This is a genomic window from Mucilaginibacter sp. GW821-FHT07G05, from assembly GCF_059418565.1.
The window spans coordinates 461370-576712 of the sequence record NZ_JBWKQC010000001.1; the positions used below are offsets into that span (position 1 = coordinate 461370).

Consider the following 115343-nt stretch of genomic DNA (forward strand, 5'->3'; position numbering starts at 1 on the left):
GTATACCCCGCGGCGTATACATCGTCGCCTTCAACAGCTATACCACTTACCTCTGCGTCTTTTGTACCATGGGTAAGTATAACTGCAACTTCATTTTTCCAATATGCAGCCTGCCTTACATGGGTTATCGAATCGTAAGTGCTTCCGCCAACATAAACATTTGCAGTTTGAACGTATTGAGGAATGGTATCGTGCTTGACCTCGGTACTATCCACTGGTATTTCGTCTTGAAGTTTACTTTTTTGACATGCCGTAGTAAGCACAGCAAAAATCAAAAGTATATTGATAAGGTGTTTAGGTATTTTCATATAGTTAAATTATAGAATATCATAGCTCGCGATTGGTGTTATCACAGCATCACTAAAGATAATGAGAAATGGCAAACAAAAAAGCCCTTCATTTTTATTAAAGGGGATGCTGGTTACTCCAAACGCAGCTTGCTGTGGCTGATATGAATTACTTTTTATTTAATGGTAATACAAGAAAATCTATAATTAAAGAAACAATCTCGTTATTCTTTGTCATTCCCCAGTATGCCGGATAACTTCCGTCGCCATAACCCGAATGAAACATAGTAATATTTAAATCAGAATTTGGAATTTTTAAATTTATCCAATCCCCGTCATCATTTGGATCTTTAGCATTCTTTTTAAATTCAGATGCCAAATAATCTTCATATATATTACCTTCCGGGTGTTCTTTTTGAAATTGATCTGTAAATTTTCCATATTCTAAACCGGCCTTATAATCAAAAAATCCGCCAAGGCCTGCATCTACCGGGAAGCCAAAATAGTCATCCGGATTTTTAAGTTCTGAAGTATCTTCTCCATCCTGAAGGGCGAGCACCCATTTATCTGCTTTTTTTGAACTAAACTCCAGTTTCGCGATCGCGTATCTTTCTCCGGATTCTTTTGTTTCGGCGATGTAGATCTTAACAGGATATATTCCCGGTTTAACGGTTTTGTTAAAAGGTGTGTAATTTACTGTAACAAGCGGGTCGCAGGCAACGATTTTCCCTGTAGGCACATTAAGATTTCCAATTTCAAGAAGCTTTATAGAAATCCCATCAACTATCTTATTTTCAAAAACCTGGTTGTAATTTACAGAAGATAATATTTCACGTTGAACGACCTTCTTTTTGAGAGTGTCTGTTTCATGATTGTTTGTAGATTGATTGGCCTGAGATTGCAGATTGTTGCATGCGAAAAAAAACAACGATATAAATGTGATAAGAAGTATAGGTTTCATTTAAATGTGGACATATAGATATACAAATATATCTATACCAAAATAAAAAGCCGCTCATTTTCATAAGAGACTTTTGGATAAATGATAGAGTATAGACCGAACCATTTTAGTGGACGAATTTATTTAAACAGGCTTTTTGAAAAACTTGAGACCGAAGAACAAATAGTATTATACACAATTAATAGATCATAAAACAGAAGCCACTTCCTGTTTACCGGGAAGCGGCTTCTTTTTTTAAGAAACCTTCATAGATGATTTTTCCGGGCATAATTCCTTATACCGAGAAAATGTATACGGGTGTTTCTATTGATCCGTTAAGGACAGGCCTTGTTTAAGCGAGGTGAAATTGCCGGCATCAATGCCTTTTTGTTTCAACGCTTGTATAAGCTCTTGTTTGTTGCTAAATTGTAGTTGCTCGGTGGTTGAAGGCTTGATACATACCACCTTCACGGCCGAAAAGCCCGATTGCGTATAAGCAATTCCATCCTGATCGCGTTTTAACGTTATACTACCCACAGACAATTGTGCTGTTACCCTGATGTTGCGCTCGGTATAATAAGGAACTATCCCCCATGAATAACCGAAATCGCTTGAACTTACATATACCAGGTTTACCCAGTTGTTAATAATATCCTCGGTAAGGATAGTGGCCGGTATATTTAATGATAAATACCCTTTGCCACCTCCGGTTGAATTTGTTTGCCAGGTTGACGAACTAATATCTTTTGTGTAAACCCTAACGTTGGCGTTACCGGTTGCACCTTTTGCGCCGGTAGCACCCGTGGCTCCCTTATCCCCGGTATCACCCTTTGCCCCCTGTTCGCCTTGCGCCCCGGTATCACCCTTAGGGCCTATACCACCGTCTTTGCCGCACGATGCCGTGAAGAGCATTGCAGCAGTTAATAATAACAGTAAATACTTGTTTTTCATGTTAAGTAAAGTTTGATTTTAATGATTAATAATTGAAAAGTAACAAGCAAATAAAGGCCAATTGAAGAAAAAAAACTTTCGAATTTGTTGCAAATACTTTCGAATTTGTTGCGCGTTGCCTAAATGAAGAATAAAACTTTAATTCAGATGCCGGGCAGATAGAGGAAGCCTCGGTATTATATATTATACCTATTTTAAAAGGATTAAATATTGTCAATGCCCCTATGTATAGCGTAGATGCCGGTAATGTTTACTGCATTTTTAAATATTTAGTAGGATGTATTAATGGTTTCACCGGCGCTGTTAATTACTACAATAGCCCAGTGCGCGTTATCATATTTGTTAATATCCATTGTTACCGCGTCTTTATAGTTTTGGCCGCTGTACTCAAATTGAACGTTCACGGGTCCCAGGCTACCGCCTGAACTATTCTTGGATTGATAATCTAAATCGGTATGATTTGATGACGCGCAGCCTGAGCTTGAGCAGGCGGTGCGTGAGTTACTGTAATCAAAAAAGCGAAGTGTACCATTAATAGTCAGGCCATCGGCTTCAAAATCTTTAAAGGTAACAGTTACGTCGACAGTAGAACTTGACCTGGTTGATGATGAAGAGGAGGAACGTGTTGTGCTATATTCTCCGTTAACAGTTGCCGTTCCGGATGTGCCGTTGAGGATAGTATTTGCGTAAACCTGAGGTGTTTTTGCAAGTGTTGGCCTCAAGATTACCTTCCATAAGTTGTTCATTTTTGAAAAGAGGCCTTTAGCACTATCTTCATTATTTATGGCAACACCGCCCTTACCGGCTCCGTTTTCATCTTTTTTGCATGCACCTATTAAAGAAATAGTAACGAGCATCATTAATACTATTCGTTTTTTCATAGTCGTAATTTTAAGTGATTGATGACTCAAAATTATCTGACTATCAGGCGCTCTACAATATAACAAAAGTTACATTTTGTTATATTGTAGAGGGGGCATAACTTGAATTGTTTTTTGTGGAAGAATTGATTGAAACAGGATATTTTTCAACCAATTTTAACTTAAATAGTTAAATGCGAAAAAATACTGTAGCAAATTTTACTTAATACAACTTTAACTCTTTCTCTAACCTTTTATCGATTGATTTAACAAGGGCAATCTTGTTCACGTAAAACTCGCGTGGAAAATCCATATTCGGGTCATCTATTTTTATATTCTCATCAAAAAATTTTCTTAGAGCGATGAGGTTTTCCTGATTGCGTGCATATAAATAACGCTTGCCTACTGGGATTTGAAAGTAATACATTTCCTGATTAAAGCTGCTATTTTTAATTAGCCCACATTTTGAACAAATGATTTTCCCCTCTTTTGAGGAGGTGCGGTTGGTAGAAATGACAACTTCTTCGTTAGATAAAAACTCTGCCCTGTTCTTGCATTCAGGACAAATTATATCTGTCGACTTAAGATCCATTAGTGCTTGTTTACTTTTGTAAAGATAAAAATACTAAATATCAACATATTCAAAAGGATATATGAAAAGTCTTAAAAAACGTCTACAAAATAACGTTAACCCGAAGTTTCAGTCTTTGGTCGGTGTTCTTCTATGCTGATACAAAAAACTCTAATCTTGATGAAAAGGCTGCCGGGTCAATAACAAAGTGTAATTTGAATCGTTTTATGGATAAATTGATTTAAATAGGCTGTTTTTTCTAAAAATTATAGCAACAGAACATTATTATGCTATGCCTTTTTTGATTTCAAAACAGCGTCTAATCTATTTTTTTTCGTCCAATCAAAAACAATATCGTTTAAAATTACTTCATGGTTGCTGAGCTTTAAAATATACCACTCAAGATATTCTTTCATTCCTTTTTGATAGAAGTCCAACCAACTTTTATAATTTTCAGGAATGGGTTTTCTTGGCCCGTATAACGGTCTGTTAAGAATTGCAGGCAAATTTAATTCGTATTGATAACAATCAAGGATATAATCAAGACGCTCATTACTTTTTTGCCACCATTCAATTATCAAATTAGTAGTCCAATTTTGATTGCCGTCAAAATAATAAGCGCCAAATGGATCAATTACAGCAGCAGTTAACGTCTCACGTAACTCTCGCCTGTCTAAAGGTTGTTTAAATATTACTTCATGATAGTCTTCGTCTCCTCCTACATTATTCATCGCCTCAACTTGCCCTGTACCACAATTATCAGTGAAAGTTGTATAAATTGGTCCAGGTGTATTAAGCCAGTTGACTTCCTTAAAATCACCATAATTGACAAACTTCAAATGTCCCATCATTTCAGTGAATTCCTGAGCGTCCATTATAGGTCTAAATAAGATTTTTTCTATGTCTTTGTCCGGGGTCATTATCTTAAAATATAATTATCAAATATACATGATTCTCCTGCGCTTGGCTATGATGAGCAATATGCTTTGGGAGTTAATAAGACAAAGGAAAAAACGGCAAGAAAAAAAGCCTCTCATTTTCATGAGAGGCTTTTGGGTAAATGATGGGGCTCGAACCCACGACCCTCGGTACCACAAACCGATGCTCTAACCAACTGAGCTACATCTACCGTTTTGGAGATTGCAAAAATAGAAATCTTGCGGCTATTCACAAAGCTTTTTTTAATATTATGTGCAGTGTGCTTATTATCAGTTAAAAATAATATAATACAGGCATAATAATACGTATTTATACGCCTTACTTAAGCAGAATATCGATGTTCTCATACACCTTTTGTGCCACTAATTGATAGCCCCGGCTGTTCAAATGCAGGTTATCGGCACGTAAACTTGTAGGGGTAATATCATAAGTGGTAATATTATCGTCTTTCATCAGGCTGGTATCGCGGTGGGTTTGCAGGTATGCTTTAATGTCTATAAAGCGGTCGCCATAAGCCGCTGAAAGCTGCCTGTTAATGCGTTGTATAGTTGTATATCTTGCTGTGCCAATGCCTTCTGTTTCGGAGTTGAGGATGCTTAACACCAGGAAGTGCGAACGGCCAAGCGCGTTCACCATTTCGTCAATATCTTTTAATATGGTTACGCTATCGGGCAGGTTGTTTCTTCCCACCCATATTATTGAGGGGTAACGGTAGTATTGCTTATCGGCCAGTAGCTTGTTTTTAATTTGGGTACTGGTATTGCCGGCCGTACCTCTATTTATAACCCTATACCCCGATAAGGTTTCGAGCACGGCAGGGTAACTCGCACCCGTGCTACCCGTGCCGTAAGTAAAGCTATCGCCCCAGGCAATTATGGTGGGTTTATTTATATTTTTTGAGCATCCGCAAATTGCGAGGCATATCCATACCAAAGTAAAACGCGAGGCTTTCATGCCCCTAATTTATTGTATTGTTTTGATATATAGCTATATAAATACAAATCGGATGCGGTTATACCGTTTTGTATCGAAACAGGAAGGGCATCCGTTTTATGGATGCCCTTCCTGTTTTCTTTTATTGAAACTTGAATGCTGCCGTAGCGCTGAATCGCCTTGGCATCATCTGACTTACATAGCTTCCCCAATATTCTTTATTGGTTAGATTATCCATTTTCAGGCTAACGCGATAGGAGGGCTGATCATAGGTGACAGCGGCATTATATACCTTGTAGGCAGGCAAATAAAACTCACCCTGGCTACGCGATTGCATAATGTAGGCCTTGCTGTTGTAGTTACCACCTATACCCAAGCCCAAACCTTTTAATGTTTGTCCGGGTAATTGGTAGCTCAACCAAAGGTTAGCCGCTCTTGCCGGGCCCGACCATTGGCGCAGACCATCAATGTCTTTATTGGTATTAATGGTATAATTATCATTGTAGGCATAACCGGCAATAATGTTAAACCCTTTAAACGGATTAGCGATTACTTCGGCCTCAACGCCTTTGCTTAACTGGCCGCCATCCTGCAATATAAAACCCTGGCGACCCGGCGTAACATCGCCGCGTAACACATCATCTACTTTAATGTGGTAATAGCTTACGGTAGTACTCAGCTTACCATCAAACAGGTCGGTTTTTACACCGGCTTCCCATTGGTTGGCATAGCTCGGTTTAAAATTGACAGGTGTGCCATCGGGCTGTTTGCTTGGCGCGTTATTTTTAAAACCGTTCATGTAATTACCGAATACGGAAACCTGCTGAGGTATTACCTGGTAAACCAAACCCAATTTTGGCGAAAGTGCGGTTTGCTTAAATTGACCGGTGGTGGTATCACGGTTAATGCTGTAATCGCCATTATTCACAAAACGATCTACACGTAAGCTGGCCATTACAAGCAACTCACCGGTAAGGTTGAGCACATCAGATACATAGCCGCTGTAAACACGCTGATCTATAAAATCTTTAGTGTACGTTTTGGCAGCGAAGACCTGCTCAACAGAATAACGGGTAAGCTTGTTGTATTGAGGATCATTACCCGGAATACGCACTTTATCGAAACCGTATTGCTGTACGAAAGAACTGTTAAGCGTATTCACATAATAATCCAACCCGATCACCATTCTGTTGCGGAGCTTGCCTATATGGAAATCGCCGTTAAAGTTTTGCTGTATCTCGGTGTATTTATAGTCGGCATGTTCGTATCCCGGCATACGTAATACTGCTGTGTCGCCCTGTATAAAGTTGATCATGAACAAGCCTTCGATAGGCGCGTTGGTACGTGAAAATACCGTTTGCGATTTCCATTGATCAGATATTTTATAGTTAACCTCGCCGAAAGCGCTTACCGAGTTTTGAGTTTCGTAAATTTCGTTATTGTTGTACGAACGTTTCCAGTTTACATTAAGCAAAGCCGGATTTGTTTTAGTAAACGATGCCTGGGGGATAAGGCGTACATAATCGTTCGCCTTTTGGTTATAGATCTCCACATCGGCAAATAACGATAAGCGGTCGTTTACCTTGTAGCTTAACGATGGCGCTACCATTAGCCTTTTGCTGAAGCCTGCATCCATGAAGCTACCCTCATCGGTATAAGCCACATTGGTACGCAGCAACAGACCTTTACTTTTATTTAAAGGAGTATTAAAATCGGCTGTAACACGGCTTAAACCAAAACCACCGGCGGTATAACTTACTTCACCATTAAAAGTATTAAATGGTCTTTTTGTAACCCGGTTTATTAAACCGCCGAAAGAAGTAAGGCTATTACCAAACAGTGTGGCAGATGGGCCTTTCAACACCTCTATACGTTCAATATTGGCTACTTCAATGCTGTTGGCTTTACCATCTTGTAAACCATTACGTAAAAAACTTTTAGTGGTAAAGCCACGCAGGTTAAATGAGTTGGCGCCGTTTATGGCAGCCTGGCTTACACCGGTAACGTTTTTAAGCACATCATTGTAGCTCAGTATCACCTGGTCTTGCAGAAGTTCCTTAGGTACAATATTGTACACCTGAAGGTTTTCCAGGTTTTTAAGCGGCATTCTCGCTACCGATTCGGTTTCCTTTTTCGCGAATTTATTATAACCAGATGTTACCGTAACTTCACTGAGCGATTGGCTGTCTTCGGCTAAAACAAAATCAATTACCAAAGTTTCGCCTGAGTTAACAGTAACCTGCTTTTCTTGTGTGCCGAGGCCAATCAGTTTAGCTGTTAAGGTATAAGTGCCAGGAGTAATACGGGTGAGTATGTAGCTGCCTTCGTCATTGGTACTTGTGGCATGTTGCTTATCGCCGTTTAAGGTAATGTTTACAGATGCCGCTATTTCGTTGTTGGCAGTTGTAACGCGGCCTTTAATTGTTCCGTTCTTTTGCGCGTATGCGGTATTGAGCGCGAACATAGTGAAGATAAAGCAAGTTAACTTTAGCAGGTGGTGGCTGCCAATAGTTTTTTTAAGTGAATTAGTAAAGTTTTTGATCATAAATTGGGTCAATAGTTAATAATAAAAAAGGGTCGTGTAGTGCTATTTACGAGGTGGAGGTAGGTAGACCAATTAAACTAAAACTTACTTGAAAAAGATGTAGTAAAAGATCCGTGTAACGGAATTTTACCTATTGGCAAGGGCCAAACGCTGCCATGCGCATAAATGTTTAGCTGTATAAATACAGCCAAACAAGGGCAGTGGGGATCTCTCATTAAATGTGGTAATAAATTTGTTACAAAGAAAAGCCATAACTGCAATATATCCAAATAAATAAGTGTATAAAAAACGATTTATATAAAGTGTTTGTGGCCTTACATCGTTTTAAAAGCAATTTTTGTAAAAAACAGTATATTAGTTGCCTAATGGATACATGCAATAACTAAACCTTATAACATGAATAAAATTTTAACTCTTTTAATATTACTCTTTTCATTTGACAGCTTTGCCCAAATCCCGGAGCCCCGGAAAGATACGTATGTGAATGATTTTGTTGGTGTGCTAACATCCTCGGAGATAGAAAATCTGAACAAGAGCATAAATGCTATAGAAAACCAAACAGGAGTGCAATTTGCAATTGTATTGATTGATAAGTTACCACCTGAATACGAAATAGAGGATTATGCATTACTTATTGGTCGTAAATGGCATATTGGTAAAAATAAAAACGGGTTGGTTTACGTAGCGGCGATAAGTCAGCGTAAGCAACGGCTTGAAGTGGCACGTAATCTTGAAGATGTACTTACAGAGGATAAGTGCCTTGAAATAATGAATGCCATTAAGCCTCATTTTAAAAAGGCCGATTACAATGCAGGTTTAGCCGCAATGATTGAACAAGTACAATCACAGCTAAATGTAACACCCCAAAGAGTAGCATCAGCTACTTCTGCTGATGTAAAAGCAGATACAAAAGGAGAGCAAGCAGCATCTGAAAGTAAAACTGAACCCCTTTCCGGCTTTGAGACATTTCTGGCGTTCCTGATTTTTTTAGGTATACCCGTATTTGCAGTGATATACCTGATCTATCGGATTAATAAAAGCAATCGAGACAAGGAAGAGTATCATCGCCGGTATTTATCAAATTTTTCACCGGGTGAATCATCCGGCCGGTATTACGGCGGATCGTATGGAGGTAGCAGAAGTTCCTCCGGCGTTGGAACCTTTTTAGGTGGTGCAGCGGCCGGTTACATGGCCAAAAGTCTTATGGATAAGCATAACGAGGAGGAAGAGGAAAAAAAACGCAGGGATAGGGAGGAGCAAGAAGAGGATCGCCGCCGCCGCAGAGATGAGGAGAATGATAATCAAAACAGGTATGGAAACTGGGGTTCAGGCGATAGTAGTGGTAGTAGTTCATCTTCTAACAGCGGCTTTTCGGGCAGTGGCGCTACTTCCGATTGGTAATTTATTAAAAATAAATCCTCGTAATAATTATAAAAATCATTTTACTGTTACTAAAGTTTAATCTGTGAGATTTCTGTTTTCGATTTGTTTACTATGTTGCTGTGTGGTATCAGCTGCTTCCGCTCAAAAAAGGCTCAATAAAAAGCAGGCCGAACTGATAACTGCAAAAGTACTCGATTCAGCTCAAAGGGCTTATCAACAGCAGGCCTGGAAAAACTGGAACAGCAAGCAGATAAAAAAAGGCGACCTGGTAATGAAATTCGAATACGTTACACGAGGGGCAATTCCTAAAAATGGGCATAGTTTATACATATCTCTGCATGGCGGTGGCGGCACAGCTCCGGAGGTTAACGATCAGCAATGGAAAAATCAAATAACACTTTATGCTCCGCCCGAGGGCATTTACCTGGCACCCCGAGCGCCAACTAATAACTGGAACCTTTGGCATGAAGATCATATAGATGACATGATTGATGAGCTTATCAAATCGGCCATTGTAACGGCCAACATTGACCCCGATAAGGTGTACCTGATGGGTTATTCGGCCGGTGGCGATGGTACCTACCAGCTGGCGCCACGTATGGCTTACCGTTTTGCGGCGGCGGCAATGATGGCCGGGCACCCCGGCGATATGCGACTGGAGAATTTGCGCAACCTGCCATTTTCTATTTACATGGGAGGGAAGGATGCCGCCTATAGTCGTAACAAACTGGCTAAAATATATGGTGATAAGCTGGACAGTCTGCAAAAGTTAGACCCGGCAGGTTATCAGCACGAAACACACATCTATCCCGAAAATCCGCACTGGATGGAGCATAAAGATACCGTAGCTGTAAAATGGATAGCAGCCTTAACCCGTAACCCGCTGCCCAATAAAGTGGTATGGATACAGGATGACCGCCACCATACCGGTTTTTACTGGCTCGGCGTGCCCCAAGGTGTAAAAACCGGAGCGGAAGTAAGAGCATCCATAAAAGACAATACGATCAGCATTGAAAAGAACGACAATAGCGAGCTTTATATTTACCTGAACGATAGATTACTGAACCTTAATAAAGCGGTTACAATAATTGTAAAAGGCAAAGCCGTATTTAAGGGAAAAATAAATCGCAGTGCAGCAGTGATCACCGAAACAGCGTCACGGTATCTTGATGCCGGGCTAACCTTTTCTGCCAAAATAATTATTAAAGAGGGTAAGGTTATTAATTGATAGCATGACTGATTTGTACAATCGTCACAAATACTTTACAATAAAATTTACAGCGGGCAAGGCTTTGTTTTGATAAGCATCAGCATAAAATTACTATTATTATACCTTCTTTAATTTCTTATTAAATATGAGGAATGAAAAGAAGACTGACTTAATTATAAAAGCAAATGATCAAACCCCTCAAGACCGTCTTGCTGGTGCAATCGGCATTATGCCTGGTTCTCAGTGCATCTGCGCAACAAACGCAACCCAAACTTATTGAAAAAGTTACCCGCAAGGGCACCGAATTAGTTATCCCTTACGAAAAGTATGTATTGCCAAACGGCCTTACCGTAATATTGGCCGAAGACCATTCTGATCCATTGGTGCATGTTGATGTTACTTACCACGTTGGTTCGGCCCGCGAGGAGATAGGTAAATCGGGCTTCGCGCACTTTTTTGAGCACATGATGTTCCAGGGATCAGACCATGTAGCTAATGGCGACCACTTTAAAATAATAACCGAAGCAGGCGGTACCCTTAATGGTTCAACCAATCGCGACCGCACCAACTACTACGAAACTGTACCGGCAAATCAACTGGAAAAAATGCTTTGGTTGGAATCAGACCGTATGGGCTTTTTACTGGATGCCGTAACGCAGCAAAAATTTGAGGTACAACGTGCTACTGTAAAAAATGAGCGCGGTCAAAACTATGATAACCGTCCTTATGGTTTGGCCGGAGAATATACTTCTAAAAACCTTTATCCGTACGGTCACCCATACTCATGGTTAACTATCGGTTATATTGAGGAACTGAATAAAGTAGGTGTTAACGATTTGAAGAACTTCTTCCTGCGCTGGTATGGCCCTAACAATGCTACTATTACCATAGGCGGCGATCTTAACCCTAAACAAACACTGGCATGGGTTAGCAAATACTTCGGTAGCATACCAAAAGGCCCGGCTGTAACTAACGTATTGCTACCTGCACCGGTATTAACCGCCGATAGGTATGTATCCTACACCGATAATTACGCTAAGCTGGCATTGCTTTCAATCAGTTACCCGGGTGTTAAAATGTACGCTAAAGATCTGCCTGCGCTTGATGTATTGTCGGCAATTATTGGTCAGGGTAAAAACTCTATTTTCTATCAAAACTTTGTAAAAAGCCGTAAAGCAGTTCAGGCTTCTATGAATTCGTCGAATACTGAGCTGGCAGGGGAGATTTCTATCCGTGTGGTACCATTCCAGGGGCAAACGCTGGCTGATATGAAGAAACTGGTTGACGAATCATTGGCCGAGTTTGAAAAGAAAGGCCCGACTGATGAAGACCTGATCCGCTATAAAGCAAGTGCCGAATCAAACTATATTAACAGCTTATCAAGCGTAAGCGGTAAGGTATCTGAACTGGCGGCCGCACAAACCTTCACAGGTAACCCTAATCAAATCGGTCGCGAACTGAACGATATACGTTCGGTAACCAAGGCTGATGTAATGCGTGTTTACAATCAATACATTAAAGGTAAACCTGCGGTAATACTTAGCGTATTACCAAAAGAAGGTGGTTTACAACCTGTAGCGCCTGATAACTATACCATTAATACCAGCGGCTACAAAGCACCTGATTATGGTTATACAGGATTAACTTACAAGAAGCCGACCGATAACTTCGATCGTGCTGCTAAACCGGGTGTTGGGCCAAACCCATCTATCAAGGTGCCTGCTATCTGGAGCACTACTACGCCAAACGGCATCCAGATCATCGGTACAGAGAATAAGGAGATTCCTTCGGTATCTATGTCTATCTCTATTAAAGGTGGTGGCTTATTCGCTATTGCTAATCCGGCTAAAGCGGGATTGGCAGGCGTGGTTGCCCGTATGATGAATGAGGATACAAAAAACTATACTTCAGAGCAGTTTAATGCCGAACTGGAGAAAATAGGCAGCGATATCGGCATTTATGCCGGCAGCGAAAATATTGGTATTGAGGTATCATCGCTAAGCAAAAACGTAGCTAAAACAATGGCCTTATTGCAGGAGCGTTTATACAACCCGAAATTTACGCAGGATGCGCTCGACCGTATTAAAAAGCAAATAATGGAAGGCTTTAAACAAGCCAAAACCCAACCCGCGGGTGTAGCCAGCAGCGTATACAGCAAAATATTGTACGGAACAGACAACGTGCGTACGTATTCAACAGGTGGTAACGAGCAAACCATACCGGGTATTACTTTGCAGGATGTGCAGGATTTCTATAATGCCAACTTCTCGCCATCACTTACCCGCATAGTGGTAGTGGGTGATATCAGCGAAGCGGCTGTAAAAACCAATCTGGCTTTCCTTAATACCTGGGCCGATAAAAAGGTTACTGTACCTACGCCTGCCGGTGGTAAATCTTTCGACAAAACAAGTTTATATATTGTTGATGTACCGGGCGCGGCGCAATCAGAGATCCGCATAGGTTACTTAGATAACCTGAACTATGATGCAACCGGCGATTTCTATAAATTAGGTATTGTTAACTACATTTTAGGTGGTGCTTTCAACAGTCACATCAACATGAACCTGCGCGAAAATAAGGGCTGGACCTACGGTGCACGTTCCGGTTTTTCATCAGGTAAGTTTGGTGGCGACTTTACGGCCAGCGCCGGTGTTAAAGCCGCTGCTACTGATAGTTCTGTAATTGAATTTATCAAGGAGATTAAAAACTACAGACAAAGCGGTATCACCGCTGATGAATTAAAGTTTACCCAAACCTCAATTGGTCAGAGTGATGCGCGCAGATACGAAACCAACCAGCAAAAGGCCGCGTTTTTATCGCGCTTGCAGGAGTACGATCTTAAGCCATCTTACGTAACGGAGCAAAACAATATCCTTACATCAATCACTACAGATCAAATTAATCAGCTGGCTCAAAAATACCTGAACACTGATAACATGATCATTTTAGTAGTAGGTGATAAAGCAAAGATCCTTCCGGGATTAGAAAAATTAGGTTACCCTGTTACCGAGCTTGATAGCGATGGTAAAGTAAAACAATAAGTAGAAATACAATTTTCTCACGAAGCCCTGCATTACCACAATGCAGGGCTTTTTTATGGGGTGTAAGCTGTTTGTTGTGAATACGCTATCATATAGGTAGCAATATGATTTGTGGTACTTTTTGAGTCGCTGTGTTTACGACGGTATTTGCATTCAAAATTTTGTTGGTATTTTGCACAGCCGATACGCCATCATCATGAAAACAACTGAAAAGATACTGATCTTTAACCGGGTGCAGGATTTATATAAGCACCTTGGTTTACCTGTTAGCAGGCTTGATGATAACAGTGGCTTTGATGTACATAATCTGCACGATATTCATGCGGAACTGCCTTATGTTTCGCCTGTATTCAGGGCTAATTTCTTTTCGTTTGTGTTTGTGAAAAACTCACACGGCAGATACACTACCGATGATAAGGTTTTCCCGACCGAGCCGGGCACCATTTACTTTACAAATCCGGGGCATTATAAATCCTTCGAGTGGCAGCAACTACATGATGTATATATGATCACCATGAGCGAATCTTTTTTAAAAGAGAACGTACATGCCGATATTTTTGATGAGTTCCCTTTCCTGCTGGCCGAAACCGTACCACCCCGTACCCTTAATGAAAGCTTGTTTGCCGAATTTGAACACCTATATACGCAAATAACAAAAGAATACAATTCGCACTCGCCCTATCGCAATCGCATGATCGGCAATCTGTTTGTAGTAATGCTGCTCAAAATAAAGGAATATTTCTGGAAAGATTATAATCCTATATATGAAGGTAACCGTAGTTCGGTAATTGTAAAGGATTTTAAGCGCCTGCTCGAAAAACACTACCGCGATCTGAGTGCCGGTACAGTGAACAATGTATATCGTGTGCAGGAATATGCCGATGCACAAAGCCTTCATCCCAACTATCTCAGCAGCGTAATCAAAACTAAAACAGGAAAAGCCATTGGTACCTGGATAGCCGAAAAAACAATTGCCGAAGCTAAATCGCTGTTGCAAAACTCATCGGTATCCATCAAAGAAATTGCCTATAAACTGGGCTTTGCCGAATCGGCACATTTCAGTAATTATTTCAAAAAGCATACGGATGTATCTCCGGTGCTTTTCCGCAAGCAGCACAGTATTGCCGCATCTTAGAAATTCGCATGTAATGCTTTAGTATCTGTACTTTTCGGGGTATGATAAACTTCACCTTTGTTATGTCATTTTAAAAACAAACAAAGTCATGAATACATTATCAGAAAAAGTAATTTTAGTAACCGGTGCTTCAAGAGGCATCGGTGCGGCTATTGCCCACAAACTTGCCCAAGCAGGCGCAAAGGTTATTGTAAACTACGCCGGTGGTACCGAAGCAGCCGAACAAACCGTAAAGAGTATAATTGCCAATGGCGGCGATGCCATTGCCATACAGGCCGATGTAAGTAAAACAGTTGATGTAAAGAACCTGTTTGATGCTGCCATTGCCCATTATGGCCGTGTGGATGTGCTGGTTAACAATGCCGGTATAATGATAACCAAACTGCTTAAGGATACCACCGACGAAGATTACAACCGCCAGTTTGATATCAATGTAAAAGGTACTTTCAATACCATGCGCGAAGCTGCCACCCGCCTGACCGATAACGGCAGTGTGATCAACTTTTCATCAACTACCACCCGCTTAATGATGCCTACCTACAGTACCTATGTAGCCACAAAAGGCGCTGTAGAACAGTTAACACGTGTGTTTGCTAAGGAGGTTGGTGCAAGGGGCATTAATGTGAACTCTGTATCTCCGGGGCCAACCAATACCGAATTGTTCACCAAAGGCAAACCCCAGGAAGTAATTGATCGCCTGGCATCATTAACCGCATTTAACCGTATTAGCGAACCCGATGATATAGCCAAAATAGTGGTATTCCTGGCCGGCGATGATGCCAAATGGATCTCGGCCCAAAACATAGGTGCTAACGGTGCTATGGCATAAATTATTTTTCGGTAAAAAGCTATCAACAATTATTAAAAGAACACTTTATGAAAACACTACCAATTGCAATAGCCTTTGGCTTATTTGGAGCCATAGCTGTAACCGTATCATTTTCGCTGCAATGGCCCACATGGGTAATGTTTATAGCCTGGGTAAGTTTTTACATTTTCGGAAAAACTTGGAAAACATCAATCAGCTCATTTCTGCAAATAGTATCAGGAATGGCGATGGGAGTGATGATTCAGCTAACCGCGGCACTACTCACCAGGCTGATCGGCGCTTTAGGCTTTCCACTGTCCGTATTTTTCTTCATTGGCTCACTGGCTTTTTTAGCGAGAATAAAAGGCTTGAATAATATACCTGCATGGTTTCTTGGGCTGATCATTCTTTTTGGTGTGCATCCCGAATTAAAACCAACGCCCGTGCTTGAATTGCTGTATCCTATAACAGCTGGGTTTGTTTTTGCCTGGCTTAATAACCTGGCTGTCGAAAAACTGCATGCTTTACAGGGGCAGCCTCAACTCAAACAATAATTATCAACTCATCAGTAAAATAAAAATGAACTCATTAAAAGATAAAGTAGCCGTTATTACTGGCTCGGCAAGGGGCTTAGGTAAAGCCATTGCAGAACGTTACGCAGCATTAGGTGCCGACATTGTGATCAATTATTCGCGCGATAAAACATCGGCAGATGAAGTGGTAAGCAATATTACCGCCATGGGTGTACGGGTGATTGCCATACAGGCCGATGTAAGTAAGGTAGCAGAGCTGGAAAAACTATTTACAGAAGCTAAAAAAGTATTTGGTAAGATAGATATTGTAGTAGCCAATGCCGGTATTGAACTGGTAGAAACCCCGGTGGTTGATTTTACAGAAGAGCAGTTTGATCGGGTATTTTCAATAAATACAAAAGGTACTTATTTTACCATGCAGCAAGCCGCCAAACACATAGAAGATAACGGTCGTATTATATATATCGCCTCCAGCACTACTTCATACCCGGTACCCGGCATGGCTGTGTATGGTGGCAGTAAAACTACGCCAAGGTATTTAGTTGATATACTTTCTAAAGAAATTGGACACCGTGGAGTAACGGTAAACTCTATCATTCCTTTCGCGGTGGACCATTCGGGTATATTTGCCGAGGCCGGTAGTTATCCAGATTTGCGCAAACAATTGCTGGACAGCTGTCCCATGAATCGCTTGGCCGAAGTAGAAGACGTAGCCAATGTAGCCGAGTTTTTCGCCAGCGATCTGTCTTCCTTTGTTTCCGGTCAGCACTTGTTAGTTAACGGTGGTGCAACAAATTAGTCGCTTTGTATTAAATATTAAAGCCATAGCGATTACAAAATTTGCTATGGCTTTATGCTGATTTATCTACTATATTCTATTATTCAACAAAATGAAAACAAGTCTCAATTATATAATCTGTTTTATGTTACTTGCAGCTACGGCTTGTGCTCAAAATAAAAGCAAACTCAAAACAAAACTGATGTATACCGAAAAACTGACCAACCCAGTAGTTAAGCAGGCTATAAACGCTTTACAAACTGCTAACAAAACCGTGTGGTTCTCGCTTTTTACTACCGATGCCGAGCTGTATGACGATGGCAAGCTGATCAGTTTCAGATACTTTAGCGACTCAGCACTTGGGCACGAACATTTTAACAGTATTGATAGGGTAGAGAATGATGGTTTAAGTGTATACGGCAAATTTCACAGCGACCAATGGGGCGATTTTAAAACCTATTTCAAATTCCATATTAATACTGATGGAAAGATCAATCGCCTGGATATTGGGCAAGCGAGCTATTAAGTCTGTATAGCCTTTCCTCCAAAATACAGCTGTTTCAAATCTTGATGAACGAGGTTTAGCTTAAAACGTTTGACTTACCTTACGGTTAGGATAGTCTAACTTAGTGCTTTTGCGTGCGCCGTTCACGGTGATGTGTACAATGTTCATCTGGTCGTCGTACAAATTATGCAGCAGGCTTACATCGGCATCCACTTTTTTAATGGCTGTTGTCTTGTCCGATTCAAGATAGATGTTTACCGCTTCATTCGCCTTTTCAAAACCGATGTAGGTTAACTTAAGCGGCGTAGCCGATGTTTTTAGTTGCAGATGATCAGCTACATATTTTTTTACCAACTCATCCATGGCGACGTGCATGCTTTCTTTCGAAAGATCGGTTTTGGTATGGTATTGCTTAGCGAGCGCGGCCTCAAAATCATCGGTAAAAATGGTACATATCACTTCAAACTTACCATCGTCTTTATTGTAGCTAATGTCGGTAGTGCTTACATGCAACGGGTGAAAATTTGCTTTTGAGGGAGCTTTAAAAGCGGTGATGCCTAAAAATATGTAACAATATAATAGGGATTTTGAAAAAAAACTGACCATATATACCCTTTGGGTTCTCTTTATTATTAAAAACGGGTTAAATTTAGCCTTTATTATACAACTGACGCAACGGGGTGGGTTTTTCTTTAGATAATATTAGTTTTTACTTTAAGCTCGGCTGGGAACACATCATCAGCGCCGACGCGCTCGACCACCAGTTGTTCATTTTAGCGCTTGTTGCCGTTTACAGTTTCTCAAATATTAAACAAGTACTTATATTAGTCACAGCATTTACCATTGGGCATTCGCTAACGCTGGTGTTAAGTGTGTTGGATATTATTCGCTTCAGCAGCAAATGGGTTGAATTTTTAATACCCTGTACCATCTTTATCACCGCGTTAAATAACCTGTTCAGTGTAAATGCCAAGCAAGGCAGTCAAAAAACCAATTACTTTTTGGCACTTGGTTTCGGGCTGATCCATGGTATGGGCTTTGCCAATGCCGTACGTATCATGCTGGCAAAAGATCAATCTCTCGGCTGGAGCCTTTTTGGTTTTAACGTTGGGTTAGAGGCCGGGCAGATATTTGTGGTGATTATTATATTACTGGTAGCTATGATAGCTACTAAAATGTTTAATGTAAAACGCCGCGATTGGATATTCTTCGTTTCGGCAGGTGTGTTTGCATTAACGCTGAAAATGGCGCTCGAAAGATTGCCTTTTTAATTAGAATGAATTTTTTTTCCTACTGATCTCATATATTAACAAATGAAAAAACTATTTACCACAGTATTAGTCATTTCGTCATTAGTCAAACTTGGCCATGCGCAGGATATTCATAACAATCCGGGCAGCAACCATGGTAACAAATTTGAGCAATTGGGCACTATTTTAACCACCCCCAACGAGCAGCGTACTGCAAGTGGTGCCCCCGGTGTTAAATATTGGCAGCAACGTGCCGATTACAACATCAAATGCGAACTCGACGAAAAAACGCAAACCTTAACCGGCAGCGAAACCATTACCTATTTTAACAACTCGCCCGATCCGTTGAGCTATATCTGGCTGCAACTGGACGAGAACGAGCACAACAACCTTAAAACGTCAAACTACCAGTCGAGCTCAACCATGCCGAGGGCTGCTACCCTGCAAACGGTAGACCGCAGCGAAAAATCGGACAAGGATAATGGTTACGGTTTCAATATTTTGAAACTGACGGATGTAACAGGCAAAACTATTCCGTACACCATTAACAAAACCATGATGCGTATTGATTTGCCGGTGGCCTTAAAACCCGGGCAACAATACATTTTCAACGTAAACTGGAATTATAAAATATCCGACAGAATGGTTTATGGCGGTCGTGGTGGTTACGAATATTTCCCCGAGGATAAGAACTACCTGTTCACCATGACGCAGTGGTACCCACGCCTGTGTGTATACAGCGATTTCCAGGGCTGGCAAAATCACCAGTTTACCGGTCGCGGCGAATTCGCGCTTACCTTCGGTAATTTCAAAGTACAAATGACCGTACCTGCCGATCATATTATAGGCGCAACCGGCGAGTGTATTAATTACAGCGGCGTGTTAACCCCAACACAATTTGCCCGCTACCAAAAAGCAAAAACAGCAAAGGCCCCCGTTGAAATTGTAACCCTGGCCGAAGCTAAAAAGGCAGAAACTACTCCATCAGCAGCTAAAAAAACATGGGTTTTCCAGGCTAATAACGTACGCGATTTCGCTTGGGGATCGTCACGTAAGTTTGTTTGGGATGGCATGGGCCAGAATATTGAAGGCAAAACCGTAATGTGCATGAGCTATTACGGTAAAGAAGCATATAACCTGTACAGCAAGTTTTCTACACGGGCGGTAGCGCATACCATCAAAACTTATTCTGATTTCACTATCCCATATCCGTACCCTGTAGCGCAAAGCGTTGAGGCGGCTAACGGTATGGAGTACCCGATGATCTGCTTTAACTATGGCCGTACCGAAAAAGATGGCACTTACAGCGAAAGTACTAAAAACGGTATGCTGGGTGTGGTGATCCACGAGGTTGGCCACAACTTTTTCCCGATGATCGTTAACAGCGATGAGCGCCAGTGGACATGGATGGACGAAGGTTTGAACTCATTTGTTGAGTACCTTACCGAAGAGCTTTGGGATAACAAATTCCCGGTTAAAAAAGGCGCGGCATATACCATTGTTGATTACATGAAACTGCCTAAAGATGAGCTGGAACCTATCATGACCAACTCTGAAAATATTGTGCGCTTTGGCCCTAATGCTTACTCAAAACCGGCAACAGGCCTGAACATACTACGCGAAACCATTATGGGGCGTGAATTATTCGATTTCGCTTTCAAACAATACGCTAAACGCTGGGCCTTTAAACACCCAACACCTGCCGATTTATTCCGTACAATGGAAGATGCCAGCGGCGAAGACCTCGACTGGTTTTGGAGAGGCTGGTTCTACGGAACTGATCCGGTTGATATTTCACTGGATTCGGTTAAGGTAGCTAAGGCCGATTTGAGCGCTACCAAATTACCTGGTAACGGTGGTGTAAATGGCGGCGGTGCAAGCAAAGTGGCCCCGCCTGCGGTAAACAGTTTTGAAGACCTTTCAAAGGTATTGAACCGCGAGGATAAAAAGATCAAGTTTTACACTGACAGGGATACTGCCGCACGCGATTTCTACTGGAAATATGATCGTGGATTGGCAGCTGTAGATACCGTTAAATACGCCTCAATTGTAAAAGCAAAAGGCGCACAACCGGCCACAGAACTGGAAACGCCAACCGACGCTGAAAAACAAAAGTACGGCGAAAAATATTTTTACGAGCTTTCGTTCAGCAATAAAGGCGGTATGGTGATGCCTATCATTGTAGAGTTTACCTTTAAAGATGGTACCAAGCAACTTGACCGTATCCCGGCTCAAATTTGGCGCCTGAACGAAAAGAAAGCTTCAAAATTCTACGTACAGGATAAAGAAGTTGCCTCTATCAAGTTAGACCCAATGCGCGAAACCGCCGATATCGACGAAACCAACAACGTTTGGGGTAAAGCAGTTGAGCCATCAAAATTCCAGCTGTTTAAACTTAAAGCAGGCGGCCCGGTTCGCGGACAATCAGTAGGAGTAAACCCAATGCAGGTTTCTGCCGGTGCCAAATAATACATAGCCCTTTAAAGCTACCACCATAATACAAACCGCCTCATAAAGCAATTTTATGAGGCGGTTTGTATTTTAACGGAATAAGGGGACAAGCTAATATGAATTACTCCCTAACTATAACCTGAATTTCACACCGCCATTCACCACAAAACCATCCAGCGGGGCATAAATATCTTTAAAGGTAGGGTTGCTGATGCTGCCGGTATATATGCTGCCAAATTTGGTTTGGCGGGTATCGGTAAGGTTTTCAAAGTTGATGAATATCGAAAAGCGTTCCCATATTCGTTCAGCCATTAAACCGGCTGTCCAATAGCTGTTGCCGGTGCTGCCATCGTTAAGCTTTTGCTTGCTGAAAAAATAGGCCTCGGCACCAATCTTCCATTGATCTTCCACCTCAAACATCAATACATTATTTAACCTGTGCGGCGATACCAGCGGATAAGCATCAATGCTATTACCAATATGCCTGCTTACATCAGCATAAGTGTAACCCAAAAACAGCTTGAAATCGCCATAAGTAAGCTTTACATTGGTTTCTATCCCTTTGGTATTTAAGTCGCCGCCGGGCTGCTGGTATTGCAGGTTGCCGTTCGGCAAGGCGTTAAGCAGCAGCGGGTTTTCTATTCGTGTATAAAAGAATAACTGGTTAACGCTAAAGCTAATCTTGTTATTAAACAGGCCGGTGCGATAATTAATATCATAATTGGCGCCATAAGAGCGCTCGGCACGTGTTTCGGCTACGTTAACGGGTAACACATTTCTGAACTGGATACGTTCGGCATCCTCAGTAAATACATTAGGCGCTTTATAACCTAAACCACCACCTAAGCGGGTAGATACCTGCGGACTAATCTTCCACAAGCCTGAAATGCGGGGCAGCATAAAAAAGCCATAGTTATTGTGATAATCGCCCCGTAAGCCCGATTCTAATATGAAAACCTTGCTCACATCCCAGGTATTCTGCACAAAGCCGCCTAAGGTATTCTGCCGGTAACTGCGCAGCGGAAAATTGCTGTTGCGGTTCTCGGTGAAATTATCGGTAAGGTAATTGAGCCCGGCTACCCAATCGGTAGTTTCGCCGTGACTGGTGTAATTGGCTTCGCTATAGGTAGATGTCTGGCTGCCCGAAAACAGGTAATCGGGCAGGCGGATGCCACGTTTATAGTAACTCACGCTATTTTTCACAGACAGCTTTTGATTGGTGCTAATATTATGGTCGAGCTGTAGCTGCGTACTATAACGCTGTGTATTGTTCTGCTCAAAGTAGGAGTGCAGGGCATCTCCATTACCTTCAATGAAATGGAGGTCGCCGCCTGTACGATCTTCAATAGTTGCGTTGATGCCTGCCGTAAGTGTGGTGTTGGTATCAAAGTAAACAAACAGTTTAGGATTGACCGTGATCCGGTTGAATTTTGGGATAGCCGTCAGATCAATATCTGATGGATCATAAGGCGAGCCATGGTTATAGGCCGCGTAAACCGTAGCCCCAAGCTTGCCATACTTTTCGCTGTAAAACGCGCTGGCATCAAGACCTTTGGCCGATGTGCCGTTAAGTAAAAAATTAAGTTGACGCTGCTCTTCCGGTGTTTTCGATAACAGGTTAACCAAGCCTGCGATAGCGCCGCCGCCATACAGGGTTGATGATGATCCTTTTATAACTTCCACCTGTTTCAGATCAAGCGGTGCTACCTGCAATAAGCCCAGTCCGCCCGAAAAGCCCGAATATAACGGAAATCCATCGCGGATGATTTGCGTGTATTTGCCATCGAGCCCTTGTATGCGTATACTGGAGTTGCCGCTGGTGGCCGATGTTTGCTGAGTTTGTATGCCGGTACTTTCGGCCAGTAACATGCGGATGTCGCCGGGTTTCATATTAGCTTTCTCGTCCATTTCCTCGCCCGATATTACCTCGACGCGGGTAGGTATATTGGCAATGGTTCGGCTGCTCCGTGTAGCACCAATTGTAACCTCGGTAAGAGTTTCGCCTTCGGCGTTCAGTTGTATAATTAAAGGCATGGTTTGCCCCTGAGGAAACATCAGCGTATCAGTACGTGTGGTATAACCTACGTAGCTGAACTGTATAATTTGTAGCCCGTTAGGTATATTAATTAAAGTAAGCATACCCGAGGTATCGGTTGATGCCCCTTTGTCGCTGCCTTGCAGTAAGGCAGTCGCGCCGGTCAGTTTTTCGCCGGTTTCGGCATCTTTGATAATAGCCTTAAACGTATTTTGCGAATAGGCCGCGGCAGTATATAGCAGTGCCATTAAAAGCACTATCAGTTTTTTCATGTGGATGAATAAATAAAGTTAACCAATGTAAATGCGGACTGTCATGTGCCCGATCGGGAAAAGGGTTAACTTAATTTTGGCGGTTGCCAAATGGATAGGCTGATCTCTTGTAGGTGAGTTTGCCTGTAAACCGTATTGGCCTTAACAGGTGATAAAACCATACGGATGGCCTGGTGCACCAATGGCTTTACCGCGACAAAACCTGTGCAGGTGCCACAGGTGTAAAAAGGGGAGCAGGCATGGCATTCTTTATCTTGCGTAGGTTTGTTTGCCGCTTCTTTTTTTACGATAGATGAAGTTACATTGCAATCATTATCAGCACAGCATGGCCTTGCCGACAGCAAGAACACATAAACAGATAATATGATGCACAATGACTTCACTACGCTAAAATATGAGAATAAATTGAATGCCGTTGATTAAATATAACTTAAAGCCTGCGGCCCCTGGTTAAATAGCAAATCAACAATACTTAAATTGGGTATAAAGCCACTGCGTTCTTCAAATACCTGGAAATATAGTTTTTGGTTATCGGTATAAGGTTTTTTAGCATTGAATGCCGAACGCAGGTCAATTGCACCCTCATATCCGGCCTCGTAAGTGGGGGTAAAGTTGAGTTCTGTTTTTATTTTCAGCAGCTTAAGCAGCAGTTCAAACAATTGCTGGTTATAATCAAACAGGTAGTCAATCTTCTTTTCGTAAAACGGTGCGAAATCATCCTCATAATACTCAAAATAAGCCGACCGACGGTAGCAGGTTTGCAGGCTCATCCAGTGCAGGCGCTGCCACCTGAAATCGTAACTGATACGTACATCTTTTATCTTGGTATGATTTTTTGAACCTTTTATTACAGGTACCACAAGCGTAAGCACGCCATCGGGCGAGTAGATGTTGGCCCGGTTGCGGTAGGTTTGTTTAGGGAAGTGTTCTTCCTGCTCAATAAATATATGGGGCTTGTAAGTGTTAAATTGTGTGAAATACTCTACCGGTGGCAGATAAAACAACGGAAGCACTGCGCCTTTATCAATCATATCTTTTATGTTTGTGGTCAAATTTCGCAGAAATAAATGATAAATAAAGGGCTTTCATATATAGGTATCTTCTTTTTGTACCTCGTATCGTTATTGCCTTTTTGGTTTTTATACCTCATTAGCGATGTGATGTTTGTGCTGGTATATTACATAATTGGCTATCGCAGAGGCGTTGTACGCGAAAACCTGGCCAACTCCTTCCCCGAAAAAAGCGAAGCCGAACGCCGGGAGATTGAACGAAAATTTTTCCGCTACTTTGCCGACCTCGTGGTGGAAACCGTGAAGTGCATTAGTATAAGTGAAAAGGCCATTTTAACGCGTATGAACGTGCTCAATACCGAATTGCTGGATGAGTATTTTGGTAAAGGTAAGAGCGTTATTGGCGCGGTAGGGCATTTTGGCAACTGGGAAATAGCCGCGCAACGGTTTAGTTTTATAACCGGAGAGCGCAGAATGATCATCTATAAGCCTTTGAGTAATAAGATCTATGATGATTTTTTTATCAGGATACGGTCGCGTTTTGGCGCTACGTTGGTAGCCATGCGTAATACGCTGCGTAAAATGGCCGAGTACCGTAAGAACCTCTCTATAAGCGTGCTTGTTTCAGATCAGACACCTGTGAAGCACGAAGCGCATTACTTTACCACGTTTTTAAACCAGCCGACCGCTGTTTTTTTAGGGGTTGAAAAGGTATCGAAAATGCTGGATGCCGTAGTGATATTTTGTGATATAAAGCGGGTGAAAAGAGGCTATTATACTTGTACCTTTGTGCCGCTTACAGAAACTCCTAAGGCTACCGCTGAATACGAGATAACAGAGCTGCACGTAAAATATTTAGAAAGCATGATAAGGCGGGAACCGCAATACTGGCTATGGTCGCACAGGCGGTGGAAGTTTAAGCCGGAGGATAAACATTAATGAGTAATACACCTAAAGTTGCCGTAGTAATATTAAACTGGAACGGCATGAAATACCTTCAGCAATTTCTTCCGTCGGTATTAGCATCAACCTGGCCAAACCTGGATATTGTAATGGGCGATAATGCCTCTACCGATGGTTCGGTAGCTATGGTGAAAAGTCTTTACCCCTCAATAAAAATAATAGAGAATGCCGATAACTATGGCTTTACGGGCGGTTATAACCGTGTACTGGAGCAGGTAAAGGCCGACTACTTTATCCTCCTTAATTCGGATGTTGAAGTACAGCCCGGCTGGATCGAACCCGTTATAGCTATGATGGAGGCCGACCCGCAGGTGGCTGCCGCCGCGCCAAAAATACGTTCTTATGCCCAAAAGGACAGCTTTGAGCATGCCGGGGCGGCAGGTGGCTTTATAGATAGTTTTGGTTACCCGTTTTGCCGCGGCCGTATGTTTTACCAGATAGAACGGGATCATGGGCAGTACGATCAATCTGGCGAGGTATTTTGGGCATCGGGCGCATCCCTGTTCATCAAAAAGCATTGCTGGGATGAAGCCGGTGGCTTCGACGACCGTTTTTTTGCCCACATGGAAGAGATTGACCTGTGCTGGCGCTTAAAAAACCTGGGCTATAAAATAATGTACTGTGCCGAATCAACCATATTCCACGTAGGCGGCGGCACATTGAATACCGAAAATCCGTTTAAAACATACCTCAACTTCCGCAATAATCTGCTGCTGCTTAAAAAGAACTTGCCCTTTGGCAGGGCGACTTTTGTAATAGGTATGCGTTTTATGCTCGATTTAATGGCGCTTTTACGCTTCCTGAGCGAAGGCAAGCGTAAAGATGCCTGGGCGGTAAGCCGTGCCCATCAAAACTTTGTACGCAACCTGCTTAAGCGAAGTCCGCAGGTGTGCCGCTCGGGTAAACCACATACTAAAAAACTGGCCGACGGTACCTCGCACGAAAATGGCCATGCCAAGCCGGATAATCACAGATCGCTAACGGGCATGTTTAACGGCAGCATTGTAGCCGAGTTTTTTGTCAGGAAGAAAACTAAATTTACCGATTTGCCTGCGGAACGCTTTTTTAAATAGGGACTACTTTATTCTGATTTGTGTCATTGCGAGGTACGAAGCAATCTCATAGCTGTTTATATCCGCTGTGTATTCGATGGGATTGCTTCTTGTTACCCTTGACGTGTTTAAAAAATGCTTATAATGGGTCATCCTGAGCGTGTCGAAGGATCGTGCGCAGAGGCCTTTACCCACGCACCCTTCGACAAGCTCAGGGTGACAGGCTATACACGTCATTTTACCTTTACAACAATGACAAATGTTTTGGAGCGATATATCAACCGTTAATCAAATTCTCAATAGCCAAACGGTACGAATCCATTCCGAAACCCGCAATTACACCTTTGCAGTTACGCGCTAATAATGATGAATGTCTGAACTCTTCGCGCTTGTAAACGTTTGATATATGCACTTCAATAACGGGTGTGTTAATGCCTGCAATGGCATCGCCAATGGCAACTGACGTGTGGGTATAAGCACCGGCATTGATCACAATACCATCGGCACTAAAGCCAACTTCGTGCAGTTTATTAATAATTTCGCCCTCAACATTACTTTGGTAGTAATTAATGGTGATGTTTGCAAAGCGGTTGCGTAACTGTTCAAGATAGGCTTCAAAACTGGTGTCGCCGTAAATTGATTTTTCGCGAACGCCAAGCAGGTTTAAATTTGGGCCGTTGATTATTTGTATATTCATTGTGCCCAAACTTAGCTATAAAACATTAAAAGTAAAATCAAATTGAACTGGCAATCGGCAATAAAGGGGTTTCAGGCGTATTTAAAATTGGAGCGGTCTTTATCGCCCAATTCTATCGAGGCCTACAGTAGGGATATAGATAAACTGGCCCAATTTGCCGAAAGCAATGAGCTTAAGCTAAAGCCTGAAACCGTTACCCTGGCCGATCTGCGGCGATTTATACAATGGGTGGTTGAGCTGGGCATGATCCCGTCGTCGCAGGCGCGGATACTATCGGGCATTAAATCTTTTTACAAGTATTTGCTAATGGAGGATATGATCACCATTGATCCATCGGAACTGCTGGAATCGCCGCGCATCCAGCGCAAACTACCCGATACGTTGAGCTTTGAAGATATCGATAAAATTATTGCCGCCATTGATCTTTCCAAACCTGAGGGGCCTCGTAACAAAGCCATCATAGAGGTGCTTTACGGCTGCGGCTTACGCGTATCTGAACTTACTGAATTACGGCTTTCTAACCTTTATCTCGATATTGAATTTATAAAAGTAACCGGCAAAGGCAGTAAAGAACGACTGGTACCTATCGGCGAATCTGCTGTAAAGGCACTCAAAATATACATTAAAGAACTACGGGTACACGTCGCCCCGAAAAAGGGGGAGGACGATATCGTTTTCCTGAACCGCAGGGGAACAAGGATAAGCCGGGTTTTTATCTTCATGATCATAAAAGAACTGGCCATACTTGCCGGAATAAACAAAACGATTGGTCCGCACACGTTCAGGCACTCATTTGCTACCCACCTGGTAGAAGGCGGCGCCGACCTCCGTGCCGTACAGGAAATGCTCGGCCACGAAAGCATAACCACCACCGAAATTTATACCCACCTGGACAGAGAATACCTGAAAAGCACCATCATTCAGTACCACCCGAGAAATTGATGGCGAGTTGTGTGTTGTGAGTTATATGTTGTGTGGATGACTGTTTAATAAAGTCACTTCGTGTGCTCTGTGTCAATCTTTGTGTACTTTGTGGTGAAACAAGAACTTTGTATTAAAAGATCACCTCTCCGTACTCTGCGTAAGAACTCTGCTCTCTCTGCGGTAAAAAAAAAACCTAAACAGCCAAAACAGCTTTTATCATTCTATCCCTACCGCTCATATCCTTCTTTAACTCAATGTTGGTGAAGTTGTTTTGTTTTAATAATTCAACTGTTTGTTCACCATAGCTTTCATTTATCTCGAAGAAGAGTAAACCATTAGCAGCAAGGTTTTCATTTGCAAATTCTGCTATGGCACGGTAAAATATCAACGGATCATGTTCGGGCACAAACAGGGCAGTATGCGGTTCAAAATCGGTTACGTTGGTGTGCATTTGTAATTTATCTTCCAAAGTAACATAGGGTGGATTACTTACAATTATGCTGAATTTTGACTGATCTTCACCTACGCCCAAAACATCGATCTTAAACGCAGGGTTCAGTATATCATCCTCCAAAAAATGCACTTTAACCTCATTCAACACCGCGTTTGCTTTGGCCGTTGCCAATGCCGCGGGTGATATATCCATGGCCCAGACATTGGCAACATGCAGATATTTTTTCAGACTGATAGCGATGCAGCCACTCCCCGTACCAATATCCAGAATCTTAACCTCACCACCGGAACCTGAAACCTCAAGCCCAGCCACTGACCCTAAGATCCACTCCACCAGTTCTTCCGTTTCCGGTCGTGGAATGAGCACGGCAGGGTTTACCTTGAATTTTAAGCCATAAAATTCTGTTTCGCCCAAAACATATTGTAGGGGTTTGCCGGTTTGCAGTTCGCTTAAAATGCGGCTTAGCTTACGAGTATTGGTAGCGTCAAGTTCCTTTTCGGGGAAAGCTTTGATATGGGCTTTTGATGTATCCAGCATTTCGGTAAGCACGGTAAGCGTAATCGCCTCCGTTTCATGCGGGTCGTACAGTCCGTTTAGCGCTTCCCTGAAATTATTAAATACATCCTTTACAGTTTCCATGCAACAAAGTAACATAAAAGCTACTTTTGCACCATGCCCCAACACGAAAAATATATGCAGCGCTGCCTGCAACTGGCCGAAATTGGCATAGGCAGCGTTAGCCCCAACCCTATGGTGGGCGCTGTTATAGTGCATGAAGGTAAAATAATAGGCGAGGGCTATCATCATAAATACGGTGAAGCACATGCAGAGGTAAACGCTATTAACGCGGTGATTGCTAAATACCCGAACCATGCCGACCTGCTGGCTCAATCAACCATTTATGTATCGTTAGAGCCCTGCGCGCACCACGGTAAAACACCACCCTGTGCCGATCTGATCATTAAACATCATATCCCCACAGTGGTAGTAGGCTGCCGCGATCCGTTCGCTCAGGTTGACGGCAAGGGGATAGAAAAACTCATTGCCGCTGGCACAGAGGTAATAACCGGGATATTGGAGGCAGAGTGCCAATGGCTCAACCGTCGCTTTTTTACGAGGGTGCAAAAGCATCGCCCATACATTATTTTAAAATGGGCGCAAACCCAGGATGGTTTTTTTGCCCCGGCAGATAAATGCCAGTATTGGATAACCGGCCCCGAAGCCCGCAAGCTGGTGCATAAATGGCGCAGCGAAGAAGACGCGATATTGGCGGGTAAAAACACCGTTGCCATTGATAACCCGCAGCTGAACAATCGTTACTGGGCAGGCAAATCGCCAAAGCGGGTAATTATCGACAGAAGGCTTGAACTGCCCACTACTTTAAATGTGTTTGATAACTCGATTGAAACACTGGTGTTTAACGAAATTAAAACCGATTTGGTGGGCAAAACAACGTATATTGCATTGGAAGATTTCGATCGTTTTGTGCCGCAGTATATTTTGTTCCAGTTATACCTGCAAGATATTCAGTCGGTAATTATTGAAGGGGGCGTGCATACGCTCAACTCATTTATTGAGGCCGGTTTGTGGGACGAAGCGCGCATTTTTACCGGCAGCGCCGACTTGCTGAACGGTATAAAAGCACCGGAAATTTACGGTATACTTGCAGCTGAAGACGCGATAGGAGATGATCGTTTAAGAGTTTTATATAATAAGTCTAACCATTAATGCTTTACGTTTTTTTAAGTATTTGCTGCAGCGTAATAGTATCTGTTATGCTGAAGCTTGCCCGGCGTTACCAGATAGATATTTACCAGGCCATCACCTGGAATTATTCGATAGCTATACTGTTAACCTGGTTCTTTTTTAAGCCCCAACTGCAAGGCCTGCAAAACGCGCCTTATGCTAACTATTTGGTATTGGGTGTACTGCTGCCGTTCCTGTTTGTTATCATCGCCTTTTCGGTACGCATAACGGGAATTGTACGTACGGATATTGCCCAGCGGCTTTCGCTGTTTATACCCGTTGTAGCTTCTTTTTTATTATTTAGTGAGCAGTTAAGTGCCGGTAAAATAGCAGGCATTGTATTGGCGTTTACGGCTATTGGCTTTTCCATACCCCAGCAGGATAAAAATAATTACCACCGCACACCGGCAAAAGGCTGGCTGTACCTGCTACTCGTTTTCGCGGGGATGGGTGTGATCGATATTTTGTTCAAACAAATCGCCGCATTTAAGGAAGTGCCTTATACCACCTCGCTGTTGCTGGTGTACCTTGTTTCGTTCGTATTCGCTATAATCGGCTTGGTATACAGGTTTGTTACTAAGCGGTCTGTGTTTTCATGGCCGCACATTATGTTCGGCTGGATACTTGGCGTAGCCAATTTTGGTAATATCCTGTTTTACCTTAAAGCGCACAGGGCATTATCGGTAACTCCATCGGCCGTGTTCGCGGCCATGAACATCGGCGTAATTGTGCTGGGCTCGCTGGTGGGTTTGTTCGTGTTTAAAGAAAAACTGAGTTTGCTGAACAAGATTGGGATAGGAGTGGCTATTGTAGCCATAGTGGCGATTTACTACGTTGTGTAATGCTTTTTGAAGATACTTATTTAACTATACAAAAGCCTGCCGAAGGTATATTCAGAGATCGCGGCAGCAAATTCCTGGCTTTTGCTTACCCCATTACATCTGATAAGGAGATTAAAGACTTGGTAGCAGCCCTGAAATCGGCACATCCAAAAGCCAACCACCATTGCTGGGCCATGCGCTTAAGTCCCGACCGTTCCGTTTTCCGGGTTAACGACGATGGCGAACCATCTGGCACAGCCGGACGACCTATATTAAACACTCTGTTGTCACATAACCTTACCAATATACTGGTAGTTGTGGTGCGTTATTTCGGCGGTACGTTATTAGGGGTGCCGGGTTTAATTAATGCCTACAAAGCAGCCACTGAAGAAGCCATTAAGGAAGCCGCCATCATCGAAAAAACGGTAAACGATTTCTATTCCATCGGCTTTGATTACCTGCAAATGAACGATATCATGCGTATCATCAAAGAAGATGACCTGATCATAATAGAACAGCAATTCGACAATGACTGCACCATAACGCTTTCCATCCGCCAATCGGCTGTAAACCGGGCTTTAGGCAAAGTAAACGGGGTAGATGGGGTTAAGGTGAAGTATTTGTATAGCAGGTAGGGTATTGTGTTGTAAGTTGTGGGTTGAAGGTTGTGAGTGGGGAGAGGTGATTAGTGAGTTTTAGATATTCAATACTCGTCACGCAGTCGCTACGGCTACGGCCGAGTGACGGCTATTACGCGGCGTCCCGCCGCTTACAATAACATACATTTATTCAAATCCCATCCTCGAAGCATAGCCGTCAACTTAATGGTTTAAGCAAACTGCATAGTTAACTCACCCGGTCTACGCTTCGCTGGACCTGCCCTCTCTGCGCAAGCGCAAAGAGGGCTAAAAAAAACAAAACCCCTCTTTCCGCTTGCGGAGAGAGGGGTGACGAGCGAAGCAAAGTCGGGGTGAGTCGCTATACCGCTATAATATTTACGCTCTCAAGTAAACATTTCATTGATTTATCCTTAAGTTGACGGCTATGCCATCCAAGGAGGAAAATCAAAAAATTCATCTCAAAAAATAATATTTCCCAAAACAATCGCTCAACAATAATGTTGCTACTATTATAAACATCAAATCTGCCTTAATATCATGAACAGCCTGCCTTTGGGAATCTATCTCGAAAACGAGAAACGGTTCGAGTTTGACTTTGTTAAACATCTTTTAAAAATCAGTTATTTTAAGGACGCTAAATTATCAAGTACCATCGTATCGCCTTTCAGGCTGATAAAAAACGAGGAACACTTGTATTTGCTTATCCATAATTACGACCGGTCGGGCGAACGAAAAATTATGGTTGAATCATTCGGACAAGACGAACTGGTGATCAATCATGAGAATACCTCTTACAAGCTCAAAAAAGTGGCTTAACTAAAGTATTGCAATTTTTAATGCCGGGGTGACAACAAATCACCCTTTTTTTGTTCCTGATTGTGGCATAATTGCTTATTTTAGTCGGATATGCAATCATTTGAAATTGATAAATCAGATCTGCTGCGCATTAAAACCGCGCTGGAGGGGGATGATGCTGAGTTAGAGAAGGTTCTGAAAGAGTATCATGCTTCGGAGATTGCCATAATTTTTGAACGGCTGCCGCAGGAGGCTAAAGAGCGTATCATCAACGTATTGCCTACCGTTATGGCATCGGATGTTATTGCCGAAATGGACGAGGAACATCACCCCGAAGATATCCTCATCAGCCTCGATCCCGAAAAACGTTCTGAAATTGTTGAAGAGCTCGACTACGACGTTGCTACCGACATCATTTCGCAGCTGGACGAGGACGAGCAGCATGAAATATTAAAAGATATCGATCAGGAGGATGCCAGCAACATCCGTAACCTGCTTAATTATGCCGAAGATACCGCCGGTGGTTTGATGAACACCGAGGTAATCAAGGTAAATATCAACCTCAATAAAAAAGAAGCCTTAGACGAGATCATCCGCCAGTCGGAAGAGATGGAGGAATTCTATACCATTTTTGTGATTGACGATGCGGACACATTGAAAGGCCTGGTATCTATCAAAAACCTGATAAAGGCCCGTGCCGATGCGAGGGTGAGCGATTTGGTGGTGACGGATTTTGTATACGTAGCCGCCGATCTTGACCAGGAAGAAGTTGCCCGACTGATATCGCAGTACAATGTTACCAGCGTGCCGGTGGTTGATAGCCACATGAAATTGCTGGGCCGCATTACGGTAGATGACATTATCGACGTAATGGAAGAAGAGAATACCGAGGATATATTGAAGATCTCCGGTGTATCAGAAGATGAAGAACTAAGCGGTAACTGGCAGGACGCGATAAAAAGCCGCCTGCCCTGGCTGGTGATCAACCTGGCTACGGCATTTCTGGCAGCATCCATTATTCGCGGGTTTGATTCAACGGTGGCTAAGCTTTCCATTATATCGGCCTATATGACCATTATTGCAGGTATGGGCGGTAACGCTGCTACGCAGGCTTTGGCGGTTACGGTACGCCGTATTTCGTTGAGCGATCTTACCGACCGGCAGGCCTATAATACCGTAATAAAAGAGTTTTTAGTGGGGATGATCAACGGTGCTTGTAACGGTTTGATCGTTTTCGGTGTGGCATTATTTTACGATGGCAACCCAAAACTTGGCCTAGTGCTGTTTTTAGCCATGACGTGTAACTTGTTGATAGCCGGTATAACAGGCGCTTCTATCCCTTTGATTTTGAAGCGTGTAGGCATTGACCCTGCCGTGGCATCGTCTATAATAATTACTACTTTTACTGATTGCTTCGGCTTTTTGCTGCCACTTTGGTTAGCATCCAAGCTTTTATTATAAATTTGACCCATCAAAATATTGAACAGATGACAGAGGTAAGAAATAACTGGACACAGGAAGAGATAGCAGAAATATATCATTCACCGTTGTTAGATCTTGTTTACCGCGCGGCCACTATTCACCGCGAAAACGAAGACTACTCAGAGGTACAAATAAGCTCACTTATATCAATTAAAACAGGCGGTTGCCCCGAAGATTGCGCGTATTGTCCGCAAGCGGCCCGCTATAACACAGGCGTTGATGTACACGCCATGATGCCGATGCACGAAGTGATTATGGCTGCGCAAAAAGCCAAAGACGGTGGTGCATCAAGGCTTTGCATGGGTGCCGCGTGGCGCGAAGTTCGCGATAACCGCGATTTCGACAAGGTGATAGATATGGTGAAAGCCGTTAACCAAATGGATATGGAAGTATGCTGCACACTGGGCATGCTTACCGAAGCGCAGGCACAACGCCTGGCCGATGCCGGTTTATATGCCTACAACCACAATTTAGATACATCTGAAGACGATTATAAGCGTATTATTACTACCCGTAGCTACGATGACCGTTTGCAAACGCTTGAACACGTACGCAAGGCTAAAATGACCGTATGCAGCGGTGGTATCATCGGATTGGGCGAAACCGAGGCCGACAGGATATCGATGCTTAAAACATTATCAAACCTGCCTAAACACCCCGAATCGGTGCCTATTAACGCGCTGGTGCCCGTAAAAGGTACGCCATTGGCCGATCAGCCACGTGTTTCAGTTTGGGAAATGGTACGTATGATTGCTACCACACGTATTATTATGCCTAAAACGGTAGTACGCCTTTCGGCTGGCCGTACCGAAATGAGTACATTGGAGCAGGCTTTCTGCTTTATGGCGGGTGCCAATTCATTATTTGCGGGCGAAAAACTGCTGACCACGCCTAATCCATCATTTGATACCGATATGGCGATGTTTGAATTGTTAGGCCTTAAACCACGCAAGGCATTTAAGAATGGCAGGCCGAATAACGAAGCCAAGGCCATTAAAGAAATGAGCATAAACGAGGTGGTAAACCTTTAAAAATACAGGCCTGCCGAATAAGCAGGCCTTTTTTATGGGATTATAATATTGAGCCGTTTTATACGGCTTTTATTTTGCCTGTAATTTTGGTGGTTTTTGATCGGGTTTATTGCAACAAAATCAATCAAAATAAAGTGTATTTGACACATTGGTAATAATAAAAAAATGTTAGAACATGTAAAATATATAAAAGGCTTTATGCGTTATTAAAGAAATTATATACCATAAATCATGCTTATCACCAAATTTGATTTGTACAAGTCCGAGTGGCTCGACCTTGTATTCACCGACAGGAACAAAAATTATGGCGCTTATGAGTTAAGGCAACACTATGCCGGAAACATGATAAGGGCCATGGGCGTTACTTTTTTAGGAGTAGGTGCTATTTTTGTAGTTAGCAGTATTTTAATGCGGGTTGAACCGACGATTGTGAAACCACTTACTGATGATGGCGGTGTAATTGTGAATATTCATCCCATCAAGCCTCCGGTGACACCACCTAAAAAGCAGGATATTCCATTGCCGGCAACAAAGAAAACACAACCGCCGGCACAAGCTAAGTCAGAACTTGTTGATACTAAAAGACTCCTTCCTCCGGTAGCATCGTCAACTGTAGATGAAAATCCACCTACAATAGAAGAGTTGAATAAGAATGCAATTGGTCCTGTAGAGGTTAAAGGCACAGGTAAACCAGGCGATAATGTAGCTCCCGGTTCTCCGGAAGGTACTGACAAAGGCGGCGGCACGATTCCTGGTGAGGGTACAAGCAGTGAACCTGTGGGCCTAAACGGCTTAGACGTAATGCCCGAACCTGTAGGTGGTGCGAAAGCGTGGCAAAAGTATTTGCAAAACAACCTGCGCTACACCAGCATGGCAGAAGATCAGGGTATAGGCGGAAAAGTGCTGTTGAGTTTTGTGATTGAAAAAGACGGAAAATTATCAAGTATAAAAGTAGAGCGTGGTGTTGGATATGGTTTGGATGAGGAGGCTTTGCGTGTACTTAAAAATGCCGCGGCCTGGAAACCAGGTATGCAAAACGGCAGACCTGTACGTGTTCGGTATCTGATACCTATCAACTTCCAGGCACCGCAATAGGCGTTTCTGTTTTAGTAGAGTGAGTAGATGGCAAAGGTTAGGAGCGAAAGTTCCTGACCTTTGTTTGTTTAAGATGCCGGGCATTTGCTTGGTATTTGAGCTATTTGTATAATTTTACAATCAACATTTACTAATAATTGCTCATGCTTAAAATAAACAGGGTACACCATATCGCCATTATTTGTACCGATTACGTGCTATCCAAACATTTTTATACTGATGTATTGGGTTTTACCATACTGCAAGAGGTTTATCGTGCCGAAAGGCAGTCGTACAAGCTTGATCTGGAAGTTGCCGGTTTATACCAGATAGAGCTGTTCTCTTTCCCAAATCCACCTGCCCGTCCGTCGCGCCCGGAGGCTGCCGGTTTAAGGCATTTGGCTTTCGAGGTAGATGATATTGACGCGGCGGTTGCCCATGTAAAGGCGCACGGTGCAATAACCGAAGCTATCCGCATAGACGAATATACCGGGAAACGTTTTACTTTCTTTGCCGACCCGGACGGCCTGCCGATAGAATTTTACGAGAAGTAATTGAAGATAAATAGCTTGTATTTTTACAGACTTTATTACCATGCTTTAAAGCAATTTCAATGTTACCTTTGCATTGCCGCTTAGTGCCTTTGTACTTTGGCAACAGCTAAAACATGATATTTAAGTTTAAACAGTTTAACGTTGACCAAAGCGGTTGCGCCATGAAGATCAATACCGACGGCGTATTGATAGGAGCAATGGCAACAGGCAAGGCGGGCCGTGTATTGGATATTGGCACCGGTACAGGTGTTATTGCCCTCATGCTGGCACAGCGCTTTAACGAGGCCCGGATTGATGCTGTTGAAATTGACGGTGATGCCGCTGCTACGGCGAAGGGTAACTTTGAGGAATCGCCATTTGCCAACAGGTTGAATTTGTATCCTGGTGATTTTGAAGATTTCTTTAAATCACACCCGCAACAGAAGTTTGACCTCATCGTATCAAACCCTCCTTTTTATATCGACTCGCTCGCATCGCCCGGCGAAAAAAAGAATTTAGCCAAACATGCCGATGCTTCGTTTTTTGAACGCTTGCTGGCTAATGTAGCTGATCATTCAAGTGATAAAGGTGTTTTTTGGCTGATACTGCCATTGCAAACAGCTGGATTGGTAAAGATACTTGCGGCTGAAAATAAACTGCATTTACAAAGGCAGATCAATATACGGTCGTTTGCGGAAGATACACCGCATCGCGAGATAATTGCATTGGGTAAAAATACTCAAGTATTAGTTGAGGAAAATTTTATAATTTACAGTGAGCCAAAACAGTATACTACTGAATATCAACAATTGTTAAAAGATTTTTTTACCATATTTTAACGTTACTATCTTTTATAAAATGACATCTATCGGCTTAATATCAGACACACACAGCTATCTTGACGACGCGGTATTTAAACATTTTGAAAACTGCGACGAGATATGGCATGCCGGTGATTTTGGTAATATTGAAGTAGTGGATAAGCTGGCTGCCTTTAAACCGTTTAAAGGTGTGTATGGCAATATTGATGGCAAAGATGTAAGGCAGGTTTGCCCCGAACACCTGCGCTTCAAATGTGAGGATATAGATGTTTGGATGACGCACATTGGTGGTTACCCGGATAAGTACAATCCTGCTATCCGTAACGAAATTTATACTAACCCGCCGCAATTATTCATCTGCGGGCACTCACATATACTGAAGGTGATATACGATAAAAAGATCAGTTGCCTGCACATCAACCCGGGAGCAGCCGGTAAACATGGCTGGCAAAAGGTGCGTACGCTGGTGCGGTTTAATATTGATGCCGATAAAATAAAAGATTTACAAATTATCGAACTGGCCAAATAACTATAGCAGGTTTACCTTGGCGTTCTCTACCTCAAATACACTATCGATAAGCAGGTCTTTTTGTTTGCCCGCTGCTACGGCAAGCTGATCACAGCGCTCATTTTCGGGGTGACCGGCATGGCCTTTTACCCATACAAAGCGGATATTATGGAGTTTGCTTAGTTCGAGGTAACGCAGCCAAAGATCTTTGTTCTTTTTATCTTTAAAGCCTTTTTGTACCCAGCCGTAAACCCATTTTTTTTCAATAGAGTCGATAACGTATTTTGAATCGGAGTAAACGGTCACTGTTTGGTTAGGGCTTTTTAAGGCTTCAAGCCCCTTAATTACAGCCATCAGTTCCATACGGTTATTGGTGGTTTTACGGTACCCGGCAGAGAGTTCTTTATAATGCTTGCCCGAACGTAAAATTGCCCCGTAGCCACCCGGTCCCGGGTTGCCGCTCGAAGCACCATCTGTAAATAACTCGATCATGCTGCAAGTATAGCAAAAAACGCCGTGGGGTAAATAAATTGTGTATAAGTCGGACCTCATCGAAGCTTCTAATAAGTCTTTTGTCACCCGAAAATCCAATTCTCGTCATAGAAACATCAGGTAATTATTATCTGCATTTTTAATAAAATGTTTTGATGAGCTTTGCGTCTATCTAACTAAACACTCACGATTTTAACCGTATGGAAAATAATTATACCACAGATAACCAGGGCATCGTTTCAAACGGTAAACCTGTTGAAAAAGAGTCATTAGCCAACTGCTGCCCGCAACTAATAGAGGGGCTGCTTGATAATTTTCAGGATAACAAACAACTGCGCGTGGCCGATCGCGAAGAAGAACTTGCTATATTGTTTTTAGACATCCGCAACTTTAGCAGTCTGATGGAATCGCGTCCTGCAATGGAGGTGATACAGGTTGTACGCCGCTTATTTACCGTGTTCAATGGTATTGTAAGTAAATTTAAAGGCAAAGTGGTTGAAACGGCAGGGGATAGCCTTTATGCTGTTTTCGGTCTGCAAACCAGCATCCGCGATGCCGCGGCACACGCCTTTCAATCGGCAAAGCTGATGTTTGAAACCCTCAACATGTTTAACGAGGCTTATGCCGTGCCGTATTATAACAATCCGTTAGAGATTGGTATAGGCATGCATGCCGGTAATGTGGTGGTAGGGCAATTCGGACTGGATGAAAGGGAGCGTTTAACAGTAATGGGTTTGCCGGTAAATATAGCCGCGCGTTTACAGGCCGCTACCAAGCAGTATAATAACGACATGGTGATCTCTGAAGAAGCATATAGTCTTTTAGGCACTAATGAATCAGGCCACGAAAGAAGAACGGTTAGTTTGCACGGACTGTCTTCAACACAAAACATACGTTTGGTGGGTAAGCCTTACGCTAAAGCTTTGCCGCCTCAAGCCAGCGGTCCCGAACTGGACTGGTTACTGGCTATATCAGGATAATGCACATTTTATAAGCGGTAACTATTTGGTTTTCTTACCAATTGTTAACCGCGTAAGCGAAAAGGTCAGGCTACCTTTATGGTATAAATTTATTACCATGAAAGGAAAAGTATTACTGACCGGTATTTCCGGTTTCCTGGGTTCGCATACCGCTATTCAATTGTTAAATAAGGGTTATGAAGTAGTTGGTACCCTCAGAGATATAAAACGTGCCGATGAGATCAAAAAGATCATAGCAGGGCATACTTCCAATATCAATAACCTTAGTTTCGCACAGGCCGAACTTTCAGATGAAAAAGTTTGGCAGCAACTCACCAAAGGCATTGATTTTGTTCAGCATGTGGCATCGCCCTTCCCGAGGGAATTACCCAAGCATGAAGATGAACTTATTATTCCGGCAAAAAACGGCGTGCTGTTTATATTGAAAGCCGCGGCCGCCAACGGTGTAAAGCGCGTGGTGATCACCTCCTCGTCGAGCACGGTATTATACGGCAAACCTAAGGGTAAAGAAAGCGGCACCTTCGATGAAACCGTTTGGACTGATGATACCAATCGCGATGATACCACACCATATTTCCGCAGCAAAACAATAGCTGAAAAAGCCGCCTGGGATTTTATTAAAACTGATAAAAGCGGACTGGAACTGGTTACAGTTTTACCCGGCGCTATATTGGGGCCGGTACTTGAAAATGACTTCGGCACATCGGCCAATATTGTTTTAAAAATGCTGGATGGCAGTATGCCTGCGGTACCAGGTATTGGGTTTGACATTGTAGATGTACGCTCTGTTGCCGATATGCTGATGCGGAGCATGGAAATGCCCGAAGCAGCCGGTGAACGTTTTTTAAGTTCGGCAGGTTTCTTATCTTTCGGCGATGTGGCGGCAATATTGAAGGCGAAATATCCCGGCAGGAAAATACCACAGCGTATTTTACCTGATTTTTTAACACGGGTATTAAGTTGGTTTGAAAAAGCGCTGGCACCTGCATTGCTTGATCTGGGTAAACAAAGGCGTGCCAACAGCAACAAAGCAAAGCGAATGCTGCACTGGCAGCCCATAGATAATAACGAAGCTGTAATAGCCTGTGCCGAAAGCTTGATTGGTTTGGGCCTGGTTAAATAGTGATGAAATAATAAGGTGATGGAAAATTTGAGCAGGGCTTTAAGTTTTGGTGGTATTTTAGGCGCGGAAGAGATAGCGCGCGTTGCCGCTGTATTCGAGGTACGTATACTAAAACCCGGCGATCACTTTTTTATGCCCGGCCAAATAGCAAACCAGCTTGGTTTTATTGATGAAGGCGTGTTCAGGCTGTATATTGCTAATGGCGAAATGGAAGAAGCTACCAAATATTTTATGCGTAAAAATCAGTTTATGATGCATATTGAGAGCTTTTATGATAATAAGCCCACTAATGAGGGTATGCAGGCTGTAACAGATGCCCGTATATTGATTACAAGCAGGGCCGAATGGCAGCGTATCACAGAGGAAGTCCCCAAGTTATTCATCCTTACTAAAAGCCTTACCGAAGCCGCACTGATCAATAAAATAAAGGATAACGATTTTTTACTTTTTGGTACTGCCAAACAGAGATACCTGGAGTTTATAAAACGTTATCCCGATCTGGCTTTGAGCGTGCCGCAGCAATACATTGCCTCGTACCTGCAAATAACGCCGCAATCGTTGAGCCGTATCCGTAAGGATGCTTTGCGATAGACAGGTTTCGTCATATTTCGTCATCAATATTTTACCTGAAATTTGATAACAAGGCTAATAGAATAAATGTAAATTTGACATGGTAAGCATACCAATCATCTAAACACATTACACATACATCTGCCTATGAAATTCAAAATTTTAGCGGTCGCCTTTTTATTTGCTGCTTTAAGGTCGTCGGCCCAAACAACAGATCTGGTTCATTATGTAAATACCTTGCAGGGTACTAATTCCGAGTTTAAACTAACCCGGGGTAACACTTATCCAACTACAGCGTTGCCATTTGGCATGCACACCTGGACCCCGCAAACCGGTAAGAATGGCGACGGATGGAAATATCAGTACGCTAAAACCACTATTCGCGGGTTTCAGCAAGCACACCAATGCAGCTCGTGGACCAATGATTACTGCGTGTTTTCGCTAATGCCGGTAACAGGCAACTTAACGGTGAACGAAGATGAACGCGCCGCTAAATTTAGTCACGAAAATGAAGTGGCCAAACCTAATTATTATCGTGTAAAGCTGGATAACGGCATCACTACCGAAATTTCACCCAGCGAGCGTGGTGCACACCTGCGCTTTAGCTTTCCTAAAGCGTACAACAGCTACTTAGTACTTGACGGATACACAGGTGTAGCTAATATAAAGATTAACCAGGCCGAACGTAAAATTACAGGCTACGTACACAATGGCCGTGGCCTTCCCGATAGCCTGAAAAGTTACTTTGAGATAGTTTTTGACAAGTCTTTTATTACCGGCGGTACATGGCGTAAGGGTGATGATAAAACAACCGCGGCATCCTACAATATACAGGGGCGCAACGTAGGCATATATGTGCAGTTTAAGCCGGGCACGGTAGTGCAGGCTAAGGTAGCTTCATCATACATCAGCCCCGAGCAAGCAACGCTTAACCTGAAACGCGAACTGGGCAACGATAAAAATATAGAAGCAACTAAGCTGGCGGCAGGCAAAGTATGGAATAAACACCTGAACCGGATACTGGTGGAAGGCGGTACAGAAGAAGAACGGGCTACTTTTTACAGCTGTTTCTTTAGGGCGAGCTTGTTCTCGCGCCAGTTTTTTGAGTACGATGCCAATGGCGAACCTTATTATTATAGTCCGTATGACGGGAAGATCCATAAGGGCTACATGTATACCGATACAGGTTTTTGGGATACCTTCAGAGCGCAGTTTCCGCTTAATGTGTTGATGTACCCTAAAATGCATGGGCAATATATGCAGGCGCTGCTGGCCGCTCAGCAACAATGCGGCTGGCTACCTTCGTGGTCGTTCCCGGGTGAAGGGGGGAGCATGATAGGTAACCACGCCATCTCTTTACTGGCCGATGCCTGGGCTAAAGGTATAAGAAGTTTCGATGCCAAAGAGGCCTTGCAGGCTTACCTGCACGAGGCCACCAACAAAGGCCCATGGGGACCTGCTAATGGCCGGCACGGCTGGAAAGAATACTACAGCATGGGCTATGTGCCGTACCCGCAATATCGTGAAGCTACCGCCAAAACACTGGAGTATGCTTATGACGATTTTTGTGGCTATGAGTTGGCTAAAATGACAGGTAACGATTATTACAAGGATATTTTTGCCCGCCAAATGTTCAATTACAAAAACGTTTATAACCCGGCCAGCACCTTTATGCAGGGCAGGGATGTAAATGGCCAATGGTCAACAAATTTCGACCCGATAGAGTGGGGTGGTCCGTTTACGGAAGGTAATGCCTGGCATTGGCAATGGTCGGTTTTTCATGATATAAAAGGCCTCATAAAATTAATGGGCGGCGAAAAGAATTTTGTGAACCGGTTAGATTCGGTATTTACCGTGCCAAACAATTATAAAGTAGGTACTTATGGTGGCCCTATCCACGAAATGACAGAGATGGTAATGATCAATATGGGCCAATACGCGCACGGTAATCAGCCAATACAGCACATGGGCTATTTATATAACTACGCCGGCCAACCCTGGAAATCGCAATATCATCTTCGCAACATTATGGCCAAACTGTACAATTCAACTGAAAATGGTTACCCAGGCGATGAAGACCAGGGCCAAACTTCATCATGGTATGTATTGAGCGCTTTGGGTATATACAGTGTTTGCCCCGGTACCGATCAGTACGTGGTGGGCAGCCCGGTATTCACCAAAGCCACCATTACGCTGGAGAATGGTAAGAAATTCGTTATCGACGCGAAAAATAATAATCGCGATAATGTATACATCCAATCGGCTTTATTGAATGGTAAAGCCTATACACGTAATTACCTTACTTATGGTGATATCAACAATGGCGGCAGCTTTAACCTCACCATGGGCAATAAGCCGGAAACGACCCGCAGTATAGGGCAGGAGGACAGGCCTTTTTCGGTATCGGAATAGTCGATCATCCATAATAAGATAACAAACAGGCCGCTTTTTATAAGAGCGGCCTGCTTTGTTTGAGGGCTATTATTAAAACAAACTCGCCTTAATAGTTTTAACAGGATTACCCCGTTCGAGCGAATGGTGTTGTTCCCATTGGTTTTGTTGCTGCTCCATAATTTGGGCTGTTTGCCAAACCATTACCTTGGCTTCTAACCGCGCGAGACAAAGCTTTTTATTCTCCAACTGCGAACGGGTATCCATGGCCATTACCTGTAAACCCGATGGTAAGTGTGTGCCTCTTACAGCGGTTTCTACCTTGTTCACGTTTTGGCCTCCCGGCCCGGAAGAGCGGCAGGTTTCCAGCTTTACATCCTTTGGGTTCCACTGCATGAGTTGCTGTACATCAAAACAACCCACGCCCACAAACCAGTTTTTGCGCTTGTGAAATTTACGATAAGGGCTTTGCGCTATCCATTGTATAGTGCCCGCCCACTCTTTTACAAAGGCATCAAGGTTATCGCCTTGTGCCATCATGGTGGCTGATAACAATGTTCCGTTGAGTTCAGCGGCATTATTTTCAAGGATATTTAATTCGATACCTTGTTGTTTGGCCTGTTTCAGCATCAGGTTTTGTACGCAGGCTACAACCCGGCAACATTCTGCCGGGCCTTTACCTGCGGTGATTTGAATCATCATCTTTTTCATCACTACTCCTTATTCATGCGTACAATGCGCGGAAAAAACTTGCCCTGTATATCCACCAGTTCCTGCTGTGCGGCAATTACGGTTTCAATATCCTTGTAAGCCAGCGGGTTTTCTTCTACTGTACCGCCAATCAGGGTAACATCAGCGCTGCTCAACAGCTTTTTCATGGCTGAAACTGTCATGCTGTCCTTCGCCTTTTGTCTGCTCATTGCACGACCTGCCCCATGCGATGCAGAGTGCAGGGCATGATCAGCGCCTTTGCCCGATACGAGATAGGCAGGCGTGGTCATGCTGCCGGGAATAATACCCAGTTCGCCCTTGTGCGCAGGTGTGGCCCCTTTACGATGAACGATCACCTGTTTGCCATTGGCAAGTGTTTCTTTCCAGGCAAAATTGTGATGGTTTTCAACTACATGCAAAGCCTCTAAGCCTAATGCTTTTAACAGGTTAGCATGTATACGGTCGTGACAGGCTTTGGCATAATCGCCGGCCAGTGTCATGGTAAGCCAGTATTCCTGCCCGGCTTCGCTGTTCATATCCAGCCAGGCCAGTTGCTGCGCATGGCGCGGCAGTTTACAGGTATTCATGGCAATTTGCGTATAATGTCTTGCTATAGCCGAACCCAATCCGCGGCTGCCCGAATGCGATAACAGTGCTACATACTTTTTAGCCGGTAAGCCTAACTGGTTGCCGGGCAAAAGTTCTATCTCGCCAAACTCAACAAAGTGGTTTCCGCTACCCGATGTACCTAATTGCCTTACGGCCTTACCGCGCAGCGGTTTTAAAAAAGGGATCTCGTTAAACACCTGGTTGTCCAGTATTTCATGTTCCTGTCTTACATCAAGCCCACCTTCCATACCAAAATGGGTATGCGCTTTTAGGGCCTGCTTAATTTGATAGTCGAACCGTTTAATAAAGGCATCGCTTTCATCAATAATAGAAAGTGCCATCCGGCAGCCGATATCCATACCTACCGCATACGGAATAACCGCGTTATCGGTAGCTAATACACCGCCAATAGGCAAGCCGAAACCCATGTGGGCATCGGGCATTAGTGCCCCCTGTACACTTACGGGTAACAGGTTAGCCAGTTCCATCTGTTTTTTGGCCGATGCTTCAATACCCTTGCCACCGTAAGTTTTACAAAACACAGGCTCGGTACGCAGGTCATAAACCTTAAAGGCTTGCTCTTCGGGCTTGCCTATTATTTTTTCGGCTATTCTGCATGTTAGTTCATCTTCCAGGTACGCTTCCGGATTGTTGTTAATATTCACCAGCAGGTCAAGCAATTGCTGTTTACTGTGGTGTTTGAAATTTTTTGAGGCTATGCCGATCACCAGGCTTCGCAGCTGATCGTTATGATAACCTATTTTACTTAAATCTTTTGTTCTTAAATTGCCCATTGGGGTTTATATGTCTAATTCCGGGTGAGCTTTTTAATGCCGTGCCCGGAGATGTTTTCTGAAAATTATTAATATTAATGCATGCCGGTTTTGCACGGCAGGTTGATATGCGTTCAGTCATCAGATTTTTCTTTTAGTGCTAAATGAATTAATTATTGATCCCGGTTCGTCCTTGAGTAAGGATATACCCTTTACAAAAAATGCTCACAGGAAAAATCCGACGCTGTAAAAAGACAGGCAAAAGAATAGCAGGTAGCCAAAAAGCAACCGTTTATTTATCTCGATAAAATGCAGTATTTGCCTGCCTTATTAGGCAATGAGCGAAAGGGGCGATATGTGGATTTGCGCTGTCATGATTCCTTGGTATTTAAAAGATTAACAAATAAGGAATGAGCCGCAAATATACTAATTAAAACGAATAGGGCTGAAAGAAATAATTTTACGTGAAGAGTTTAGCGCAAAATCAGGTGAGCTGTATATTAAGTCGAAAGGGTAAATTACGATCATAACAGGGCAAAATCGGGTGAGCTGTAGCGCTCGGCAGTAACTAACTTTACTTCCTTTAAATAAGATCGGCCATTTATAACGGGCGACAATAAAACCTTGGTCTATTGAAATCATCATATACTTACTTTACGCGCTTGCTTATACTGCTGCTGTTGGTAACAACAGCAAGAACCTCATTTGCCCAAAACGGAAAATTCATCAACCTGAAAACCGGCAAATTCATCACTGGCGATCAGCCGGAATGGAAAAGCCCGGGTTTTGATGATGCCCAATGGAAAATCGCCAAAATAGGCGAAGTGTGGCAAACCCAGGGCTTTCCGGATTATCACGGGTATGCCTGGTACCGCATAAAGGTGGTCATTCCGTCGTCGTTAAAAAAGGAGGCTTACTGGCGCGATAGTCTGCGTATTCACCTGGCACACGTAAACGATGCCGACGAAACATTTTTGAACGGTAAACTGATTGGTAAAACAGGTGCTTTCCCTACCGATAAAGGCGGCTATCAAAGCAAGTGGCCCGCTGTACGCAATTATCATGTAGCTGCCAATAGCGATATTATTAAATGGGATAAAGAGAATGTTATTGCTATACGGGTTTATGATGGCGGCGGCTCGGGCGGTATTTTTATGGGCGAACCTTTTATTGATATGTTAGAGAAATTTGATGGCATTCGCTTTAACCAGCAGGCCATTAAATTTTTAACCGGTAAAAAAGGCGTCCGCAAATTGCAGCTTCAAAACTCTTTTAACACGACTATAACTGGTGTGTTTAATTACAGCATTATTGATGACGTTACAGGCAAAGCTATCGAGAAGAAACAGTTTCAGGTGAAGCTTGCGCCGTTAAGTAGCAAACTATTTTCGGTTATTTTTTCGCACCGCGAAGGCATTAAATTACAGTATAGTTTTACCGAGAAGGTATCCGGTAAAAAAGCCGCTTTTGCAGAAATTGCGCCTTACATTTTAACTCCCCAAGAAAGGCCAACACCTGTAATTAACGGCCCCACATTGGTTGGTGTTCATCCCGGTTCACCGGTAATTATCAGGATTCCTGTTAGTGGCGCTCGTCCGCTTACTTATAAGGTTAGCAACCTTCCGGATGGATTAACGCTGGATAAAACCACGGGTATTATTACAGGCCAACTGGCAAAAGCAGGCGATTATAAATTACAGATTGAGGTAAATAATCAATACGGCAGTAGCAAAGGTACATTCACTATAAAAGCTGGTGATGGCATCGCTTTAACGCCGCCAATGGGTTGGAACAGCTGGAACTGCTGGGGCTTAAATGTAAGCGAAGACAAAGTTAAAAGTTCGGCAAAAGCGATGATTGATAAGCAGCTTACCGATTACGGCTGGAGCTATATCAATGTAGACGACGGTTGGCAGGCACCCGCCCGAGCCACTGATGGCGAAATACTTCCGAATGAGAAATTTCCGGATATGAAAGCATTGGGCGATGAATTGCATAACGAAGGTTTGCGTTTTGGGATCTATTCGTCGCCTGGGGCCAAAACCTGCGGTGGTTATTTGGGTTCTTTCGGTCACGAAACGCAGGATATGGCCACCTACTTTAAGTGGGGAGTAGATTATTTGAAGTATGATCTTTGCAGCTACACCGACAATACGGCCGGTGATACCACGCTTTTCGCGCAGCAAAAGCCTTACCAGCTAATGGGCAATGAGCTAAAAAAGTACCCCCGCGATATTATCTACAGCATTTGCCAGTATGGTATTGGCGATGTGTGGAAGTGGGGCCGACAAATGAACGGCAACCTGTGGCGCACCACCGAGGATATTACAGATACATGGGAGAGCTTGTACAGCATCGGTTTCAGCCAGGTAAACAACGCTAAATATGCTGGTCCAGGTGGCTGGAACGACCCCGACATGCTGATACTGGGCATGGTAGGCTGGGGCGAAAACCTGCACCAAACAGGCTTAACGCCTTACGAACAATATACGCATATCAGTTTGTGGAGCCTGCTATCAGCCCCCTTACTTATTGGCTGCGATATGAGCAAACTGGATGATTTTACGCTCAACCTTTTAAAGAACAGGGAAGTGATCGCCATTGATCAGGACGAACTGGGCAAGCAGGCCGAAAGGGTATTCGATGATGGAAAATTCCAGATTTGGGTTAAGCCGCTGGCAGATGGTGGTACAGCCGTAGGGATTTTTAACCTGAATAGTAAATATGCAACTTACACACTTAACCCTGCTGACTTGAAGATCAAGAATATAAGTTCCATGCGAGATGTTTGGAAACAGCAAGTCATTCCGTACAATGGTAAAAGTATAGCGTTCAATATACCGCCGCATGGTGTGCGTTTAATAAAGCTTAAATAAATGAAACAATCTATGTTTAAATATCTGTTACAGGTTGTTTTACTGGCTATTTGTGGCTTTGCAAAAGGGCAGGGCAAACCAGCCGATGCAGCGGGAAACGGCAATCCCATTATCCCCGGTTACTTTGCCGACCCGACCGTGCGGAAATTTGGCGATACCTTTTACATATATGCCACTACAGACGGTAATGGCGGCGGGCACGGCCCATCGCAGGTGTGGACCTCTAAAGATTTTGTGAACTGGACCATGCAGGACATGAACTGGCCTACCTCATTTTACTATTGGGCACCGGATGTAATTAAGGCAAACGATAATAAATACTACATGTATTATTGCCAGCCGGTTGATATTTATGGGGCTTCATCATCAAGTCCTACCGGGCCTTGGACGCCGTTGTTGCCGGATAATAAACCAATGATCACCAATTATTTTGTGCCGGGAGTGATCACTTTGGATGGGCAGGCTTTTAAAGATGATGACGGCAAAGTATACATGTTTTGGGGCACTTGGGGCATTTATCCCGATCATGGTTGCGGGGTAGGTTTGCTCAATGCCGATATGCACTCCTTTGCAAAAACGGCTAAAATACCCAATACCATTGCCAAAGAGTTTTTTGAAGCCCCGTTCATGTTTAAGCGCAATGGCATCTATTACCTTACTTATTCATCGGGCGCCTGCGAAAATGAAACCTACAGGGTGCAATACGCCATCAGTAAAACCGGACCGATGGGTCCGTTCGAGTTCGGCAAAAACAACCCGGTATTGAGTACCAATGCCGATGGAACCATACATGGGCCCGGGCATCAGTCGATAGTGCAGGTGGGCAAGGATTTCTATATGGTATATCACCGTCATAATAATCCGCATGCTAATGGTGGGTATCACCGGCAAGTGTGTGCCGATAAAATAGTTTTTGATAAGGATGGCAATATCGAAAAGATCATCCCGACACAGGAAGGCGTAGGCGCGTTGGCAAAACTGACCGATACAAGGCCCGACCTGGCTTACGGAAAAAAGGTAAGCGCTTCCTCATTCTACAGTGATGATTACAAGCCTGATTACGCGCTCGATCATAATAACGGAACAGTTTGGAAACCGGCTAAAAATGACGCGTCACCGGCATGGCTCACTATTGACCTGGGCACCGTACAAGCCGTTAAGCAAATTGAAACCCATTTTGAATACGCCACATGGTATTATCAATATAAATTAGAAACATCTGCCGATGGCGAAAACTGGCAGCCCTTTGCTGACCGTACCAAAAACGTTCAGCATGGTTCGCCGATGATTGACAGGGGCGACGCAAAGGCGCGATACGTGCGTTTAATTATCACTGACACCGAATACCCCGGTTTATTTAAAGCGGTATGGAATATCAGGGTGTTTGGCAGCGAATCAAAGGCCATCCAACCCGAAAACCTAACTGTAAAGAAGGAGAGTGCAACGACGACTTCGCCCGAAGGATTACTTGTATCGATAGATGCAGCGAAATTTCAACCGGGAGAAACGGTAAAAACTATAGTGAACAATGGTAAGCTCACAGGTAACTGGAACGCCGAAGGTAAACCGCCTTATGTAGATCTTATCAAGGGCAAGAAAGCTATCGTTTTTAACGGTACACAACAATTACAGTCGTCATTTGAAGTGCCACGTTCGCTTTGGGGCAACAACAGCTTCTCTGTTTTGTATTCCGTTTACTACCCCGAACTTAAGGATGACAACCCCGTTTTGAGCTGGACATCGGGCGAAACTGACCATACCGCCGCTACATTTGGCGCAGGCAGTAATCAAACATGGGGAGCGGCGCAGCATTTTGGCGTATCTGATTTTCCGTTTAAAAATGCGCCCAGGGCAGGGGAGTGGCACGATGTTGCTGTTATCTTCGATGGTAATTTAGAAAAGGTATTTATCGACGGGCAGCTGGATAACTCCGAACAAAAAATGCTCTTTTTGCAACAGGCCGAAAAGTTCATCATCGGTTCAAAAACTAACCAATCGGCTTATTTTAATGGGGCGATAGCTTCGCTTAAGGTATTTGCAGGTGCCTTGCCCGATTCCGTGGTGAAAAGCATGTCGGTTAATAAGCAATCGTCGGATATTGATGTTTACCTTGATGCAGCCGCTTTAAATTATGGTAACCTACCGGCATGGGCAAACAGCGGTGCAGCCGGGGGCGAGTTTAACTCAACAACTAACAACACGCCTGCTGTTCGCGATGTAGCGGGTAAAATAGCGGTTGATTTCAGCAAAGGAAAAACGTTAAAGATTGCAAATTTTCAAAAAACAGGTAAGCCCTCAACCATAGCCATGACTTTGTATTTTACCGATCCGAAAGCCGCGCGGCAATATTGGCATTTTGCAGTAAAAACTAATGATACCGATGTTATCTATTTAGATGAAAAGCCTTTGACAGATAGGCAATCGGCGCTTTATAAAAAGATCAATAGTATATTTTTAGCTGTAGAAAAAGGCGAGATAAGTAATATAGATGGCGCTATAAGCAAGCTGATCGTATATAACCGCGTTTTAAGGTCGGCAGAAATTATAGAGATCAATGATCTTTGGTTAAAGAACCTGCACCCACCAATACCTGGCACAGTAAAATTTGAGAAGATGCCGCTGGCCATATCGCCAACAATGGCGGAAATGATGGCCACCAGCTCCGAAAGTGATGCTAATCTGCAATATTTATTTACAGATAAAATCCTGGGTAACACGCTAAATGCCTGGACAGATCAGCCTTATTTCCTCGCTACCCAACTACAGCCCGATCACACTTATGATTTTACCTTTAAAGTGAAGGATAACCTGGGCAATGTATCGGCGTGGGCAAGTGTGGGTAAAGTGAATACCGCTGCTAATCAGTTTAGTGTATTTAAGGATGCTTTTGAAACAGATGCCGATTACAGATCGGGCAAATGGGACGGTTTTACAGGCGCTGTCGATACAGCAACTGCAACGGTGGCACAGGTTGCCGGTAAGCAGTTAAAACTACAATCAAAAGGCACCAATTGGGATGGTAATCAGCCCCTTGGTCCATTTATTTATAAAGAAGTAAACGGCGATTTTGTGGCACAGGTAAGGGTATCAGATATTACGGGTTTCGCCGCGCAAAAGGTGAATGGTAACAACGAGACCGGTTTAATGGTAAGGAGAGCACCGGATGCAACAGATAAACCATCTTCAGAAGCGCTCATTCAGAATGGTGTTTTCCCTGCCTGGAAATGCGGTAATTTGGTCACTAATTTACAACGCGGTCGTCGTAATCAGTTCAACACCCAATCGGGCTGGGCTTATAAGCAATTCATCCAGATACAAAAAACCGGTGAAGTGTTTCATCTAAGGGCCAGTGCTGACGGTTTTACGTGGGAAGAGCTGCCCGGCAGTCCGTTTATACGGCCCGATCTTAATAATGTAAAACTACAAATTGGCCTGTACCAATGTAGCTACGGGCCAAAAGAAGGCTATGGTAAATTCACCGGATTTAATTTAACCACCGGCAAAAAGTGATGCTTATTTGAATCTCGTTTTGGGTTGGTAATTCTCATTAAATAATGCGGATATAACTATTTGTAATTAATATTGTGTTAACGTATATTGCACAAAATCAATACCTTTAGCTTAAATCTAAATTATTAATCACTATGGGAAAGTTCAATGTAATTTTGGCTGCATGCTTTTTGGCTGCAGCTTTTTCGGCATGTAAACAACATGGTTCCGAAGCCCGCACACCTAAACCGTACACCAGCGAACAGCTGCGCGAAAACATCTCGCTTTTCGGGGCTGGTTTTAGTAAAGATGAAACCCACGTATTGACGGGTAATAACTCTACGGGCATATTCAACGTGTACGAACTTAACATTGCCGATACTACCTCAAAAGCACTCACAAAATCAAAAACGGATGCTTTTTATCCTGCCGATTATATAGGTGCCAATCAATTTCTTTATTACAGCAACAAAGGCGGCGACGAGAACGACCATTTATACCTGGCCACCATCGGCGATTCTACCGCTAAAGACCTTACCCCATGGCCGGGCAGCAAAAACGCTTTCGTTGGTTGGAGCGGCGATAAAAAATCGGTATACGTAACCAGCAATAAACGCAACCCGCAGTTCTTTGATCTGTATAAACTGGATACCGCTTCGTGGAAAGCATCACTGGTATTTCAAAATGATTCGGGTTATGATATTCCCACGCCAATAGTGATCAGTAAGGATGAACGCTATATCAGTTTTACCAAAAGCATCACTACCGATAAAAATGAACTGTACCTGTACGACATCAAAGCCAAAACGACTAAACAATTAAGTAATGGCAGCGAATCGGCATGGAACCCGCAGGTTATAGAAAAGGATAACAATACGTTTTACTACACCACTAATGATGGCAGCGATTTTACTTATCTGGTAAAATACAATATTTCAACCGGCGCAAAAGAGAAAGTGTACAGCACCAATTGGGATGTGCAATGGTTTGAGTTGAGCGAGAACGAAAAGTATCATACCATCGCTATTAACGAAGATGGCAAGAACAAGATCATCCTGTTTGATCATGCTACTAATAAGCCGGTTGATTTCCCCGAGATAAAGGGCGGCAGCGTAACTTATGCTTCGGTTTCAAAAAGCGAAAAAAAAGCCTTGCTTTCGGTAGGCAGCAGCACCAGTCCGGATAATTTATATGTATATAATTTTGAGGATAAAGAACTTAAAAAACTTACCTCATCATTAAATAAAGCTATCGACGAAAATGATCTGGCTCCGGCGGAGGTGATCCACGTGAAATCGTTCGATGGTAAAGAGATCCCGGCCATTTACTATAAACCATTGCAAGCCAGCGCCGATAATAAGGTTGGCGCGCTGGTGTGGGTGCATGGAGGTCCGGGTGGCCAAAGCACACAAAATTTCAATAACTCCATCCAGTTTTTGGTAAATCATGGTTATGCCGTGCTGGCTATCAATAACCGTGGCAGTAGCGGCTATGGCAAAGCTTTTTATAAATTGGATAACCGCGACCACGGGTACGGCGATCTGAAAGATTGCGTATGGGCAAAAAAATGGTTAAGTCAGCAGGACTATATTGATAGCAATGCCGTGGCTATTTATGGTGGTAGTTATGGCGGTAATATGGTGCTTAATGCGCTTTGCATGTATCCGGGTGAGTTTAAAGCCGGGGTTGATCTGTTTGGTGTGGCCAACTGGCTGCGTACTCTGCGCAGCATACCGCCGTATTGGGCCTCGTTTAAAGACGCGCTTTATGTTGAAATGGGCGACCCTGAAACTAAGGATAGTGTGCTGCTGAAAAACACATCGCCTTTGTATAATTATACCAAGATAAAAGACCCGCTGCTGGTTTTTCAGGGTGCCAATGATGTACGCGTATTAAAGATTGAAAGCGATGAGATAGCTGCCGGGGTGAAAAAGAATGGCGTACCGGTTGAATATATCGTGTACCCGCAAGAAGGGCATGGCTTCCGTAAAAAGGAAAACCTGATCACTACTGATAATACCACACTGGCCTTTTTGCAGAAGTATGTAAAGGTGGCCGCCAAGAAAGAATAACAGGCAGTTCCGCGCTTTTAATTATAACCTAAATGAAACGTATTATTACATGCTCTGATGGTACCTGGAACAAACCGGGTACCCTTGACAGGGGCAAAGAGGTAAAAACCAATGTAGAGAAAATGTATAACAACATTTGCGCTACAGGTAAAGATGTGCAAACAGGCAGCGATGTAAGGCAGGTGAAAGCTTACGACCAGGGCGTGGGTACCGGCTACAGCGCTTTAGACCGCATAACCGGCGGGTTGGAAGGGGCTGGCATTGATAAGAATATAAAGGATATGTACACCTTTATTTGCCTCAATTACGCCCTTGATGATGAGATCTATCTTTTCGGCTTTAGCAGGGGCGCTTACACGGCCCGCAGCATAGGCGGATTTATCAGGAACTGCGGACTTCTAAAACCCGAAAACATCCAAATGGTTGATAAGGCTTACAATTTATACCGCGACAGGAATAGCTACAGCAGTCCCGAATCAGATATGATGACGGCATGGCGGGCTAATTTCTGTTTTGAAGATGTAACACCGATCACCTTTATCGGCGTGTGGGATACAGTGGGCAGTTTGGGGATCCCGCTATCATCGTTAGCTACTTACAATAAAGAGAAATATAAGTTTCATGATTGTACCCTAAGCAGCTACGTTAAAAACGCTTACCACGCGCTGGCTATTGACGAACACCGCAGACTGTTCTTACCTACCTTGTGGGAAAAAAGCGTATCATCAAACAACAGCGAAGCCCGCGAAGAGCAAAAACTGGAACAGCGCTGGTTTGTAGGTGTACACTCCAACATTGGCGGAGGATATGCCGATAGTGGATTGAGCGACATACCGTTATCGTGGTTAGCTACCAAAGCGCAGGATATAGGCTTATGCTTTCATGATCCGTTGATTATACCAAACAAGGCCGACTACAATGGCGAAATAAGAGATTCGTATGGGTTCAAGTACTGGCTGTTCGGCTCAAAATACCGCGAGATCAACCTCGAAGATCCTAAGTATAACCAAACCGTTGATGACAGCGTGTATGAAAGGTACAAGGCCGACGCTAAATACAGGCCGGTAAATCTTAAGTTGTCCTAATTAAACACAAAAGGTCTTTCAATGATTTGGAAGACCTTTTGTGTTTATAAAACCGTTTAATAGCTTATTTACTGAACCCTACCATCTGATGCAACACTACCGGATCATAAATTTTACCGTGTTTGATCACCGTTTTTACCTTGCGCAGGTTGCTGATGTTGGTTAAAGGATCGCCATCAATAATAACCAGATCGGCATTTTTTCCTACAGCTATACTACCGGTTTGCTTATCAAGGCTCATCACCTGTGCCGGTATAATGGTGGCAGTTTTTAATGCTTCGGCAGTGGTTAAACCGCCTTCTACGTAGATCTCCAATTCGCGTATTACACTAAAGCCGGGGAAGCCCATATCAGTGCCCGCCACAATAGGTACGCCTTCGTCGTATAGCTTTTTCACCAGTACCGCGTAGCTTTTTAATACCGGCTTGTATTTCGCAGCCGTAGCCTCGTCAACACCTGTTGTTTTAAATTGGGTTTGCAAAGGTAAGGGCAAGGTGTAAAACGCGGGTTCCATTTGGGTTACATCATCCTTTAAATCACGTGCCGATAAGGTGTAAACCCCAAGTGTAGGATCAATAACGATATGCTTGTCTTTTATAAACTTAATGGCACTTAAGGTAGTGCTGTCGTTAAAGTTGATGGTACGGTCTTGATTGGTTTTCATCAGTGCCGTTACATATTGCAGGTGGTTAACCATATCCATTCCCAAATCTGTCGCTGCCTTAAGGTTCATGCCACGCGGAATATGCCCTGTTACCTTAAGTCCCAATCTGTGGGCTTCATCACATATAACTTTTAATATTTCAGGCTTAACCGAACTGTATATCTTGATCTGATCGAACCCTTTGGCCTTGTAAGTATCCACAGCACTAATGGCTTCCTGTTTAGTATCGGCTTGAATAATACCTAAAGCCATTGGCCCTTTACCATCAATAATGCCGGCCATCAGTATCTTGGGGCCTATGCCTTTACCGCTATCGATCGATTTTTGGATGCCATCAATAAACCCAATTTCGTTACCGCAATCGCGCACAGTTGTTACACCTGCGGCAAGATAGGCCGGTCCCCATTCGGTTTGCTCAAAATGGGCGTGCATGTCCCACAAACCGGGTACAATAGTTTTTCCGGCAGTATTTATCACCTTTGCATCTTTCGGAATGGTTACGTTTTTACCTATTGCTACAATAGTTCCGTCCTTTACCAGTATTACATCGTTGGCAATAGTTTTTCCGGTTGCAACATCAACCCATTGCCCGCCTTTAATGGCTAAGGTTTGCGTGGGTTTTTCAGTATCAGGTGCAGCTTTGGCAAAAGCGGCCATTCCATATCCGGCAGCACGGCTAATCAATTCTTTTAGCAAGGGCTCATATTCTTCGCGCATCATTTCGGTCTTGTCACCCTCCGCGTCAATAGTGAGGATACAAATTAATCTGCCTGCCTGATCTGTCCAAAGTAGTTCGTTTCCCCATATCAGTCCGCCTATGCTGTACCGGTCAAACACGAGTTGTTTACCTTTGAATGATAGCTTGTCTGTACCGTCCTTTTTAATTTGCAGCTCACCAAATGGAAGTGTTTTTATGGTTGACGGCTGTTTATGACGGTTCCAGTATTGGAGCAATAGCTGTTGTGAAGTAGCGGGCGAATAACCTGCAATAGGAAATGTTAATGGTGTTATTTTTTGCTGATAGATGGAATCGTCTACCCGTAAAAATGCTGTATTGCCCTTAATTTTAATAGAATCATTAATGGCGGAAAACCTTGATGTACTGCCTTTAATATTGAGTTCCAGCGGATCGCCCACCGGGTTAACCTTAATTTCAGCTTTCAGGGGCACAGGCTGCCCGCGATCTGTAAACTTAAAATCTACCAGGTACTTTTTCGAATCTTTGTAGTTATATACCCGGTAAGTTTCTTTACCAATATGCTGTTCAAATTTATGCAGCAAAAACGAACCGCTGTCGGCCGGAAGTTCCTGACCATAGCTTGTGGCGGCAATAAACACAATAAGAATGAATGACAGTAATTTACTCATAGTGATAATGTTATTGGTAAATATATTCATTTGCCGCGACAGATGAAATATGGTTGCGAGAGGAGCAGCCTTAATGTTTCAATAACACGAATCCTTTCATAACTTATACCCTTAAGGCACCGCGAAAACCCCTTGCAGCGTAATAAGATTCGGCACCGTTGTGGTATATGAAGATGGTACCGTATCTGAAATCCGCAAAAATAGCTCCGCCAAGTTTCCTGATATCGGCAGGGGTTTTTATCCAGCTGGATGTTTTCATGTCGAACTTACCGAGTTTTTGCAATTCGCGGTATTGTTCTTCCGTTAAAAGTTCAACACCCATGTCGCGAGCCATTTCAACGGCGCTGTTGGCGGGTTTGTGTTCTTTCCTGGCTTCCAATGCTTCATGGTCATAACAAATACTTCTGCGGCCTTTAGGGCTTTCTGCCGCGCAATCATAAAAAATATATTCACTTGTTTTTTCATCATAACCAACCACATCGGGTTCACCGCCGGTGATCTCCATCTCATCTAACGACCATAGTTTTTCCGGGGTAGCTTCCAGTTTTGCCTGTACATTGGCCCATTCAATACCTGTATGGCGGCTCATGTTTTTTTCAAAGCGGGTTTTCAATGTAGCAAGTAGTTCGTCGCGTTGTTCTGCCGATAATTCCCTGTTAATGCTTTTCATGTTGGTTTATGTTTTTATTGGTTAGATGAAATGATACGTCTGTTTGCTGGTCTGTAATACCAAGATACTAAAGTTAGGATTAGCAGCAATACCGGCCCGAAAAGTTCTTCCGCGCTGTCGCCGCTTGCCAAATGCGAAAACACCGCGCCCGACATGGCAAAGAAGAAACCCGCGTAAGTCCACTCTTTAAGTAACGGAAATTTAGGCACAAGCACGGCTATAACCCCGAGTATTTTCCAAACGCCAATTATGGTTAAAAAATAGGAGGGGTAGCCCAGGTGACGCATCATTTCGACCTCTTTTTCCATTTTAATGAGTTGTACTATCCCGGTGGATAGCATGCCTAACGACAGCCATACGGTGGCTATCCAGTAGATGATATTATTTCGCTTTGCCATAATGGGTTATTTTAAGTTTGCAACGATGTTTTGTAAGCGATTGTGCGCCATGTTGATGCCCTGGGCGAAAGGCAATTGCAGCATTTGGTCGCGCAGGGCAACCGATCTGTATACTATATGCATGGTGAGCTTGCTGGTGCTATCGCTAAGCTGTTCAAACTCCAGAAACTCCAGCTGAACTTCAAAAGGCGTGTTCTCCATTTCAAAAGTACGCGTGATCTTTTGGTTGGGGATGAACTCGTGGATGGTTCCATTAAAGCCATGTTTGTTACCTTTGGGGTCGGTAGTTTCAAACCGGTAACTGCCGTGCTTTTTATTTTCGAGTTTCAGCACTTTGGTACCCATCCATTGTTCTACAATCTCGGGTTCTTCGTAGGCTTTAAAAAGAAATTCTACCGGCAAATCAAACTCCCTGGTAATAAGCAGGTCTTGTTTGCCATCAATGGCATCAATCTTTGTTTTCAGTTCCATGTGGTTCTATTTTTTTGGTTGATAGCTCTTCATTATGGCTTCCAGCTTATTAAACCGGTCATCCCACACCTGGCGGAATGGTTCAATAAAATCGGCTACTTCTTTCATTTTTTTCGCGTTAATATGGTAGTGAACCTCGCGGCCGTTTTGCGTTTGACCAAGTAACTCACACTCGGTAAGTATTTGCAAATGTTTAGAAACGGTTGGCCGGGCGGTATCAAAATTGGCAGCAATGGCACCCGCCGTCATGGTTTGGGATGCCACTAATAAGAGTATGGCCCTGCGGGTTGGGTCGGCTATGGCTTGGAAAACATCTCGTCGTAAATTCATTATGTAGCTATTTGACTACAAATATATATGTAGCTATTTAACTACGCAATTTTATTTACAACAAAATTTAAGTAACCTTTTTAAACAAGCAAAGCAGCCGGTAAATGGCTGCTTTGCACAGTGGTATTTTTATAATGATAGGACAGGAGCCCTATTGTTATTAATTTTGAACAGCGGTAATTCTGTTTATGCTTGCCTCTACATCTTTTTTTGATTGCTCAAATGACATGCCGCCAAAAGCTTCGCCGTTTAGTATTACTTGATGTATATCATTAATGCCCATTATATTAAAAACGGTTTTAAGATAATCGCTTTGAAAATTTAAATGCGCGAGTTGTTCCCCTTTTTCGTAGCCGGAATTACCCCTGCTTATAAGCATATATACTGTTTTATCTTTTAATAAGCCTAAATATGGATTCTGCGGATCGGCAGTTACTTTTATAGTTTCATTTACGCGTATCACCTGGTCAATATATGCTTTTAACGCGCTCGGTACCGACCAATTGTACATCGGTGTGCCCAACACAATTACATCGGCAGTTTTAAGTTCGGTAATAAATTGGTCGCTCATCTTAAGTGCGTTTATTTCTTCTTCGCTTCTTAAATCAGCTGGTTTAAATGCTGCGGCTATCCATGTTTCTGATACATGCGGAATCTTTTCCTGCCCAACTTCCCGGTGAGTGATGCTATATCCCGGGTTGCTTTCTATCCATTTTTTAGCGAACAATTCGGTGAGGTTACGGCTGTTTGACCGTTCGCCCCTTGGGCTGGCATTAATAACTAATAAATTTTTCATTGTGTTAACGTTGTTTAATTCTACCAGCAGGTGTTTTATACAAGGAATATATCTGCCTGATAGTATATTTTGTATGGCACAAACTTAAACAGGCCACGTAACGCCTTCGGGTACCAGATCCGGGTAATGAGAGGGACCAGCACAATTTGATGTTTGCATGATAAAAACTTAGTTTTGGTTAATTATGCTCCCCTTTAAAAGTATACTGAAATTTGATAAGAACAGCGCTGAAGCTGTATACAAACAAATTGCATCGCAGCTTGTGCTGCTGATACAAAAAGGGATTTTAATGCCCGGTATGCAACTGCCAAGTACCCGGGTGCTGGCAGCAGACCTTGGTTTGCACCGTAAAACAATTATGGCCGCCTACAATGCTCTTATTGCCGAAGACTGGATAGTTAGCCATGAAAGAAAAGAATATAGGGTATCCACACTTTTGCCCATTATAAAACCCCGCAGCTATGCTGGTCAGGCGAGGACGAACTATACTGCCGAGTCTCCGTTTTTATTCAATGAACCGCAGGTGCGCACGTTGGCTGTGTTATCCGGTAAGCATAAGCTTATTGTTGATGATGGTTTTCCGGAAACTGATATATTTCCGGTTGAAAGGATTGCAGAACAGTATAAAAAATTGCTTACACATCATACCCTCAAAAAAGCGTCATCTACCTGGAGTATTGGCGGCAGTAAATTTTTTAAAGATGAGCTGGCCGCATTCCTGAATGATACCCGTGGATTAAATATCGAACCCGAAAACCTGATAGTTACCCGTGGCGCGCAAATGGCTATTTACCTGGCTGCATCGTTATTGATAAAACCGGGCGACAAGGTATTGGTTACCAGCCCCAATTATTTTTTGGCGGATGCAATCTTTACACAATTGGGCGCACAACTAATAAAGGTGCCGGTTGATGGTGAAGGTGCCGATGTGGATGCCATTGAAAGCGCGCTCATTAATAATTCAATAAAACTGCTGTATATCATCCCGCATCACCACCACCCAACTACAGTTACCATGAGCTCGGTACGCAGGGTTAAATTGCTGCGCCTTATAAAAGATTATCAATTACCGGTTATAGAGGATGATTACGATTATGATTTTCAATATCAGCATAGCCCATATCTGCCCCTCGCCAGCGGCGACCACAACGGAAATGTAATTTACATTGGCTCTTTAACCAAGGTACTTGGCGCCAACTTCCGGCTGGGTTACATGATCTCGGGTGTCGATTTCTTAAGTAGCGCCCTTAAACTAAAATCACTGATTGATTTAAGGTGCGATGTATTGATGGAAAGTACCATAGCATCATTAATGCAGAGCGGAGAGTTTTCGAGGTTTATAAAAAAGGCGAACAAACTATACAATCATCGCTGTGGTTACACTTCAACTTTATTAAGTAATGAATTACCGCATTTACTTGAATTTGTGAAGCCACAGGGCGGTATGGCCTTGTGGCTAAAGTTTAAGCAAGAGCATTCATTAGCAGATATCCTTAACAAAGCATCAGCTTTAGGGCTCAAATTTGGAGGGAGCATATATTTAAAAGAGCACAATTTAGGTTATGAGGCCTTACGATTCGGCTTTGCATCAATAGATGAAAATAATATTGAATTTGCTGTAGATGTGCTTAAGAAGATCACAGTGTAACCGGGAGTATTTCGGCGTTAAAAAAAATTCTTTATCGCGGAGTTTAACTATTTCGGCGAGGATATAGTTTATTATTCGAAATAGGTTATCGTTAATCAATTATTAATGAATAATTAAGCGCCTGTTGTTTGATTTGGAGGGTGTTAGATATATCCCTAAATCAATAAGGATCAATGAATCCTATTTACAAGCCTTCGATCACCAAAAATCTTTTTTTTATAAAATTGGTATTGCTGGCGATACCTGGTTTTCTGTGCCTGCTGCTTTACTATTTTAAGCAGGTGGTGCTTCCTGTGTCATCTTTTAGGGCCACTACATTAAATGCTTTGCCTGTAAAAACTGCCGCCGGATGCGATATAATACACTGGGCAAAGTGGAATCAATTTGCTACCTCAACTGCAATTGGTACTATAGATGAGGGTAACGGCAATACGGTAGATATAAAAATGTCTTCAAATTTTGATTTTTCATCTACGCAGGGTATTTATAATTACTTTGTTTTTAGCTATTACCCGGTTCCTATCCCAAATGAAACCGTACCTAAAACAACCTGGGCTGCGGGTGACGGTGGTTCAACAAGTATGACCTTTTCGCATACGGTTACCAACCCGGTTTTACTTATATCATCATTAGGTCGTGCGGAATTAAAGGCCAGCTTATCTTTTTCATTATCATACGTGGTTTTGTACGATGGCGGCGGAATGACATATAACGATGGAACAACCATAACCGGTGCCGAAGGTTATGCGATAATTATGTTTCCCGGAGAGTTTAAGAGCGTAATAATCAGCTCAACAACGCCCGAAGACTATACCAACATTACCTGGGGACTAAATCAGCTTCCCTTTGCTGTAAATATTACCGAAACGGCTTCATCCTGCGGCAGCACAACGGTAACTGCCAGCGGTGGGGTAAGTTATGTTTGGAATGGAGGCGATCATCCCACAAGTGCTACAAACACCTTTCATAAAAGCGGCAGGTATATCGTAACTGCAAAAAACAAGGATGATTGTTCGGCATCAGTTTCAAAACAGATTGATGTGCATGTGCCGCCGGTACTTACAGTTAAAGGTGAACTTACCGGTTGCGGGAGTGTAAAGGTTAATGCCATTGCCGCGGGCGCGGTAAGTTACCAATGGGATGGGGGAGAGACTCCGAACAGCGCGGCAAATACCTTTACTACCAGCGGCATGTACAAAGTTACTGTTACCGATGCTTACCAATGCCAGGCATCTGTGTCGCAGTATATTCTTGTTAAACCCATTAAGGCACCATCGGTAAATATTACCGCATCTCCGTCGGTACCGGTTTGCTCCGGAGCCCCGATCACCTACAGCGCATCGGTTTCAAATGGTGGAAATTCGCCAAAATTCAGCTGGGTGAAAAATGGTATAGCTGTTGCTTCGGGCCAAACTTACACTGCTAACAATTTGGCTAACGGCGATAAAATTAAATGCTTGCTAACCAGTGAAGAGCCTTGTGCTGTGCCCGCCTCTGTAAACAGTAACGAGCTTATTGCTGATATTAACGAAACGCCAACAATTGCTTTTCCGCAGAAGTTTATAATTGATAACCGCTCGCCCGATGTGGAACTAAAACCGGTGATCACTGGCGATGTGGCAAGTTACTCGTGGACACCAACCACGGGTTTAAGTGATCCGGCAATTCGTAACCCTATTGCCCGCCCCGAGTTTAGTATCGATTATACTTTAACCGTTACATCTGCCCCTGGCTGCACGGCATCATCAACAACGCGGGTTTTGGTTTTGAAGGAACCGATTATTCCCAACACATTTACGCCAAATGGCGACGGCATTAACGATAGCTGGAATATTATTAACCTGGCCGATTATGTAAACGGTACCGTTGATGTTTACAACCGCTATGGTGCAAAAGTATATCACTCCGCAGGTTACCCCCGGCCATGGGATGGTAATTCAGAGGGCAAGATATTACCGGCAGGAACTTATTATTACCTGATTGACCCTAAAGATAAAATGCACCGCATTAAAAGTGGATGGGTAACTATTTTGAGATAGTGTTTTTTAACGCATGAATACACGGGTTGGTATTAAAATTTTATATTAGTAAATAAAACCTAAATACTACACCATCAATATTTATGAAAAGCCTGCTCAATTTCCTGAAAAGTAAAGACCTCTATCTTGGCATTGTCAGGTACTTGCTCGCATTGGGCATGATTCCTTATGCCTTAACAAAAATATTGCGTACACAATTTGTAATATGGCCCGCAACCTGGCACCAAACGCTTGAAACCCTGTCGGGTAAATCGCTTACATGGGCATTTTTAGGATATTCGCCCACATTTCAAATTGTACTGGGCTTTTTGGAGCTCATTCCGGCTGTGTTGTTATTATTCAGACGAACTGCACTGCTGGGTGCTATTTTGATGCTACCCATGACCTTGAATGTATTGGCTATCAACTACGCGCTCGATTTGTGGGAGGGCACTAAAACAATATCTGCCATACTATTCGCATTAAACATGCTGGTGTTGATATTTGAATGGCGAAGGATAAAAGCACTAATTTTACTGATAGTTGGAAAGGGCTTGCGTATTAAATTAACAGGTGTTGAAATAGCTGTTAATATAGCCATTCTTACAGTTGGCATTTATTTAACCTGTCAGCCATTGTTTAGCTACAGGCGCGAAACTAATGAGCTAAGCGGCGACTGGTTGAACAGGCAGCCCAACGAATGGATATTACGAAAAGAAGTACGGAATGACAGCATACTAAATCTCCGTGAACTGAAAGTATATTTCGGCCCGAGTGTATCTTATACGGAGCAGGGCGAGTCAAAATTTATCAGCCCTACATCGTACACCAGCAATACTAAAAATCATGTACTGGTGTTGAAATATGACAATGGCGACACCATAAAATGTTCCTATTCCATTATTGGCGATACCATTCTGAAAATTGAAAAAAAGGTATTTGGTAAAGATCAAAGACTGGTACAATATTTTGCGAAACGTGTAATTAACAAATAAAAGCTGAACATAATTTATAAAACAATCAATTTTATAAATTGCACTGTGAAAGCTGCCAATTATCTCATCGTCTGTTTCTTATTATTTTATGTAAATCATACTGCACAAGCCCAAATCTCTCCCGATCAAATAAAATTTTCCCGACAGGGTGTAAAGAGGCTGGTATTTGATAAAGATCAGTCGATTGTATTGGCAAGTTTGCGACCGGAAACCATTGTAGGGCTGCCGGTAATGCATCCGTTGGGTTCGTCATCAGCCAAACAGGCGGGGGTAACAATTGAGGGGGATAAACTGGTAGTAGCATCAAAAGAAGAAACTCAAACTTCATTGTGGCTGGGCGGTTTTAATCCCTTTGCAACATATACTATCGATCTCGATAACTGTACGGGTGAGGGTTCCATCGGGTTTGAGTTTTCGGATGCGGAACGGCAGGAAAGGGTATTGATATGGGAAGATTACCGTGATAGCCTGATCATCGATGTGCGGCTAAAGGTATTGCGGAATAATACCGTTATTGCAGATCAGTCGATAGCCGTAGAAGGTAAAGAAAAACGCTTGGTAAAACACGGGCTTATACTGCAAATGTTGGGGAGCGGCATGGTTATTTATACACAAACCGATGGCTTACCGCAAGTGATAGCACAGGCAGATTTTAATAAGTACGTCGATCTGCGCGATAAAAAATATCTCAACTCGTTCCGTACCAATTTGCTGGTTAACTTAAAAGGCGGAACTGTAAAGATACGTAAGGCCGAAATGGCCATTACTACCGGCATGGGCCTGGCAGATATAAGGCCGATAACCTACGAGAACGGTGAGCCAATACTTGATAACGGCCGTCTTTGGTATACGATGTCAATCAGGGGCAGGGCTTTGCCGCATCATATCCAGGGTGTTTTTAGTTTAAATCCTACCGTGTTTGATATAAAACTGGAAGGCATAATTGTATTTGACCGTAACGACGGGCTGCTCCGTAACGAAATAGCATCGCACATTTTTTACGACCGTAAAGCTAAAATGTGGCGCGGGGTAACAACGGGCTTCAGCGCTTATGCTAACCCCGACAAGGAGCAAAAGCAACTGCTCATTATTGAAAGTAAGCGCGATCCGAGGCATGATTTTTCGGTGATGAACGCCCGTTCTTTCAAAATGGTGGGCGATATGGAAGATGCCCAGCTATTATATGACTCCGTAGCTCATAAATGGCGCATGTTAGCTTGTAAAAATCAAGGAGGATACAAAGCCATTTTATTAGAATCTGAGCATTGGGATAGTGATTACAAGCAAATTGCAGGGCCGGTTGCCCATAACTCTACCGGTACTTCCATTCAAAGAATAGGAGATAAGCTTTTCTGCTTTTCGGGCAGTGCCGAAAACAAGATTTACATATACACTTATCCCGGTCTTAAAGAAGCCGGAATTTTGAACGTTGATCTGCCGCCGTGGAACGAAACATCAGGGTCGAGAATCTGGCCAAACGTGATCCAATTACCCGATGGTTACCCGTTCAAATACCTCGCGCTCATGATGGACCGCTTTAATTATCCGGGCATTCAGGGCCCCAACTGGACCTACGGGGCGCTTTATTTGTACCATGGTTATTAATGCCCACTATTCTTAGCAACGTATCTGTCTCCTTCTTACTATTTTGTTCCATAACGGATATTTTGTCCGATATCGGATATTTTTAAAACTCTTAAAATATTCAATATATTGATATTCAAATAATTGTGTTTGGTATGGTGCTTGCAAAAAGGTATCCAAATCACAATTACACATGGATACCCTTATCGAGGCCGAAGTCATACAAAAAAGAAAGAAAAAGAATATCATTCTGGTTGCGTCGGCAATAGTACTACTCATCGTATGTCTGTTGCTGGTACGCAGCATTTTCGGCTCAACTATAGGCAAGGCCGATTTTACCACAGGTACAGTTGAGATAGGCAATATCGAAAATACCATCAGCGCCAGCGGTGAGGTATTGCCGGAGTTTGAAGAGGTAATAACCAGCCCGGTAAATGCCGCCATTAAAACCGCATTGATGGATGCCGGTAAAAAGGTAAAGTCGGGGCAACCCATCCTGGTGCTTGATAAATCATCTACCGAAAATGAATATACCAAGCTAAAGTTTCAGCTGGAAACCAAGCGTAACGAGATAAAAAAGCTAAAGCTCGACCTGAACAAAAGCTTTTTCGATATGCAATCAAACAACGCTATTAAGCAATTACGCATCAGCAGCCTTCAGGATGCCGTAGAAAATGCCAAACGGTTGTTTAAGGCAGGCGGCGCTACCCGCGAAGATATTGAGCAGGCCGAGCTAAACCTAAAGGTAGCCTTGCTGGAAAAAAAGCAGCTGGAAAACGAAATCAAAAGCAAGCAGCAAACCATGCAAGTAGAGGTAAAGGAGGCCGAGCTGGCATCGGCTATACAACAAAATGACCTTTCCGAACTGGAACGTAAACTGACACTGGCCAATGTATCTGCAACCCGCGAAGGGGTGATCACTTACATCAATAAAAACATTGGCGCTTCGGTACACGAGGGCGACGTGCTGGTGCGCATTGCTGATCTGGGTAGCTTTAAGGTATCGGGTACCATTAGCGATAATTACCTTAACCAGTTACACGCCGGCATGCCGGTTATTATCCGGGTTAATGATGCGCCTTTACGCGGCCATGTGGCCAATGTGTATCCATCGGTGCAAAACGGTATAGTAAGTTTTGATGTGCAGTTAGATGAGCGCAATAACAAACAACTACGCCCCAACATGAAAGTTGATGCCTATTTAGTGACCGACGCGCACAGCAAAATAATGCGCCTGCCAAATGGCGCGGCAGTAAAAGGAGTAGGCAAGCAAGATGTTTTTGTGGTAAGCAAAGGCAAGGCCATACGCCGTACGGTAACACTGGGTATGAGCAATTTCGATTACGTGGAAATAGTTGACGGACTAAAACCCGGTGACGTAGTGATTATAACCGACATGAGCGAGTACAAAAACGCAAAAGAGATACAAATTAAAAATTGAGTGATATGAACAACAGATACTTACTCATTTTTGTACTCATGCTGATGGCATCTGCCGGTTTTGGTAAAACGCCGGGTGATACCATCCGCCTTACGCTACCCGAGGTAATAGAACTGGCACGTAAAAATTCCATTGCGGCTAAACAGGCTATATCTGAAAAGGAAACTAAATACTGGCAATGGCGCACGTTTAAATCTAACTATCAGCCACAGTTATCGCTTAGCGGCAACTTGCCGGGTTACAGCAAAACATCAAGCCCCATAATGCAGCCCAATGGCTCTATCATTTTCCAGCAGATCCACAATGATAACTCATCGCTAACGATGGATTTCAGCCAAAGCATCACTGCCACAGGCGGTACAGTTTATGGCACCACAGAGTTGCAACGTTTTAGTGATTTCGACCGCAATACGGTTTTGTACAACGGTGTACCTTATGCTGTTGGTTATAGTCAGCCATTGTTTCAGTACAACAGCCTTAAGTGGGATAAAAAGATAGAGCCACTTAAGTATAAAGAAAGCACCCAGGCATTTATTGAAGCACAGGAGCAAATTGCTGTTACGGTTGAAGGTTACTTTTTCGATCTGTTGCTGGCCCAGGTGAGCCTGCGCGTTGCCGAAACCAACTTAACCAATACCGAACGAATATTGCGCATTGCCAATACGCGGTTTGAACTGGGCAAAACCACAAAGAACGAACTGCTGCAATTACAGCTGGAATTGCTGAACGCTCGTAAATCGGTAGGGGTGGCTAAGCGCGATATTGAAATTGCCACGCTCACGCTGCGCAGCTACATGGGCCTGGATACTGATAGTCAGCTGGCACTAATTGTGCCCCAAACCATCAGCCGTATGGAGGTAGATGCCGAAAAGGTTTTAAGCGAAGCCTTTGCCAACCGGTCGGACGCTATTGCTTTTGTACGTAAGCTGGCCGAGGCTAAACGCGACGTTGCCAAGGCGAAGGGGCAAAGTGGCTTAACGGCAACGTTAACGGCAAATCTTGGTTTTTCAAACAGTGCCCGTAACATAGGCGGTGTTTACCGGTCGCCGCAAAACCAACAGTTGTTGCAATTGCAGTTTGCCATCCCCTTGCTGGATTGGGGGCGCTCTAAATCGCGCACGAAAACGGCGCTGGCCAACGAGCAGTTTACCGAGTATGCCGTTGAGCAGGATAAACAAACCTTCAGGCAGGAGATACTTACACAAGTAACGCTTTTTAATATGCTTAAGGAGCAGATAGCCTTAACAGCCGAGGCCGACAGTATTGCAGGCGAAAAATATCACATAGCCCGCGAAAGGTATGTGCTGGGTAATTTGAGCATTACCGATTTGAGTATCGCTTTTCAGGAGAATGACCGTGCCAAGCGCGATTATGTAAATGCCCTGCGCGACTTTTGGGGTGCCTATTATCAATTGCGCTACCTCTCGCTTTACGACTTTGAAAAAAAACAGAAAATAACTTATTAAATAGTAAATTCAATAATGATGATCTCTTTACAAAACATTGAAAAGGTATACCGTACAGATACCATCCAAACTAAGGCCTTAAACAATATCAGCCTTGAAGTAGGCAAGGGCGAGTTCCTGTCTATCATGGGGCCATCGGGCTGCGGCAAAAGTACGCTGCTAAACATTATGGGCCTGCTTGATGCGCCATCAAAGGGCAACATTAAAATTGATGACCAGCAAACCGGCGGTTTTAGCGATAAACAGCTGGCCGGTTTCCGTAATAAAAAGCTTGGTTTTATCTTCCAGAGTTATCACCTCATTAACGATTTGCAGGTGCTTGATAATGTGGAGCTGCCGCTGCTTTACCGCGATACCACCGCCAAACAACGCCGCGAACTGGCTACAGAAGCGTTGGAGAAAGTAGGATTGAGCAACCGCATGAAACATTTCCCTACACAGCTATCGGGCGGGCAAAGGCAGCGTGTGGCTATCGCGCGTGCTATTGTGGGCAGGCCAGAAATTATTTTGGCCGATGAACCTACCGGGAACCTCGACAGCGCCATGGGTAATGAGATTATGGACATACTGATGGGCTTGAACCAAAACGAGGGCACTACCATAGTAATGGTTACGCACGATGAAAATATGGCCCGCAAAACGCATCGTTTGGTGAGGCTGTTTGATGGTTCGCAGGTTCAGTAATTTATCGGTTAAATCCTAAATCATGCTTAAAAATTATTTCAAAATAGCTATAGCTGTGCTTAAGCGCAGAAAGTTTTTCACCTTCATCAGCCTGTTTGGTATCAGTTTTACTTTAACCATTTTAATGGTAACCGCAGCCTTTATTGATAAGTTGGTTAACGACAATTATCCCGACAGGAAACGCGAGCGCTCGCTTTATATCAGTGGTCTCGAACAGCGCGGAAAGGAATCAATGAATGGCAGTTCATTGTCGTATTATTTTCTTACACATTTTATAGGCAGTATAAAAACTCCGGTTAAAATGGCTTTTTCAACATCGTCTGATGGTACTAATACTTATATTAATGATAAAAAGATAGGTATCAACTATAAATATGTAAATAACGAGTATTGGGAAATACTGGAATACGATTTTTTAGAAGGTAAGGCCTTTACCAAACAGCAAATTGATAATGCCGAGCGGGTAACGGTAATATCAGACGATTTGAAGAAGGCGTATTTTGGTGTTGATGCAGGTTCGGTTGTAGGTAAATATATAGAGGCTGATAACGTAAAATACCGTATCAGCGGCGTAGTGAAAAGCGTGCCCTCAACCGCGCATAAGTTTTTCAGTGATATTTACCTGCCTTATACCGTATCAAAATCCAGCTATAAAAATAAAGATTATGGCGGCCCTTTTTCAGTGATCTTACTTGCTGCCAGTAAAGAAGATGTGCCCAAAATGAAAAAGGAGTTCGACCAGATGGCTAAAAAGATCCCGATGTCTGACAAGCAGTACGATCACCTGAATATCCACGCCGATTCTTACCTGGAGAGCTATGTACGTACCGGTAATGAACAGCGTTCGGGTATGGCCTATGCCATTATAGCGCTTGTATCGTTCGGCTTACTGGTAACTATATTGCCTACGCTTAACCTGGTGAATATCAATATTACCCGTATTATGGAGCGTTCGTCAGAGATAGGGGTACGTAAGGCCTTCGGGGCATCGTCAAAAACGCTGGTTTACCAGTTTATTATCGAGAACATGATCCTCACGTTTATTGGCGGTATTATCGGTGTTGCACTATCGGTTATCAGCCTGAAATTAATTAACGATGCGCAATTAATTGCCAACCTCAACCTGGGTTTAAACTTTACGGTACTGTTTTGCGCGCTCATCATGTGCGTATTCTTCGGCTTGCTTTCGGGTGTGTACCCGGCCTGGCGTATGTCGCGGTTAAACGTGGTAACGGCGCTTAAAGCTCAATAACATCTGTCAACCTAAAACAAAAATAAAATGGTAAAGCATTTATTTAAACTGATATGGAATAAAAAGAAACAAAACTTTTTATTGCTTACCGAAATATTGATATCATTCATTGTGATATTCGCCGTATTTAGCTTCGGTGTATTTTCGTACAAGAACTACATGAAACCTATGGGGATCGATTATGAAGACGTGTGGGTGGTCAGCTACAACAATCCGGCAAACTCCACCAATGCCGATTCTGTTACCCTTTTTTACGAAACCCTTAAGCGCAACGTTAAAGCATTGCCTGGTGTTATTGAGGCCGGTTATTGCAGCAACAACTTCCCGTTTTCGGGCAATATGATAAGCAGCGGTCTAAGCTATCAGGGCAAAGCGATAAGTAACGTGAACCAGTTTTCCGCCGATCTGGATTATATTAAAATACTTAACGCCAAAATGCTGGAAGGGCGCTGGTATACCAAAGACGACTATTTACCCGGCGAACGGAAAATGGTGATCAACAAAAGCCTGAAAGAAGTTTCGTTTGGCAAGGGCCAGGCGGTTGGTAAATACCTGCACAATTATGATGGTAAAGAAAAAACAAAAATAATAGGCGTAATTGATGATATTAAGTTTAACGGCGATTTTTTGCCTACAGCAAAAGGAATGTATTATTTGCTGGATACCGCGGCCTACAAGTGGACCGGCAATATGATGGTAAAAGTAAAGCCGGGATCTGACGCAGCGTTTGAAGGTAAGCTATATAAAACGATGATCAACTCACTTAAAAACTCAAACATTGAGATAAAGCACCTTACTGATAAAATTGTGAACATGAACAAAATAACGTTGGTGCCATTAATTATCGCCTCAATAATAGCGGCATTCCTTATCATCAATGTAGCTTTAGGCTTGTTTGGCGTACTTTGGTACAACATTAACAAAAGGCGGGGCGAAATTGGTTTACGTCGCGCTGTTGGCGCATCGGGCAATTCGGTATCGGGCCAGTTGGTTGCCGAATCATTAATACTGGCTACCTTTTCGTTGCTGATAGGTTCATTCTTTGCCGTGCAATTTCCGCTGCTTAACGTATTTGATTTACCTGCAATGGTTTATATTATAGCATTGCTTTTGGCCATGCTTTTTATTTATTTGCTGGTGCTTGTATGCGCGCTTTATCCGGGCAGGCAGGCTGCTAATATTTACCCTGCTGTTGCCCTGCACGAAGAATAATTACGACCTTAGCCTTTGCTTATGATATTGATAATTGATGATGATATAGCCGTACGTACCTCGCTGCTGTTGCTTTTAAAAAGCGAACAGTATGATGTACAGGCGGCTGCTACCCCGGTTGAAGCATTAATTATTGTTAAAAAAGAGAGGCCGCAACTGGTTATTCTCGACCTTAATTTCTCCATAGATACCTCCGGCGAGGAAGGGCTCGACCTGCTTAGCCGGATTCGTAAAATTGATGCTGCCCTGCCTGTAATATTAATAACCGGCTGGGGCAGCATTGAGCTTGCTGTACAGGGCATGAAGCTGGGCGCAAGCGATTTTATTAACAAACCCTGGAATAACGATCACCTGCTTCAGTCGGTTAAAACGCTTTTGTCGCTCAAAGGGGCGGGTAAGCAAAAACATACCCGCAGACAGTTAGACAGTCAGTATAATTTTCAGCACATTATAGGGCACGATGAAAAAATGCTGGCCATATTAGAAACCATTGGCCGGGTAGCCGCAACCGATGCCTCTATATTAATTATGGGCGAAAGTGGTACGGGTAAAGAACTGATTGCCGAGGCCATTCACCAAAACAGTAAGCGCCGCGGCAAGCCTTTTGTTAAGGTGAACCTGGGTGGTATAGCCACTTCGGTATTTGAAAGCGAGATGTTTGGCCATGTGCGCGGGGCGTTTACCGATGCCCGGTTTGACCGTGCCGGGCGGTTTGAGTTAGCCAATAAAGGCACCATTTTTCTGGATGAAATAGGCGACCTGGACCAGGGAAGCCAGGTAAAACTGCTGCGTGTTTTGCAGGACCGAACTTACGAAGTATTAGGCAGCAGCCGTACCAAAGTGGTTGATGTGCGTGTGGTGTGCGCCACTAATAAACACCTTAATGAAATGGTGGCCAAAGGCAGTTTCAGGGAAGATCTGCTGTACCGTATCAACCTGATCACTATCTATCTGCCGGCCCTGCGCGAACGATCGGGCGATATACCTGTGCTGGTGAATTACTTTATCAGCAACCTGAAAGAAATATATAACCGGCCCAACCTCACTATTACTCCGGCTGCCATGAAATGGTTACAGCAATTACCATTGCCGGGTAACATTCGTCAGCTTAAAAATATTGTAGAACGCTCGGTACTGGTAAGTAAAAGCGATGAGCTGGATATTGATGTGATCAGCGCGCAAATAGAAGGCACGCCTGTTAAAAAGGATAGTGCCCACTTACCTGGCGTTGGCGACCTTACCCTCGAACAAATGGAAGTGCAGATGATAAGGAAGGCGATGGAATATCATCACAACAAAATTGGTAAAGCAGCGCGTTCGTTGGGGTTAACCCGCAGCTCGTTATACCGCAGACTGGATAAATACAATATTCCGTATGATGAAACTGAGGACTAAGTTTATCCTTTTTGTAGGCATTATACACGTGCTCACATTGGCGCTCACCTATTATATATTTAAGGAGAATAAAACGTACTTTATACTTGCAGAAGTATTCGTTATTCTATCGTTGGTAATTTCGTGGAGTTTGTACAGGCAGTTGATACAACCTTTAAAGTTTTTAATGACAGGCATTGAGGCCATAAAGGACCAGGATTTCAATATTGAGTTTTTACCCACCGGTAAGTACGAGGTTGATCAGATGATTGGGGTTTATAACCAGATGATCACCCAATTACGTGCCGAACGAACCATACAGGAACAGCAGCATTTCTTCCTCGAAAAGCTGATCAATACTTCGCCTACGGGTATCATTATACTTGATTTTGACAACCACATACAACAAATAAACCCCAAGGCATTACAACTATTACAGTTGGAAGAGCGGGGATTACTTAAACATAAAATTGACAACCTGCCCGACGCTATATTTCAGCATATTGCCTTACTAAAAACAGGAGAAACAAAAACAATAAGGCTTGCCGGGCATACCACTATTAAGCTGCAGCGTTCGCATTTTATCGATAGAGGCTTTCCGCGCCATTTTGTGATGATGGAGGAAATGACGGCCGAGATCATCGCCGCCGAAAAGAATGCTTACGGTAAAGTGATCCGCATGATGGCGCATGAAGTAAATAATACCATAGGGCCGGTAAATTCCATTATACAATCGGCAATGGCCACTGATGCGCTGTGGCAGGTACTGGGCACAGTTTCATTACACGACGCTTTACAGGTGGCCATGGAACGCAATTACAATCTTAACATTTTCATGCGCAATTTTGCCGACCTGGTGAAATTACCCGAGCCCCGTAAAATCCAAACAGACCTGCGTAAACTGCTGCAAAACGTACTAACGTTAATGGAGATAACAGCGGCAGACAGGCATATCTTATTAAAATTCGATCACCCGGAAACGCCATTCTACATTATGGCTGATGAACAGTTGATGGAGCAGGCATTCGTTAATATTATTAAAAATGCCATAGAGGCCATTGAAGACAATGGCGAGATCAACATTATTTTAAACCCCAATGTACGCAGCATCAGTATTCAGGATAACGGCCGCGGAATTTCAGAAACAGAAAGCGAATTATTGTTCACCCCATTCTTCAGTACCAAAAAAGAAGGGCAAGGCATAGGCTTAACCCTGGTACGGGAGATTTTGATTAAGCACGGTTTTGCATTTTCACTAAAAGGCTTGGAAGGCAAGGGCGCGGTGTTTTCTATCAGCCTGATTGATGGCATGAATAACCTGTAGCAGAGTACGTTCAATAGCATTATTCATTCCAATATTAATCATATTAATAATTGAGTCAACGGTTATTTTTTAGATACACGCGCATAGGAATTCCTATGCACGCTATTTTCGCTATTAAATAATAAAATAATTTAACCAACCGCAATATCCTCAAATCTTAAACTCCGCTTACTACCATATCAGATACCCAATCATCAATTTTGCGTGGAAAATCATAAGGGAATAGTCAAAATTTATATTAGCTTTTAGTTTTTCTATAAAAACTATGGATTTAGTAGAATATATTTTATATTTGCTTTCATGAAAATAAGATGAACGCCATTCTATATTCATAGCCACTAAGTTGAATTTAAACATCAAGCACATGAACACGCATTTTAAATCATGCTCTGATTTAATGTTTTCGTTTCCTTCTATAGCACGCGTAGCCTGCTTCCAATCTTGTTGTTGCTAAGTTTTCCTTTTTTTAATTAATCCGTAGCATGTTTTGGCCGTTGGTCGGCACGTGCTTGAATCAACGTATCCTTACTCCTGAAATACTTATGTGCTGTAGCAAATAACCACAAAAAAAATAACCGGCAAGGTAGCCTTGCCGGTTTAGCTCGAATGATAGGTCAGACGTAACGCCAATCACATCCTGACCTCCATTCCCGGTTCGTATCAACAAAATATTCATTAACACAAATCTGTTAAATATATGGAATTATATATCCATGTCAAGAAAATCTATTTTCGTAATAAAAATCGCTTAAGGGCGCTTCAAGCCTTTTTAGTTATCCTCCTGCTGCCATTCTCGCTTTTGGCGCAGGATAATGGAAATCCCATTATCAACTCAAAACTGGCCGGTAAAGTGATTGATGCTGCCAGTAAAGAACCATTGCCAGGCGCTGCCATTCGCATAAAGGGAACAACACATGCTGTTGCCGCCGATATTGAGGGTAAGTTTAGCCTCGTTACCGGTCAAAAGTTCCCGTATATTCTTCAGGTAACCATGGTTGGTTATGAAAATCAGGAGATTAAGGTTGACGGTAGCCCGGTGACCATCTCATTAAAATCGGCCACCAGCCAGTTAAACGACGTTGTTGTAGTAGGTTACGGAACCCAGCGTAAAGGCGATCTTACAGGTTCGGTATCAAAGATCAATGCCTCGGAAAGCAATAAACAACCGGTTGCCAGTTTTGATGCACAGTTGCAGGGTAAGGCAACAGGTGTACAGGTAATAACCAATTCGGGTGTACCAGGCGAAAGTATTTTTGTACGCGTTCGTGGTACTACTTCAATCAACTCCAGCAGCGATCCGCTTTATGTGGTCGATGGGGTATTTCTTAACAATACATCACTGCAAACCACTAACCTGGGTGGCCGCACTACATCGCCGCTTACAGATATTAATCCGGCGGATATTGAAAGTATTGAGATACTGAAAGATGCTTCTGCTACGGCCATCTACGGTTCAAGGGGAGCTAACGGTGTTGTATTGGTTACCACCAAACGGGGTAACTATAATGATAAAACCAAAATATCGTTAGATGGTGCTGCCGGTTGGGTTCAGGCTGATCCCAAAACCGTTCCGAAAATGGCAAGCGGTCCGGAATCAGCCACGCTGGCTAATGAATACTGGATCAACTCGGGGATCGATCGCCCTTCTTTAAATCAAACTTTCGCGAACCGTCCGTTCCGCCCAACAGCTGAAGGTGGCGCTGGCTTACCTGAGGAGCAAAGTACTTACGATCGTATAGGCGATATTTTGCAACACGGAAAATTGCAGGATTATAACCTTTCTGTACAAGGTGGAAGTAATCGCTCGCGCTATTATTTGGGTGCAGGTTACTCTGATCAGCAATCGCTGATAAAGGTACCTGAGTTTAAACGTACCAGTTTAAAATTCAACTTCGATCAAAACATTACCAACAACCTTACTTTCGGCTTAACCAATAGTTTTGCCAAAACAGATCGTAACCAGGCCCGTACAGGTGATGGCCCGCAGGTGAATTTATGGAACGCCGCTACCAGCTCAGCTACTTACACGCCCAAATATGGCCAAGACGGTGTGGCGACCGGTTCGGATAATATTTATGTACTGATTGATAATTATGATGTAAAAACTACCAGCTTACGTTACATAGGTAATATTTATGGTGAACTGAAACTCGCGGAAGGTTTAAAACTGAAAAGCACGTTTAGCCTCGATTATGATAACTACAATGAAGGCGCTTACTGGAATAGTAAAACAAGTATTGGCAGGGCCGTTAACGGACAAGCTACCAGCGCGCTCACCCAAAACAGTACCTGGATCAATGAACAAACACTTACTTACGTAAAAAACTTTGGCAGTCATCACTTCAACTTTTTGTTGGGTAACTCGTTCCAAAGTAATGTACTTAGATACAATTATGCAGAGGGTAGCGGTTTTGCCAATGATAATTTTAAACTGATCTCATCGGCATCTATTCGTACCGCATCACAAAACTGGAGTAAATATACCCTGGCTTCTTACTTTGGCAGAATTGATTACAACTTTGCCAACCGCTATTATTTTGGCGCCACATTAAGGGCCGATGGTTCATCTAAATTCGGTTCGAACAATAAGTGGGGATACTTCCCTGCGGTTTCGGGCGCATGGCGGGTTAAAGACGAAAACTTTCTTAAGGAAACCCAATGGCTTAGCGACCTGAAGCTGCGCGCCTCTTACGGTATTACTGGTAACCAGGCAGGTATTGACAATTTTGCCTCACGTGGCTTATGGACCGGCGGCAGCAGTTATGCCGACGTATCAGGCACTCCGCTACCCGGTATTGGCCCCAATCAATTAGGTAATCCCGATCTTAAATGGGAGCGTACAGCACAAACCAATTTAGGTATCGACATCAGCTTTTTTAACAACCGTTTATCCGTTACCGCTGATGTATATGATAAACAGACAACAGACCTGTTATTGTTTAAGCCTATCCCATCATCATCGGGCTTTCAAAACTACTATGCTAACGAAGGCGCTATCAGTAATAAAGGCTACGAAGTAGGTATCACATCGGCCAATATTTTGAAAAACGATTTTACCTGGCGCAGCACACTTAACATAGCCGGTAACCGTAACCGTATTGAAAAATTGCCTACACCAATTACGCAATACACACGCGACTGGGTAATTATGCAGGAGGGTTACTCTATGAACTCATTCTGGTTGTACAACCAACTTTCAGTTAATCCGCAAACCGGCGCGCCTGTATTTGAAGGCCAAGCGGAGAACGGTACAGTAACAACAGCTAACCGTAAGATATTGGGCAATGCTTATCCTAAAATTTACGGAGGTTTCAACAACAACTTTACTTACAAAGATTTTGATTTGAGCTTCCTGTTCACTTTCCAGTCGGGCAGTAAAGCGTTAAACCTTAACCGTTATTTCCGCGAACGTAACCCAACAAGCGGCGGCGTGTTAGCTAACGTACTTAACCGCTGGCAAAATCCGGGTGATATCACCGATATTCCAAGGCTTACATCTATTGGTACTAACTATACTATTGATCAAAGTTCGCGTTACCTCGAAGATGCATCTTTCCTGCGCCTTAAACAAGTGGTATTCGGTTACAAGCTGCCGTCATCATTGCTAAGCAAAGTGCATTTAACAAGCGCACGGGTATACTTTGTTAGCACCAACCTGCTGCTATGGACAAAATATAGCGGCGATCCGGAATCAAGCGTAACCTCTAATCCTAACGCGCAAGGCCTTGGCTCTTTCGGTACTCCACCGGCAGCCCGCGGCTTCCAGTTTGGCTTAAACGTAACCATCTAATACTGATCATTATGAAACTCAAGATATTTATACAAATCGCGCTATTCGGTACCCTGGCTGTAGCCGGTGCCGGGTGCAAGAAATTTTTAGACGTTGACCCTAAATTAACCACGCCCGACGACCTGACGATCGTGGATGGCAACTCTGCACAAACCGCGGTACGCGGTATTTACAACCAGCTGCAATCTAACGATTATTATGGTTATACCTTTCAAACCCTCGGGCTGTTTTCGGGTGACAACGTGCAATACGTAGGTTCGCAAACGGTGAACCAGCAACTAACCAACCACGCCGTATTGGCCGACTTAAGCGCGGTGAATACATCATGGTCGGCTATTTACAATGTAATTAACAGGGCAAATAACGTATTGGCCAAAGTGCCTGCGCTTCCGGTAAGTACTACACTAACAGAAGCCTTAAAAAATCAGCTTTTAGGTGAAGCTTATTTTCTGCGCGCGCTGGCCTATTTTGATTTGGCGCGTACCTGGGGCGGTGTTCAGCTAATACTTACGCCTACTACTACCTCGGCAGATATCACCAAAGAAAAACGTGCTACGCTGGCCGATACTTATGCCCAGGTACTGAAAGATCTTACCCAGGCAGAGGCGCTTTTGCCTAACACTACCAATCGCATCCGCGCTACACGTAAAACGGCTTTCGCTTTACACGCGCGTTTTGCCTTGTATCAAAAAGATTGGGCCGGTGCCGCAAGTAACGCAACTGCCCTGATCGGCGATAACAGCTATTCATTGATTGGCCCGTATAATGCATTTTTTGCCAGCAATGCATCTAACACGCAAGAATCAGTATTTGAATTATACTACAACACTAATGTTACTAATACCCAGGCTTACAATTGGCAACCCAGTAGCAATGGTGGGGTAGGATGGGTAACTCCAACCCCAACCATAGTTACGCAATTGCAAAACCCGCTGGTAGGTGGTAACCGCAGCTCGCTGATATTAACGCAAACCGTATCGGGCGTAACGCGCAATTATGGTAACCTGTATTATCGCACTGCCGGTACAGATCCTGCTTACCTCATCCGTTTGGCTGAGTTATATCTGATCCGTGCCGAGGCGCGCGCCCAGCAGGAGAATTTAACCGGCGCTGCCGAAGATTTAAACGCGGTACGTGCACGTGCAGGTTTAGGCATCACTACAGCTGCCACCAAGGCCGATCTGTTGCTGGCCATAGAAAATGAAAGACGTGTAGAGTTCGCGTTTGAAGATCACCGCTGGTACGATCTGATCCGCACAGGCCGCGCGCAAACGGTGTTAGGCATAACCGATGCCAACAAACTGCTGCTGCCAATTCCTTACGCGCAAATCCTGAATGACCCGAATTTAAATCAGAACCCAGGCTATTAAATGTTTTTCCGATGAGCACACTAAGTTTAAACACCGATACCTACACCCATAGCAAGTGGGAGGTTAGCTTATTTCAGATAGTAATTGTTTTCGCGTTATTACTTACCATACCGCTTGATGCCGGCTACTATCGTCATTTGTTTACTACCAATTGGTTACAGCCGCATTTTCAGGATGTTTTCCAGCTTACGCATGCTGTACCCACATTCTTTACAAGTGCCAAATGGGGCTGGGGCAGTTTTGCCGGCTGGGGACTGGCATTAGGGGTAAGTATAGTTGTAACCGTTATATGGACGGTGCTTAACAAGGGAAAGGCGGTTAACATTCAGGAGCTGTTTTATTGGCTGCGGGTAGTGTTACGTTACCGGCTCGCGCTGGCTTTACTGGGTTTCGGAGTAATTAAACTGATACCGGTTCAATTGCCCGGCCCAAGCATAAGCGACCTGCATACACCTTACGGCGATCTTTACCCCTGGAAACTGTACTATTTATCTACAGGGGTTGCCTCTGCTTATTATGAACAAACTTTAGGCGCTATAGAAATATTCGCGGCACTGTTGCTGTTAAGCAGGCGTACTGCTGTTATTGGTGCAGGTATAGCGGCCTCTGTGCTCATTAACATTGTGCTGGCCAATTTCGCCTATCAATTGGGCGAACATGTATTCAGTGTATACCTGCTGCTTATAACAGGTATAATTATAGCTTATGATACGCCAAGGCTTTACAATCTGCTGGTAAAAGAGCGGGCAGCCAAAGCGGATAACTTTAAACCTATATGGCGCAGCAATAAAGTAGCATGGGTAGCAAGAGGCTTATTTGTGTTGTTCGGTGTTTTTTATACCTCGTTAACTTACGCCAACCATAAAAACAGTAACTGGCCATTTCCGGATACCCCGGGTTTGGCTAATGCTGCCGGTGTTTATAATGTAAGTGAGTTTACATTGAATGGCACGGCGCATCCGTATTCGCTTACCGATAGCGCACGCTGGCAGGATGTTGTATTTGAGAAGTGGAACGAATTAAGCATCCGGGTAAACCGGGATGTACCTGTAGACAGTTCATCACCGCAAATACTAAACCAGCCCGATGGTCAACTCAACTACACCTCGCAGGGTAATGGCAGGCGGTTATTTTACAGGTATAAACTGACCGGTGATCAGCTGCATCTGGTTAACGCAAATCAGCCCGGTGATACTAAAGTGCTGCATATTACACGCGCAAACCCGCAAACCATAGTGCTTGATGGCATAGGCGCGGATAGTAGCTTGCATGTAGTGCTTACCAAAATCCGCAAAGAGTATTTACTGGATAAAGGTCGCCGTAAAAAGGTATCGGTTAATTAACACAACGTCCATTATTTAACAAAAAAGATCATGGCAACATTTGTAGCAACAGAAGCGCCTTCGGCAGAAGTGAAGGTGCAGGAACAACAGCCGCAGCACTGGTCGGCCGCAGAAAAGTTCTGGTTCCGCGCATTTCTGATATTTAACATACAGGTTATCGTTCCGCTTAGCGGCGATTGGTACACCAAAATATTCGCGTCAAAAACAATATTCCAGGTACTGAACGGGCTAACCGGCTATCGCCCCAACTTTTATACAGTTACGGGCGAAAGCGGGCGCTGGGGACTGGCATCTTATGCCACCTGGGGCATAGCCCTGGCAGTTGCGCTTGTGGGCGCTGCCGTATGGACATTGATTGTTCGTAAACGCAACATCGTAAATTATAACAAGGCCTATTACTGGGTACGTGTGGCTATCAGGTACCGCATCGCTATTGGGATTATCGCATTCGGATTTTTAAAGCTGTATCCTATGCAAATGCCCGACCCGTCGATCTCCAATCTCGATACCAATTTTGGCGATTATAATACCTATAAGATCTATTGGCAAATTGTAGGCGTATCCATCTGGTATGAAATTGTGTTGGGCTTGGTAGAGATTCTCGCGGGTGTATTATTGTTCTACCGTGGTACAGCTGCCCTTGGCGCGGTGCTGGTTGCCGGTGTGTTATACAACATAGCCCACGCTAATTTTGCTTATGATGGCGGTGTGCATGTGTATAGTAGCTTTTTTGTGCTGCTATCGGCCTTTTTGCTTATACCTTATGCCCGCAATTTGTGGAAACTGCTAATTAAACGGGAAGATGTAAAGCCAAATTATTACTACCCGCCATTACGCACAAAAAAACAGCGTACCGCTTTTTATACTACCAAGTACGCTTTTGTATTTGTGTTTACGTTGTTATTTGCCTATTTACGGTATGATGTGCATTACCATGTAGGGCAGTTAAAAGAGCCTATAACTAAAGGCTTGCCTAATGCTGCCGGGTATTACAACGTTACCGAGTTCAGACTGAACGGCAAAGCCCTGCCTTACTCTCCGTTAGATTCTACAAGGTGGCAAAGTGTGGTTTTTGAAAAGTGGAGTACACTGGTATATAAGGTGAACAAGGCATTCCCAATTTCACTGGCCAATGGTACGCCTAATCCTAAGGATATTGACCGCAGCTATGAGCTTGCCGGTATAGCAGGTGGGCGACGTTTCCTCTATTACACTATCGATGATAAAAAAGGCACGCTAACACTTCAGGATAAAAACCGTCCGTCGCTTGAAGAGGATGGCAGCAGCAAAAAGAAACCTGCCGAGCGGGGTAAAGATAAACCGGAAGGGCCGAAGCTGGTTTGGAATTTCAGCCGGCCCAATGACTCGCGCATTATTCTTTCCGGTTTGAATGACCGAAAAGATTCCATTTACGTGGTGCTCGACCGTGTACAAAAGCATTACCTCAGCAAAACCGACAGAAGTCAACTTTAAACATATAACATGTTCAAAAAAATCATTTTAACAGCCCTCATCGTTACGGGCATTCAGCAAATTTACGCGCAGCAGCTTACACGCGTTATTGTAAGGGCTAAAGCTAAAGATGCCAAATTTATAGGTACAGGTATTGGTGGCGCGTATGTAATCATTCGTGATCATCAAAATGGAGAAATTCTCGCTAAGGGTCTTACAACCGGTACATCCGGTAATACCGATCTCATCATGAAAACGGCGCATCAGCGTTACCAGGCTCAAACCGATAGCGCTACCGCTAAGTTTGAAGCTACGCTAAAACTTACAGAGCCCGTGTTTGTTGATATTGAGGTGAAAGCCCCGGCAAACCGCAGGAATGCCGAAATAAGCGCGACCACTCAGCAGTGGATCATCCCCGGAAAAGACATTGTGGGTGAAGGTATTTTGCTGGAGATTCCCGGCTTTATTGTTGACCTACTTGCGCCAAATACCCACCAGCAGATCAAGCTTGACGATTTGAAAGGTGGCGATCTGAAGTTTCGGGCCAGCGTAACCATGTCCTGCGGATGCCCTATTACAAAAGGCGGCGTTTGGGATGCGGATGGCATAGAGGTTAGGGCCATCATTAAAAAAGAAGGAACAAAGACCGTGGAGTTACCGCTTGCGTTAACCAGTCAGAGCAATATTTTTGAAGGCAACTTACCTATAAAACAAAAAGGCAATTATGAGATTGCCGTATACGCTTACGATAAGAAGACCGGCAATACCGGCATTGATAAAATAAATTTTGTGATTTTATGAAAAGGCGACATTTTATTGGCAGAGCAGCTACCTTTGGCGGGCTTGCGCTGCTAAATCCTATAAAACTGTTTAGTAGCACAGGCAACGATGACCAGGCCTGGCATATTGAGCAATTTCAGGATAAGGCATTGGCGCATTATTCTTACGCTGTTGTAGTGGGCGATCAGATCATTCTGATAGACCCGGAAAGAGATACCAAAAAATATGTCGATTTCGCGCAAGCACGTAAAGCGAAGATAGCCGGCGTTATAGAAACGCACCCGCATGCTGATTTTGCCAGTTCGCACCTGGAGCTGAATCGTACCCTTAAGGCAACTATTTATGCCAGCAGCTTTAGCAAGCCAGGTTATCCATTTAAAGCCCTGCACGATGGGCAGCAGATAAAACTGAGCAACAATGTACAATTACGCGCTATTGATACCCCGGGCCACGCGCCCGATCATATAGCCGTTGTGTTGCAGGCCGATGGAAAAGACATCGCGGTTTTTTCGGGTGACGCGTTACTGATAGGTGATGTAGGACGTCCCGATCTGCGCGATTATAATCACGACGTGCATACCCAGCGCAAGCGTTTGGCCGAACAAATGTACCATACCATTCACCAAAAGTTTAATGCCCTGGCTGATGATGTAACCGTGTACCCGGCACATGGTGCCGGAAGCTTGTGCGGCAAGGCCATTAAAGACGCGCCCAGTTCAACCATTGGGGCAGAAAAAGCGACCAATCAGGCTTTCCTTACAAAAGATAAAGCCGCTTTTGTAGCTGCCTTGCTGAACGATTTGCCTTTTGTACCCAAATACTTTCCATTTGATGTAGGGGCGAACTAAAAAGGGTTCCCTGATCTGCAACAAAGCATAGCCAAAGTTCCGCATTTGCAGGAAGCCGTTAAGCCTCAGAATACCGATGTGCTGATTGATGCCCGCCCGGAAGGCCAGTTCAAAGCCGGTTATTTAAACGGAGCGATCAATCTTCAGCGCGAAGGTAAGTTTGAAACATGGTTGGGCAGTATCATAGCGCCGGATACCCGTTTCTACATAACTGCCGAAAATGAAGCGGCATTGCAAGACCTAATTTACAAAACCGCCAAAATAGGGTATGAAGCTAACCTGAAAGGCGTATTTGTTTACAGTGCCAAACAGGGCGAGCAATGGAATGCTTTTAATGCCGCTCAATTCAATCCATCGGCAGATGAATACACTATTATTGACGTACGCACCGATAAGGAATATAAAGACGAACCGATATTTGACAAGGCGATCCACATACCATTACAGGACCTGGAAAAGCAAATAAATACCATCCCTGCCGGGAAACCGGTGTTGGTAACCTGTTCATCAGGTTATCGTTCTGCCGCGGGCAGCAGTATCATTAAAAAGTATCTGCCCAACTTACAGGTGTACGATTTGGGTAAAGCGGTAGGCCAGTTTAAGAAAGGTAGCCATAAATAGATCCCGATGTGCTATAAGTAGCGCGGTTGCCATCAAAACAGTAATACGCTGTGACTTAAAAAACGAAAAACGCCTGTGCATTTAAGGCGTTTTTCGTTATCCGGCGGGTAATACCCGTTAACAGAAATTATTGATAATTCAATACTCAATATAACATTTAACGCCAGCCTAATCCCGGAGCAACGTGCTCTAAAATTGAAGAAAGAACGTGAACATTGTAATCAACACCTAAGGTATTGGGTATAGTTAAAAGGAGTGTGTCTGCTTCCTGAATGGCTTCGTCTTTAGCCAATTCCTTTATCAGTTGATCCGGTTCGGCGGCATAGCTTCTGCCGAATATGGCGCGCTTGTCGCTTTCAATATAGCCAATCTTGTCGGCCTGTCCGGCTTCCCTTCCAAATAAATACCTGTCCTGATCGTTCACTAATGCAAAAATTGAACGGCTCACCGATACCCTCGGTTCACGCTTGTGTCCTGCTTTTTTCCAGGCTTCTTTGTACAGTCTTATTTGTTCGGCCTGCTGTACGTGAAAAGGCTTACCATTTTCATCAAATTTTAAAGTTGAGCTTTGCAGGTGCATACCATTTTCGGCCGCCCATACGGCTGTAGCGTTAGAAGCAGCCCCCCACCAGATCCGTTCGCGCAATCCTTCCGAATATGGTTCCACGCGAAGCAATCCCGGCGGATTAGGAAACATAGGGTATGGGTTAGGTTCGGCAAAGCCTTCACCGTTTAGCTTATCTAAAAACTGCAACGCTTTATTGCGGCCCATTTCTGCATCTGTTTCTCCTTCGGCCTGTTCATAACCAAAATAACGCCAACCATCAATTACCTGTTCCGGCGAACCTCTGCTGATGCCTAACTGTAATCGGCCGCCCGAGATGAGATCAGCCGCTCCGGCATCTTCTACCATGTATAACGGGTTTTCGTAACGCATATCAATTACTCCGGTACCAATTTCTATTTTACTTGTTTTGGCACCAATGGCCGATAGCAAAGGGAAAGGAGAGGCCAACTGCGCCGCGAAATGGTGCACCCTGAAATACGCGCCATCAATACCAATTTCTTCAGCAGCCACAGCAAGATCAATTGACTGCAATAAAGTATCACCAGCTGTACGGGTTTTATATGCCGGATGGTCAGACCAATGTCCAAACGATAAAAATCCTATTTTTTTCATATTTGTTTTGGCTGTGAAATAGCCTGTGTAAAGATAATCATCAACCCTAATAGAAATTGTATTGGCATATTGTGATATCGCGGATATGTCTTTAAAACGACAAAAACTTGGGTAAGCTAAACCTCCATCCGGAGCCAAACTAAGGGCGCTCGCAAACTATTATTAAATCTATTGGCAAAATTTAGCGCGATTTGTATGTGAATAAACGATGTGTCTTTTTGAACCCGAAAAGAAAGCGCGATTCTTATAAAATTTATCACGATCTTTTTCTACAAAATAAACAATGTGCTTTTTCTCAAAAGCATCATTGTCATTCTTTTTTAAATAAAGCATGAATGCGAGAAAATCTATAAATGTAATTTTATCAAATTCCTTTTTTGACACCTCGGCTTTTTTATCCATACGGGTACGGAAGTTTGGCATGATGCTGCTGCTCAAGCATGGGCATCGAAATGTGTACCATTTGTAAGGGCCTTCGATAGTATCTGCAAGTACACGATTATTTCCCGAAACATTATTTGTACTAATCAAATAATAAACGGTGTCAATTTTTCTGATTTCATCGTGTACTTGGGCAAAAGAACTTTTTGTGAAAAGACAAATCATTAAAAAGGATAGGGTAAGCGAGATTCTCATGTTTCTTTGATATAATTTAATTGCATCCACTAGTGGGTAATTTACCAGAGACTCGGTTGTAAAGCGGGCCTTACACGGGCATTAAACTCCCAGGCCAAATCGCCATTGGTTGCTTTGCCCAATTTGTAATTGGCGAACTCAATCAATTGAAAGTGTTCATCGGCATTATTAAAGCCGGAACTGTTGTAGGCTACAAACAGATAAAAAATAATTATGGAGAATAAAACCACTTTGATTTTTCGAGATGTGCAATAGTAACTTTTATACGTTTAGGTTTATAAAGTTAAATAATTTATAAATGTAGTAAACCGCGCATAATAATTTCTTTTTAGCGGGCTTATCATTTGTGAATAGATTGATGAGCAGCATTACGGCGGTGAAACTTACACGTTGCAATCAGGTGAATACTGTATCATTCGTAAAAACCGCCTGGGAAAAATGGATAGTTGAAAGAAACATGGGCGGGATCAGACTATCTTAAGTTACTAAGTTTGATTTCATTAACTTTGCTACATGGCAGTTGAAGCGTTTGATGGAATTCTGGGTATAGATATGGCAGACTTGAGGCTTAAGGGCTTCAAGGTTCATAAATTACCCGCAGGTATAGATATCCCGGTTTCGCGGGGCAGGCGTGATTATTATAAGATGGGCCTGGTAACGGGTAATATGACAATTAGCTATGGCGACCAGCTTTTGGAATTAAAGGATACCGCGCTTTTTTTTGTTAATCCGAAAGTGCCGCGTTCTGTGGTCCAACGCTCTGCGGATACCAATGGTTATGCCTGCATTTTTACGGAGACATTTGTCAAACGTACAGGGATATTAAAAGAATCCCCTTTATTCCAGGCAGGTGATAATCCTGTGATCGGGTTGAATGACGAACAGGCAATATTTATGACGGGTATTTTTGAAAAGATGCTGGCAGTTTACAACGGAGATTATCCCCATAAGAGCGAACTGATCAGGAATTGTATAGAACTCATCATTCATGAAGCCATGCGGATTCAGCCTTCGCAAAATGCTTTGCCGGTGATCAATGCAGCCGCACGCATCACACACCTATTTATAGATATGCTTGAAAGGCAGTTTCCTATTGAACAAAATACAGATGCTCTTCAATTACGGACCGCGCACGATTTTGCAGAAGCCCTTTCGGTTCATGTCAATTATCTAAATCGTTCGGTCAAGGGTATAACAGGTAAACCCGTCTCCGTGCACATTGCGGAGCGGATTGTTTCGGAAGCGAAAGCCCTTTTGCAGCATACCGATTGGAGCGTTGCCGAGATCGCCTATGCTCTCGGCTTTGAATACCCCACTTACTTCAATAACTATTTCAAGCGTATAACAGGTGTTGCGCCCAGGCACTTTAAAAAGGTTTGAAAATCATACTTATCGGTTTGATTGTCATTAGCGGCAGCGACATTTTCCGCGCAGCTTTGCTTTATGAAAATATTAGTTACAGGCGCTACCGGAAAGGTAGGCAGCAGATTTGTCCCAAGGCTTTTAGCCAAAGGGTATGAAGTTAATATATTGGTTCGTGATGAAGCTAAGGCCGTTGCCCTGGCTGCGCTGGGGGCAAAGGTTATAGTTGGAGATCTGTTTGATAAATCAACTTTAGCTCCCGCAGTAGCAGACGTAGATGCCATAGTGCATTTAGCGGCGCTTTTCAGAACCTTTACAGATAATGAAGGTATCGTTAAAACCAATCATAATGGTACGATAGCATTGGCTGAGGCAGCTATAGCGGCAGGTGTTCGGAAATTTATTTTTGTGAGCACCGGTAATGTTTACAGTTCAGGTTACGGACACCCGGCCCGTGAGGATGATCCCGTTAATATTAACGATCCCCGTGCTTATTCGTCGAGCAAGATCGCGGCAGAGCAGGAATTGCTCAAAATGGATCTGGATGTAACAGTGCTGCGATTGGGTTTTGTTTATGGTGATAAAGACCCGCATATTGCCGAGATACTACCTTATTTAAAAATGCTTAAAAAGCATTCCGGCTCACGGATGCACATGGTGCATCATTTAGATGTGGCCCAGGGATTAATTTTGCTGCTTCAGGCGAAAGATTTGAGCGGCGAGATCTTTAATATCTCAGATGACGCGCCGATCTCTTTGTATGAACTGGTGGAATCTGTCGGCAATGCCAGCGATGTTTTTGAAGCAGCAGAAGGCGCTTTAGCCGATCCTTTCGAAGGTATTATGGATATTTCTAAACTTAGATCCAAAACCGGTTTCAGGCCATTGGTTCCAAGCTACTATGTGGCACGTGATATGGATCTTTTATAATTCCGTAATATCTTTCCCGGATTCCTTCTGTTAAAAAAACAGGCTAAGTAAATCATTTTAAGATATAGAACGCTCCAAAAAACACTAATGAATTTTGGTATTTTTAACAAACTCTAAAAAACAAAAACCCTCTAATTTCGCTATTTAGAGGGTTTTTGTTTTACTTGATCTTGGTTGAATAATACTTGGCGGAGAGTTAAAAATTCAGAAAGCTGACAGAAATCTTCCATGTGAACTTTTTGGCCTTTCACCCGGTCAAACCTTCGGGCAAAATAAATAAAGTACCGTCTGATATGCCAGTAGCTATGTAAGCGCCACCTTCGGGTGTTCCTCCATGCTAATACCAATGCAATTTAGCTTTACAGTAAGAGGTCCCCATTATGCAATAATAACCGTCAATAATATAAGTGCCATCATATATTTTAAGAATATATTGATACTACGCAAAAAAAATTAAACTGGAGGGGGCCGTTTGTTTTCCGCAGTTGTCTTAAGAATATTATGGATAACAGGATAGCAGACGAATACTTCCAAAAAGTAAAGGATGGAATTGCCGGCGAGCAGGACAACCTACGTTTTAAGGAATGGCTTGCCCAAGCTTCGGATGAAGAAGTAAACTACGTTCTTGAGCATTTTGGCGAGTATTATGAGCACCTGAATGACGAGCCCGAAGTTAACCGGCAACTTGTTAACCTGATAGAACAACGGCTTGACGAGGCCGCGGATAAAGCAGATCCTTCATTTGTAAAACCGGCCCGCTTAAAGCCGCTTATTATAAGGGCTGTGGCAGCAGTTGCCGCAGTGCTTACCATATTCGTTGTTTTCCGTAATGTGCATAATACCCCATCTGCAACAAATAGTATCGTTACCACGGTTGTAAAAAAGAAAGAGATACAGCCCGGTGGAAATAAAGCGGTTCTTATTCTCGGTAACGGCAGCAAAATTTTGCTCGACTCGGCCGCTAACGGCGTGCTTGCCAAGCAAAACCATGTTCAGATATTAAAAAGAGCTTCCGGACAGATCGTGTATGAAGCTAATCCCACCCATGGCGACGGGCAGCCAGTCAACACATTCAATACCATAGCCGTACCCCGCGGCGGCCAGTACCAGGTAGTACTTCCAGATGGAACAAAGGTTTGGCTGAACGCGGTGTCGAGCCTGCGTTTTCCGGCATCATTTGCCGGGCACGAGCGTAAGGTTGAGCTAACCGGTGAAGCCTATTTTGAAGTAGCCAAAGATAAGGCGCACCCCTTTCGCGTTAGTGTAAATGGTATGACGGTTGAAGTGCTGGGAACGCATTTCAACATCATGGCCTATCAGGATGAGGGTGTTACCAAAACCACGCTTCTTGAGGGAGCTGTTAAAGTAACAAAAGGGGAATCTAACGAAATGCTTCGCCCGGGCCAGCAAGCCATTGTTAAAGACGGCATCAGGGTGGCAGAGGTTGACGTTACCGAATCTGTTGAATGGAAGAACGGTAATTTCAATTTTTCGCATGAAAAGCTCGACGTGATTATGAGGAAAATAAGCCGCTGGTATGATGTAGATATTGCTTACCAGGGCAAAACAACCGATGCCACCTTTGTAGGTACGCTACCTCGCTCTACCAATATAGCAGAAGTATTACGATATCTTGAATTAACCGGATTAGTACACTTTAAAGTAACTGAAAGGAGGGTAACTGCGATGCCATAACGTTTACTTACACGCAGTTTCCTTAAAAAACCAGGAAGCGCTACCAACGCTTTCCTGGCTATGTTCGGGAACAAACTGCCAGATTTTTTTGCACCAATCATAACCAATTTAAACCCAAACAATCAAATATATGAAATTCAAATTTCAAACAGGATTTCGGCTGCACGCTGTTGTCCATAAATCGTTGTTGGTAATGAAACTTACCCTGATATTTCTTATCACAATATTTCTTCAGGTATCGGAAGCCAGTTTCGGTCAGCGTATCACCTATAAAGGCAGCAATGTAAGCATCGAAAAGTTTTTTAAGGTTATACAAACACAAACCACTTTCAAGGTACTTTATGCAGAAGAAATGCTTACCGGTATTAATAGTGTTAACCTCGATTTGAAAAACGCGAGTGTGGAAGAAGCACTAAACAAATGCTTTGAAAATAAACCGCTAACCTATACCATTGATAATGCTGTTATTGTTATCAAAATTAAATCTGAAGAAACCAAAGCAGCCAATGCCACGGTGGCAACCATTACCGGAAAGGTAACAGACGGCAGCAATGCGCCCTTACCCGGGGTAAGTGTTATACTAAAGGGCACCAACTTAGGTACGGCAAGTGCCCCTGATGGTAGTTATCAACTTAAAATACCCAACAATTCGGGAACGTTGATCTTCAGGTTTCTGGGCTTTAGCACAGTTGAAATACCGCTTGATGGGCAAAAAGTGGTTTACAATGTGCAAATGAAAGAAGAAGCACGCAGTATGAACGAGGTGGTGGTGGTTGGTTACGGTACACAGCGCCGTGGCGAGATCACCAGCGCGGTTTCCAGCGTTAAATCAGAAGATTTTGTGAAGGGGGCAGTTACAGATGCTGCTCAACTGATACGTGGTAAGGTACCCGGCCTTGCCGTGGTTACCACTAACGGAGATCCTACGGCATCGTCTCAGTTAAATTTGCGTGGTATTACAACGCTAAACTCAGGCACTTCGCCGCTGGTTATTATTGACGGCGTACCCGGAACATTAACCACCGTAGCACCCGAAGATATTGAATCTATCGATGTTTTGAAAGATGGATCGGCAGCCGCTATTTACGGAACGCGCGGTACCAACGGCGTTATCCTCATTACAACAAAAAAATCAAAGGGCAAGCAACAACCCTCGCTTGAGCTGAATACCTATTTCAGTACGCAACGGATCACCAAAAGATTGGATTTCTTCTCGGCCGATCAGTACCGCCAACTGGTAGCCCAGGGTAAACCAGGCGCGACAGATTATGGTGCCAGTACCAATTGGCTCGATGAAATTACGCAAAACCCCTTGTCGCAGGTATACAACATCTCTGTACGGGGGGCAAATGATAATAGCAGCTATATAGTTAACCTTAACTACCGCAAGCTTAACGGTATCCTTAGAAAATCTGATAACAGCATACTTTACCCGCGTATTGAGGTAAACCATAAAATGTTTAACGGGCTGCTAAAGCTTAACGCCAACCTTAGCGGCTACGAACAAAGTTTCTTTTCAGGAGCCGACGGAGGCAGTTACCGCGGAGACGTATACAGGAACGCTATTACCTATAACCCAACCGATCCGGTAAGGAACGCTGCGGGTGGTTATACAGAACATACCGACAAAACTGAGTATGCCAACCCGGTATCGTTAATTGAACAAACCAACGGTTTAATACAGAACAGTAACCTCAGAACCATAGGCTCCATAACCCTGTCGCCTTTAAGCGGGCTCGATATTATAGCTTTAGGATCAAGGGACTTGAATAACAGCACAAGGGGGTACTACGAGTCGAAATTACATTACTCTACCCTGCACGATGGCCGTAACGGCTATGCTTCGCGCGGAGCTACACGCTCAGAAGAGAACCTGCTGGAGATAACCGCCAATTACAAAAAAACAATTGGCGACCACGCTTTCACCGGGCTGGCCGGTTACAGCTGGCGTAATACCGACTACCAGAACTTTTATATGCAAAACTGGGATTTCCCTACTGATGATTACTCATACAACAGCATGCAATCCGGTTTGGCATTAAAAAGAGGGGAGGCGGTAGACAACTCATACCGCAGCCAAAATAAGCTGATCGGTTATTTCTTTCGTGTAAATTATGCCTTTCAGGATAAATACCTACTCATGGCAAGTATCCGTAGAGAAGGTTCTTCAAAATTTGGTGTAAACAATAAGTATGGTAACTTCCCGGCGGTATCGGTGGGCTGGAATGTAAAAAAAGAGAGTTTCTTAAAAGACAATAACATCATCAGCTCGCTGAAATTCAGGGCGGGTTACGGTGTTACCGGTACCGAACCAACAGCGCCTTACATGTCGCTTAACAGGATCAATTTCGATACCTATACCCTTATTAACGGGCAATGGGTACAGGTGATCAATCCTTCAAGCAACGCCAATCCAGATTTGCGCTGGGAGCGAAAAAAAGAAACCAACATAGGTATGGATTTCGGCGTGCTCGATAATCGCGTTACCGGTACCGTTGATGTTTACAAACGCACAACTAACGACCTGCTATTTAATTACCCGGTTGCAACACCGCCGTATTTATACGATAACATTACGGCCAATGCGGCTTCAATGGAAAATAAGGGTATTGAGGTGGGCTTAAATGTTGCCGCTGTGCAGGGCAACAACTTCAACTGGAATACATCGGTGAATTATTCGCACAATAAAAACAAGATACTTTCACTGTCTGATAAGAATTTTCAGCTGGCCAGCGGGTATTTTGATGCCGGTACAACAGGCGAACCTATTCAGCAATCAATTAGCCGCACCCAGATAGGGCAGCCAATAGGTAATTTCTGGGGTTTTAAGAGCATTGATATTGATGATAAAGGCCACTGGATAATTGAAGGGAAAGACGGCAACCCAAAATCAATAGACAACCAGCAGGCTGATGATAAGCAAATTATTGGCAACGGTTTACCCAAACATTACCTGAGCTGGAATAACACTTTCACTTATAAAAACTTCGACCTCAACATTACCATGCGTGGCGCCTTCGGTTTTCAGATACTCAACACCGCCAGGTTGGTGTATGAATCGCCGGTAATGCTTACCAGGGGTAATCTGCTGTCATCAGCCTATGATAATATTTACGGTAAAAGGCCGCTTGCCGATGACCAGTCGCTCAACTACCTGAGCTATTACATTGAAAATGGCGATTACTGGAAAATTGATAACGTAACGCTGGGCTACACTTTAAAGCTGAACAAGCCATTTATAAAAGCGGTAAGGATCTACGGATCAGCATCAAACCTTAAAACCTTTACCGGTTACAAGGGGATAGATCCGGAGGTTAGCATTATAGGGTTAACGCCGGGTGTTGATGACCGTAACAGGTATCCTGCCACATCAACTTACACACTGGGCGCATTCTTCACATTTTAACAGAACATTTATGAAAAGGAAAAATATAAAATCATTTCTGGCAATCTTTCTGATAATGGGAATGAGTGCCTGCAATAAAAACCTGAACGAGATCACCTATTCAGAATTATCGGCCGAAACATACAATTATAGCGACGCATATAAAGCTATGGGGATAGCGTATGCTAACATGCGCGGTATTTTTTCGCACACAGGCTATTACATGGTACAGGAAACCAGTTCTGACGAAATTGTAATGCCCGCGAACGGTTCGGGCTGGGATGACGGCGGTATCTATAAAAGGATCCACTTACATACCTGGAACTCCGAGAACCCGCAAATGAACGAGATGTTCAGAACCTTTTATACCGGCGTTACCAATAGTAACCGGGTTATTGAGCAGTTGGAGGCGGGCAAAATAGCCGTTCCGTCAGGAACAACCCAGGCCGCCCTCGTTTCGGAGATGAAGGTAGTGCGCGCGTTTTTTTACTGGCTTATATGTGATAACTTTGGTAATGCTCCGCTGGTAACCACCACCACTTCTGATTTACCCGAAACAGCCGAGCGCAAGGCGATATATGACTTTATTGTAAAAGACATAAACGATGCCCTGCCAAACCTGAGTGAAAATAATGATAAGCTTATGTATGGCCGGTTCAATAAGTGGGCGGCTAAAGCGCTTTTGGCCAATATTTATCTTAATGCAGAGGTTTACAGCGGCCAGGCTAAATGGCAGGAGTGCTTAACACAATGCAATGATATTATAACAGGCGGTAAATACTCCCTCGACCCTAAGTATAGCGATATTTTTAAAACCCAAAATGAGAACTCGCCCGAGATAGTTTTCGCAGTTCCTTTTGATGAAACCGTTGGTACCGGTTTTTTCACCGAAATGTTCTCGTGGCATGGCGCTTTAAAAGCTAAGGTGAATATGCAGGCTACTCCCTGGGGTTCAGGATCGGCCATGGGTGTTTCACAATTTATTGATACCTATGATGCTGCCGATAAGCGACTGGCTAATACCTGGCTTTTAGGGCCGCAATTCGCAGCCGATGGTACAACGCCGTTAACCGGCTCGTATGACCAGGCCGGTAAACCGCTAAATTTTACCAAAGACCTGCCCGACGGGCTTTTTACCGGCGAATCGGAAGGCTATCGGATGAACAAGTTTGAAGTACGAGTAGGCGCGAAAAGTAATTTGAGTAATGATTTTCCATTCTTCAGGTATGCCGAGGTGTTGATGATGAAGGCGGAGTGCCTGGTAAGGAGCGGCAGTAGCGACGAAGCGGCCCAACTGGTTACCCAGGTGCGCGCACGTAACTTTACAGACGCTGCCAAGGCCACAGTTACCGGTGCCCAGTTAACGCAAAATAGCCGTTACAAATATGGCTATATTGAAAATTACAAGGTGGTAGATGCCGGCAACATCGCCGTTGTACAATATGGCGGTATGCTTGATGAGCTTGGCTACGAGTTTCCGTGGGAAGCTCACCGCCGCAGGGATGATATCCGTTTTGGTGTGTTTACCACCAAAAGCTGGCTGTCGCATAAACCTAATGGCGATTACCGTAAATTATTCCCGATACCGCAACAGGCGTTAAACTCAAATCCGAAATTAAAGCAAAATCAAGGGTATTAATAAATATTTCCGGAACCGCGGCCGTGGCCGCGGTTCTTTATCATCACATTATAAATATGAAGAACTATAAAAAAAGTGTTACCGGTGGTTTTATTATGGGCCTGTTATCTGTTTCAGCATTCGGGCAGCAGGGCATCGTTAAAATGACGCCGGTCAATTTTTCGCAGGTGCAAATAAACGACGCGTTTTGGTCGCCTCGCATCAGTACGGTTACCAATGTTACCATTCCGGTATGTATCAACCAAACAGAAGTTGTTACCCCGCGCATTCGTAATTTTGAAAAAGTGGCACGCAAGCAAGGCGAAAAGCATGAGGGTATCTATTTTGATGACTCAGATGTTTACAAGGCGCTTGAAGCCATAGCTTATTCTCTTAAAAATCATCCCGACCCTAAACTGGAAGCTAAGGCCGATGAATGGATAGACAAAATAGCCGCCGCCCAGCAACCCGACGGATACCTGAACACGTTTTACACCCTGAACGGCCTTGACAAACGCTGGACCGATATGGAAAAGCATGAAGACTATTGCGCCGGCCATTTGTTTGAAGCAGCGGTGGCCTATTACAACACAACCGGCAAACATAAGCTGCTTGATGTGGCTACCCGTTTTGCCGACCATATTGATGCTACCTTTCGCCAAAAAAACGTACCATGGGTTTCGGGGCACGAAGAAATTGAGCTTGCCCTGGTGAAACTATACCAAGCCACTAAAAAAGTAAAATACCTCGACCTTGCAGACTGGTATTTACAGCAGCGCGGGCACGGGCATGGTAAAGGGGAAATTTGGACCAACAAGCACATGGGCGAAAAATATTGCCAGGATGATGTGCCGGTAAAAGATCAGCGCCAGATAGAAGGGCACGCGGTAAGGGCCATGTACCTGTACACAGGTGCTGCCGATGTGGGCACCGCCAAAAATGATCCGGGTTATTTTAAGGCTATGAACGCCGTTTGGGAAGATGTGGTTTACCGCAACATGTACCTTACAGGAGGTATCGGTTCGTCGGGCAGTAATGAAGGTTTTACTACAGATTATGACCTGCCCAATGCCAGCGCTTATTGCGAAACCTGCGCTTCTGTTGGTATGGTGATATGGAACGAGCGCATGAACAGGCTTACTGGTGATGCCAAATACGTTGACGTGTTAGAGAAAAGCCTGTACAATGGCGCGCTGGATGGCTTATCATTAACAGGCGACCGTTTCTTTTACGGCAACCCGCTGGCAAATTTTGGTAACTACCAGCGCAGCGAATGGTTCGGTACGGCCTGCTGCCCGTCAAACATAGCCAGGCTGGTTGAATCTTTGGGTAATTATATCTATGCTTCGGCCGATAACGACATTTGGGTGAACTTGTTTGTAGGAAGCAGCACAACTATTCCGTTAAAAAGCGGTAAGGTTGAGTTGAAGCAGCAAACCGGCTACCCGTGGACAGGGGAGGTAAACCTGACGGTAAACCCTTCGTCAGCTTCAAAATTCCCGTTACACATCCGTATTCCGGGTTGGGCAAATAATGAAGCCGCGCCCGGCGACGCGTATCGTTATGTTAATAAAAGCGATAGTACCATTAGTTTAACCGTAAACGGAAAGCCGGCAAAATATACCATGGAGCATGGCTACGCGGTTATCTCTAACAACTGGAAAAAAGGTGATGTGGTTAAATTGAACCTGCCCATGCAGGTACGCATGGTACAAGCGACCGACAGTATAAAGGCAAATCGCGATAAGATAGCATTGCAGCGTGGCCCCCTGGTTTATTGTGTTGAACAGTTGCAGGATGCCGGGCCCGCCCAAACCTATATCATTCCTGAAAATGCCCAATTCAGCACCTTGTTCAACAAGCAGGTACTGAATGGTATTGTAGAGATAAAAGCCAGCGTACCTGCCATACAAGTAGCTGCCGATGGAAAAAGCGCTGCAACCGAAACCCGTGAAATGACCGCCATACCCTATTATTCATGGGCTAACCGGGGGCATTCACGCATGGAGGTTTGGCTGCCAACAAAGGTTACCGACGTACGTGTAAAAGCAAGTAACTACGATCAATAACCCTTAGCCCTATATCTATCATCATATATCATTTATGCAAAAGGCGCCTTTAGTTAGCAACTCAAAAAAATTAACAGCTTTTAAGTTGCTGGCCGTTGTGTTACCTTTTGCTTTTTTGATATTGCTGGAGCTGTTGCTGCGTGCTTTTGGCTATGGTGATGACCTGGCATTGTTTGTTAAAGACGACCGTTACCCCGGGATGCTGGTGATGAACAAATACGTATCTGAACGGTATTTTAATAGCGTTGCCAATGCTACCGTTGGTAATACAGAACCATTTGCCATAAAAAAGCCGAAAGGAACCATTCGCATTTTTGTGTTAGGCGAATCTACCACGATAGGCTACCCCTATATGCACAACGGTTCATTTCACCGCTGGTTGAAATACAGGTTGCTTAACATGTTTCCCGATACTGATTTCGAGATCATAAACCTATCGCTTACCGCTGTCAATTCTTTTACCGTACTTGATATAGCGAACGAGCTTCCGCGATATGAACCTGATGCCGTATTGATATACAGCGGGCATAACGAGTATTACGGCGCCCTCGGTGTAGGCTCAACCACTAATTGGGGTGATAACCGGTGGTTAGTAAGATTGTTAATACAGCTAAAAAAATGGCGGCTTGCCCAACTGTTGCTCAATAGTATTCGCGGCGAAGGGGCCAAAGCCGAAAACAGGACGTTGATGGAAAGAATGGCGGGCGATCAGCATATCATCTATAATTCTGCTGCTTACCGGAAAGGTATTACGCAGTTTACTCAAAATATGGAACAAGCCTGCGGCCTGCTCTCCAAACAACATATCCCGGTGCTGATCAGTAACCTGGTAAGTAACGACCGCAGCCTGCCGCCACTGATCAGTGAACCATCGGAGAGAGATTCTTCTGCTGATAATCAGTTCATGGCGGGCACCCAAGCGCTGCATAAGGGTAATTATATGGCGGCTAAAGCATTCTTTACAAATGCCAGGAACAGGGATGTTTTGCGATTCCGGGCCCCGGAGGCTATCAATAAAGCGATAGTACAGATCACCAAAACAATTCCGGGTGTGTACATGGTAGATACAAAGGGGATATTTGAATCACATTCGATCAATAATATTATTGGTGATGAAACAGTACTGGAACACGTTCACCCAAATTTATTTGGTTATTCGCTTATGTCTGATGCCTTTTACAGGGTGCTATCAGCCAATCATTTATTACCCGGAAAGCCTGTTGTACCCATGAGCCTTGAACAATTGCAGCAAGCCATGCCGGTTACTAAAACCGATTCGCTTTTTGGTGTTTATAGCGTTACTCAGTTAAAAATGGGCTGGCCCTTTAAACACGCCGGTTTAAAATTGCCTGCCGCTAAAACGGCAGAAGAACAAACAGCCATGGAAATGCTTACCGCTCATTTACCCTGGAACAACGCGATGGATAGGCTAATGACCTATTACCAACAATCTCAAAACCTTAACGGGGCGGCTAAGGTAGCTGAAGCGGTGATGCTTGAATTTCAGCAGGATGTAACCTTTTATACATTGGCCGGCAAGCTCTGCGCCAAACAAAACCGCACACAAACCGCGATAAATTATTTAAAACGCGCGTTTCGTATAGCCCCCTCGCTTGAACTGGCTTACAGCCTGTACGCGCTCGAACTGAAAAATAAACGCCCTGAAAACGCGGCCGCTTACCTGGAATACGCGCTAAGCAAATCTGCCAATAGTGCCGGGTTAATGCAAACAAAGGCCGCGCTTTATCAATTGATCAAACTTCAGCACGAGTTTCAGTTACAACCCGGCGATGCAGATTTGGCAGCGCAGGTGAGGCAAGCGTATGAAGTATTAAAATAGGCTTTGAAAAACAACCAACTCAAAATGAGCGCTATTACAAACAGGTATAAAAAGGAATTTCAATTTGGTTGCTTGTTAGCCGGATTGGCGCTGGCAGTGGCAGGTTATCGATATATACGGTTTAACGAGGTCGCATTTTATGTAATAGCAGCGGCTTTGGTTTTATTAATAGTAACTTTTACACGCCCCGTGCTGCTAAAGTATCCCTGTTTTATTTGGGAAAAATTGGGTTACTATTTGGCCTATATCAATACCGTTTTGTTGCTTACCGTAATATATTTTATACTGTTTTTACCTATAGCCCTGCTTTTTAAACTGCGGGGACGCGATCTGCTCAATCAGCGATACAGGCATGATAAAGATTCTTATTGGGAGATAAATAAGCCGACATATCAATCACCTTTAAAACAACAATTTTAATGCTATGGATACCTTGCTGGAGTTTATGAGCTTTTTAAAGCATCGCCGTAAATATTGGCTTTGGCCATTAGTGTTTTTATTGGTACTTATCAGTGTTTTTATGATAGCGGCGCAGGGTACGGCATTGGGCCCTTTAATTTACTCGTTATTTTAACAAATGTATATACTGGGTATTTCCGCATATTATCATGACAGTGCCGCCTGCCTTATTCACTATGATCGTGTTATTGCCGCCGTGCAGGAAGAACGTTTTACCCGTATTAAGAATGACGCTTCTTTTCCATCCGCGGCCATACGCTATTGCCTTGCAGAAGCCGGTATTTCTTTAAGCATGGTTAACTACGTAGTGTTTTATGAAAAGCCCTTTCTCAAATTTGAGAGGTTGCTTGAAACGTATCTGGCAACTGCTCCTAAAGGCATTACCTCTTATCTTAAAGCAATGCCGGTTTGGATAAAGGATAAGATTTTTCTGAAACGGAATATTATTAAAGCGTTAAAGATAATAGATGAAGGGTGGGAGTATAAAAAGGATAACCTGCTTTTTACCGAACATCACCAGTCGCACGCGGCCTCGGCATTTTTTCCGTCGCCGTTTCAGGATGCTTATGTTATCGCGGTAGATGGCGTTGGTGAATGGACCACAACCTCTGTTTGGGAAGCCGGCGGGAACCGTATCAGCCTTATTAAAGATGTTAAATTTCCGCACTCAATAGGGCTGCTATATGCCGCGTTTACTTATTATTTAGGGTTCGCGGTAAACAGCGACGAATATAAGGTAATGGGGCTGGCTCCTTATGGCGAACCGGTTTATAAAGATGTTATCTTAAATAATTTGATAGATCTTAAACCCGACGGGTCTTTCCGGCTCAATATGCGTTACTTCAACTATTGTACCGGGCTTACCATGACCAATAAAAAGTTCTCCGGGCTTTTTGGGCAGCCTGTAAGAAAAAGTAATGACGAGATCACCCGGTTTCATATGGATATAGCGGCATCAATACAAAAGGTAACCGAAAAAGTGTTGTTACTGATGGTTAAGCATGTTAAAGAAACCTACGGTGCCCGAAACGTTTGTTTGGCAGGTGGGGTAGCGCTTAACTGCGTGGTTAACGGGTTGATACTTAAAGAATATTCTTCAGATGGCTTATGGATACAACCTGCGTCCGGTGATGCGGGTGGTGCCCTGGGGGCTGCTTACTATGTGTATTATCAGTATTTGAATAATTCCCGCAGTACAAATGTAAAAGATAAAATGCAGAACGCGTTATTGGGGCCTGCGTATAAAAGTGATGATGTTGCGGCCATGCTTAAATCGTGTGGGATAAAATATTACCGGTACGATGATGAGGCCTATTTGGATAGGGTGGCAAAATACCTTGATGAAGGAAAAGTAATAGGATGGTTTAGCGGACGCATGGAGTTTGGCCCGCGCGCGCTGGGTGCCCGTAGCATTATAGCCGACAGCCGCAAACCATACATGCAATCGCTGATTAATAACAAGATCAAATTCCGCGAGTCATTCAGGCCATTTGCGCCGGCCGTACTTAATGATCAGGTACATAATTACTTTGATCTGCCGCAATTAAGTCCATACATGCTGCTGGTTGCCAACCTTAAACATATACATCAATTGCCGGTAAGTAATACGACTATGGTTACCGATTTTGACATGCTGTCGCAAGTGCGCTCAACCTTGCCCGCAATTACCCACGTTAATCAATCAGCCAGGGTACAAACAGTTAGTAGAGAGGGGAATGGCATGTTTTATGAATTGATAAAGGCTTTCTTTAATAAAACGGGGTGCCCTGTAATAGTTAACACCTCGTTTAATGTAAAAGATGAACCCATTGTATGTAAGCCAGAGGATGCATTAGATTGTTTTCTGCGGACCGGTCTTGATGTTTTAGCCATCGAAAATATCATAGTACTGAAAGAGGACGTAACTGCTGAAACTATAGTATAATGTACCAAAATTAGTAAGATGGTATACTGATAGCAAAGTGATTTTTTAATTTAAATAACCGGTAAATTGGACGTATTAAATTGTTGATATTTTAATATTATTATTTAATTTTAAAGAACCAATTATAACTGCGCTCAAGGCAGGCATTTGTCCCAATTTGCTTCAAAAAGGAATTGAAAGAATATTTAAAATTAAGTGAGAAAGAGTTGCTTGTGCTCGTATCTGCGGGTAACAGGGAGGCTTTTACATTGCTTTATTCCAAATATTTAAGTAACCTGTACCGCTATATTTTTAGTATTTGTTATAACAAAGAAACAAGCGAGGAAATTGTACAGGAACTCTTTATTAAAATATGGGAAAACAGGGAGGCTTTGGTCAGCGTTAGCGCTATTAAGCCTTACCTATACCGGTGTGCCAAAAACTTGCTGCTTAACCAGATAAAAAAGGAACAACGGCAGGCTAAAGTTATTGACCTTTACCAAAAAATATCGCCTGAATTTGAAAGTACGATCACCGAAAAAATTTCTTTTGACGAATATTATCAGATTGCCCATAACGCGGTTGACATGCTTCCGGAAAAAAGAAAGCAAATATTTAAGCTGCGCTCGCACGATGAACTGACTATTGATGAAATCGCCGACCGCCTTTCCATATCAAGATCGGTTGTTAAAAAGCAATGGCAGAAGGGGGCAAGCTTCGTTCGGGAATATATATTCAGACACGGTGAAATCATAATGCTAATTTGCTGGGTGAAATTGATCACAAAATTATTACTATGATACATTAGTCCTTATGGTTTTGTTGTGCAGCCAGTTCGCTCAGAGTTAGTCCAAACTTCTTTTTAAATGCGAACGAAAAATGGGACAGGGTTTCAAAACCCAGCTCCAGGTACAATTCGGCCGGTTTCTTGTGTTGCTGTTTTATCAGGAAGTACGCTTCTTCAAGACGCCTTTGCACCAGCCATCTACCCGGTGTGTCATGAAAAATCTCCTTAAAATCGCGTTTAAAGGCAGATAAACTGCGTCCCGTTAAAAATGCGATGCTTTCCATACTCACATTAAAAGTATAGTTGCGGTTCATGAACGCTTCAAGATTGATCTTTTCCGGCTGCGCGAAGTGGAAGAGTATGCCTGCAAGTTCAGGCTTCTTTTTTAGCAGTATAAGCAGCAATTCTTCATATTTTAAATCCTCGAAAGCCTCATCCAACTCCATGGCTCCCTTCAGGTATGGAGTTAACGATCCGACAAAGTTGTCCAGTAATGCCGATTTTTCGATGCTTATTAAACTGTCCGTTGTTTGGTATTGTACAGTTTTCAGCTGGTGCTTTTCTTTGAATGCTTGCAGAAAATCATAGTCAAAGCAAAATAAAATAGGTTCAATAACAGCCTCATTGCCGGTAAGCATAAATTTAGCCAGGCTGTTCTTTCTTAAAAGGCAACATTCACCCGCGCCAAGGGCATACCGCTGCTGCCCGTCAAAAAAACTGACCGCCCCCTTTACTATATACAAAAAAAGATGATCAGGGATGAATTGCTCTTTAAGAATATTCGTCCGCGTATCGTTTGCTATGTTTCTCATTTGGCCGGGTTGACGAAGGTGATGCCGTTTTTAAATGGATGTCCCAAATGGATCAGCAGCAGGGGCAGGGCCAAAAACGGAATTTCAATCAACGCAAAGGTATAGTTCCCGGCTTTTAGTGCCAAGGCCATCAGTAAAACCAATTGTACAGCCCGCAGGCCGTTACCCATAAAAAAAGTTTTCGGAAAAAGGATCAATACCGATGCGGTGATCGCCCAAATGCCGATAATGATCCTGTAGTTCTCGTCAATACCTAATCTCTGCATCAAAGCCAAGCTGGCCGCCTCCGGCTTACCAAATGTACGGCTGCCATGGCTAATTCCGATACATACCGATACCAACAGCAGTATCCCACTAATAAATTTGCTCATATGTTGATTATCTGATCAATTTATACTGAACCATACAGTCTACCGAAGCCAGGATAGTTTCCTCCTGCGTCGCGATCGGTATCCAACCTAAAAGCTTTTTCGCCTTCGCGTTGCTTACCCTACGATTGATAGACAGGAACATGGCGCCTTCTTTTGCTTTCTTGTTTACTATCGCTGCCAGTTTCAGCAGCCAATCCGGAATTCGCTTTAACGGCACCTTACCCGAAACAGCCGGGCGGTTGCGCTTCAGTAATAGCGCTATTTCCGGCCATGAGATTTGCCCGTTCGCCGTGGCGATAAAGCGCTGCCCGGCCGCTGTCGCGCTGGTCATCGCCCGGATATGCAGATCGGCCACATCACGTACATCAACCACATTTAAAGGGATATTGGGTATCGCTTTCATCGAGCCTAAAAGCAAAATATTCAACAGGTAAAAACTGCCCGAAATGTGCGCGTCCAGCGATGGCCCCAAGATGGCCACCGGGTTGATGGTCGCGAATTCGAGATTACCGCCCTCTGTTTCCATAAACTTCCAGGCCGCCTTTTCAGCCAGGGTTTTAGATTTTTCATATACCGATAAACCCGGCAAATCAGGATCCGTCCAGTCTGCTTCGGTTGTTTCCGTGTTTTTATCGGTATGGCTAAAACCCACCGCGCCAAAGTTTGAGGTCATCACTACCCGCCGCACACCTGCCTGCCTGGCAAAACGCAGTATACGGAGTATTCCATCAACCGCCGGGCGAATCGCCTCGTTTTCATCCTTGGGTGCTTTCAAAAACACCGGTGAAGCCACACTCAGTACATAATGGCAGCCTGTTATGGCGGCTTCCCAGTTGGTATTCTTTGTCAATTCGGCTTCAATAAAAGAAAGCCTGCTTAAATCAAGTACACCGTTTGCCTTTAAGGCTTCCAGCAAGCGATCTTTATTTTTCAGGTTTCTGACGGTTGTTCTTACCTGATAGCCTTTTTGCAATAATTGCAATATAATGCGCGAGCCCACAAAACCGGTTCCGCCGGTAACTAATACAATACTGTTTTTCTCCATAACCGTTGTTATACAATACAAAGGTCTGTTAAAAAAGAGTCGCCGGTTTTCCTGAAAAGGCCAGATTTACTGTCCTGAAAAGTTCAGGGATAGTTTTAAGGAATGGGTCGGTAATTGGTTCTGATATTTTGTGGGATTACGCAAAAAAACTAAGCGTTTTCCTGCTGTCAAAAATCGGTCGGGATAAAAAATCAATGGTAGAAAACAGCGAATTGGCGTTCATAATTCAAATAAGATTATAAGTATACCGCAAATTAAGTCCATTTAAATTGACAAGGTCAGCCTTGGATAAAGATGTTAACCATTAATATCCGATCCCTATTACACTATTTACCAAAAAATGTGTTCGTTTTGGTCTGGATTTTTATGTTCTGACACTATATTAATAATTTGATTATCAGGCAATTGAATTTTTATTTTTTGAGATTTTTTAAACGGCGGCAAACTGTTCGGAAAAACAACCCTTTTCGCTCTTTTAATTTGTGTTCGGAGTATGAGCGCGATACTTCGTAACCAGGGCAGTAATTCGTCGGCTGCAGCGACGGGTGGATGCCAGGCCTTTTTTAAACCAATTTTAAATCATCATGCGAGAAAAATTTTTACGATTGTTAAGCATTTGTGTCTTGATTCTCTTCGCCTGTTCTCCCGTCTTTGCGCAAAACAAAGCCATCAGCGGTAAGATCACCGACGCGGCCACAGGTGCGGAGATGCCCGGAGTAAGCGTAGTTGCAACGGGCACTACTGTAGGCACCACTACAGATGTTAACGGAATGTATAGCCTAAACGTTCCGGAAGCCACCAAAAGCCTTACCTTTTCATTTATCGGCTATGCCACCCAAAAAGCAGATCTAAGCGGATCTAACACCCTCAATGTTCGTTTAGAGCAATCGAACAGTACTTTAGAAGAAGTAGTAGTGGTAAGTGTTGGTTACGGTACCCTTAACAAAAGGGAAGTATCCAGCGCCATCACCCATGTTTCGGGGAAAGACCTGCTTCCGGTTTCGGCAAATAACCCCTTAATGTCCTTACAGGGTAAGGTAGCCGGCCTTACCATAACTAATACCTCCAGCGGCGATCCAAATTCATCGCCCAGCATACAGTTGAGGGGGGCTTCATCGCGTAACGCGGGCCTTGGGCCATTGTACGTGATCAACGGTGTTCCGGGTGGAAACATCGATAACATCAACCAAAACGATATTGAAAGTATCGATGTGCTCAAAGGTGGCGCGGCTTCGGCCATTTATGGTACTCGCGGCGGTAATGGTGTAATCATCATCACCACCAAAAAGGGTACTTCGCAGGCACGTATGTTTTACGATGGCTACGCCAGTTTCGATTATGTGACCAACCGCCTGCAAAACCTTTCGCCCGATGAGTTTGTGCAAAACCGGGTGCAAAACAAGCAGGGGCAAGATTACGGCGCCCGAACCAACTGGCTCGATGAAGTTACCAATTCACCTGCGTTCAGTCAGAAACACACTGTTCAGCTTTCGGGCGGTACGGGTAAAACCAATTACTTCGCTTCGGCAGATTACCGTAACGCGGATGGTATAGACCTGAGGGCACATAAAAAAGAATATGGCGCCCGTATCAGCATCAGCCATGCTACCGATGATAATGTATTTGTGGGTACCCTCAACATTGCGCCGCGTATGATGAATACCAGCAATGCCGATCTGGGTAACTTTAATAACGCTTTAACCCTAAACCCAACCTATTCTATTTTTAATGAGGAAGGCAAGTATAACTACATCAATACGGGCTTCTTCTCAAACAACCCGGTAGAGAATGGCAAGCTGATCAAATCTGACGCTGATATCAAGGAAATGGATATCAATGGCTCGTTGAAGTTCAATGTTTTGCCCAATCTTAGTACCACGGTTACGCTTTCGCAGATAGCGCGTTCGGTTCGTAATATGAACTTCAGGCCCTCTACACTATCAACCATTGTACAGGCCAACCGGGTAACGCAAACCAACTTTGCCTCGCAGGAGCAGCAAGAGAACGACCAGAAGAACGTGGAATGGACAGGCAACTACTCGCTCGACCTGAAGCAACATCATTTTAAACTGTTAGGTGGTTATTCATATTCAGTGTATAACTACAAGCAGTTTTATGCCCAAAACTATGATTTTCCGTTTGATAGCTACCTGTGGAACAACCTCGGATCGGGCTTGTTTAATGGTGGCGCGGCAGGGCAGGGGCAATCGGCTGTAGGCTCAACGCAAAACAGCTCGAAGCTCATCGCCTTTTTCGGCAGATTGAATTATGATTTCAACAACCGTTATATCTTAACAGCGAGTTTAAGGCACGAAGGATCCTCTAAATTTGGGATCAACAACAAATGGGGCGATTTTCCGGCGGTATCAGGCGCGTGGAGAATATCTGAAGAAGATTTCTTTAAGAAAGCCCTACCATGGGTAAACGAACTGAAAATACGTGCCGATTACGGTATCACCGGTAACCAGGATTTTGGTAATTACCTGTCGTTATTACTTTATGGCGGTGCAGGTTACTTCCCTTTTAACGGCGTGCAATACCAGGTATACGGTCCTTCATCAAACGTTAACCCCGACTTGAGCTGGGAACGTGCTATCAACTTTAACTCGGGTATTGATTTCAGCGTGTTGGATAACCGTTTGAGCGGCTCGCTTGATTATTATGTGCGTACCAATAAAGATCTGCTGGGCTATTACAACGTGCCATTGCCGCCAAACTCACAGTCGCAAACATTTACCAATGTGGGCACCATGAAAAACTCGGGTATTGAAGCTACTTTGAGCGGCGCGGTCTTGAAAAAGAGGGACCTGTCGTACAACGTTAGCGTAGCATTTGCTTATAACCGTAATAAATTCATCTCCTTTTCGAATACGATATACAAGGGAGCAACCTTTCAGGATGTTGCGGGCTTGCCGGCACCCGGTTCACCGGGCAATATTCAGCGTATTGAAGAAGGACATAGCATTGGCGAATTTTATACCCTGCGTTCTGCCGGTGTTAATGATGACGGCGCATTGCTGGTGTACCGTAAAGACGGTAGCATAGTACCGGCTAATCAGGCCAATAACGATGATAAGCAATACGTAGGGAACGGTTTGCCTAAGTACACTGCTTCTATGAACCATAATTTTCGCTACAAACGCTTTGATCTGAACGTATTTTTACGTGGCGCGTTCGGTTATAAGATCTTCAATACTTCGGCATTTTATTTGGGTACACCATCAAGCCAGGCCGATGCCAATGTGCTGAAATCGGCTTATGACAGCAAGAGCAAATATTCAAAGCTGACCAGCAATTCAACTACCTCTATCGCTTCCGACTACTTCCTGGAATCGGGCTCGTTTGTGAAGATAGATAACGTTGCGCTGGGTTATACGCAGCCATTGAAAACCAAATACCTTAAATCGGTGCGGTTTTACGCGGCTGGTCGTAACCTGCACACCTTCAAAAGTTTCACCGGCGGAGATCCCGACCTGGTGCAGATCAACGGGCTTACACCGGGCGTAAATACCTCATTGAATTATTATCCATCAACACTGCAACTGATATTAGGCTTGCAGGCCACATTTTGAGCATTAAACACATGAAAAAATATCAACTTTTTATAGGCAGCATGCTACTGACCGCGTTTTTGGCCGGTAGCTGTACCAAACTGGACGAACAGGTGTATGATAAGGTAGATGCAGCCGGTTTTCTTACCCGCAGGGATGATGTGATCAGGGATTTTTTGCGCCCTTTTGAGCATGGCTACTGGAGTATACAGGGTAACGATTATTATGCCGCTATTGAGAACAGCACCGATGAAATAGGTACTTATAACCGCCAGGGCGACTGGCAGGACGGCGGATACTATCAGCGGATGCACTACCATACCTGGACATTTCAGGATGGTTTTACCAGCGGCGTATGGACAAACTTGTATCAGGGTATCGTATTAGCTACCAACTCCCTGCAGGATATGGAAAGCATACAGGACCCTGCAAAGCTGAGCATTACACCTGAAGAACTGGCCGATTTTAAATCTGAACTGCGTACGCTGAGGGCATGGTTCAATTTAAGGGCTTTTGATTTTTACCGTAACATTCAGATAGTTACCGATGTAAAAAACTCTACGCAAGGTAACCCGCAGGCTACGCCGCAGGAAACCTTCGCGTTTATTGAAAAGGAACTAACGGAATCAATTCCCGGTTTGCCAACCCGCGAACAACTGGGTGCCAAAGGCATTGGCCGCTGGACCAAAGCCGGTGCCGCGGCTTTGCTTGCAAGGCTTTACCTGAATGCCAAGGTTTATATCGGTACCGATAAGTTTGCCGAATGCGAAACCGTGTGTAAAGACATTATTGCAGGTAAATACGGTGCCTATCAGCTGGATACCCGCTGGGACGCCCCGTTTGATTATACCAATACCGGCCTTAACTCCGAGGTGATCTATGGCTTTCCGGGAACGCTGGCACGCACGCACTGGCAGTACGATGGTGGAATGTTCTGGTGGGGTGTTACTTATGATGCTGGTCCGCTGTATTGTGGTTTTACCGATTTTGGACAGGCCAACCCTCGTTTCGCGCTGCAACCGGGCCGCGATGTGGATAGCGTGGAATATACCCATCAGTTAGGCAAGCCTTTTGTGAAATTCCAAAAATATCCCGATGATTATCGCCTTGTAAAATACCGTAACCTTGGCGACAGTAAAAGGGAAGGTATGTTCCTGTACGGTTACCTGCCTTTTAAACGCACTGTAAACGGTGTTGAAAAAGCTGATACGGTAAGGGGAAATAAAGGCCCGTACCCATTGTTCATCCGCGACCAGGTGGGTATGTTCCTGGATACCAAACCGGGTAAAAAAATAGCCGATAAGGAATCAAATATGAACCATGCCGATCATAACTCGGGTGTGTTTATGGTAAAATATCCGCTTTACCCAACGCCCGATCCAAACCGTATCACATCCGCTTATGCTGAAGTGCGCCTGTCTGAAATTTATTACTCACTTGCCGAGTGCCTTTACAGAAAAGGCGATAAGCCGGGCGCGGTAGCCCTGCTGAACCAGGTAAGACAACGTAATTACCCAAGCGGGTCGACAAGTTTATACAAGGCCGATGGCAGCCAGCTTACCGATCAGGAAATGCTTGACGAATGGGGCAGAGAGTTTTTAGGCGAAAACCGTCGCCGTACCGATCTTATCCGCTGGGGGGTATTTAATACCGGCACCTGGTGGGATAAAAAGCCTGATGCCGACAAGCATACCGAGATATTCCCTATTGGCAGGGATATCCTGAATGTGAACCCGCAACTGAAACAAAACCCCGGTTATTAATTAAAACGCCCGCTGTCCCGATACGCTTTTGGTATCCGGGGCAGCGGGTTAGTGTTAAATATTACAGCAAAAAGCCCTTGTTCGCCCATACTTACCCGATACTATTATTCATTCATCTATAAATTATCTAAATCCACTTTCAACCTTCATGTTTAAGCTACTGAAACATTTCTCCGGCAAAAAAAGACTGGCGCTTTTATTGGTCGTTCTGCAAACACAGTTTACCAGCGCGCAGCAAAAACCGGTGCCGCTGGCAAATCCCAAAGCCATTGTTCAATCCGGTCAGGCCCGGTTTACCGTACTCACCCCGCGCCTTATCCGTATGGAATGGACCGCTCAACTGCCTTTCATTGATAATGCCACGTTTACGGTACTTAACCGCAACCTGCCGGTGCCGTATTTTGTATCGCAAACGAATAATGGAGAACTTGTTTTAAAAACGGCGGAAATTGAATTGCACTATAAAGTGGGTTCCGGGAAATTTACAGATCAAAACCTGACCATCACATCGCTTAACAAAAAGTACCCTTTTGCATGGGTGCCCGGCACAAAGCAAAAGGGTAACTTAAAAGGCACCTACCGCACCCTTGATAACTTCGATGGCGATTACCATATATGGGATAAAAAGAAAATGGAACTGGAGGATGGCTTGCTGGCTACCGACGGGTGGACGGTAATAGATGATTCGCAGCGCCTATTGTTTGATAACAGTGAATGGCCCTGGGTTGCCGAACGCCCCGCGAAAGATTACCAGGATCTGTATTTTATGGGTTACGGCAGGCAATACAAAAAGGCACTGCAAGATTTTGTACAGATATCGGGCAGGGTACCATTGCCGCCGCGTTACGCGTTTGGTTACTGGTGGTCGAGGTATTGGAGTTATTCTGACAATGAGGTACGCAACGTTGCCGAGAACTTTGAGCAGCATAACCTGCCTCTGGATGTATTTGTGATAGATATGGACTGGCATTATACCGACAGCCTGCGGGCAAAATACGATGTGTTCGACCAAACCAAACACTGGACAGGCTGGAGCTGGAACAAAAGACTGTTCCCTAACCCGGGTAAAACTCTAAGCTGGATGAAAAGCAAAGTACTGAAAGTAACACTTAACCTTCACCCGGCCTCGGGCGTAGCTCCTTTTGAGGAACCTTATAAGGCGATGGCGCAAACCTTAAATTTTGATACTACAACCAAAGCCAACATACCGTACGAGGGTTCAAACAAAAGGTTTATGCAGGCATTGTTCGGTGCCATTTTGCATCCCATGGAAAAAATGGGTGTAAGTTTTTGGTGGCTCGACTGGCAGCAATGGCCAAACGATAAAAGAATTAAAAACCTAAACAATACCTGGTGGCTCAACTACGTGTTTTTTACCGATATGGAGCGGAATGGCTCAACCCGTCCGCTATTGTATCACAGATGGGGCGGCCTGGGTAATCACCGTTACCAGCTTGGTTTCTCCGGCGATGCTGTAATTTCATGGAAATCACTTGCCTTTCAGCCATACTTTACCAGCGCCGCGTCTAACGTGTTGTATGGTTACTGGAGCCATGATATCGGCGGGCATCAGTTCGGCCCGGGGTCAGATCAAAAGCTTGATCCGGAGTTGTATGTGCGTTGGATGCAATACGGTGCCTTAAGCCCGATATTCCGCACCCACTCATCTAAAAACGCCAATTTGAATAAAGAAGCCTGGAACTTTAAAGGAGAATATTATGACGCGTTGAAAGACGCCATTCGGTTACGATATGAATTAGCGCCCTACATTTACACTATGGCCCGCAAAACATTCGATAGCGGGATTTCTCTGTGCCGCCCTTTGTATTACGATTACCCGGAAGCGGCCGAAGCCTATGAAAACAAATCGGAATATATGTTTGGCGATGACCTGCTGATAGCGCCGATTGTTGAGCCGATGAAAAATGGTGAGTCGGACATTAAGGTTTGGTTGCCCGAAGGTAACGATTGGTTTGAATGGCAAACCGGAACCCTGCTGAAAGGCGGGCAGTATGTAAACCGAACTTTCGCGTTAGATGAATACCCGATTTATGTAAAGGCGGGTGCTATAGTACCAGCTTATCCCGCGGTTAAAAATCTGGAAGATCAGCCTGCAAAAACATATATAGATGTGTTTCCGGGTGCTGATGGCAGTACCTCTGTTTACGAGGATGCCGGCAACTCAAAAAATTATGCTGCCGAATTTGCTTCTACAAAAGTAATTTCCAAACACCTGCCGGGGCGCACGCAAAGTGTAACCATTACGGCACGCAAGGGCGCTTACAAGGGGATGCCGCTTAGCAGAAGTTACACACTAAGGTTAGTGGGGGCCGAGATGCCGCAATCAATAACCGTTAATGGTAAAAAGCTTGATTACGCTGCCGAACAAAGTGCAGGCAAGTGGAACTATAACGGAAAGAGTTTGTCTGTAGAGATCTCGCTTCCGCAAGCCGCATGCGCAAAACCGCAGGAGGTAATTATCGCTTACAGCAAAACCGACATTGCCAACGTTAATACCGGTTTGGTTAAAAAGTTCCGCGAGTTGAGTAAGGCTGTAACAGGCTTAAAGTTTAAAGACGCGGATATAATTTTACCTGAAATGGCAGGCCGCTGCGAAGAAACTAATTTGAGGCTGCAATATTATCCGGGCCAGTTTTACCAAACATTGCAATATTTCAATACGAACTACAGCAACGTGCCGGATGCGGTTAATAAAGCAACAAGTAAGGCTAATGCCGATTGGTTTAAAGAGCAATTGAAAAGTACAGGCAAATAATAATAATATGATTGGTTAAAAATAGGTGATTAGTTTATGTACGAGCAAAGACCGGATTGAGCGATCATTCCGGCTTTGTTTTTTTATTTATACCAGACTATTCTTTGTACAAATTAAAGTTTTATAATTACGTGCAGGTTAACCTGATTATAAACTTAACGCTATCGTATTCATTGCCATTGATGATTGATAGGCATTCAAATAAGCTTAAAAATGAAAATTCTTTACACACTGTTATTATGGCTTCTTGCTGTTACAGTAGTTTACGGGCAGGAAGATAACGACGCGCTGATGAGCCAATTGAAGGGTATGCTTGTGCAAAGAAGGGTGTACGATGACCGCAAAGAAGCCGATATAGCCGGGTTGAAAAAAGCGTTGAAGCATTGTTCGCCCAACGAACTCGAAAAGCAATACCAGTTATGCAGTAGCTTGTTTGAAGAGTATCGAAGCTATCAGTACGATTCGGCCTACGTGTACACGCAAAAAATGATTGGGCTAAGCATAGCCATGCACGATTTGCCTAAGCAATACGACAGTAAGATAAAACTGGGTATTATCCTCATATCATCGGGCATGTTTAAAGAAACGTTGGATTGTATCAACCAGGTTAATCCGAAGGTGCTTGATAAGGGTTCAAAGTTGCGTTATTACCGTTTACAATGCGTGTATTATGCCGACCTTGCCTATTACAACAACGATAAATACTACACAAAGCAATATGTAGAACAAGCTAACAAGTATCTTGATACGGCCATCTCCCTAACAGAAAATAATTCATTCGAGCAGATCATGTACAAGGCCGAAATACCGGATACGGCCGGGCAAAAGATAAGTAATTATAAATATTACGAATATTTGCTTTATCAGCGTAAGCTAACTCCGCATCAAACAGCCATGATAGCAGCGGCACTGAGCGATCATTACCAGGGGGCAGAGCGGATGAAGTTATTATTAATAGCCGCCATTAACGATATAAAATCATCTACCAAAGAAACTATGGCTGTATATAAAATAGGCACCAACCTGTATAAAAGCGGTGATATAAAGAATGCCTACCTGTTTATGCAGGAGGCTTTAAGCAACGCGCAGTTTTACGGATCGCGCCTGCATAAAATTGAGATAGCCTCGGTATTACCCGACATTGCCGCCAATAAAATACTGATCTCTGAAAATGAAAAGAACAAGTTTATTATATACCTGCTATCAAGTTTAATTATTGTGGTGATCATCAGCCTGATATCGTTCATCGTTTTTATACAGCTTAAACGGCTGCGTGTTAAAGAACGCATTATTGAGGAAAAGAACAACCAGCTGGAGAAGATAAACAAGCGGCTATCAGAAGAAGCCCGCATTAAGGAAGAGTACATCGGCTATTTTTTCAATGTTTTTTCGGAGTATATTTTAAAGCTGGAAAAGCTGAAAAGGAATGCCGAGCGGAAGATGAAGAGTAAGAAGTACGAGGAGGTACTCGCGCTGTTAAGCCAAATAGATATTAAGCAGGAACGCGACCATTTATTCAGAACCTTCGACCGGGTATTCTTAAAACTCTTCCCTAATTTTATTACCTCTTTTAACGCGCTTTTAAAACCCGAAGACCAGATATGGCCAAAAGGCAACGAGGTACTAAGCGCCCACCTAAGAATATTCGCATTAGTAAGGCTTGGCATAAACGATAACGAAACAATAGCCAAAATATTAGAATATACGGTAAGCACCATTTATACTTATAAAGTAAGGGTAAAAGCAAAAGCTATTGTGCCGCATGATGAATTTACTAACCATATAATGGATATACAGGTAGTTGATACCGGTAAACTATAAATTGATAGATAATTCCTCTAAGCTTTGGCGGAAGGAAACTATGAAGAATTCATCACGTACTGCACGGAAGATATCAATTGAAGAACGTTGGTAAGAATACCTTCAATGGAAAGGCCGAACTTCTTGGGTACATAATCTCGGCTTATGACGGGATCACATTTACAACAGAAAATTCCATTAAAGAGAATGATATCGTAGTTGAGCTTGGTCGGTTAGTGATTGAAAAGAGCGGCGAATCAAAAAAGATTTATTATTGTGATGTTTGGCATTTTAAGGATGGAATGATCGATCAGGTAACCTCCTTTGTGATCT

At 43.7% G+C, this 115343-nt stretch carries 93 protein-coding genes, 1 tRNA gene and 1 pseudogene (2 of these 95 cut by a window edge); 65 read left to right on the plus strand and 30 right to left on the minus strand.

The genetic code is table 11. The features are described 5' to 3' along the window. The 9 genes from AC07NA_RS01775 to AC07NA_RS01815 form a co-directional block, all read right to left on the minus strand. Positions 1-308 carry the 5' portion of a hypothetical protein gene (locus AC07NA_RS01775; RefSeq protein ID WP_494895152.1) on the minus strand. 760 nt of this gene lie to the left of the window's left edge, so the window shows 308 of its 1068 coding nt (coding positions 1-308); it begins with the start codon at positions 306-308; its stop codon lies off the left edge, out of view. A gap of 148 nt (positions 309-456) precedes the next feature. Continuing rightward, a complete protein-coding gene (locus AC07NA_RS01780; RefSeq protein ID WP_494895154.1) occupies positions 457-1248 on the minus strand; it encodes a DUF4241 domain-containing protein in 792 nt (263 codons plus the stop codon). Positions 1249-1551: 303 nt separating this feature from the next. Next, positions 1552-2178 carry a hypothetical protein gene (locus AC07NA_RS01785; RefSeq protein ID WP_494895156.1) on the minus strand — a complete coding sequence of 209 codons (627 nt, stop codon included), beginning with the start codon at positions 2176-2178 and terminating at the stop codon, positions 1552-1554. A 269-nt stretch (positions 2179-2447) separates the two neighbouring features. Continuing rightward, positions 2448-3059, minus strand: coding sequence for a hypothetical protein (locus tag AC07NA_RS01790; RefSeq protein WP_494895158.1), 612 nt, complete (start codon positions 3057-3059; stop codon positions 2448-2450). A gap of 202 nt (positions 3060-3261) precedes the next feature. After that, on the minus strand, positions 3262-3630 hold the full coding sequence (locus tag AC07NA_RS01795) for a hypothetical protein (protein WP_494895160.1): 369 nt from the start codon (positions 3628-3630) through the stop codon (positions 3262-3264). A gap of 269 nt (positions 3631-3899) precedes the next feature. Further along, positions 3900-4529 (minus strand): hypothetical protein, encoded by a 630-nt coding sequence (locus AC07NA_RS01800; RefSeq protein ID WP_494895162.1) that lies wholly within the window; start codon positions 4527-4529, stop codon positions 3900-3902. 135 nt (positions 4530-4664) lie between these two features. After that, a tRNA-His gene (locus AC07NA_RS01805) sits at positions 4665-4738 on the minus strand. A gap of 128 nt (positions 4739-4866) precedes the next feature. Continuing rightward, positions 4867-5502, minus strand: coding sequence for an SGNH/GDSL hydrolase family protein (locus tag AC07NA_RS01810; protein WP_494895164.1), 636 nt, complete (start codon positions 5500-5502; stop codon positions 4867-4869). A gap of 121 nt (positions 5503-5623) precedes the next feature. Further along, the gene (locus tag AC07NA_RS01815) at positions 5624-8026 is read right to left on the minus strand and encodes a TonB-dependent siderophore receptor (protein ID WP_494895166.1); all 2403 of its coding nucleotides are present in this window, start codon (positions 8024-8026) and stop codon (positions 5624-5626) included. A gap of 396 nt (positions 8027-8422) precedes the next feature. On the opposite strand from AC07NA_RS01815, the gene AC07NA_RS01820 reads away from it, so the two are divergent. From AC07NA_RS01820 to AC07NA_RS01855, 8 genes are all read left to right on the plus strand, one after another. Continuing rightward, positions 8423-9427 (plus strand): TPM domain-containing protein, encoded by a 1005-nt coding sequence (locus AC07NA_RS01820; protein ID WP_494895168.1) that lies wholly within the window; start codon positions 8423-8425, stop codon positions 9425-9427. Positions 9428-9530: 103 nt separating this feature from the next. Then, complete coding sequence (locus tag AC07NA_RS01825) at positions 9531-10637, plus strand: dienelactone hydrolase family protein (RefSeq protein WP_494895170.1); 1107 nt, start codon at positions 9531-9533, stop codon at positions 10635-10637. A gap of 167 nt (positions 10638-10804) precedes the next feature. Continuing rightward, the gene (locus tag AC07NA_RS01830) at positions 10805-13660 is read left to right on the plus strand and encodes a M16 family metallopeptidase (protein ID WP_494895172.1); all 2856 of its coding nucleotides are present in this window, start codon (positions 10805-10807) and stop codon (positions 13658-13660) included. Between the two features lie 196 nt (positions 13661-13856). Then, on the plus strand, positions 13857-14795 hold the full coding sequence (locus tag AC07NA_RS01835; RefSeq protein ID WP_494895174.1) for a helix-turn-helix domain-containing protein: 939 nt from the start codon (positions 13857-13859) through the stop codon (positions 14793-14795). A gap of 88 nt (positions 14796-14883) precedes the next feature. Continuing rightward, complete coding sequence (locus tag AC07NA_RS01840) at positions 14884-15624, plus strand: SDR family oxidoreductase (RefSeq protein ID WP_494895176.1); 741 nt, start codon at positions 14884-14886, stop codon at positions 15622-15624. Positions 15625-15671: 47 nt separating this feature from the next. Then, entirely contained in the window at positions 15672-16157 is a 486-nt protein-coding gene (locus tag AC07NA_RS01845) for a DUF1097 domain-containing protein (RefSeq protein WP_494895178.1), read from the plus strand. A 25-nt stretch (positions 16158-16182) separates the two neighbouring features. Then, positions 16183-16935, plus strand: coding sequence for an SDR family oxidoreductase (locus AC07NA_RS01850; RefSeq protein ID WP_494895180.1), 753 nt, complete (start codon positions 16183-16185; stop codon positions 16933-16935). A gap of 181 nt (positions 16936-17116) precedes the next feature. Further along, complete coding sequence (locus tag AC07NA_RS01855; protein WP_494895182.1) at positions 17117-17440, plus strand: hypothetical protein; 324 nt, start codon at positions 17117-17119, stop codon at positions 17438-17440. A gap of 60 nt (positions 17441-17500) precedes the next feature. On the opposite strand, the gene AC07NA_RS01860 is transcribed toward AC07NA_RS01855, so the two are convergent. Continuing rightward, a complete protein-coding gene (locus tag AC07NA_RS01860) occupies positions 17501-18025 on the minus strand; it encodes a DUF6702 family protein (protein WP_494895184.1) in 525 nt (174 codons plus the stop codon). Between the two features lie 74 nt (positions 18026-18099). On the opposite strand from AC07NA_RS01860, the gene AC07NA_RS01865 reads away from it, so the two are divergent. Beyond that, complete coding sequence (locus tag AC07NA_RS01865) at positions 18100-18690, plus strand: HupE/UreJ family protein (protein WP_494895186.1); 591 nt, start codon at positions 18100-18102, stop codon at positions 18688-18690. A gap of 1086 nt (positions 18691-19776) precedes the next feature. After that, positions 19777-20424, plus strand: a pseudogene (locus AC07NA_RS01870) (M1 family aminopeptidase); the annotation flags it as partial. A gap of 828 nt (positions 20425-21252) precedes the next feature. Here the strand turns inward: AC07NA_RS01870 and AC07NA_RS01875 are convergent. From AC07NA_RS01875 to AC07NA_RS01885, 3 genes are all read right to left on the minus strand, one after another. Next, entirely contained in the window at positions 21253-23427 is a 2175-nt protein-coding gene (locus AC07NA_RS01875) for a TonB-dependent receptor (protein WP_494895188.1), read from the minus strand. Between the two features lie 65 nt (positions 23428-23492). Further along, positions 23493-23810 carry a DUF6660 family protein gene (locus AC07NA_RS01880; RefSeq protein ID WP_494895190.1) on the minus strand — a complete coding sequence of 106 codons (318 nt, stop codon included), beginning with the start codon at positions 23808-23810 and terminating at the stop codon, positions 23493-23495. 36 nt (positions 23811-23846) lie between these two features. After that, entirely contained in the window at positions 23847-24458 is a 612-nt protein-coding gene (locus AC07NA_RS01885; protein WP_494895192.1) for a WbqC family protein, read from the minus strand. A gap of 36 nt (positions 24459-24494) precedes the next feature. On the opposite strand from AC07NA_RS01885, the gene AC07NA_RS01890 reads away from it, so the two are divergent. Both AC07NA_RS01890 and AC07NA_RS01895 read left to right on the plus strand, forming a co-directional pair. Further along, a complete protein-coding gene (locus AC07NA_RS01890; RefSeq protein WP_494895194.1) occupies positions 24495-25376 on the plus strand; it encodes a lysophospholipid acyltransferase family protein in 882 nt (293 codons plus the stop codon). Beyond that, the gene (locus AC07NA_RS01895; protein ID WP_494895196.1) at positions 25376-26473 is read left to right on the plus strand and encodes a glycosyltransferase family 2 protein; all 1098 of its coding nucleotides are present in this window, start codon (positions 25376-25378) and stop codon (positions 26471-26473) included. Before AC07NA_RS01890 ends, AC07NA_RS01895 begins: the two co-directional genes overlap by 1 nt. A 256-nt stretch (positions 26474-26729) precedes the next feature. Here AC07NA_RS01895 and aroQ read toward each other — a convergent pair whose 3' ends face one another. Then, entirely contained in the window at positions 26730-27149 is a 420-nt protein-coding gene (gene aroQ / locus AC07NA_RS01900; protein WP_494895198.1) for a type II 3-dehydroquinate dehydratase, read from the minus strand. A 42-nt stretch (positions 27150-27191) separates the two neighbouring features. Here aroQ and xerD point away from each other — a divergent pair, with 42 nt between their 5' ends. Next, on the plus strand, positions 27192-28091 hold the full coding sequence (gene xerD / locus AC07NA_RS01905; protein ID WP_494895200.1) for a site-specific tyrosine recombinase XerD: 900 nt from the start codon (positions 27192-27194) through the stop codon (positions 28089-28091). A gap of 175 nt (positions 28092-28266) precedes the next feature. On the opposite strand, the gene prmC is transcribed toward xerD, so the two are convergent. Beyond that, a complete protein-coding gene (gene prmC, locus AC07NA_RS01910; protein WP_494895202.1) occupies positions 28267-29166 on the minus strand; it encodes a peptide chain release factor N(5)-glutamine methyltransferase in 900 nt (299 codons plus the stop codon). A 33-nt stretch (positions 29167-29199) separates the two neighbouring features. Between prmC and ribD the strand changes: the two genes are divergently transcribed. The 10 genes from ribD (at position 29200) to AC07NA_RS01960 (ending at position 37979) form a co-directional block, all read left to right on the plus strand. Beyond that, positions 29200-30255 carry a bifunctional diaminohydroxyphosphoribosylaminopyrimidine deaminase/5-amino-6-(5-phosphoribosylamino)uracil reductase RibD gene (ribD, locus tag AC07NA_RS01915; protein ID WP_494895204.1) on the plus strand — a complete coding sequence of 352 codons (1056 nt, stop codon included), beginning with the start codon at positions 29200-29202 and terminating at the stop codon, positions 30253-30255. A 47-nt stretch (positions 30256-30302) separates the two neighbouring features. Beyond that, complete coding sequence (locus AC07NA_RS01920; protein WP_494895205.1) at positions 30303-31115, plus strand: EamA/RhaT family transporter; 813 nt, start codon at positions 30303-30305, stop codon at positions 31113-31115. Continuing rightward, positions 31115-31729 carry an IMPACT family protein gene (locus AC07NA_RS01925; RefSeq protein ID WP_494895206.1) on the plus strand — a complete coding sequence of 205 codons (615 nt, stop codon included), beginning with the start codon at positions 31115-31117 and terminating at the stop codon, positions 31727-31729. The genes AC07NA_RS01920 and AC07NA_RS01925 overlap by 1 nt, the downstream gene beginning before the upstream one ends. A gap of 522 nt (positions 31730-32251) precedes the next feature. Beyond that, entirely contained in the window at positions 32252-32530 is a 279-nt protein-coding gene (locus AC07NA_RS01930) for a hypothetical protein (protein WP_345209480.1), read from the plus strand. Between the two features lie 90 nt (positions 32531-32620). Further along, the gene (gene mgtE / locus AC07NA_RS01935) at positions 32621-33970 is read left to right on the plus strand and encodes a magnesium transporter (protein ID WP_494895208.1); all 1350 of its coding nucleotides are present in this window, start codon (positions 32621-32623) and stop codon (positions 33968-33970) included. Positions 33971-33996: 26 nt separating this feature from the next. Then, positions 33997-35022 (plus strand): biotin synthase BioB, encoded by a 1026-nt coding sequence (gene bioB, locus AC07NA_RS01940; protein ID WP_494895210.1) that lies wholly within the window; start codon positions 33997-33999, stop codon positions 35020-35022. Between the two features lie 231 nt (positions 35023-35253). Next, entirely contained in the window at positions 35254-36117 is an 864-nt protein-coding gene (locus tag AC07NA_RS01945) for an energy transducer TonB (RefSeq protein WP_494895212.1), read from the plus strand. Positions 36118-36260: 143 nt separating this feature from the next. Continuing rightward, positions 36261-36650 (plus strand): VOC family protein, encoded by a 390-nt coding sequence (locus tag AC07NA_RS01950; RefSeq protein WP_494895214.1) that lies wholly within the window; start codon positions 36261-36263, stop codon positions 36648-36650. Between the two features lie 113 nt (positions 36651-36763). Continuing rightward, a complete protein-coding gene (locus AC07NA_RS01955) occupies positions 36764-37468 on the plus strand; it encodes a tRNA1(Val) (adenine(37)-N6)-methyltransferase (protein ID WP_494895216.1) in 705 nt (234 codons plus the stop codon). Positions 37469-37487: 19 nt separating this feature from the next. Continuing rightward, entirely contained in the window at positions 37488-37979 is a 492-nt protein-coding gene (locus AC07NA_RS01960) for a metallophosphoesterase family protein (protein WP_494895218.1), read from the plus strand. Here the strand turns inward: AC07NA_RS01960 and rnhA are convergent, their stop codons facing one another. Next, positions 37980-38450 (minus strand): ribonuclease HI, encoded by a 471-nt coding sequence (gene rnhA, locus AC07NA_RS01965; RefSeq protein ID WP_345209473.1) that lies wholly within the window; start codon positions 38448-38450, stop codon positions 37980-37982. Positions 38451-38650: 200 nt separating this feature from the next. Here rnhA and AC07NA_RS01970 point away from each other — a divergent pair, with 200 nt between their 5' ends. The 4 genes from AC07NA_RS01970 (at position 38651) to AC07NA_RS01985 (ending at position 43535) form a co-directional block, all read left to right on the plus strand. Further along, positions 38651-39430 carry an adenylate/guanylate cyclase domain-containing protein gene (locus AC07NA_RS01970; RefSeq protein WP_494895220.1) on the plus strand — a complete coding sequence of 260 codons (780 nt, stop codon included), beginning with the start codon at positions 38651-38653 and terminating at the stop codon, positions 39428-39430. Between the two features lie 97 nt (positions 39431-39527). Continuing rightward, positions 39528-40553 carry an SDR family oxidoreductase gene (locus AC07NA_RS01975; RefSeq protein WP_494895222.1) on the plus strand — a complete coding sequence of 342 codons (1026 nt, stop codon included), beginning with the start codon at positions 39528-39530 and terminating at the stop codon, positions 40551-40553. 18 nt (positions 40554-40571) lie between these two features. Next, a complete protein-coding gene (locus tag AC07NA_RS01980) occupies positions 40572-41144 on the plus strand; it encodes a Crp/Fnr family transcriptional regulator (protein WP_494895224.1) in 573 nt (190 codons plus the stop codon). Positions 41145-41270: 126 nt separating this feature from the next. After that, on the plus strand, positions 41271-43535 hold the full coding sequence (locus AC07NA_RS01985) for a GH92 family glycosyl hydrolase (protein ID WP_494895225.1): 2265 nt from the start codon (positions 41271-41273) through the stop codon (positions 43533-43535). Positions 43536-43607: 72 nt separating this feature from the next. Here the strand turns inward: AC07NA_RS01985 and prfH are convergent, their stop codons facing one another. Further along, positions 43608-44216 (minus strand): peptide chain release factor H, encoded by a 609-nt coding sequence (gene prfH / locus AC07NA_RS01990; RefSeq protein WP_494895227.1) that lies wholly within the window; start codon positions 44214-44216, stop codon positions 43608-43610. An 11-nt stretch (positions 44217-44227) separates the two neighbouring features. Continuing rightward, positions 44228-45628 carry an RtcB family protein gene (locus AC07NA_RS01995; RefSeq protein ID WP_494895229.1) on the minus strand — a complete coding sequence of 467 codons (1401 nt, stop codon included), beginning with the start codon at positions 45626-45628 and terminating at the stop codon, positions 44228-44230. 611 nt (positions 45629-46239) lie between these two features. Here AC07NA_RS01995 and AC07NA_RS02000 point away from each other — a divergent pair. The 4 genes from AC07NA_RS02000 to AC07NA_RS02015 all read left to right on the plus strand — a co-directional run bounded on the left by AC07NA_RS02000 (position 46240) and on the right by AC07NA_RS02015 (position 55129). Continuing rightward, positions 46240-48483 carry a putative Ig domain-containing protein gene (locus tag AC07NA_RS02000; protein WP_494895231.1) on the plus strand — a complete coding sequence of 748 codons (2244 nt, stop codon included), beginning with the start codon at positions 46240-46242 and terminating at the stop codon, positions 48481-48483. Continuing rightward, complete coding sequence (locus AC07NA_RS02005) at positions 48484-51993, plus strand: family 43 glycosylhydrolase (RefSeq protein ID WP_494895233.1); 3510 nt, start codon at positions 48484-48486, stop codon at positions 51991-51993. A 134-nt stretch (positions 51994-52127) separates the two neighbouring features. Beyond that, complete coding sequence (locus AC07NA_RS02010) at positions 52128-54044, plus strand: alpha/beta hydrolase family protein (protein WP_494895235.1); 1917 nt, start codon at positions 52128-52130, stop codon at positions 54042-54044. 32 nt (positions 54045-54076) lie between these two features. Continuing rightward, entirely contained in the window at positions 54077-55129 is a 1053-nt protein-coding gene (locus AC07NA_RS02015) for a T6SS phospholipase effector Tle1-like catalytic domain-containing protein (protein WP_494895237.1), read from the plus strand. A 64-nt stretch (positions 55130-55193) separates the two neighbouring features. On the opposite strand, the gene AC07NA_RS02020 is transcribed toward AC07NA_RS02015, so the two are convergent. The 6 genes from AC07NA_RS02020 to AC07NA_RS02045 all read right to left on the minus strand — a co-directional run bounded on the left by AC07NA_RS02020 (position 55194) and on the right by AC07NA_RS02045 (position 59826). Next, the gene (locus AC07NA_RS02020) at positions 55194-57161 is read right to left on the minus strand and encodes an amidohydrolase family protein (protein WP_494895239.1); all 1968 of its coding nucleotides are present in this window, start codon (positions 57159-57161) and stop codon (positions 55194-55196) included. A 103-nt stretch (positions 57162-57264) separates the two neighbouring features. After that, a complete protein-coding gene (locus AC07NA_RS02025) occupies positions 57265-57831 on the minus strand; it encodes a DUF4256 domain-containing protein (RefSeq protein WP_494895241.1) in 567 nt (188 codons plus the stop codon). A gap of 14 nt (positions 57832-57845) precedes the next feature. After that, positions 57846-58229 carry a DoxX family protein gene (locus AC07NA_RS02030; protein WP_494895243.1) on the minus strand — a complete coding sequence of 128 codons (384 nt, stop codon included), beginning with the start codon at positions 58227-58229 and terminating at the stop codon, positions 57846-57848. A gap of 6 nt (positions 58230-58235) precedes the next feature. Then, positions 58236-58700, minus strand: a complete 465-nt coding sequence (locus AC07NA_RS02035; RefSeq protein ID WP_494895245.1) for an SRPBCC domain-containing protein — start codon at positions 58698-58700, stop codon at positions 58236-58238. A 6-nt stretch (positions 58701-58706) separates the two neighbouring features. Next, positions 58707-59030 (minus strand): ArsR/SmtB family transcription factor, encoded by a 324-nt coding sequence (locus tag AC07NA_RS02040; protein WP_494895247.1) that lies wholly within the window; start codon positions 59028-59030, stop codon positions 58707-58709. Positions 59031-59190: 160 nt separating this feature from the next. Further along, positions 59191-59826 carry an FMN-dependent NADH-azoreductase gene (locus AC07NA_RS02045; protein ID WP_494895249.1) on the minus strand — a complete coding sequence of 212 codons (636 nt, stop codon included), beginning with the start codon at positions 59824-59826 and terminating at the stop codon, positions 59191-59193. A gap of 184 nt (positions 59827-60010) precedes the next feature. Between AC07NA_RS02045 and AC07NA_RS02050 the strand changes: the two genes are divergently transcribed. The 18 genes from AC07NA_RS02050 (at position 60011) to AC07NA_RS02135 (ending at position 85028) form a co-directional block, all read left to right on the plus strand. Beyond that, entirely contained in the window at positions 60011-61474 is a 1464-nt protein-coding gene (locus AC07NA_RS02050; protein ID WP_494895250.1) for an aminotransferase-like domain-containing protein, read from the plus strand. A gap of 173 nt (positions 61475-61647) precedes the next feature. Continuing rightward, positions 61648-63513: a T9SS type B sorting domain-containing protein gene (locus AC07NA_RS02055; protein WP_494895251.1), complete on the plus strand. Its 1866-nt coding sequence runs from the start codon at positions 61648-61650 to the stop codon at positions 63511-63513. A gap of 83 nt (positions 63514-63596) precedes the next feature. Beyond that, positions 63597-64487: a hypothetical protein gene (locus AC07NA_RS02060; protein WP_494895252.1), complete on the plus strand. Its 891-nt coding sequence runs from the start codon at positions 63597-63599 to the stop codon at positions 64485-64487. 45 nt (positions 64488-64532) lie between these two features. After that, on the plus strand, positions 64533-66092 hold the full coding sequence (locus AC07NA_RS02065; RefSeq protein ID WP_494895253.1) for a hypothetical protein: 1560 nt from the start codon (positions 64533-64535) through the stop codon (positions 66090-66092). 172 nt (positions 66093-66264) lie between these two features. Further along, on the plus strand, positions 66265-67512 hold the full coding sequence (locus tag AC07NA_RS02070; RefSeq protein ID WP_494895254.1) for an efflux RND transporter periplasmic adaptor subunit: 1248 nt from the start codon (positions 66265-66267) through the stop codon (positions 67510-67512). Positions 67513-67517: 5 nt separating this feature from the next. Beyond that, positions 67518-68978, plus strand: a complete 1461-nt coding sequence (locus AC07NA_RS02075) for a TolC family protein (protein WP_494895255.1) — start codon at positions 67518-67520, stop codon at positions 68976-68978. A 15-nt stretch (positions 68979-68993) separates the two neighbouring features. After that, a complete protein-coding gene (locus tag AC07NA_RS02080) occupies positions 68994-69662 on the plus strand; it encodes an ABC transporter ATP-binding protein (RefSeq protein WP_345210868.1) in 669 nt (222 codons plus the stop codon). Positions 69663-69684: 22 nt separating this feature from the next. Next, positions 69685-70914, plus strand: a complete 1230-nt coding sequence (locus AC07NA_RS02085) for an ABC transporter permease (RefSeq protein ID WP_494895258.1) — start codon at positions 69685-69687, stop codon at positions 70912-70914. Between the two features lie 27 nt (positions 70915-70941). Then, on the plus strand, positions 70942-72126 hold the full coding sequence (locus AC07NA_RS02090; protein WP_494895260.1) for an ABC transporter permease: 1185 nt from the start codon (positions 70942-70944) through the stop codon (positions 72124-72126). Between the two features lie 21 nt (positions 72127-72147). Continuing rightward, a complete protein-coding gene (locus AC07NA_RS02095; protein ID WP_494895262.1) occupies positions 72148-73521 on the plus strand; it encodes a sigma-54-dependent transcriptional regulator in 1374 nt (457 codons plus the stop codon). Beyond that, a complete protein-coding gene (locus tag AC07NA_RS02100) occupies positions 73502-74824 on the plus strand; it encodes a sensor histidine kinase (RefSeq protein ID WP_494895264.1) in 1323 nt (440 codons plus the stop codon). The genes AC07NA_RS02095 and AC07NA_RS02100 overlap by 20 nt, the downstream gene beginning before the upstream one ends. 697 nt (positions 74825-75521) lie before the next feature. Beyond that, positions 75522-78614, plus strand: a complete 3093-nt coding sequence (locus tag AC07NA_RS02105; protein ID WP_494895266.1) for a SusC/RagA family TonB-linked outer membrane protein — start codon at positions 75522-75524, stop codon at positions 78612-78614. Between the two features lie 11 nt (positions 78615-78625). After that, positions 78626-79984, plus strand: a complete 1359-nt coding sequence (locus tag AC07NA_RS02110; RefSeq protein WP_494895268.1) for a RagB/SusD family nutrient uptake outer membrane protein — start codon at positions 78626-78628, stop codon at positions 79982-79984. An 11-nt stretch (positions 79985-79995) separates the two neighbouring features. Next, positions 79996-81327, plus strand: a complete 1332-nt coding sequence (locus AC07NA_RS02115) for a DoxX family protein (RefSeq protein ID WP_494895270.1) — start codon at positions 79996-79998, stop codon at positions 81325-81327. Between the two features lie 30 nt (positions 81328-81357). Continuing rightward, positions 81358-82800, plus strand: coding sequence for a hypothetical protein (locus AC07NA_RS02120; RefSeq protein WP_494895272.1), 1443 nt, complete (start codon positions 81358-81360; stop codon positions 82798-82800). Between the two features lie 9 nt (positions 82801-82809). Beyond that, entirely contained in the window at positions 82810-83580 is a 771-nt protein-coding gene (locus tag AC07NA_RS02125; RefSeq protein WP_494895274.1) for a hypothetical protein, read from the plus strand. After that, positions 83577-84407 (plus strand): MBL fold metallo-hydrolase, encoded by an 831-nt coding sequence (locus AC07NA_RS02130; RefSeq protein ID WP_494895276.1) that lies wholly within the window; start codon positions 83577-83579, stop codon positions 84405-84407. The genes AC07NA_RS02125 and AC07NA_RS02130 overlap by 4 nt, the downstream gene beginning before the upstream one ends. A 45-nt stretch (positions 84408-84452) precedes the next feature. After that, entirely contained in the window at positions 84453-85028 is a 576-nt protein-coding gene (locus tag AC07NA_RS02135; protein ID WP_494895277.1) for a rhodanese-like domain-containing protein, read from the plus strand. A gap of 157 nt (positions 85029-85185) precedes the next feature. Here the strand turns inward: AC07NA_RS02135 and AC07NA_RS02140 are convergent, their stop codons facing one another. The 3 genes from AC07NA_RS02140 to AC07NA_RS02150 form a co-directional block, all read right to left on the minus strand. Further along, on the minus strand, positions 85186-86208 hold the full coding sequence (locus tag AC07NA_RS02140) for an LLM class flavin-dependent oxidoreductase (RefSeq protein WP_494895278.1): 1023 nt from the start codon (positions 86206-86208) through the stop codon (positions 85186-85188). A 168-nt stretch (positions 86209-86376) separates the two neighbouring features. Next, positions 86377-86874: a hypothetical protein gene (locus AC07NA_RS02145; RefSeq protein ID WP_494895279.1), complete on the minus strand. Its 498-nt coding sequence runs from the start codon at positions 86872-86874 to the stop codon at positions 86377-86379. An 11-nt stretch (positions 86875-86885) separates the two neighbouring features. Next, positions 86886-87074, minus strand: a complete 189-nt coding sequence (locus AC07NA_RS02150; RefSeq protein ID WP_494895280.1) for a hypothetical protein — start codon at positions 87072-87074, stop codon at positions 86886-86888. Between the two features lie 283 nt (positions 87075-87357). Here AC07NA_RS02150 and AC07NA_RS02155 point away from each other — a divergent pair, with 283 nt between their 5' ends. From AC07NA_RS02155 to AC07NA_RS02205, 11 genes are all read left to right on the plus strand, one after another. Further along, positions 87358-88224 (plus strand): helix-turn-helix domain-containing protein, encoded by an 867-nt coding sequence (locus AC07NA_RS02155; RefSeq protein WP_494895282.1) that lies wholly within the window; start codon positions 87358-87360, stop codon positions 88222-88224. Positions 88225-88287: 63 nt separating this feature from the next. Continuing rightward, on the plus strand, positions 88288-89136 hold the full coding sequence (locus AC07NA_RS02160; RefSeq protein ID WP_494895283.1) for an NAD-dependent epimerase/dehydratase family protein: 849 nt from the start codon (positions 88288-88290) through the stop codon (positions 89134-89136). A 501-nt stretch (positions 89137-89637) separates the two neighbouring features. Beyond that, positions 89638-90831 carry a FecR family protein gene (locus tag AC07NA_RS02165; protein ID WP_494895284.1) on the plus strand — a complete coding sequence of 398 codons (1194 nt, stop codon included), beginning with the start codon at positions 89638-89640 and terminating at the stop codon, positions 90829-90831. 130 nt (positions 90832-90961) lie between these two features. Next, entirely contained in the window at positions 90962-94237 is a 3276-nt protein-coding gene (locus tag AC07NA_RS02170) for a SusC/RagA family TonB-linked outer membrane protein (RefSeq protein WP_494895285.1), read from the plus strand. A gap of 10 nt (positions 94238-94247) precedes the next feature. Beyond that, positions 94248-95855 carry a RagB/SusD family nutrient uptake outer membrane protein gene (locus AC07NA_RS02175; protein ID WP_494895287.1) on the plus strand — a complete coding sequence of 536 codons (1608 nt, stop codon included), beginning with the start codon at positions 94248-94250 and terminating at the stop codon, positions 95853-95855. A 56-nt stretch (positions 95856-95911) separates the two neighbouring features. Continuing rightward, entirely contained in the window at positions 95912-97903 is a 1992-nt protein-coding gene (locus AC07NA_RS02180) for a glycoside hydrolase family 127 protein (RefSeq protein ID WP_494895289.1), read from the plus strand. 34 nt (positions 97904-97937) lie between these two features. Beyond that, the gene (locus AC07NA_RS02185; RefSeq protein ID WP_494895291.1) at positions 97938-99743 is read left to right on the plus strand and encodes an SGNH/GDSL hydrolase family protein; all 1806 of its coding nucleotides are present in this window, start codon (positions 97938-97940) and stop codon (positions 99741-99743) included. 24 nt (positions 99744-99767) lie between these two features. Next, positions 99768-100163: an SxtJ family membrane protein gene (locus AC07NA_RS02190; RefSeq protein ID WP_494895293.1), complete on the plus strand. Its 396-nt coding sequence runs from the start codon at positions 99768-99770 to the stop codon at positions 100161-100163. A gap of 4 nt (positions 100164-100167) precedes the next feature. Beyond that, positions 100168-100317 (plus strand): DUF5989 family protein, encoded by a 150-nt coding sequence (locus AC07NA_RS02195; RefSeq protein ID WP_494895295.1) that lies wholly within the window; start codon positions 100168-100170, stop codon positions 100315-100317. 3 nt (positions 100318-100320) lie between these two features. Continuing rightward, positions 100321-102126 carry a carbamoyltransferase family protein gene (locus AC07NA_RS02200; RefSeq protein WP_494895297.1) on the plus strand — a complete coding sequence of 602 codons (1806 nt, stop codon included), beginning with the start codon at positions 100321-100323 and terminating at the stop codon, positions 102124-102126. 173 nt (positions 102127-102299) lie between these two features. Further along, positions 102300-102905 (plus strand): RNA polymerase sigma factor, encoded by a 606-nt coding sequence (locus AC07NA_RS02205; protein WP_494895299.1) that lies wholly within the window; start codon positions 102300-102302, stop codon positions 102903-102905. A 4-nt stretch (positions 102906-102909) separates the two neighbouring features. Here the strand turns inward: AC07NA_RS02205 and AC07NA_RS02210 are convergent, their stop codons facing one another. Genes AC07NA_RS02210 through AC07NA_RS02220 form a run of 3 tightly spaced genes read right to left on the minus strand, consistent with a single transcriptional unit; the run spans position 102910 to position 105120 of the window. Further along, entirely contained in the window at positions 102910-103704 is a 795-nt protein-coding gene (locus AC07NA_RS02210; protein WP_494895301.1) for a helix-turn-helix domain-containing protein, read from the minus strand. After that, positions 103701-104075: a hypothetical protein gene (locus AC07NA_RS02215; protein ID WP_494895303.1), complete on the minus strand. Its 375-nt coding sequence runs from the start codon at positions 104073-104075 to the stop codon at positions 103701-103703. The genes AC07NA_RS02210 and AC07NA_RS02215 overlap by 4 nt, the downstream gene beginning before the upstream one ends. 7 nt (positions 104076-104082) lie before the next feature. Further along, complete coding sequence (locus tag AC07NA_RS02220; protein WP_494895305.1) at positions 104083-105120, minus strand: SDR family oxidoreductase; 1038 nt, start codon at positions 105118-105120, stop codon at positions 104083-104085. Between the two features lie 584 nt (positions 105121-105704). Between AC07NA_RS02220 and AC07NA_RS02225 the strand changes: the two genes are divergently transcribed. The 5 genes from AC07NA_RS02225 to AC07NA_RS02245 all read left to right on the plus strand — a co-directional run. After that, complete coding sequence (locus AC07NA_RS02225; protein WP_494895306.1) at positions 105705-108692, plus strand: SusC/RagA family TonB-linked outer membrane protein; 2988 nt, start codon at positions 105705-105707, stop codon at positions 108690-108692. 11 nt (positions 108693-108703) lie between these two features. Further along, a complete protein-coding gene (locus AC07NA_RS02230; protein WP_494895308.1) occupies positions 108704-110434 on the plus strand; it encodes a RagB/SusD family nutrient uptake outer membrane protein in 1731 nt (576 codons plus the stop codon). Positions 110435-110582: 148 nt separating this feature from the next. Continuing rightward, positions 110583-113210 (plus strand): glycoside hydrolase family 31 protein, encoded by a 2628-nt coding sequence (locus AC07NA_RS02235; protein ID WP_494895310.1) that lies wholly within the window; start codon positions 110583-110585, stop codon positions 113208-113210. 213 nt (positions 113211-113423) lie between these two features. Next, a complete protein-coding gene (susR, locus tag AC07NA_RS02240) occupies positions 113424-115031 on the plus strand; it encodes a SusR family glycan utilization regulator (protein WP_494895312.1) in 1608 nt (535 codons plus the stop codon). Between the two features lie 59 nt (positions 115032-115090). Next, positions 115091-115343, plus strand: the 5' portion of a protein-coding gene (locus AC07NA_RS02245) for a nuclear transport factor 2 family protein (RefSeq protein ID WP_494895998.1). The gene runs 2 nt beyond the window's last position; 253 of the gene's 255 nt are visible here — the first part of the coding sequence; its start codon is at positions 115091-115093; its stop codon straddles the right edge of the window (only 1 of its three bases is visible, at position 115343).

Excerpts from the sequence above, each read along its gene's own strand:
- AC07NA_RS01780 (WP_494895154.1), bottom strand. The coding sequence starts at position 1,248 with ATGAAACCTATACTTCTTATCACATTTATATCGTTGTTTTTTTTCGCA.
- AC07NA_RS01785 (WP_494895156.1), bottom strand. The coding sequence starts at position 2,178 with ATGAAAAACAAGTATTTACTGTTATTATTAACTGCTGCAATGCTCTTC.
- AC07NA_RS01790 (WP_494895158.1), bottom strand. The coding sequence starts at position 3,059 with ATGAAAAAACGAATAGTATTAATGATGCTCGTTACTATTTCTTTAATA.
- AC07NA_RS01795 (WP_494895160.1), bottom strand. The coding sequence starts at position 3,630 with ATGGATCTTAAGTCGACAGATATAATTTGTCCTGAATGCAAGAACAGG.
- AC07NA_RS01800 (WP_494895162.1), bottom strand. The coding sequence starts at position 4,529 with ATGACCCCGGACAAAGACATAGAAAAAATCTTATTTAGACCTATAATG.
- AC07NA_RS01810 (WP_494895164.1), bottom strand. The coding sequence starts at position 5,502 with ATGAAAGCCTCGCGTTTTACTTTGGTATGGATATGCCTCGCAATTTGC.
- AC07NA_RS01815 (WP_494895166.1), bottom strand. The coding sequence starts at position 8,026 with ATGATCAAAAACTTTACTAATTCACTTAAAAAAACTATTGGCAGCCAC.
- AC07NA_RS01820 (WP_494895168.1), top strand. The coding sequence starts at position 8,423 with ATGAATAAAATTTTAACTCTTTTAATATTACTCTTTTCATTTGACAGC.
- AC07NA_RS01830 (WP_494895172.1), top strand. The coding sequence starts at position 10,805 with ATGATCAAACCCCTCAAGACCGTCTTGCTGGTGCAATCGGCATTATGC.
- AC07NA_RS01835 (WP_494895174.1), top strand. The coding sequence starts at position 13,857 with ATGAAAACAACTGAAAAGATACTGATCTTTAACCGGGTGCAGGATTTA.
- AC07NA_RS01840 (WP_494895176.1), top strand. The coding sequence starts at position 14,884 with ATGAATACATTATCAGAAAAAGTAATTTTAGTAACCGGTGCTTCAAGA.
- AC07NA_RS01845 (WP_494895178.1), top strand. The coding sequence starts at position 15,672 with ATGAAAACACTACCAATTGCAATAGCCTTTGGCTTATTTGGAGCCATA.
- AC07NA_RS01850 (WP_494895180.1), top strand. The coding sequence starts at position 16,183 with ATGAACTCATTAAAAGATAAAGTAGCCGTTATTACTGGCTCGGCAAGG.
- AC07NA_RS01855 (WP_494895182.1), top strand. The coding sequence starts at position 17,117 with ATGTATACCGAAAAACTGACCAACCCAGTAGTTAAGCAGGCTATAAAC.
- AC07NA_RS01860 (WP_494895184.1), bottom strand. The coding sequence starts at position 18,025 with ATGGTCAGTTTTTTTTCAAAATCCCTATTATATTGTTACATATTTTTA.
- AC07NA_RS01875 (WP_494895188.1), bottom strand. The coding sequence starts at position 23,427 with ATGAAAAAACTGATAGTGCTTTTAATGGCACTGCTATATACTGCCGCG.
- AC07NA_RS01885 (WP_494895192.1), bottom strand. The coding sequence starts at position 24,458 with ATGATTGATAAAGGCGCAGTGCTTCCGTTGTTTTATCTGCCACCGGTA.
- AC07NA_RS01890 (WP_494895194.1), top strand. The coding sequence starts at position 24,495 with ATGATAAATAAAGGGCTTTCATATATAGGTATCTTCTTTTTGTACCTC.
- AC07NA_RS01895 (WP_494895196.1), top strand. The coding sequence starts at position 25,376 with ATGAGTAATACACCTAAAGTTGCCGTAGTAATATTAAACTGGAACGGC.
- aroQ (WP_494895198.1), bottom strand. The coding sequence starts at position 27,149 with ATGAATATACAAATAATCAACGGCCCAAATTTAAACCTGCTTGGCGTT.
- prmC (WP_494895202.1), bottom strand. The coding sequence starts at position 29,166 with ATGGAAACTGTAAAGGATGTATTTAATAATTTCAGGGAAGCGCTAAAC.
- ribD (WP_494895204.1), top strand. The coding sequence starts at position 29,200 with ATGCCCCAACACGAAAAATATATGCAGCGCTGCCTGCAACTGGCCGAA.
- AC07NA_RS01920 (WP_494895205.1), top strand. The coding sequence starts at position 30,303 with ATGCTGAAGCTTGCCCGGCGTTACCAGATAGATATTTACCAGGCCATC.
- AC07NA_RS01925 (WP_494895206.1), top strand. The coding sequence starts at position 31,115 with ATGCTTTTTGAAGATACTTATTTAACTATACAAAAGCCTGCCGAAGGT.
- AC07NA_RS01930 (WP_345209480.1), top strand. The coding sequence starts at position 32,252 with ATGAACAGCCTGCCTTTGGGAATCTATCTCGAAAACGAGAAACGGTTC.
- mgtE (WP_494895208.1), top strand. The coding sequence starts at position 32,621 with ATGCAATCATTTGAAATTGATAAATCAGATCTGCTGCGCATTAAAACC.
- bioB (WP_494895210.1), top strand. The coding sequence starts at position 33,997 with ATGACAGAGGTAAGAAATAACTGGACACAGGAAGAGATAGCAGAAATA.
- AC07NA_RS01945 (WP_494895212.1), top strand. The coding sequence starts at position 35,254 with ATGCTTATCACCAAATTTGATTTGTACAAGTCCGAGTGGCTCGACCTT.
- AC07NA_RS01950 (WP_494895214.1), top strand. The coding sequence starts at position 36,261 with ATGCTTAAAATAAACAGGGTACACCATATCGCCATTATTTGTACCGAT.
- AC07NA_RS01955 (WP_494895216.1), top strand. The coding sequence starts at position 36,764 with ATGATATTTAAGTTTAAACAGTTTAACGTTGACCAAAGCGGTTGCGCC.
- AC07NA_RS01960 (WP_494895218.1), top strand. The coding sequence starts at position 37,488 with ATGACATCTATCGGCTTAATATCAGACACACACAGCTATCTTGACGAC.
- rnhA (WP_345209473.1), bottom strand. The coding sequence starts at position 38,450 with ATGATCGAGTTATTTACAGATGGTGCTTCGAGCGGCAACCCGGGACCG.
- AC07NA_RS01970 (WP_494895220.1), top strand. The coding sequence starts at position 38,651 with ATGGAAAATAATTATACCACAGATAACCAGGGCATCGTTTCAAACGGT.
- AC07NA_RS01975 (WP_494895222.1), top strand. The coding sequence starts at position 39,528 with ATGAAAGGAAAAGTATTACTGACCGGTATTTCCGGTTTCCTGGGTTCG.
- AC07NA_RS01980 (WP_494895224.1), top strand. The coding sequence starts at position 40,572 with ATGGAAAATTTGAGCAGGGCTTTAAGTTTTGGTGGTATTTTAGGCGCG.
- AC07NA_RS01985 (WP_494895225.1), top strand. The coding sequence starts at position 41,271 with ATGAAATTCAAAATTTTAGCGGTCGCCTTTTTATTTGCTGCTTTAAGG.
- prfH (WP_494895227.1), bottom strand. The coding sequence starts at position 44,216 with ATGATGATTCAAATCACCGCAGGTAAAGGCCCGGCAGAATGTTGCCGG.
- AC07NA_RS01995 (WP_494895229.1), bottom strand. The coding sequence starts at position 45,628 with ATGGGCAATTTAAGAACAAAAGATTTAAGTAAAATAGGTTATCATAAC.
- AC07NA_RS02005 (WP_494895233.1), top strand. The coding sequence starts at position 48,484 with ATGAAACAATCTATGTTTAAATATCTGTTACAGGTTGTTTTACTGGCT.
- AC07NA_RS02010 (WP_494895235.1), top strand. The coding sequence starts at position 52,128 with ATGGGAAAGTTCAATGTAATTTTGGCTGCATGCTTTTTGGCTGCAGCT.
- AC07NA_RS02015 (WP_494895237.1), top strand. The coding sequence starts at position 54,077 with ATGAAACGTATTATTACATGCTCTGATGGTACCTGGAACAAACCGGGT.
- AC07NA_RS02020 (WP_494895239.1), bottom strand. The coding sequence starts at position 57,161 with ATGAGTAAATTACTGTCATTCATTCTTATTGTGTTTATTGCCGCCACA.
- AC07NA_RS02025 (WP_494895241.1), bottom strand. The coding sequence starts at position 57,831 with ATGAAAAGCATTAACAGGGAATTATCGGCAGAACAACGCGACGAACTA.
- AC07NA_RS02030 (WP_494895243.1), bottom strand. The coding sequence starts at position 58,229 with ATGGCAAAGCGAAATAATATCATCTACTGGATAGCCACCGTATGGCTG.
- AC07NA_RS02035 (WP_494895245.1), bottom strand. The coding sequence starts at position 58,700 with ATGGAACTGAAAACAAAGATTGATGCCATTGATGGCAAACAAGACCTG.
- AC07NA_RS02040 (WP_494895247.1), bottom strand. The coding sequence starts at position 59,030 with ATGAATTTACGACGAGATGTTTTCCAAGCCATAGCCGACCCAACCCGC.
- AC07NA_RS02045 (WP_494895249.1), bottom strand. The coding sequence starts at position 59,826 with ATGAAAAATTTATTAGTTATTAATGCCAGCCCAAGGGGCGAACGGTCA.
- AC07NA_RS02050 (WP_494895250.1), top strand. The coding sequence starts at position 60,011 with ATGCTCCCCTTTAAAAGTATACTGAAATTTGATAAGAACAGCGCTGAA.
- AC07NA_RS02055 (WP_494895251.1), top strand. The coding sequence starts at position 61,648 with ATGAATCCTATTTACAAGCCTTCGATCACCAAAAATCTTTTTTTTATA.
- AC07NA_RS02060 (WP_494895252.1), top strand. The coding sequence starts at position 63,597 with ATGAAAAGCCTGCTCAATTTCCTGAAAAGTAAAGACCTCTATCTTGGC.
- AC07NA_RS02070 (WP_494895254.1), top strand. The coding sequence starts at position 66,265 with ATGGATACCCTTATCGAGGCCGAAGTCATACAAAAAAGAAAGAAAAAG.
- AC07NA_RS02075 (WP_494895255.1), top strand. The coding sequence starts at position 67,518 with ATGAACAACAGATACTTACTCATTTTTGTACTCATGCTGATGGCATCT.
- AC07NA_RS02080 (WP_345210868.1), top strand. The coding sequence starts at position 68,994 with ATGATGATCTCTTTACAAAACATTGAAAAGGTATACCGTACAGATACC.
- AC07NA_RS02085 (WP_494895258.1), top strand. The coding sequence starts at position 69,685 with ATGCTTAAAAATTATTTCAAAATAGCTATAGCTGTGCTTAAGCGCAGA.
- AC07NA_RS02090 (WP_494895260.1), top strand. The coding sequence starts at position 70,942 with ATGGTAAAGCATTTATTTAAACTGATATGGAATAAAAAGAAACAAAAC.
- AC07NA_RS02095 (WP_494895262.1), top strand. The coding sequence starts at position 72,148 with ATGATATTGATAATTGATGATGATATAGCCGTACGTACCTCGCTGCTG.
- AC07NA_RS02100 (WP_494895264.1), top strand. The coding sequence starts at position 73,502 with ATGATGAAACTGAGGACTAAGTTTATCCTTTTTGTAGGCATTATACAC.
- AC07NA_RS02105 (WP_494895266.1), top strand. The coding sequence starts at position 75,522 with ATGGAATTATATATCCATGTCAAGAAAATCTATTTTCGTAATAAAAAT.
- AC07NA_RS02110 (WP_494895268.1), top strand. The coding sequence starts at position 78,626 with ATGAAACTCAAGATATTTATACAAATCGCGCTATTCGGTACCCTGGCT.
- AC07NA_RS02115 (WP_494895270.1), top strand. The coding sequence starts at position 79,996 with ATGAGCACACTAAGTTTAAACACCGATACCTACACCCATAGCAAGTGG.
- AC07NA_RS02120 (WP_494895272.1), top strand. The coding sequence starts at position 81,358 with ATGGCAACATTTGTAGCAACAGAAGCGCCTTCGGCAGAAGTGAAGGTG.
- AC07NA_RS02125 (WP_494895274.1), top strand. The coding sequence starts at position 82,810 with ATGTTCAAAAAAATCATTTTAACAGCCCTCATCGTTACGGGCATTCAG.
- AC07NA_RS02130 (WP_494895276.1), top strand. The coding sequence starts at position 83,577 with ATGAAAAGGCGACATTTTATTGGCAGAGCAGCTACCTTTGGCGGGCTT.
- AC07NA_RS02140 (WP_494895278.1), bottom strand. The coding sequence starts at position 86,208 with ATGAAAAAAATAGGATTTTTATCGTTTGGACATTGGTCTGACCATCCG.
- AC07NA_RS02155 (WP_494895282.1), top strand. The coding sequence starts at position 87,358 with ATGGCAGTTGAAGCGTTTGATGGAATTCTGGGTATAGATATGGCAGAC.
- AC07NA_RS02160 (WP_494895283.1), top strand. The coding sequence starts at position 88,288 with ATGAAAATATTAGTTACAGGCGCTACCGGAAAGGTAGGCAGCAGATTT.
- AC07NA_RS02165 (WP_494895284.1), top strand. The coding sequence starts at position 89,638 with ATGGATAACAGGATAGCAGACGAATACTTCCAAAAAGTAAAGGATGGA.
- AC07NA_RS02170 (WP_494895285.1), top strand. The coding sequence starts at position 90,962 with ATGAAATTCAAATTTCAAACAGGATTTCGGCTGCACGCTGTTGTCCAT.
- AC07NA_RS02175 (WP_494895287.1), top strand. The coding sequence starts at position 94,248 with ATGAAAAGGAAAAATATAAAATCATTTCTGGCAATCTTTCTGATAATG.
- AC07NA_RS02180 (WP_494895289.1), top strand. The coding sequence starts at position 95,912 with ATGAAGAACTATAAAAAAAGTGTTACCGGTGGTTTTATTATGGGCCTG.
- AC07NA_RS02185 (WP_494895291.1), top strand. The coding sequence starts at position 97,938 with ATGCAAAAGGCGCCTTTAGTTAGCAACTCAAAAAAATTAACAGCTTTT.
- AC07NA_RS02190 (WP_494895293.1), top strand. The coding sequence starts at position 99,768 with ATGAGCGCTATTACAAACAGGTATAAAAAGGAATTTCAATTTGGTTGC.
- AC07NA_RS02195 (WP_494895295.1), top strand. The coding sequence starts at position 100,168 with ATGGATACCTTGCTGGAGTTTATGAGCTTTTTAAAGCATCGCCGTAAA.
- AC07NA_RS02200 (WP_494895297.1), top strand. The coding sequence starts at position 100,321 with ATGTATATACTGGGTATTTCCGCATATTATCATGACAGTGCCGCCTGC.
- AC07NA_RS02210 (WP_494895301.1), bottom strand. The coding sequence starts at position 103,704 with ATGAGAAACATAGCAAACGATACGCGGACGAATATTCTTAAAGAGCAA.
- AC07NA_RS02215 (WP_494895303.1), bottom strand. The coding sequence starts at position 104,075 with ATGAGCAAATTTATTAGTGGGATACTGCTGTTGGTATCGGTATGTATC.
- AC07NA_RS02220 (WP_494895305.1), bottom strand. The coding sequence starts at position 105,120 with ATGGAGAAAAACAGTATTGTATTAGTTACCGGCGGAACCGGTTTTGTG.
- AC07NA_RS02225 (WP_494895306.1), top strand. The coding sequence starts at position 105,705 with ATGCGAGAAAAATTTTTACGATTGTTAAGCATTTGTGTCTTGATTCTC.
- AC07NA_RS02230 (WP_494895308.1), top strand. The coding sequence starts at position 108,704 with ATGAAAAAATATCAACTTTTTATAGGCAGCATGCTACTGACCGCGTTT.
- AC07NA_RS02235 (WP_494895310.1), top strand. The coding sequence starts at position 110,583 with ATGTTTAAGCTACTGAAACATTTCTCCGGCAAAAAAAGACTGGCGCTT.
- susR (WP_494895312.1), top strand. The coding sequence starts at position 113,424 with ATGAAAATTCTTTACACACTGTTATTATGGCTTCTTGCTGTTACAGTA.